Genomic DNA, 113,831 nt, shown 5'->3' on the forward strand with positions numbered 1-113,831 from the left:
ATTATCAATGTCCATCTTACTTCACGAAGAAGGATTAAGTGAAAAGTCGGTTATTTACGCAACAGATATGAATACAAATGTGTTAGAAAAAGCAAAACAAGCTATCCTCCCGTTAAATAAAATGCAAACTTATACGAAAAATTATTTACAAGCTGGCGGTACACAAGCATTTTCTAACTATTATTCAACAGATAATCGTTTTGCTTATTTTAATCCATCACTTTTACAAAACATTATTTTTGCACAGCATAATTTAGTAACTGATCAATCTTTTAACGAGTTTCATATTATACTTTGTCGTAACGTTTTAATTTACTTTACAAGTAAACTTCAAAATCAAGTGCAGCAACTATTTTATGAAAGTTTAAGTCACAATGGTTTTCTATGTTTAGGAAATAAAGAAACGCTTCGTTTTTCAAATATAATGCCGCATTATACCCAATTTAATCCTAGCGAACAAATTTATCAAAAAATACAATAAAAAGCGTATGAAATCCTCTGTTTGGATTTCATACGCTTTTTATTTCGCATTCGTTTGTATCATAATTAGACACATATCATCTGATTGCGCTTTCTTTTGTTCTTCCTTGTAAAACCCTTCTATCTCGCCTTCTAAATCTCCCCATTTTCTTTCTGTAAAAGTACGTAATTTCTCTTCAGCCTCAAATTCATCATTTGCAATTGCTTCAAGAACACCATCTGTAAACAATACGATTTGAGCGTTCTTCTCAAAAGGTATAACTATCTTTTCAACTTTTATTTCATCAAAAAATCCTACCGCACAACTCCCGCGATTTAGTTCAACCATATTTGTTTCATCAACTAAAACGTATCCAGAAGGATGCCCTGCATTTACATATTCAATCGTTCTCTTTTCTGTATCTACTACTAAATATATCGCTGTAAAATAATATGGAATATCGTCATTCTCATTATGTAAAAGAGTCATATATTTATTTAAGTCTTTAATGACAAGTTCTGGATCGATTAAAGATTTAATCGTTTCACGTAATACAGACGAAATAAACATACAAACTAATGAAGCAGATATACCATGTCCCATCACGTCTAATAATATAATACCGTAGCGGTTTTCATCGATTTTATACCAATAATACATATCTCCAGCTAATTTAAATGAAGGTAAGTAACTTGCTTCAATTTTTATATAATCTTCTCTTAATGGGCTACTTAATAAGTTTCTTTGTACTTGCGTAGCTAAATCTAGTTCATTCCGAAGATTTTCTTCTTGTTCTTTATGCCAATTTAATTCCGATTTCAAGCGTAATGCTACACGCATACGCGCTAACAATTCAACTTTATTTATCGGTTTCGTAATATAATCCATTGCCCCCATATCAAGAGCTTCGGCCAATTTATTGGCATCCTCTAAAGCTGTAACAAAAATAATAGGAATATCTTTAAACTTCTCCTCTTTTTGTAATCGCCTACAAACTTCAAGTCCATCAATTTCAGGCATCATAATATCTAATAAGATTAAATCAATTTCATTATACCTGGAAGAATCTTCTCCAAATTGAATGTATTCGAAAAGCTCTTGTGCAGAATTCAGCGATACAAGATCCTGATATCCGGCTTGTTTTAAAATTTTTTCAATTACAAAGATGTTAACCGGATTATCATCGACAATTAAAATGGACACAAGTTATTTCCCCTTTTCTTATTTAAAATGTAAATCTATTATCATTTTCTATTTTTCTAGTATTGCATACTCAGTTACAAAATGAAAATTTCCTACTCTAACATAATTTTTATACAGCAAAAGAACAAACCCCCAGAAATGAGAGTTTGTTCTTTCATTCTATAAATTTCCACTATTAATTTAACACCATTGCTTTGTCATTTAAAAGACGATCTAATTCTTCCATATGATTTGTTTCATCTGCAATCATATCTTCTAGTTTTACAACTAACTCTGTCATATTTAATTTCGCTGCTTGTTCTTTTCTCGTTTCATAACGCTTAATTGTCTCATATTCTGATTGTCTAGCGGATTTTAACATTTCTCTAACATCTTCTACTTGTTTCACTGGTAAAGGGATTGTAGTAGGTGTACCACCTAACGTCTTAATTTTCTCTGCTAAATATAGGGCATGTCCTTGTTCATCACTAATTTCAGATTCAAAGAAAGGTTTTAACACTTGTCTATATATACCAGAAACTGTAGCTGCATTATGGTTATACATAATAATTGCTGAGTATTCTCCTGCTAAATCTTCATTCAATCCTTCGATTAGTTCTTTCACATCGTGTGACATTTTTATATCTCCTCCTATACTTAATAACTACCCCTTTTCTCATGTTTTAAACATAATGATTTTAAATTTTTATGTATCTAAAAATGCTGCTTGCTTCAATTTACTTATCGCTTGTCTTTTAATACGAGAAACGTGCATTTGTGAAATACCTAACCGTTCCCCTGTATCTTTTTGATTTAAATTTTCTCCAAATATATAATGAATAACACTCTTTTCTGTGTCATTTAATACGTTGAAAATATCCTTTAAAACGAGACGCCTTTCTGTCTCTTCATATCCTTGCTCTACTTCACCTACAGATTCAATCCTCGCTACCGAACTGCCATCAGATGAATTTTCAACTACATCATCTAAGGAAGATACGCGATAATTATTTTTCGCATCCATAATTTCTAGCACTTCCTCTTCGGATAGTCCTAAATGATCTGCAATCTCTATAATCTTCGGTGAACGCTGGAAACGATCTGTTAGCTCCTCTATCGCAAGTTTAATCTTCCCGCCTAAATCTTTAATTCGCCTTGGAACGTGAATACCCCAAGTTTTATCACGTAAATATTTCTTTATTTCGCCTACTATTGTAGGTATTGCAAACGGCTCAAAAGCATTCCCTATCGAATAATCATACCTTCTTATTGCACCTAAGAGCCCTAACATTCCTACTTGTATAATATCTTCATGCATCGACCCACCTTTTGAATAGCGATATGCAATGGAGTATACAAGATTTTTATAGTGATTAACCAATCTTTCCTGTGCTTCATCACATTGGTTTTGTTGGAAGTCTGCAATTAGTTTAATAACGTCTTCTTTAGTAAGATTTGTAGGTTGAGATTGGATTTCCATCATTCTCCACCTGCTCTCTTTGTATATATTTTGTCATTAAAACTGTCATGCCCTCATCATGCATAATTTGTATATCATCCATTAACGTATTGATTAAATATAAACCTAAACCATTTTCTGGCAAATGTTCTACTGGTTTATTAATATCATACGGACCAACTTTACTTTTTAAACTATTAAAATCAAAGCTAACTCCATTATCCGCAGCCATAATTTCTAATCGATCTTCATATAAGCCAAAGACAATTGTAATTTCTCCAACGTCTTCTTTATATGCATGTTGTACAATGTTTGTACAAGCTTCACTAATAGCAATTTTCATATCTTCTATATCGTCATAAGCAAAGCCCATTCGATTCGCAACACCAGCCATTGTTAAACGAATAATAGCCACATATTCTGCTTTTGCAGGAATTTTCATTTCTATCTTTTCAAATCTCTCCATCATCCCTAGTCACCTTCTTTCTACTTTTTCAAAATCGGAATTCAAATTTAATATTTCTGTTAGCCCTGTAATATCAAATAATCTTTTTAGCCTTTTAGACACACCGATAAACTCTAGTTTTCCATCATTTTTCTTAACTGCTTTTAATAGAGCTATAAAAACGCCTAAACCAGTACTATCCATATAATCTACGTTATGAAAATCTACTACAATATGAACCTCTTTTTCGCTTGCAATAGGCATAATCTTATTTTTCAAATCTGATGCCGTATAAGCATCAATTTCACCATTAAGTTGTACTGTATAACCTACATCATCTTGCAAAATATTTATTGCCAAATTCATCATTTCCGCCCCCTTATCTCAAACTCTTACTATTTAATTACCCATAAAAATTAATTTTAAACATATTTTTTTATTTTCATTATAAATAAATTTTCTACACCTTTCTCGGCTTAACACTTAAATCGTACTAATAAATGTTTAAAACTTATAATTTTGTGTATGTATAATGTATAAACATTATTTTTAGGGGGATCTATCTATGGAAGAGCACAACTTTAAAAAGGGAGATTTTGTTCAATTTTCTTATCGACACGATCATGCTACAAAATTAATTGGTTCCATTATTAACATACTAACGAATACAATTGTAGTTGATATAGGTAATAGCGAGGACTTATCTCATATAGAGCCAAGGCAAGTCGTAAAAATAAATAATTGTGAAAAAGTAACGATGGTTTAATACATAATAAAAAGTGTAATTTCAATGAGCGGGGCCTTCATCCCCCGCTCATTCCTATGCAGATTACATTAAAAAAGCATCCAAATTAGTTCAATTGGATGCTTTTTTATGTATATTTATCAGTTCATTCACTTTATAGTTATATATAATAAACTTAAGATTACTATTCATTATCATACTTACGCTTTCCGCAGCATTCTAGAGAAGAATGTAACGATTAAAATAAAGACGATTGCACCTAATAAAGCTGGAAGAATAAAGATGCCTCCCCATTCAGGACCCCAATGACCAAATAACGCACTACCTACCCAAGATCCAATTAAACCAGCAATCACATTACCAACTATACCTAAAGGAAAGTCTTTTCCCGTAATCATTCCGGCTAACGCACCAATAAGTCCACCTACAATACACGTAATAATAAGTCCCACAATTAAACCTCCTATATTGTTTTTATATTTGATTTATCAAGCTTTGGTATGTAACCAAAGCTTGATAAACATGTATCATTCTTTATTATCCAATCCATCACTTATCTTTTGTTTCACTTTTCCGACTTTTTCTTTTATAGTTCCCTTCGTCTTCTCCCACTTCCCTTCATTTTTCAACTCTCTATCTTCTGTAACTTCACCAATTCCTTCTTTTACTTGTCCTTTTTTCTTTTCAACTTTACCTTTAACCTGTTCTTTTAGTCCGTTCTCACTCATATTTACAATCTCCTTTTCGGAATAGATTTATAGATTTAAAGGATACAAATTTAAATAGAATACATGCATCTTCTTTCTTGTAACCATTCACCGACTCTTTCTAAATCCTTAACGAATAACAAGATTTTCCCTTCATCCAGTTTTTCTTCATAAAAGTTCGCTTCTTCCTCATTAAGCCCTAACTCTTGCATTTTATTTCTTAACTGATCTCCTGTTTTTTGAAAGACGTTAATAATGCTTGTCCCAAGTCCCTCCTCTTTTATCCCAATTGTATTCACGTCTGCATTGTCCGCAATTCTATCTGTCCTATCTTTCTCATGCGTTAATACGTAAATATCTTTTTGGTCTACTCCTTTTTTCACGAGATCATTCGCCGCATTCATGACCTCTTTCTCCGTAATAAATTCATATACAAAAGGTTTACTATACTTCGTTTCCATCTTTAACTTCCTCCTTTAAAATGAATTATTTGTTATATTATATGTAGTACACCCATTTTCGAAATGTTAAACATAAAATATGAAAAAAGTTATGTGAATTTTGATTTTAATAGAGAATGAACATCATCATTTACCACTTTAAAACATCTTCTCCTTACAATAACTACCTAAATTAACAGAAAATTGATATAATTAAACTTAAGGAGGGATACTATGAAAAAAATCATATCTATATGCGCACTAACCGCTCTATCTTTCACTTTAATAGGTTGTACAAGCACCTCGGCTACAGATAAAGCTTCACAAGTTAAGCAAGAACATACACAAAATACCTTTCAATTAAATTCCGCTAATATTACAGACATTGAAATACTGAAAACAACAAATCATACTACTTCCAAATCTCAAACAGACAACGAAAAAATGATACAATCTATCGTTTCAGCAGTCCAAAAAGGCACTCCTAAACAAATCACACTAGATCAAAAAAAGAGAGAATCTGCACATTCTACTATTACTGTTACATATAAAGATGACTCAAAAGAAGAATTTCTTGTGTGGGCTGATAATAAGGAGCAAATTACGATTGCTAAAGATGAGAAGAAAGATAAGGTAGAAGGTGTGATAGTGAATATTAAAGATGCTAAAATAATGAAGGATTTCTTTTAAAATTCTAATTAACGTTAAAAAAAGTAGGATTACATCCTACTCTTTTTTTAATCATGCTCAATAAATAGACCTTTATAAAATCTATTTAAGGTCTAATTTTGCTAAATCATGTTGTAAAACATTGTTTCCTTCTTGTGGATTAAATACGATTGCACTAAGACCAAAAACATTCGTAACAACATCTCTATCTTTCGGACGAATGATTCTTACTTCATAAGCAAAAAGTGCTGGAGGAAGAGCTGCTGAACGAAAAGTAACATATCGATTAGGTGGCAATGTTTGTGTTGAAGGGTCTATTAATGGTAACAATACCGGAGAACCAGATGACCAATCAAACATTTCAACTGTTACTCTACGAGTATCATCTAGATCAACATTCATAGCTTCAACAGTAAGAAATAACGTAGCGGAATGTCTACGTAATACACCCGTTGACAAAGTTTCATTGTAATGTTTATGACATCTTCCAGGAGGATGACCATAGCCATAGCTCATATCAATTCCCCCCTTTCATTTACAATTAAGGACAAGTATTCCTTATAATATATAATGCTAGTATTCTTTTAATGAAAGGTATAAAAGCGGATTTCTATCTATTCGCTCTTAAAGAATAATATGGATTCTCCTGTTTTTCCTTTGAACTCCTGCTAAGAATAAATCTATTTTAAAAAGGACCTGCTCCATTTATTCGTAAAAAGCATAAAGTAAATGGAATCCGTTAAAACACATGAGTGAACCTTTGTTTTTCTCCTCCTATTTAAAGGAGGAACTATTATGGGCTTTGGTGGTAGTTGTGGCGGCTGTGGTTTCGCTGGAGGATTTGCTTTATTAGTTGTATTGTTTATTTTATTAATCATCGTTGGAGCTGCTTGCTTCTGCTAAAAACTATCGAAAGGACGCTCACGTGAGTGTCCTTTCTTCATGAAAAAAGCCCTACGCAATGTGCAGAGGTTCAAGTGTAACGAATACTTTAAAAATATAGTATTACATTCCCTCCTCCAAAATGAACTTCGATGCTATAAATTTCGTTTAAGTGCAATCTTAATATTTTAGTTTAATAGCAATATAGTGAAACTTTATTCCAAACAATATTGCTATTGCACCAAAGTAAAACAAACTGGACAACCTAGATTTCAAAAGGAAGACACCTTAAAGGTTGTCTTTTCTTTATAAGTAAAAAAAACCCGCCTATTTCCGTAGGCGGGCTTTATCTTTATTACACAATATGAAAGTATACTCTCTTTTTCTTTGAAATTTTATGTAATTATACATATTCATGAAAATAGAAGAAGTGAAATTGTACGTTTAGATACAATTCGGCAACAAACTAACTGTTTTCTTGTACATTAATAGACAACTACTGCAAGAGTTATAGTTTTTATGTTTTCATTTATCTTTTTAATCAGATGAATGCTTTTTTAGTACATAATAAAAAATATCCAGAAAAACTGTCACAAAATCCGTTTTTCTGGTTTCTCTATAATACAGGTATCAAATTGAAAGTGAGGTTTAAACGAACATGTTAACCATAGAAAATGAAGAAAGTCATGCTTCTGATATGACCTTTGAAGATTTATTTAAGCAGTACTATGCTTACGCTGTGAAACAAATCATCTGGATTGTTAAAGATCAATCTATCGCTGAAGAGTTAGCACAAGAAGTATTTTTACAATTATATCGTAGTGATTGGAAAGGAATTGAAAACATACCTGGATGGTTGATTAAATCTTCTACTTATGTAGCCTATAACCATTTTCGATCTGAAAAAAGGCAGCAAGCGAAGATTGATAAAGAAATACAATACCATGAAGTACAAAATGTTTCATCATTAGACGATGATTGGATAAGAAAAGAAGAAATTACAAAGGTCCAAACGATACTAAATAAAATGAATGATCGAGAACGAACCCTTTTACTAATGAAATTCTCTGGTTTTCAATATAAAGAAATTGCAGAAGTACTTCAAATTGAAATATCTTCTATTGGAACATTATTGGTCCGAGCCAAAATGAAATTTCGCAAGATTTATAAACAAATGGAGGAGGCATAACAAATGAAATGTTATGATATCGGGTTTATTCAAACATATATTGATGGAGAACTTTCTCATGATATAAGAAAGGAATTCACAAAACACCTAGATACATGTGAAGCATGCCAAGATTTATTAATAGAAATTAGTAAATTAAATCAATGGGAAAACGTAATGCTAGATGTAGAATCTGCAAATTCACCACAAGAAATCAAAATTGATATAGAACAAGCATGGAAAACATTTGAAAGTCGTTCCAAGTTAGACAATGTTTCTAATATAAATCACAAAAAACAACAAAAGAAGGGACTCTTTACAAACATGAGTAAAAAATCAAAACGTTTCATTTATACAGCAGTAGCTGCAGCAGCACTTTTTACAGCAGCAATGATTCCACAAGTACAAGTGGCGGCTACAAATGTTGCCTCGTATTTTTCTAATGCAGTTACAAACGATAAGGTTGTAAATGAAGGAATAAAAGATGAAAATGGTATCACACAAGATATGATGAAGAATGGTAAATATATTCCTATTGATGAAAAAATTACAGATCAAGGTATTACTGTACATCTCAAAGAAGTATTTATCGCAGATTCACGTATATCAGTTCATTATAGAATGGAAAAAGCGGACGGAAGTTTAGTACCATTTGAATTTGATACATCAGGATTAGATCTTGAGAATGATGGTAAAATTGATGGGCAACAAGAGGAAAACCCTGAGATTAAAAATGACGGGAGACTATCATTTATCCATGATTCAGATGATTATCTTCCTTTTGAACTTATGGCAGCAGGTAAAAAGTTAGATAAAATAGGCATTCGTGATAATGATAGACCTGAAGGTGTTGCTACATTTGTTATAACTACTGAAGAAAAAGACGTTTTTAAACAGCCTCTTACTTTAGACGTAAATATAACTAGAATTGGAAAAGTAATTGGTTCTTGGAAAGCTCAAATTCCAATTGATACTTCACATTTGAAAAATAATACGAATTAACATGAAAAAAAGAATAGAACAATATGTATCTAATTCTCAGTTTATATGTTTCCTTGTTTTCGTTACATTTATTTCGTATATAGTTTTTACTCTATATTTTATTTATGATTTAAGTTTATAACCTTAAATCAATCATTTAAGACCATTATAAGAAAAAGCCCTCTAAAAAAGTGGGGGAATAAATAACCGGTTTCTTAACGTATAAGGAATCGGTTATTTTGTATTTAAAATGCGTCTAAACGTACAATTTTCTTTTTATAAAAAAGAATAGACACCCTAAGGTGACTTCCTCCGATTTGAACCATCTTAATTTTAATAATATGTATTGGACTTCCGTGCAGCGGTTAACAAGAAAATAATAGCATTGATGACACCTAAAAGTCCCTGCTTAATCCACATAGATAATGCAGCATTTGTGCCAATGGCTAGAAAAATAAGCCTTACTGTGTATCTATTGAATCTCAGTATAGACAACCTCCGGATGGGACTATATTTAAGGGAATTTCATTATTTTTTTGTTCCGTAAAACATTGTACTTCCTAGTGAAGAGAAATTCAGTTTTACTTCTATAACTCGCCCTGTTTCCACTCTTTATTATGGATATCTAATCCTTCTTGACCAAAGAAATGGAGAATAAATTCTTTTTCATCACTATCAATTTTTTTAGCTAGTTTAGATCCCTCCATACTTTGCTTTTTTCCTGAACGTAAATAATGAATTTCTTCAAAGTCTTTAACTACAGATTCGAACTCTCCATCATACCATTTGTTCAGAATAGATTCATATTTTGGTTTTTCATCATTATTAATAACATTTAAGTTGTTTTTTAAGTATTGAATGTTTTCTTTCGTCATTTGAAATCGCCCTACATCACGGGTACCGGAAACATGAAGATTATTCCCATTGAATGTGAGTTTTTGTAAAGACATATGTATCATCATATCATTTATAGTTTGCTCGTTTTGGATTTCACCAATCGACTGTGCTGCTTTAGAGAGTTCATCTTCACTTACTACATAACTATCTTTTTGCTGCTTTTGAATGGTTTGAACTTTCGGTTTTTCCTGAACCTTTTCTTCTTGTTTAGGTTTTGGTTCAGTTGTAGTCTTCTCATTTGAGCTACAAGCAGCCATTCCCATAAGCAATGTACCGCATGTTAATACCATTAGTAACTTTCGGTTCATTTTTTTCCGCCTATCTGTATTAGTTATTTTAAACAGTTTTTTTAATGTAAGATTTCTCATCTCATAGTAGCAAAGAATTTATCTGTATATTGTCATGTTTTGTCGAAGAATAATAAAAAACAACCTAGATCCTATAGGATCTAGGTTGTTTTTAATACGTAAACGTAATCGTCACTAAAGAATACCCTTCTTTCGCATTGTACGGCTCCGCTTTATAAGAAACTCGGTTTGCCCCTTGCGGATAATCGATTTCGCCAATTACCTTTTTCACATCTTGTAGTGCACCATTCATTGATTGCTTGTATAACACTTCAATTTTCTCTGGTTTTGCACTATAGCGTTGCTGCATTTTATTTTTTAATTCAGTATAGTTATTTGCAATATATTCATTTCCTAGATAGTTTAACTTTGTATCTTTTAATATTTGCTGATATGCAGGCGTTTTCTTACTACCTGCCGCAATTTTATTTGTCAGTGTACTATAATAATTTGTTGTCGCTTGCGGATAGTCTCCGCGGTTCCACTCATGATTTTTTGCGATTTGTTCATCTGATAAATTGAAATACGAATACGTTACGCGGCCCTGCTCATCTGGAACCGGATCATCGAATGTTGTATCAAGGTGATACCATTTGTTTTCGATTTTCACTAAATTCCAAGCATGAGGTTGTCCGTCCCCAGTTCCTGTCACGAAATGATTTTCAATTCCTGCTTCTTTTAATAATTGATAAGTTAATAGTGCGTAACCTTGGCAAACCGCAGAACGATTTACAAGTGCTTCATATGCTGTGTAAGCTTTATAAGACGTATCATAAGAAACATGCTTTACTACGTAATCATGAATCGCCTTCACTTTTTCGTGATCATCCATTCCAACTTGAGTGATAGAAGAAACGATTGCTTTCGCTTGTTTCATGACATATTCCGTCTGTTCTTTCGTTTCACGATATGTAATCTTAAGCGTAAACGTATAATTTCCAGGTGATCCAGAAAGTCCATATGAAACATTCGATCTATTATTATTTGTATACTCATTTTTACTTGCCACTTCTTTATATGCGTTAAAAAGTGTATTCATCACTTCGTCTGTATTATTATTTTTCGTTTTATATGGCAGTGTAATATTTGTCTCGTATGTATTAATACGCTTTTGTACTTCCTCTTTAAACGCTGTTAATAATGCCGCATCCCCTGTATCTTTCACATCAGCATTTTTATACTTCAAAGTTTTATATAAAAACTGCGCATACTGTTCACGTGTTACTGTGCCATACGGTTCAAAATTCCCATTCCCTGTGCCATCTGCGATTCCATTTGACTGCACTGCACTAATTGCATTTTCTGCCCAAAATGGATTTGGAACATCCTTAAAGGTATGTTTTTGTTTTGCCGCAAGATGGAAAGCATTCGTAAGAATTTGTGCCATTTCCGCACGATTCACAGAAGCTTTCGGTCTAAATTGGCCATTTTCATCACCTTTAAAAACTCCTAAATTCGTTAAAGTTAATACCTCTTCTGGGAACATTGTAGAATTTTGATTAATATCACCGTAAGGATTTTTAAACGTAGATCCATCCTTTAATACGTAACGAGTTCCATCATTACTAAACGAACCGCCTTGTTTATTCGGTACTAACACTCGATAAATTAAAGCCGCAACTTGCTCCCTTGTCGCAACATCTCCAAAACCAAATATCCCATTTCCATAACCAGAAATAATATTCTTACTTGCTAAATCTTTAATCGCAGGATATGACCAATGTGATGTCGGCACATCAGAAAAAACACCCACTTCAGCAGCTTTCACATCACTGCCATTTGTATATAACAACGCACCACCAATAAGTGATAATGATGTAATTGATTTTAATAGTTTTGTGTACATAATGTCTTCTCCCAATACGTTCTCTATTTTTGTTGGTTTATGTCGAAAAATCTAAAAATATGACAAAATACATTATACAATTAAAATTTTTTAAGGGATATATTAAATTTTAAAATATGCAAAAATTCATATTGTTATAAGGATTCATAGTAATATTATGTTATTTTACTTGCGAATATATAAATAAAAAAAACGCTCATTTGAGCGTTTCATCTATATACCTAATAATTACTTTTTTCTACACTTCGAACTCTTCTTCTGTAATAATCCTTTGATCTAACAACTCTTTATACTCCAATATTTCTTTAGCCCCACGGCTCTCCATGCGTATATTGTATAACACTTTTTGTATTGACCTTTGCTTGGTCCGTTGAAAGGTTTACTCCATTTAGAAATAGTTCTATTGAATTTTTCACCACTAGCCACAAAAATATCTTATAATCTTTATATAATAAATTACAGTATTAGGGGTAGATAAAATGCCAGTTACACTCGAACTTATTCTTTTCATTCTTATAGCAATTAGTGCTGTTGGCTATTTAATAAAAGAATTTCAAAAAACTAGGAAACGAACACTTGGAATTTCACTAGAATTTTTAGTTCTTTTCTGGTCAATATGGAGAATATCAACTCTCATAATCTAATTTATAAAACATGAATTCCTTCGAATGAAGTGAAACTTTAATCAGTGGGAGTTTTATTCATCCCCCACTGATTATTAGTTAAACCAATCGGGATTTTACGGGATAAATTTACCAGTATTTTTACCACAACATTCATGTTAAAATCCCTTGTGAGTACGACATAACTCGACCTTATGAAGCTCCGCAGCTTTTATCGCGGAGCTTTTTTTATTTAAATTAACGCTTTTGTTCACTTTTTTGATACATTTACGAAACATTCATATGTTACGTTATATAAGTCCTTTTTTAAATCATATTCATTCTAGCAAAAAGTCCTAGTCCCCCTAGGACTTTTTGCATTCAAATAATGAATTGTCTTTTTTCTCAATAACCGAAGCTATTTAACGTGTTAAAATAATAATTGGACTGGCATCCAATACCATATTACAATGGAGCAAATCGCAAGAAGGCACCTTAGAGTGTCTTTTTTGTACATAAAAAAATCTTACCATCTTATAGAAACGATAAGCCCTTTAAAACAATAATTGCAACTATATTAACTTTACATTACATTAAGGTTAGAGAATGTTCTTATATTAATAAAGTGCTAAATAGTAGGTGAAAAAATGGAATTTAACGATTTGGGTATTACCATTAAAGAACTTAGAATTAAAAAAAATATATCACAATCCGACTTATGTCACGGAATATGTTCACAAAGTCAAATTAGTAAGATCGAAAAAGGTGTGATTTATCCATCTAGCATATTGTTATATCAATTATCAGAAAGACTCGGTGTTGATCCAAATAGTATATTTGCACTAACTCAAAACAAGAAATTAAAATATACAGAAAATGTAAAATACGTAATGAGGGATTGCATAAGGCAACATCAATATAAAGAGCTTTATGAAATAGTAACAAGAGAAAAATACACAAATAATTTTCAAACAAAAGAAGATAAACAATTTCTAATATGGCATGAAGCAATTGCTATATATTGTGTGAATAACTCAACAAAAGTGGCTTTAACTCTTTTAAATAATGCACTAAAACTAACTGTAACCAATATTGATTTTTTATCAGAGAGAGAAATAGATATTCTACATACAATGGCTATACTTCATGCAGAAAACAAAGAATACAAAAAAAGTATTACTATCCTTAAAAGATGTTTAAATAATTTTAACAAATTAGATTTTCCTAGAGATAAAGAAATTAAATTGAAAATCATTTATAATTTAGCAAAAAATTTAAGTTACACATATCAATACGAAGAAGCAATAAAATACATTGATAAGGGTATCCAATTAGCTATTAATCTAAATACTTTTTACTTATTGGGTGAACTATACTATGGAAAAGGTTCAAATTTATTAAAGCTTAAACAATATAATGAAGAAGATGTTGCTAATAACATGAGAAAATCATTATTTATATTTGAATTAACAAAAAACGAAAAAAAATTACAAATAATTAAAGAAGAATATTTCGAAAACAAAAATAACCACTCATAATTTCATAAAAACTACTTACAAATCCTACAGAAAAAATCCTTATAGCTTTTAAACTTAGATCGATAATATTAAAATAATTTAAGCCGGCGGAAGGCACCTTTAGGTGTCTTTTCTTTATTTTTACAAGGACCTGCTCAATTAATTTTTAAAAACATAATAAGGAATATTGTTTTATTTATCTCATTTTCATTCATGCTATATATAAAATTCGTTAATAAACCCACCTCAAATACTAGTTCCTTTTATAAGCCGTTTTTTTGATGTAGATGACATTATTCTCAATACAATAGAATGAATTATTGGAACATACTTAGCAATATATATCAAAAAATAATATTAAGAAAACCCCTCCACCTTAAGGTAGAAGGGATCTTCTAATTTCTATTTCAAGCTACCCAAAATTTCTGTAAAGGTACCCTAAGCGCATGTGTATCTGGATATCCTAAACTTCTTTCACCAACTACCACTCCTCTGCCGAACGATCTTTCACCGATAGATTGTATGCCGTGAAGTGCTACTTGTAACATTTCAATTTAGATATACGACAGTAAAGAATACATTATCACAGTGTCAGCAAGCAAAAGTGTATTCTGCATTTCTGAAAACAGTAGATGGCAGATTGTGACCTACTGAATCTGCTAAGAAAGAATATACAAGAACATCCTTAACATCCTCTTTATTTCCACTAATGATGACATCAAGGAAATCTTCTACTTGAAATTCTGGAGTAAACAACACAATCTTAGTTGTTCTGTTTGGTTCTAAAGAAACAAAAGTACGAGAGATTTCAACTAATTCATTTTGAGTTGGGAAAAAGGTGTTTCGACTTCTCTTAACAGTTACCGTTACATTACTAGTATGGCAGCGTGAATCATTGTTTAACATAATGTTGAGAGCAGTTGGAATAATCCCATTTTCAGAAACTGGAACTCGAAACACTCCAGTAGATTTATGAGCCATATAATCAGATCCTTCCAAAATAAAATATATTTACAATATATTAAATGCAAAAAACGTTCATTTTGATATGGACAAATTATGTAATTAATATATTTATAATAACCCTTGGTATTACTAAGCCAATGTTTTAAAAGATTAACAAATATCGCGAGAACCAATCGAATGTATATTAAAAGTAAAAAGAATAAGATGTCTAAAAGATCCCCTATTTTGAGCCAATAATGAGACATTATGTTAATCTTATATGTATAGCTGCACAAAATTGAGAAACTTAAGGAGACAGATAAATTTTATGAGAAAATTATCTATATTACTTACTTTCATTCTAGTATTAGTCAGTATTACGGCTGCTTGCACACAAGATAAAACAGATAGTGCCGTTGAAAATGGTCCAATAGAAGAACCAACCGCAAAAAATGAAAATGAAGAATTAATAAATTTTGAAGAAAAAGAAGAGATAAGCCGCTTGGAACAAGGTATTTTATTAGTTGGTGAGAGTGTTAAGGGAGGCTATTACTTGACCGCTGTTCAAAGTGCATATTTAAATGCTAGCAACGATTCCGTCATTGTTAATGTCTCTGTAAAAAATGTACGAGGTCAAACGATTGGATTATCAGAATTAAAATATAACTTAAAAGATGAAAAAGACGGAAAGATCTATAAAGGAAAGGTGCTTGATCAAAACCCTTCTGATATACAAGTTAAACCAAATGAAACGGTAGAATTGAAAATAGCTTTTGAAGTACCACGTACCGCAGATGAATATATGTTTTATATTGAAAGCTCTTTAGACCCTCTACAAACATACTGGAAAATTGATAAGCTGCAATCACAAACAAACTAAATCTGAAATAAGCAAAAAGCAATGAAAAATTTGATATAGATACAAATGAATACTATATAAACGTAAGACCATCGATTTAATGAATCGTTGGTCTTTTTCAAAAAATGCCCCATTAAAAACTAAGAGATAAAAAGAACTAATCTCTAGAAGAGATTAGCTCAATATATCCAAAGCTATTATGGTACATAGTTTTATGAGCAAACGTTATATAGTGTTGTATGGGATACATAACCTGTCATCCCTTTATATGTAACTTTTAACCACTGTTTAGAATTACTGTAATGACCTTGAACATATTCACCAGTTACCCATGTTCCAGTAATTTTCGTACCATCATTAAATGTATGTAAGACAGGTGAATCGACAGTATAACCACTGCGCATCTTTGCACCATATACACCTACCGTACCTCCCTTTGCACAAGCTGCTACTACTGTTTCATTTTCAGTAGTATTCGTAGCCGCGAAAGCAGAGCCGTTAAATGTAAATAAAGTAAATATAAAAGCTGTTAGTACTGTACAAATAGATAAACGACGTAACAAAATAAATTCCCCCTTTTTTTATAATTTACTTCTTCACAAATGATTATCTTAAATATTCTAACTATTTTCAATATATTAATGTTGAGAAATATTAGTTGTATTTTTGAAATAAGATTTTATCAAAAATAGTAACAAACTCATATTTTACAGGGAGAGCACCGAAAGAAGTCTTCTACATATCAACTATATAAAAATCCCTCCGCCTTAAGACAGAGGGACTTTCTCATTCCTATTTCAAACTACCCGCAATCTCCGTAAAGATAACTCCAAGCGCATGTGCACCTGCATCTGGATATCCTAAGCTTCTTTCGCCAACTGTACCAGCGCGGCCCATGCGAGCTACGATTTCTTTCGTGTACTCTGCTCCTTTGACCGCTGCTTCTGCTCCTTTTTCAAAGGCAGTTTTTACGTCTACTTCGTTTGAGGCGCTATCTAACCAAGAATCTACACATGGAGCAAGTGCGTCAACAAGTGTTTTGTCACCAACTACTGCTCCTCTACCGAATGATCTTTCACCGATAGATTGGATGCCTTGCAGTGCTGCTTGCAGTATTTCAGCGAATTCTTTCACTGTTAACTCACGCTTCTCGCCTGCTGCTTTACTAGCTGCGCGGAATGCACCGCCCCAAATTGGACCAGATGCGCCGCCGCAATGTTCCATAATGATCATGGAGCAACCGTCAAGGAATGATCCGATTGTTACGTTCTCTTGATCTACAATAGAATGCCACTCACGTTTTAATTGCTTAAATCCTTTTGCTACACTCATTCCGAAGTCGCCGTCACCAGCGTGCGTGTCTAACTCACAGAACGGTACTTCATTTTTAATGATAATATCGCTCATTTTATCAACGAGATAAATCATGTTGTTTAATGTAATGACATTATCTTTAATAACAGCGTGTTCTTCCGCCGTTTCTAGTTCAAATGAAACTTCCTTCTCTTCTGTTTCTTCAAGTACATTTACATACTCTACACTTTCAACTGGTCCATCTACTTTAAACGCTGGTGTATTACATTCTTTTGATAGTAATGTTTTTAGCTCTTCATCTAACTTCATTACCGTTAAAGACATACCAGCCATATCAATACTTGTCATATAGTTACCGACGAATACTCTATTAATTTTAATGTTTCTTGCAGCTAGTTCTCTCGTAACGGCGTTGTTAAATAAGTAAAGTTCTTGCAGTGGTGTTCCGCCAAAACCGTTAACTAGAAGTGCGATTTCCTCGCCATCTTTTACTCCTAAATCTTTTACAAGATCATTTGTCATACGGTTCGCTAGTTCATCTGCTGACAACATTTTTTCACGTTTAATTCCTGGCTCGCCATGAATACCTACGCCGTATTCCATTTCATCTTCCGCAAGTGTGAAAGTAGGTGATCCGCTCGCTGGAACTGTACAAGACGTTAACGCTAAACCAATTGTGCGCACGTTAGCAGCGGCTTTTTCCGCTACAGCTTTTACCGCTCCTAAATCCATACCTGCTTCCGCTGCTGCGCCGGCAATTTTATGAACTAAAATAACTCCTGCAACGCCGCGGCGTCCTACTGTATACAGACTATCTTCTACCGCAATATCATCGTCCACTTTTACGTAGTCGACTTCAATTCCATCTTCCGTCGCTAAATGCGCACCATTTTTGAAATTCATAATATCGCCGCTATAATTTTTAATAATTAATAACGTACCTTTTTTACTAGCTGTTTCTTTAATTGCTTGATATACCTGAATTTGTGAAGGTGACGCAAACACATCTCCGCACACCGCCGCATCTAACATTCCTTTTCCGACTAATCCTGCATGTGCCGGCTCATGGCCACTACCGCCGCCACTAATTAACGTTACTTTGTTTTCGTTCATTTCTTTCTTCTTAATAACTTTATATTTTTTCAAAAGTTCAAGCTCTGGGTGAGCCATAACCATTCCGTTACACATTTCCATTACTAATGTTTCTGGTTTGTTTATAATCTTTTTCATTGTGATTATCCCTCAATTCCTTTAATATATTGTGATATATTTGAAATCTTCTTCTTACTATCCATGTTAAAATGAAAGCGTTTTATAGTAAACGGACAAAATGGACAATCTGTCTAAAGACACCGCTCTCATTTATGGATAGGATTTTTATATTACTAACATTCTAGGGATGATTCAGATGACCTCTTCTATAATTTCTAAAAAAATAATCGCGAACTCATTGAAATATTTAATGGAAACAGAGTCGTTTCATAAAATATCAGTGAGCGATATTATGTTACACTGTCAAATGCGTAGGCAAACTTTTTATTATCATTTTAAAGATAAATTTGAACTATTAAGCTGGATTTATAGAGAAGAAACGAAGGAAAACATTATCGACTTTCTCGATTATGAAACATGGGAAAACATTTTCGATTTATTATTTGATTACTTTTATGAAAATCAAAAATTTTACCGAAATGCTTTTAAAGTCATTGAGCAAAACTCGTTTAATCACTATTTATTTGAGCATACGAAAAACTTATATATGAAGATTATTGATGAACTATCTGTAAGCTGTGGATTCAGCCTTTCTAATGAGACAAAAAATACGATCGCCTCCTTTTATAGTCACGGCTTCGTTGGAACAATAAAAGATTGGATTGAAAGCAAGTGCGAAGTAGATCCTTCCATTATGTCTTCTCTCATAAAAAATATGATAAACAATCAATTACTACTATTACTGGAGCAATCAGCAAAGTAATTAAAGGGTGGCAAAAGCAATGAAAAAGATTATGAATGATGTACAAAATATCGTTCAAGATATGCTGCATGGCTTTTATTTTGAACATAACGACAAAGTAAATTACGACGAAACAAATAACATCATTTATGTAAAAGATATCGAAAAACTAAAGCAAAACGTCGCGATTATAAGCGGCGGTGGTAGCGGACATGAACCCGCTGATATTGGCTATGTAGGAATAGGTATGCTTACAGCGGCAGTAAACGGCAGCATTTTCACTCCGCCTACAGTGGAACAAATTGTAGCGGCTACTCGCCTCATGCCAAAAGATAAAAGTATTTTATTTATCATTAAAAACTTTAAAGATGACGTTGAGAACTTTCTAGCGGCTGAGCAGATCGCTAAAGAAGAAGGAAGAAAAATTGACCACATCATCGTAAATGACGACGTTTCAATTGAAGATGATGCTTCTTTTAATAAAAGAAGACGCGGCGTCGCTGGTACTGTTTTCGTTCAAAAAATACTTGGTGCAGCCGCTCTTGAAGGCCATTCTCTAGAAGAACTAACAACACTTGGCCGTTCTATCACTGAAAACTTACACACATTAGGAGTTGCCCTTTCCCCTGCCAACGATCCAGTAAAAGGAAAAGCTTCATTCACATTAAATGACGATGAAGTGTTTTATGGCGTCGGCATCCATGGCGAAAAAGGTTACCGTAAAGAAGCACTATCCTCTTCTGAAATATTAGCGATCGAACTAATGAACAAACTAAAAAGCATTTATCGCTGGAGAAAAGAAGACAACTTCGCTATCCTCATTAATGGACTCGGTGCAACTCCATTAATGGAACAATACATTTTCGCAAACGACATTCGCCGTTTGTGTGAACTTGAAGGTTTACAAGTGATATTCGTAAAGGTTGGTACGCTGTTAACTTCTTTAGATATGAAGGGTGTTTCGCTTAGTTTGCTTAAGGTAGAGGATTTGGATTGGGTGAAGTGGTTGAAGGTGGATGTTAGAGTGGGTAATTGGTAAGTAAAAATTATGATGATAAAAGCCTTTAACTATAACAAGTTAAAGGCTTTTTACAAATTGAAATATCGCACGAGCGTTCAAAAGAAATTCGTAATTACCTCACTGGATGATTACAGGTCTTCCAAATAAAGCTGGATGATAAATTAACATTGCACCTACAAATGAACACACTAAACAAAAAACAGCCTCGTATTTTATGACTAAAGGAGAGTTCGTATCAAACTCTTTTTCCTCTCTTTTCAATATCAATTTAAATAACGCTGTATATAATACTTTATATAATACATACCCAACTATCGCCCCAAGGGTATTCGTAAATAAATCATCAATATCTGTAATTCTATTATTTAGTAATTGATTTAACTCAATTGCCAATGAAAAAAGGAATCCCGCGCATACGGTGTTTTTCATTTTTCTAAACTGCGGCCAAATAGTCGGTAATAGAAAGCCGAACGGCATAAACAGTACAATATTTAAAAGATACGTCGTACTACCTGCCGTATCAAATAGAGTCAAGTTGATTTGACTTACACGAATCCACGTTTCATATCTACTTATATCCCATACAGTCGCGATTTGCGTCACCTTATACACTAGCGAAAGATAGAATAGAAAAACATATACCCATAGAAAATGCCGAATAGATATGTTTCTTTTCGCTTTAAAATAAAATCTAATTTGAAACAAAACACAAAAAATTATAGTGAAAAAATACGTATACAAATAACTAATCAAAACTCCTGTATGCATGTGGAATCCCCTAACTTTACATTTTCATCTATTATTTTAGAATATAGTTTAAGAACCAGTACTTTGTTCATATATTTAATCTTCTACTTTGTCTTCGAATATAGGGGATATACTAAAAATAAAAAATCCCCACTCCTTCATTTTCAGTCTCCTCCTTGATGTAACTTGTTTATAGGATAGGAAAAACTTTTAAAATAAAAAGTGGGGTAAATATAAAATTTTTCTTAAATTTTATGTTAGTTTTTATTATTACTCTTATTAGGAATCCGCTATTCGTTGTTAGGTAACGCCATGCTTACACCTATAAAAGTATTGAATTACTGAAGAATTCTGTCCTCAATATAACAGCAGATTCACATCAAAAATGTAAATCCTCATTTCCTTCGTATTTTCCTTTATTAAGTCTTTTTCTTATAAATAATTCTGCCACAATTAAATTAGGTACCCATGCTAACCAAGCAATAATAGCGTAACTAAGTTCAAACCGCTCTATTCCAAATAGAACGATAAACAAGGGTAGCCAAATTCTTAATGTAACTGCTCCAAAGGTTAAAGAATAATTTCTAATCATCCAGTTCCGATGCTCTTTAATTTTTTTATTCTTAACTCTATGTAACGCTTGATATGCTGATGTTAGCCAAAATACAGATAACAAACCAAAGCCTAGCTTCGCTACCAATCCTCCCGTAGCATAAAAGGATAGGTATAGTCCAGAAACGCCTCCTAATAATATACCAACCATGTAGATTCTCCCAACTATTCGATGACGGTTGATATTCCTCTCTCTAAATTTAGTGGATAATGTGAAAGGACCAATTACTAATGCTACTATACTAGTTGTAATATGTATAAATAGCATCATATACCAGAACGCACTTAATTTAGATCCAAACATAAGCTTCGCTTTTACAAGCCCTGTTTGAAATCCATCCATAATAGAATATTGGACAACAATATAACCAGATACTAAAAGAGCAAAAAAAGTGAATACAAACCAAATTTTTCTGTTCAAATTTTACTGCCTCCCCATTACATTCACGAAAATTAGATTATATATTACTGTTCATTCTCGGGAAAAATAAAAAAGCCTTCTAGCGAAATGAAGTGACCTCCGAAAAAGGGACATTTAATAGATTAAGATTTCCAAAAATAATGAATATATATGTTATATTGTTAGACGTACTGAAAAAGCTAAACAGTACAGCAATGGGGATTTTTCTAATGGATATGTTACAACAAGTAATAGATAAATTTAAAATGAGTAAACTCTTAAGTATATCATTCTATACTTGAGAGTTTACCCATCTATCCCTTCTCATCCCTCATACTGTAATACCCCAAATTAATAATAATCAAGAAATACCCACCCATAATTCCAGCTGCAAATGTCCACATGAATTCATGATGTTCAATTTCATACATAATAATCGCGCCGAGTATTGCGGCTGCGAACCGATTTATCATTCCGAGCATCGGTGCTTTTTCTTTTTTTACAATGCTATCTCCGAACTTTTCAATACGCCTTCCTAAAATCCAGGCGCAGTACATACTCACCAAAAGGCCAATGCTTATCCCGACAAACTGGGCTGAAAAAGGTGTCACGAGCCATCCCAATAACATTACGCCTAGCAAACAATACATTTGTATGTTGAATGATCTTAATGCCATACGAATCATGTTATTCTCCTTTATCTTTCTCATTGTAATTCCGTATTATCAATCCAATCTTTCAGAATCCAAGCTTTCAGCTATATCTTTTTTAAAATGAGGAAATTTGATTTTGCTCACCATTAAATACGCGAGTACGCTTGTACCAAATGCCACGGAAACTGGATTATTTAGGTGACATAAAATGAGGAGACACATCGCCGCGAATGGAATGGGCATTCCGATGAATGTTGGGAGTTTGCTTTGCTGTGTGTTAAATCTCGCAAGCCGAAGCATTCCGCAAATACTATAAGCGAGCGCGCATATCATCCCGATAGACTGCAAATCTTTTAACGAAGCATTATATGCAAGAATAGATGGTGCCACACCAAAAGTAACTAAATCCGCAAATGAGTCCAGCTCTCCACCAATTTCTGAAACAGAATCAAGTTTCCGAGCGATCATGCCATCAAACAAATCAAGGACCATACCTGTAATAATGAACATAACTGCACCGTACATATCGTCAACGAAAACAGCATGAATAGCCAAAAGCCCACACACAAAATTTGCTATCGTAATCATATTTGGTATGTAACTCATCACATGCTTCTCCTCCTTTCTACTAATTGCTTCATCTAAGTTCTTACTCATTACAATCAAGATCCTTCTGCTTTTCTTCCAATATCACTTTATTTATTTTCGTTAACGTCTCTGTCATTTGCTGCAACGCTTCAATATCAATTTTCGAGAAATACTTCTCAATTAATACATCATCTAACTTCGACAATTGCTCCATATACTTACTACCGTTTGGACCAAGTGTAAGGAAATACTCCCTTTTATTATTCGGATTCACTTGTTTTGAAATCATCTGTTGCTTTTCCAATTTCGATAAAACTTGGCTCACCGCACTTTTCGTTATATTAAACGTATTCGCAATGTTATTTGCTGTCGTGTTTTCATTTAAATGAATATGAAATAGCATGCTCTCTTGCTGTCCAGTAAGACCAAACTCATCCTTTAAATCTTGAAATAGTAAAATGTAGAGTTCCGTGTAGGCTCGATTCATTTCATTAATTACTTCTTTATATGATCTCATCATAGCGTTCTTCCTCCAGTCACGCTTTTATATAGTTTAGTTTAGTTAACTTAACTAAACTATATTATACCTTTATGTTCGTGTAAAGGGAAATATAGCTCCGGACTTTATTCACAATGAAAAAAGAAGACATCCATTAAGATGTCTCCTTTTCATGTTGAAAAATACTAACCGTTAATCAGCTGTTGCTTGAATTTATCTAAAACTTTCTTTCTCTCTTCATAATCTTCCGCATCAGCTTCTTCCCAAAGCTCAAGGTCAGCCCCTCGCTCAATTAATGCAATCGCATTGTTGCGAACTTCTTCTTGAAGACAACCTTTCTCCAATTGTATTGCCGCAAGACCAATGTATACTAAAGACATTACTTCTAAATCTTCCTCTATATCAAACTCATCTACATACTCTTCTAAAATGAGCTTAGTTGCTTCTTCTACATTATTACCTTCTTCTATATATTCAATAAACTGCTCTTTCACATCACAAGTCGTATCATCATCAAATAATCCAGTTCCCCAAGCGCCCATATGCTACAGCTCCTTCTTTGTGCTTTTTTCATTCCTATTTCAATCTTAAATATAGTAAAAGTTCATTACAAGACTAGTTATATACATCATTATATTTTACAATTACTGTAGGTAACTTACATATTTCACCACATGTATCACTCTGAATAATCAAACATAAATATCGATAAAATTCCATATAGACCCATTAATGGTTAAAATGTTATAATAGAACTACCCTACATAGTTACTCATATTTAACTTGAGGAACTAACGTCTTATTAAGCAATGCGCATAAATTAGATAAAAAAGACACTTTTTACAGTGTCTTTTTTATTTATATTCTCATGGAAAATATCTCTTTTATACACAAAATCTATTAACTGAAGAAGGAGACTATCATATGGAGCATCCTCTAGCAAGAGAACTACGTAACATACGTATATGCCTTATTATCTTGATCATTGTCATTGCATTTTGGGATCGTGAAAGAGTGGTAGAAATCAATGATCATGGCAGCAGTTCTGCCCCAAATATTAGCAATATGACCCAAATCGGTGAAAATACATTTGCACATAAAGATGACTTTGGTCAAATTAAAATATTTAAGTTTAACTCTGATACAAACGATATTTCACTCATTAAAGAATTTAATGCTGATGAATATTAATGAAATACAAAAGGACCTGCTCACATTCATGCGTCAAACATAAAGTAAATGGAATCCGTTAAAAAACACGAGTGACCCCTTGTTTTCCCCTCTTATTAAAGGAGGAACTATTATGGGATTTGGTGGTAGTTGCGGTGGTAGTTGCGGCGGAGGCTGCGGTTTTGCTGGAGGATTTGCATTATTAGTTGTGTTATTCATTTTATTAATCATCGTTGGAGCTTCTTGCTTCTGCTAACAAACTATTGGAAAAGACACTCTTATATGGGTGTCTTTTCTTTGTAAACGAAAGAGTATGAGAAGTGGAGCCTTTAGCCATAATTATGAATAAAGGCTTTTTGTATACAACTTAAAAAGGAGCTGACTTTATGGAGCATAATAAAAACGGGATGCTTGCTTTAATCGTTTTGTTTGTAGGACTAGCATTTTTTGTTATCGGTATGGTTTATCATTTATGGGGAACGGTTTAAAAATAAATAATAATTCATTTAAGAAAAAGTACTCGTACGAGTACTTTTTTAAATGTTATATAAAAACATTCTAAACTTACTTACATGCATACAATCATCAATTATAGTTATATAATTGGGAAGGTTGTAAATTATCAATCTATATCTATATTGATTAGGAAAGGAGCTAAAAATGTTAGAAATCATTTTTGTTGCTGTATTACTTTTATCTAGTATCATTCCCATCTTTATCAAAAGGGGTTTGACGAAAAAAAATGGAGTCCTTTTACTAATAAATTATGCATTATTATTTGCCACCATCATTGTAATTGGTGCAAACTGGCGTATGATTCCCGCCTATTTCTTATTGTTCGTTTTAACATTACAAGTTTTTTTGAAACCAAAAACTACAGCCGTTTCTAAAAAGTTAGTGATGAAAGTTTTAAAAGGTTTAGGAATTATCGTAACTGCTATCGCAATGTTTACATTACCTTTACTTTTTCCGATCATAACACTCCCGGAGCCTACTGGAAAATATACAGTAGGAACGAAAGCTTTTCATTTAATTGATACAAATCGAAAAGAAACAACTGTACCAAATAGTCAGGGAAATCGTGAGTTAATGATACAAGTATACTATCCTGCCACAAAAGGATCAGGGAAGCCTTCTGCCTATTTTGAGAACATAAACGAGCTGGCTGAACAATTGGCAGTAACAAACGGTGCTCCATATATCGTAACGACACATTTAGGGCTGACAAAAACACATTCTTATCAGAATGCTAAGCCACTTCAAGATAAAGAAAAATTCCCCCTCCTTTTATTCGGCCATGGGATGGGATTATATGGTCAACAAAATACATTCCAGTTAGAGGAATTAGCTAGTCAAGGCTATGTAGTAATCGCTCTTAATTTCACAGGATATGCAGCAACAACGATTTTCCCTAATGGAAACCGTGTAGACTCTATACCAATTGAATATACACCTACCGCCTTAAATACCATAGTTCAAAAATGGGAACAGGATACTACTTTTGTTTTAAATGAAGTAATAGAAGGCAATTTCGATAAAAGTTTTAAAACTATTGCAGACTTAATTGACTATGACAAAATTGGAATGTTCGGTCACTCTTTTGGTGGAGCAACTGCCGCACAAATGTTAGTGAAGGATACGCGTATTAAAGCTGCAATTGATATGGATGGCGGATTATATGGCGATCCACTACCTAAAGACGGTCCTCAAAAACCATTCATGTTGATGAATGCTGAAGCTACGATTCGTTTTATGAAAGAGGCTGAGAATCCAAAGACAACCGGAATCCAAAATGAATTATTGGAAATAGTCTATTCAAGAAATAAAACTATTGAAAAACCGGGCGTGTACACAGTGGTAATTCCAAAAACAAACCATACTAGTTTTACAGATTTAGCAGCATTTTCACCTATTATTAATGAACCTGGCGAAGATGTAGCCACAAACTATAAACTGATTAATAAACTAGTAACTAACTTTTTCGATCAAACTTTAAAAGGCAAAAGCGAAAATCATTTAGAAGAAATTCAGAAACAATACCCTGAACTTCCTCTCATTAAACACAAATAACTATTTTCCTAGTTATGTAACCCCTCCTTATGCTTGAGGGGTTTCTACTTTAACACAATTATAAAAAGGCCCCATTATTGGGGCTCTTAAAAAATAATAAGAATAAATGAATTAAAACAAATAACAGACAACTAAAATATATAGATTATTATACGCTATACTAAAATAGGAGTCGACAATCGTTATTTTCTTCTTATTTTTAAAGCAATATGGATATACCTTCTTAACTCATTTGGATTGGATAAGAAAAGAAGACAGCTTAATTGATGTCTTCTTTTTTTATAGTTTTATGAATTTTTTTGAGCAGATGCTCTCCAATCACGAAAAGATGTTGGGCGTCCAGAAAAAGCTCTTTGCTTTGTAACAGATGGTTTTTCTTCAGGAGTCATTGTTTTTTCTTTAAGCGTCGCTGGTTTTTCTTTAAGCGTCACTGATTTTTCTTCAAGAATGTTCACAGCTGTTTGCATTTTCTCTAACTGTTCTTTCAACAATTGTTGTTCAATCTTTAAATCCGTAAGTAAACGTAAAATCATCTCAGAATTAGCCATAAGATCCTCCTTCCCCCAATACACAGAATAAAATACAATATGTAGAAGACGAAATGCCGGTGACAAAAATAAGGTCGTCAACTCTTTTTAACTTCTAAAATCCTTTTATTTTTTTAAGGACCTGCTCCATTCATCCTTAAAAACATAAAGTAAATTAAATCCATTAATAAATGGTCTTTATGGAAGGAGGAGTTAATATGGGCTATGGCGGTAGTTGTGGTGGAGGCTGTGGTTTCGGCGGCGGATTTGCCTTACTTGTTGTGCTCTTCATCTTATTAATCATCGTTGGCGCTAGCTGTTGGGGCGGCGGATTCGGCTGCTAAGGAGAGGCACTCTTGAGAGTGTCTTTTTTTTAATATGTGACTCGTATACATATTAAAAAAAATTTCCGTTCTAGAAGTACTATAATATTAGCTTAACATGTCAGTTCCCCCTAATTAATAGGTGGTTCTAGCCTATAGAATTCTTTTAAATATAAAATGAAACTATATTTCTCAATGAATAAAACAATTTAACATGGTAAAATAATATTTGGATGGGAGTCCAATATATTATTAAAATTAAGATGGTTCAAGTCGAAGGAAGGCACCTTAGGGTGTCTTTTCTTTTTTATAAATAATTATAAATTAAAATTGCAAAGGATGCTTACTACTTACAAGGAACATTTTCTTCCGTACAACTATTTATTTGAAACTAATTACTATTATAAATATAAAGAAGTTATGGATAAAGTAGTGAGGTAAATAAAACAAAATATAGATTTAATTCCTGTTTCTCAACGAGGTACCACCAGCATTTTCAAAAAAATACGCTAAGCAAAAAAAATAATCAGCTGTCCATATGGACAGCTGATTTACATCATTACATTTCTATTATTTATCTTACCACTTGTACAGATACTGGTTTCCACCCCTGATTTTCTACCCAATCAATATTAACCTTATATTTTTTATTATTTTGCTTATCTCGTACATTACCGTAGGCTTTATTATTACCATTATTCCCAATAAAATCGAAAATCAATTGGCTCTCTGGAACATCAACAGCATAAGAAATTGCTTTTTTCATCTCACTCCAATCTACTGTTCCTTCTTTAAATTTCATTTCAGGTTTTGCTCCTTGCTCGGTACCAATTGGCTTCCAAGAAGGATTAGTTTGAGAACCCTTTTCTTGAGATGCCGTTTTTTCTTCCTCATTATTTTCAGTTCCGTTCGTTTTTACCGATTTTTCTGTTTTTGATTTCTCTTCTAGCTGTGCTGCCTCTTTATCTTCAGTTTTCTTTTCTTCTATCTTTGCTGCCTCTTTATCTTCATTTTTCTTCTCTTCTATCTTTGCTGTTTCTTTATCTTCAGTTTTCTTCTCTTCTATCTTTGCTGTTTCTTTATCTTCAGTTTTCTTTTCTTCTATCTTTGCTGTTTCTTTATCTTCAGTTTTCTTCTCTTCTATCTTTGTTACTTTCTTTTCTTGAGCAATTGCTTTCGTTGATGTATTAGAAGGGGTAAACAATTGGTATGTCACTATACCAACTGTCACTAATACCAAAGTAAATGCAATATTAAAAATTGCCTTTTGACGACGATTCTGTTGTTTTTCTTGAAATCTGCTTACTTGTCCCATTCTTCAAACCTCCGTGTTTACTTTCTCCTCTACTCTTTATGTATTATCCCTAAAATTCTTAATATTTTTATTAAACAATAGAAATAAACTACACTTTCCATACAGGATTTCATATCATAATAAAATTTGTGTTTTTTCAAGTATCTGACATATGTTATTCAAAATAGTTTAATACATTAAAAATTGATAAGCTTCTGCACTTAAGAAACCTTCAATTTTATTCAAAGGTGATTCCAATTATGTCCATATTAGATCTCCTGTAGAAAGCTTTTTAACAATTAAACCTCTTCTTCCCTTATTTATAATTTTTAAATTAAATTTCCCTCTATAGTATAATAAAGATGTTTCGTTTTCTAATGGGGTATGTCGTAAAATCAAAAGGGATTTTATCTCTTTTACCTTCTTTTCAGAGTAAATTTCACCACTAGGGAATTCTATTATTCCTAATGTAATCTTTAATTCGCTCTCATCGAAAGGCCACTCCTTATTAAGTTCCCTTATCTTTTGTATAAAGCTTCTTTTGGTTTGTCCTATATATAGCAATGTTACACTCTTAGCACATACTCTAGAGATTGCAAATATCCCCTTCTTAGAAGCTTCTTCCCTATTATAAAAATCATTTATACTATACATTCCATACCATTTAATATGTACTGTTTCTATGAATCTCACCTCATTTTTAGACAATATTATAATTTCTGAATGTTCAAATTATAACGGGCGCATAGTCCTGATTACTTGAATTATAAATTGTGCTTTTCAATAATACATTTTATTATTACTAATTTCAATAATCCAAAAAAAAATACAATATTATAGTTTAATTACAAAACTTTATAAAAAAACAAAGCGATGTCGTACCAAATATTATATTTTTTCAATATCAGACTACCATGAACAAAAGTTAGAGAGTTATGGAATAAAATATAATTTGTATGTACATACATTTCTTTAAAAAGAAGTTTTGTAGTTTGCAACTGAATAAAAAAAACATAGATTTTTATGACTCTTTTGGAGATATACCAAAGTGGAATCTTTTATATGCACGTTACTATACCGAACTTTCGGTATAGTATTTTTTTGCAGCTCCTTGATTTTTCACCAAATACGTATAAAAATTGATAGTAGGAAAATAAACTGCTGGCTAAAAGTTTACTTTCGATAAAATAAAAAATACGCTATTCTTTCTGTAGAATCATAGGAAAGGATGGTATTTTTGTATGTCTATTTCTGTATTTGATGAATTATAACTATTTGCTCAAGAAATTCAAAGCTTTTTATGGATTTTCTTTTATTATATCGGTTTCACATATTTCCTCTAAAATCTCTAATACTTGATTTTTCAATTCAGCCATTTACTTATTTTCTATGACTTCTTATTCTTTTTCTTTTATAGGAATCATTGCAAGAACTGTTAAATCTGCATTCGTTAAATCTTTGATCACTTGATGAGAAGCAAATACCGGTAGCGAAACAATAAAACCATCATCTACTTTTGTAATATCATTATGTGTAACATACTCCAGAAATACTTTATTTGCAGCCGCTACAAATTCTTCATCGCCTGTTCCATCAGGGTATGATACACCAATTTCCCCTAACATAATATAATATTGCTTTTTAATACCAGTCATATCCATTGGATCAATGGATTGAATTTTGTAATTTACCATTCCAGATTTCACTTTTCTTTCAGGAATATCTAAGTCAAAAAACTCTCCAGCTTCTTCTAAAATAATATTGATATCTTTAATTGTTGTTATAGCATTAGTTGCTTCCTTAAAAAACATGAGTTGCTCTCTTGATAAAACAATATTTTCTTCCTCTTTCTTAAACTGTAGATTTTCTAAAATATCTTCTATTTCTTCTACATTTTCCAGAAAAAACATATCATTCTCCATATGAGGAATTAATTCTTTTAAGTTTATCAAATACATTTGTGAATATTTTATATTCATCTCTTTCATTTCACGTAATTTGTCTAGAAATTTTAATACCTTAGCTTTACGATATGTTTCTGCCATCATTTTCACCTCTCGTTACATTTTGTATACAATTCGTATACATTTAGTATACAGATTGTATACGAGTCGTATTGGATTTGCAAGTATTAATTTTAAAATACAAAATTAATTGGTATTGTTTAAAAATTTTTATTATAGCTATCATGAATTTACTAATACAACTCCACCTATAAAGGTTACGATTCTAAAAAATATTAGATTTTCAAATATTCTTCTTCGCCTGCTGAAACTCTTACAGCGAAACGGACGAAAATCCCCATCAATACAGGGAGAAAACAGTCTTTAATATATTAGGTGTCGTTTACAATTGGACCATGTCTGATAATTAAGCCGCTTAATTTTAAAAATGAAACCCGTTAGGATTTATTTGATATGCAGAATCCCCAATGATTTGCACTGGTTTTTAGAATAAGAAAAAATCCCTTCTGAAACTGACCTTTCTTAGCCTTAGCTTGATAGCAATGTGGCGGTACCCCTCAATGAACAAAAAAATTAACATAGTAAAATAGTATTCGGATGGGAGTCCAATATATTATTAAAATTAGATGGTTCAAGTCAAAGGAAGGCACTTTAGGGGGGCTTTTCTTTATTTTCAAAAGGACCTACTCCATTCATTCTTAAAAACATAAAGTAAAGTGAACCCGTTAAAATACATGAATGAACCTTAGTTTTAATCCTCTTACCTAAAGGAAGAACTATTATGGGCTATGGTGGCAGTTGAGGAGAAGGCTGTGGTTTTGCTGGAGGATTTGCTTTGCTTGTTGTACTCTTTATACTATTAATCATTATCGGATGCAGTTGCTTCTGCTAAAAAACTATTAGAAAGGACACTCTTATATGGGTGTCTTTTCTTTATGAAAAATATCTATAACCTTTTCCTTATAACTTTTAACATCAACAAAGGGTGATACAAACTATTACATATGTTTGTACCACCCTTTATTGATGCGTTTAGAATTCACAGTTGTTAAAGTTTTAGACTTCTCCCTTAGTGTACCCATATTATTAGAACATCCTGTAATCTGTAGACAAAATGTAGCTAATAAAAACAATATTAATAATTTCTTCAATAAATCCTCCTACATGCATAAAACACCATATGTTACAAAACAAACATAACATCAACTCTTTATAAAAACAATATAATCCTCGGTCCTTAAGCTATCTCTTAGCATAGGAGTACCGCTACATATTCATACAGCTAAAATTTTTAAATATCCTCTACTTAAGGAATTTGTAAGTATCAAGTAAGAAAAACGAGAGCTTTGCTTCGTATAATCAAAATATAAAGTGAAGGAAGAAAGATTATTTCTGGGATTAATATGCATGTAACAAGAGAAGAAATCTACATTTTTTTAGAATAATAATATTAGTATGTCCAAGTTTTGGAGATTGCTTGCAAATATTTTGAAGTTTTCGCACCAGAATTCTAATTACCATACCTGTTTTGTACCATCACATATTGGAGGTTGAAACATGAATAAAAAAAAGAAAATACAAAAATCAGTCCTTACCTTTACCCTACTCTTTTCTTTAGGCGTTTCATCTTTCCCGCTTACAACAACTATTCACGCAGATACACATGAGGAACAATCTGCTGAAAAGAAACTAGTCTCTTTAACGGAGCGTACATCATTATTTTTTGAATATCTCCAGAAAGGTAAGTATGCAGAGGCACTACAGTTGACGTCTGCTGCTTTTCAATCCAAGTTTACAGCAACCACATTACAAAACTGGTGGACACAAAGTGGCTGGAGCGGGATAAAAAGTATGGGAACCCCCGTGATAAAAGAACGAAACTTGGTCCATCAGACGGTGGAAATTCCAGCAGATACCGAAGGAACTACCATACCGCTACTCCTTAAATTCACACCTGGCGGGAAAGTAGATGAAATTGGAGAAAGGCCACCCGAGGAATCTTATACTATCCCGCATCCTAGCTATGATCAACCTGACTCCTATCAAGAACGTGAAATCGTCATTGGAAATTCTACCTATCCGTTACCAGCGACATTAACAGTTCCGAAACATAAGCGTGGTGAAAAACTGCCCGTAGTTGTTCTTGTTCATGGTGCTGGCATCCATGATCGCGATAGCACATATATGGGAACAAAAATCTTACGAGACATTGCGGTGGGCCTTTCATCCAACGGAATTGCAGTGTTGCGCTATGAAAAACGCACCTTAGAACATGCATTAAAGATGAGTACAGAACCTGTTACGTTAGACCGTGACACTACAGATGATGCTATATTTGCAGCAAAATCAGCAGCGCAGCAGGAAGGCATTGATCCAAATAATATTTTCATTCTTGGACATAGCCTAGGAGCTGGCACAATGCCACGTATACTAAGCAAAGCACCTTCCACACTTGTCCGAGGAAGCATCTTACTCGCACCACCTGCACGCCCTTTGACTGACATTGCTATTGATCATTCTCAATACCTTGGGGCGTCAAAGGAAGAAATCGATGAACTAAAAAGACAGGTCGCTTTTATTCAGGATCCTACTTTCAATCCCAATCATCCTCCAGCTGGCTACAATTTTGGGTCACCTCATTTTATGTATGATGTTTCTAGGTGGCGTCCAGTTGAAGAGGCAAAATCACGAAAAGAGCCTTTACTCATTCTGCAAGGAGCACGTGATTATCAAGTAACAGTAAAAGATGAATATACAAAATGGCAGAAAGGACTTTCAAACCGCGGGAATGTTCAGTTCAAAAAATATCCGAAATTGAATCATTTCTTCACGGAGGGTGACGGGGAATTAAGCCTCCCTAGTGAATATGAAATCCCTGCTAACGTTCCCGAATACGTCATCCAGGACATTATTACATGGGTTAACGAGACAAAAAAATAAGCAAACATCAAAAGCCTTCATGCAATCATCATTGCGTGAAGGCTTTTGGAAACTAGTGATTCAGAGATAGCTATTATTTTATATAATATTTGCCCCAAAACGAAAAATTAGAGTCTTTTATAGCAATGAAGTTCATTTTAAGAGCAACCTGTTCTGTGAGCTTAACGGTGATGGGCGGTACCCCTAGAATAAAGAAACAAGAGTAGTTAAAGGGACTACTCTTGTTTCTTTTCCTTCCCTTCTTTTTCAATTTCAGATACTGATTTTGCTGGTTTTTTAATCATTTTATCTAATTCCCCAGAACAACCAAACTTATCCTCAAATTTATCTGTAGTACTTATACTTGCATCAAACCATAATTCCTTATCATTATTTATATATCCTTCTACAGAAGGAACTCCCATTGGACTTACATCATTTTTTGTAAATGTAATCGATTTTACATCTTTAATATTATAGTGAATATATTTTTCTACTCGTTCTTTTTGTTCATTCCAAAACTTTTCTTCTTTTTCTTTTTGTTTTAAGTATTCTATAGTAAAATATCCTCCTGCTATGATCACCACAGCAGATACAACCAAAATCATTACTTTCTTCATTGGAAATCTCCTTATAAAAAGCCTACCAATGTATTCTTCTTAAAATGGGATACAGAAAATAAGAGTAGTGCAAAGACTACTCTTGTTTTTTTTCTTTCTCTTCTTTTTCGATTTCAGATACAGATTTTGCAGGTTTTTTTATCATTTCATCTAATTCTCCAGAACGCGTAAATTTGTCTTCAAAGTTTTCAGTTGTACTTATACTAGCTATAAAATCTAATTCTTTATTATTATTTATATAACCTTTTATATGAGGAACTCCCATTGGACTTATCTTATTTTCTGTAAATGTAATCGATTTTACATCTTTAATATTATAGTGAATATACTTTTCTACTCGTGCCTCTTGTACTTTCCAAAACTCTTCTTCTTTTTCTTTTTGTTTTAAGTATTCCATAGTAAAATATCCTCCTGCTATGAGTATCACAGCAGATATAACCAAAATCATTGCTTTCTTCATTAGAAATCTCCTTATAAAAAGCCTACCAATGTATTCTTCTTAAAATGGGATAGAGAAGACAAGAATAGTACAAAGACTACTCTTGTTTCTTTTCCTTCTCTTCTTTTTCAATTTCAGATACCGACTTATCAGGTTTTTTTATAAGTTTATCTAATTCCCCAGAACATCCAAAATCATCTTCAAAATTTTCCGTAGTACCTATACCAGCATCAAACCATAATCCCTTATCACCATTTATATAACCTCTTATATGAGGAACGCCCATTGGACTTACCTTATGTTCTCTAAATGTAATCGATTTTACATCTTTAATATTATAGTGAATATACTTTTCTACTCGTTCTTTTTGCTCGTTCCAAAACTTTTCTTCAATTTCTTTTTGTTTTAAATATTCCATAGTAAAATATCCTCCTGCTATGAGCACCACAGCAGATACAACCAAAATCATTACTTTCTTCATTGAAAATCTCCTTATAAAAAACTTACCAATGCATTCTTCTTAAAAATGGGATACAGAAAATAAGAGTAGTGCAAAGACTACTCTTGTTTCTTTTCCTTCTCTTCTTTTTCAATTTCAGATACTGATTTTTCAGGTTTTTTTACAAGTTCCCCTAATTTTCCAGAACGTGAAAGTTTATCTTCAAAATTCTTCGTAGTACTAATACTAGCTGAGAAATTCAATTCTTTATCATTATTTATATATCCATCCACAGAAGGAACTCCCATCGGATTTACTTCATGTTTTGTGAAGGTAATCGATTGCACATCTTTAATATTATAACGAATGTATTTCTCAATTCTTGTCTCTTGTTGTTTCCAAAACAGTCCCTCTTGTTCTTTTTTTTGTAAGTATTCCATTCCTAAATAACCTCCTGTTATAATGAAAATTATGGATATTATAATAATTATTGCTTTTTTCATTCCTATTCCCCTTATCATTAAATATATTTAAAATATACCACGAAGTGAGTTGAGGCAGATGAATGAATTGAAAAAGAATACCATTGCGACAGATGAAGATTATTTTGAGCTTTCAAGTATGGTTTATAAAAAAGATTATTTGGAAGAAGGGAAAGAGATAAAAGGAATTGACGGTAAATTATGGAAGGTAATAGACACCTTCGATGCAGATCACACAAAGGTGAAAAATGGATTACAAGCAATCGCTGTAGTACCCGCAGATAAGTATAAATCTGGTAAAAAACAGTATGACGATGTAATCATTGCATACCGCGGTACTGAATTTGGTAGATTCGATGGAGATAAAACCACAGATATAGTTCAAATTACACTTGGACAGAAAAAGAACCTTGGTGTAGCAGGTGAAAAGGTACCGACATCATTTGATAGTGCAGTAGAATTTGCAGAAAAAATTAAGAAAAAATATAACCCTACATCTATTCACACTACCGGACATAGTAAAGGTGCTGCAGAAGCCCAATATGTAGCAGCAGAAATGAATTGTTATGCAACAACATATGCTGCACCAAATATTTATAGATTACTAAGTGATAAAGCAAAAAAACGAGTAGATGAAGGCGTAATGGAAAATAAAGTAGTAGATTATACTCATAAAGAAGATGCTGTAGGAAATTTCAATCAATTTGGAGCACCTATGATTGGTAAACAATTTACAACAAAAAGTAATGGAACAGATAGTATTCTCGCGGCTGTATTTATGGGACAACATCCAATGTCAACATTTCTAGAAATGTTCCACAATAATGGTAGTGTTCGACTAGAATTAGAACCAGATGATATCATTCGTCATGCAAAAGAGATACAAAAAATAAGCGATATATTATCTGATATTATTAGAAATATAGAAATATTCCGACAACAAGAAGAAGAGGAAGTTGCGAAATTAAAGAGTCAATTGAAGCATGAGACAGGCCCTGGAGGAAAATATCATCTGTTAGAAGAACATGAAGTAGATGAAGCAATTAGAGAGGTTGCGAAAATATCCCAAAACGGAAAAGACTATTTTCATGATATACAACTAGCAGAAGAACTAATTCATCTTTTACGGAAAAAACAAAAAGAATTGATTCATTTTGGAGATGATATTGCTTATGCAGCTAATTCATTACGAGATAAAGATAATCAATTAGGAACAAATTTTGAAGGACTGGCGGCGAGATAATATGATGGATTTTATAGGGGAAATTCAAAAAATAGAGAAAGAAATAGAGAAAGCTACAGTTGGTGCAGTTGGAACTATTATAGATGAGTTGCAAGCTGTTAAAAAGCAATTAGAAAAAGAACTGCAACAATCACTTTTAAAAACTGATGTAGCATTCAAAACAAATAGCATAGTAGCAAGCCAAAAACATGCCATTCAAAAAAATAAAGAAGCATTTCATGATGTATGCAAAAGTTTATCTGAACAAGGAATTGAATTAAACAAAAGTTTTGAAAGCAAAACAGGTAGTGCAATAAAAGAAACATTACATAAACATCTCAATCAAATTCGAAATGAAATGATTTCTAAACAATATGATTTAATTAATAGTTGTGGAAAAAAATAAAAAATTTCTATTATTATTTTAATCTATATGTATTAGAAAAAGTCCCCTTATGTAGGACTTTTTCTAATACACGAATAGATGCTATATTATCAAGCATTGCTCCTGATTCCATTCTATGTAGCTTTAATTTCCTAAAAGCGAAATCTACAACAAGTTGAAGAGCCTCTATTGTATAGCCCTTAGCATTATGCTCCTTATCTAAAGTAAATCCCGTATAACAGCTTTGGAGGTCTCCCCTAACAATGTGAGTTAATGAAATGTCTCCGATCAGTTTATCATTTTCTCTTAAAAAGATTCCAAAAGGATTACTTGCCCTTCAGCTTTCTTTTTTCATACTTGTTCAAGACGTATTTTTTGATGTTATTTTGTATAAAAAACTTTTGGGAGCAACCTGTTCGAAAAATTGATAAAGAATAAGCGATTGAAGGATGAAAACAGAAGACTACAAGGAAAACTGTATGAACAAATATAATGAAACAAGGCTCTTACTTTGTAGCGGTATCCACGAAGTAAGAGCCTTGTTTTTTCTACTCATTTTTTATATCAGTCTTGATTTTCCAATGGAAAGGCACAGAAAATCTACTACAGAAGTTGTGATGCCTCTAGGATTAACAAATTCTTTAAATTTCTGTGTACTACGTACAAGCCCTCTACTTTTGGCATGTGCCTCTAATTCAGCTCGAACTTGTATTGTATCCGGATTCATTTTTCTAAAGAATGTTCAGAATATTTACGAGCATTGATTTCAAGTTTTTAAAACTCATTTATTGTAACTGTAAAATGTGGCTTGAATTTTACTTCGATTTTTTTCTTTTCTTCTGTACCTAGAATGTATAGTGAATCATTACGAGTATATATTTCTTTCACTGATTCCATCTTGGTTTCTATGATACGTTTGTCTTCGTATAGCATTATTAATTCAACTGTTGCATCATAATAGAACATATTCATAACCAGTTCAAATCCAAGTTTATCAATTTTACTATATCGATACGCACCTGCACCTGGAATATAGTAATCTTCTGGTTCGCTTTCGAAAATTTCTAGTAACTCATACTTATCATGTTTAATATCCAATATTCCTCAACCTTTTTGTCATAGATTACTTACTATGCTATTCATTCTATTCCTTTTTCTTTGCGGGAACAACTGTGATAACGTCACCTTTATCATTTATAACTACGTAGCCTTCGTCTCTAACGTATTTCCAAGTACCAGGATTGTCTCCTGGTTTGCGAGTGCCCGTTTTTATAATATCTTCAACTACATTTGGAGTCATTCCTCGAGGATCAACTTTTTTTAATTCTTCCATGTATTTATCTGATCCGAATGTATACCCTTTTCTTTCAGCTCGCTCACGTGCTCGTTTTGTAAGCTCCGCTCGAACTTGAACTGTATCAGGTGCCATTCTTTCAAGTGCATGTTCAGAGTACTTACGTCCATCAATGACGCCGCCACCTCTTGGCATACTCCATCCAATCTCTTCAGTTACCTTTGATACTTTTACTAAATCCTTCGCTTTTTGCTCTAACTCTCCATATTTACCAAATACTCGACCAATAACTTTAGGAGTGCCACCTACAACTGTAGAAACAGTTCCCCATACATAATCATTCGGCTCATATTTTCTGTCTGTGAAAAATTCTCTTCCATTTTATCTGGATCAACACGTACTTGCCTCAACTAATTTCCTTCCTTCACCTATATGTATAAAACTTCCAAATATAAGTATAGCAAATTGATAGAGTTGGTCCAGACATGATTCGTAAATGTGTACTTTTTAATATGTTAGCGGGCCCCATATTATTTAAATTAAGATGATTCAAGTCGGAGGAAGGCTCCTTAGGGTGTCTTTTCTTTATGAATAGAAAGCACGCCTATTTCCGTAGGTGTAGTAAATGATAACCCCTATTACCATTTATTTAAATATTTCTAAGTTGATATTATATAATTTAGATATATTTAAATTGTATTTTTATTATATAAGTAGTGCAAAAGAAGTTAGACTTTGTTATCATGTTCTACGAATAAAATTATTTCAAGGAGGATTTTTTGTGTTTGGTATATTAAAAAAACAATGTCGATTCAATAAAATGTCGGCAATATCGTTAGGGATTTTTGTGTTTTATATGATTTTAAAGCAACTTATCGCACTAGTTTATTTCATTAGTGATGAACAGTTTGGCGGGATGAGCATTTCGTTTGACGCAATTGATTTGTTAGTTGTTCTAATAATTTATTTTTATTATCGTAGATCTAAAGAGCCTTTTACAAATCAAAATAATTTTACGATGAGTTTGCCAAAAAGCTTACTTTTAGGTCTAGTACTAACTGTAGTATGTAAATCCCTACCGCTGTTACTAGCAGACTTTATAAGTTTTCAGTCATCTAATCAAGTTGAATTAGAAAGCCAAGTAACGTTACCCATTTTAGTCTTCGCATTTTCTATTGCTCTAGTAGCACCCATTGGTGAAGAAATTGTCTATCGTGGTGTTATACAGCATGGAATTTTTAAAAATTCCTGGTTAGGTGTACTTGTTTCTTCAGCTATTTTTGCAGGTATGCATGTTAGTCTTCTTTCTTTAGAAACAATTCCATATTTCCTTTTGGGAATTGGTTTAGGTTGTACTTATAAGTTAACCGGGCGTTTATATGTGGGAATTATAATGCACATGATTAATAATTCGCTAGCAGTGATTGCTATTTATTATTTTTAACTAAAAGAATAAGAGAGAATATGCTACAGGTGAATATTAAGAAAATTAATTTGTTAATATCTTAACTCCATTTCAGACCGAACCGTCCGGTTTGAAATATTAATTCAAGTCAGAAGACACCTTTAGGTGTCTTTTTTTCTGCATTAAAAAGCCCACCTATTTTCCTAGGTAGGCCTTTTTTGATTTTGCATTAGCACGATGATATTATAACAAAACTCCTTAATCCTCAAACTCCCTGATTGTTCTTCTTTAATATACTTAAGATGATTCTATATATACTAGTCTAAAGTACGAGCAGCTGCATAGAATGATCCAGAACCACCATTTCTGTGAGTAACTTTAAGCTTATATTTACCTTTTGGAAGAGTATTGTACGTATTTGTAAAACCCTTTCCTGCTGCTAACGATCCAGAACCAATAACATTACCTTTTGAGTCTTTTAAAGACCAATCAAGTGTACCTTTAGTATTGTTTGTCATATGAACTCTCATATCTGCTTTTTTTACATGTTCGAACGATACTTCTCTTTCACCATTTATCAGACTGAAATCATCTTTAAGTATTTGGGTACGTTGGATAATTGGTGCTGAATTTTTAGTATTATCTACACCTTCTGTACTTGCTGATGTTGCTCCAATCCCTCCAGTTAATACGATACCAATTGTTAATGTTCCTACTACTAATTTCTTAAACATAATAAATCCCCCTTAAATATTTTTTATAACTTGCACCTTAAATGTATCACTTTTATATCTTTTGTAAATATTTTCAATTTGTAGAAATATTTATTTAATTATTAACAATATTAGGATTGCATTTTATCAAATGGAAAATAGAGGGATTTACAATGATATGTAATAATGCATAATAAATCAAGCGAATATCATGATATACTCTCAAAGAGCTGATACAAAATTTCTTTAGATTGGAAAACTAAAGTCTTATCTACCTAAAAGGAAGGCGCCTTATGGCGTCTTTTTTCTATTTTCAAAAGGACCTGCTCAATTAATTCTTAAAAACATAAGGTAAAGTGAACCCATTAAAATCCATGGAATGAACCCTAGTTTTACCCTCTAATCTAAAGGAGGCACTATTGTTATGGGATATGGTGGTAGTTGCGGCGAAGGCTGCGGTTTCGCTGGAGGATTCGCTTTATTAGTTGTATTGTTTATTTTATTAATCATTATCGGATGCAGTTGCTTCTGCTAAAAAACTATTGGAAAAGGCACCCTTATATGGGCGCCTTTTTGTATATTAAAAACCTCCCTATTTCCGTAGGCAGGCTAAATGTGATTTTGCACAATTGAGTTATAGCAAAATCATTTATATTGAAAGTAATGAAAATTAACTTAGTAATCCTAATACCTTAATAATCTCAATTGTTTTATTATCTTTTATTTTAAAATAAAGCCTTTTCCCTATACGTTCACTAATTACAATATTTCCAAAGGCTAATTTACGCAAATGTTGTACAATCAAATCCTCTGTAATTCTTGTTTGCTTACTTAAATCAGAAACTGACAACGATCCATATGTAATCAATTTACAAACAATTGATAAGCGAGTAGAATTCCCTAATAACCCTAAAACTTTTATACTTTCGGTATAGAAACTAAAATCCATATGAAAAGCATGTAACAGATTTTCCAACCTCCTAAAATAAGATGAATATCAACCAAAATATCTTAACATAAAAATAGTAAAAAACACCCTAAAATATACCAAATATTCATTAAGAAAAATGATACTTGAATGGGAGTCCAATACATATTATTAAAATTAATGTGTATTGGACTTTCCATCCTCAATGAATGGAAAGTAGAGATGCTTCAATTATGTACCGATCTGGAGCGTCTCCTATATAGTCAAAAGGATAACAAGTTGTTAATGTTAATGTTGGCTCACTTTTTTCTACAATAACTGTTCGATCTTCTGAATCTGTTATCCAATGCTTGTTAATTTCATATGTATATGTTTTATTTTCATATTCCACGATAAGTTGGTCATTTTCCTTTAATTGACCAAGCTCGGTAAAAACAGTATCTCTATGTCCACTTAAAACTGTATGACCATTTCCGGATGGTGTAGTAGTTAAGTCACTAACAAACATACCTACACCCTTTTTTAATACTTTATCATCAGCTCCCCAATATATAGAGTATTTCTTTTGTATTTTAGGGATAATTAAATATGCTACTTTATCTCCTAACTGATGGTTTACCTTTGAAGCAGGAATTTGTACAGGTTTTTCTTGTAATGAAGTGTCAATCTTTGTCTCTGTCTCTGTTTGATTGATGTTTTGCGTTTCATTTTCTTTAGAAGGTGTGGAGGTCTCATATTGTTTAGCCTCGTTAGTTGTTAACGACTCTGCTGATTGTCTAGCATTATACCATTCTAGAAAATAATAGGAAAAGATAGTAAGTCCAATAACAGTTAAACATAAGCCTATCCATTGTTTTTTATTCACTTTTATCACTCCATTTGAAAACGACAGGATTTCTCCTGCCGTTTTAAGGAACTATTTTATGCGTTTGTCTTTTTACGACGGAACATTAATACAGAACCAGCTAATGCTAATCCTAAGCTTGCTAACATCATTGTAACACCGTTTGATGCTGTATTAGGTAATTTTTCACCTTGTTTTTTCGTTTCTTTTTTCACAACTGTATTAGTATTTTTCTTTGTTTCTTTTGCAGTTGTTTGAGGCTTAGTTTGTTCTTGTTTATTATTTGTTGTTTGGTTATTTTGTTTTGAATTCTCTTGCTTAGTGTTTTCTTGTTTAACAGGTTCTTGTTTAGTGTTTTCCTGTTTAGTATTTTCTTGTTTAGGTTGTTCTTGAGGTTTAGTAGTTTCTTTATTTTCTGTTGTAGTATTTGTGCTCTTTGGATATTTATAATCTTCACATGGAATGCCGTCTTTATCATTATCTAAACGGTGTGGATCATTTCCAACACCATATCCATTTTGATCCCAGAATGCTTGAGCATCTTGTTGACTTTTAAAATGACCACAGTTTTTTGTATCATTAGGACTCTTAGCTGCAAATGCAGAAGAACTGTACCCCACTGTTAATAGTGTTACCGCTGTTGCTGAAGCTAATAATTTTTTCATAAATTTCTTTATCCCCCTAAATGGTATGTATTTACATTGAAATATTTTACATTTAAAAACCTGAAAATACAATAATAATTTGTAGATAAATGTAAGATTTCTAGATAATAATACCAAACTATTAATTCATATATTGTCATATTATGTCGAGAGAAAATAAAAAAAGAGCCAAAGCTCTCTTTAATAACTAATACTAACCATAGTCACTATTCTCACAGTAATATGAATATGTTGTTTGTTGGATAAATAATGGCCTTGATGAGGCGTTAACTGAAGTGGCATTTAACATCCTCAAATAAGAAAGTCCTTGTATCTCCCTGGTGTTAATCTAATTGTTTGTGGAGTTGTGGATTTAAATGTTCTACTAGTCAATGTGACGAACGCAGCAAATACAAAGCTAAAGCTCAAACTAAAACGAATAAGAGTCTTAGTGTGGTTAGTTGTAAAATTTTCAAATAGAGTAATTGTAGAGTTAGGTGGAATTTCAAGACTTGTAAGGTTAGTTTCTGATCCGAAAATTGTACAGGTCTCTATAAAACTGTTGGTAGAGTTTGAAGAGTTACATGATTATCTTTATTGGAATCAAAATAAACTTACACATCCAAACTATTGATAATAGCTAATATTTGATGATCTGTCCATTTGCCATTAATCCTTATATTTTCTTTCGCTATACCTTCTTTTTTAAACCCCACTTTTTCTAATACACGAATAGATGCTATATTATCAAGTATCGCTCCTGCTTCAATTCTATGTAGCTTTAATTCCCTAAAAGCAAAATCTACAACAAGTTGAAGAGCCTCTGTTGTATAGCCCTTTGCATTATGCTCCTTATCTAAAGTAAATCCCGTATAACAGCTTTGGAGGTCTCCCCTAACAATTTGAGTTAATGAAATGTCTCCGATAAGCTTATCATTTTCTCTTAAAAAGATTCCAAAAGGGTATACTTGCCCTTCAGCTGTCTTTTTTAGAGCTTGTTCAAGACGTATTTTTTGATGTTCTTCTGTATAAAAAACTTCTGGGAGCAATGGACAAACTCGTTGAAAAAATTCACGATTTCTAATATGTAAGTTAGCTAACTCGTTAGCATCAGCAGTTTTATAAAGCCGAATATAAATGTGCTTCCCTACTAGTTTCATAACATCCCTCCAACATTTTTATATGTCTAATGAGGCAAAAGTATACCGTATACTTTATACAGTTGGCTATTGTCAGGAATCATTTTGCACGAAAGAAAAGACACTCTATATGAGTGTCTTTTCCAATAGTTTTTAGCAGAAGCAAGAAGCTCCAACGATGATTAATAAAATGAATAACACAACTAATAAAGCAAAGCCTCCAGAAAAGCCACAACCGCCACAACTACCACCATAACCCATAATAGTTCCTCCTTTAGATAAGAGGGGAAAACTAAGGTTCACTCATGTATTTTAATGGATTCGTTTCATCTTATGTTTTTCCGCATTGATTGAGCAGGTCCTTTCGAAAAGTATTCACATATTAACTATATTTTTAAAAATGAATAATTTAACTATATAAATAAATAGATTAATTAATATAATGTATTAATTCTAAAAGAAGGGAGGAATAGCCATGCAAGTAGTTTGTTTTAAAATAGTAAGTGGTCAGTATTTCTTGTTTGTAGAAGGCATTCAAATTCCTGTACCAATTCCAGCAGTTGCTGCAGCTTTATTAATTGGTTTAGGAGTAATTCCACTTTGTTCTTAATGTAAGGAATTCGGATCATTCCTATCTTTCCATTGGAAAAGCCTCAAGTATATGAATACTTGAGGCTTTCTTTATATTAAAGAAAAAACACCTTACAGCGCTTGAAGATCTCCTGATTTGACTAATGCGGCCGTTACATCATCACCGAAAGTATTAAGACAGAATATTTGCTCTTCTACCGTATCCATTACTGTAGCTTCACCTATCTTGCCACCTTGAAGTTTAATAAAATAGTTATGTTCTTCTAAAATTTTACTAAAATCTCTATTTGCCCATCTTTCAGTAATTGCTAATAGCTCTTCTTTATTCTTGAAATTGTTTCCGTTTAGAATGTTTCTTACTTTCTCTGCATTCTTTTTGGACATAGGGATTGCTCCCTTTCCTTCACACGCTTTTACTTTTTGATGAGTCATGCTATGCATAGCTGAAATAACTTCTTCTTCAGTAGAAGTTACTGTAATGTGAAGTTGTGCATTTGAACCTTTCACTTCTGCTTCATTCGATAGTATGTCTTCTTTATTAACCTCTGCAAAAACATGGTCCTCACTCTTAAGCGGGACTTCAGCAAACTGTAACATTCCATAAGTCATACCAGTTGCAAGTACTACTCCCCCTATAATAGATGCTAGCCAATACGTTAGCTTCTTGTCCATCTTCATTTCCCCTGTCTTCGTTTAAATATATTAACTAAAGAATACCATATTTAATTCCTTTTTATTGAAGAGTCTCTAATTTTCACTATAAAAAACGCGCAAATCGTTTAATGCAAATATAATAACTTCATAATCATGACTATGCCTATTCTCATAACAGAATCTATATACGATGTCACTAAATCATCTGGTGAACTATTAGCGGCAGAACTTATTATAAGAACACACTCTCTCATTATTGGACTTTTAGTTATTAGCACAGCTTTGCATCGTTATTCTCAAAAAGGATAAATATTGTACATACCAATTCTTATGTATGAAGACAACCAAAACAAGTGTTACGAAAAAAATATGAAAAAGACATCTTTGCTAGGGAAAGATGTCTTTTTTATATAAACCTTAATGTTCGTTCTGTAAAACTCTCGTTGCTTCTACTCCCTTTTTCTCTTCTTTTAAGAACAACGATACGATAAATGCAACAACGATAAAGACTAATCCAAGTGCAAATGCACCTTGGAATCCTGACGTTAAACCATTTAACTTCTCTACTGGATCCATTGGATTTGCGGAGCTTTCCATATACTGAGTTGTTCCTGAAGACATTTTTGAAATAAAGATAGCCGTACCAATTGCGCCAGCTACTTGCTGCAGCGTATTAAACAGTGCTGTTCCGTGCGGATATAGATCTGGTGTTAATTGATTTAAACCGTATGTTTGTGCTGTCATGACAAACATGAGTCCAACCATTAATACGCTGTGCATAATAATAATTTGTAACATTGATGTGTCAGGTGTAATGCCTTTAAATAAGAACATTGCAATCCCTACTAACACAATGCCAGGAACGATAATAACTTTCGGACTAAATTTATCAAAGAGTTTACCTGCAATTGGTCCCATTATAGCGCTAATCATACTTCCCGGAAGCATGATAATTCCTGATTTAAAAGCTGTAACGAGTAAAACTGTTTGCAAGAACATCGGTAATAAAGTCATCGTTGAAAATAACGACATCATCACAATGACAATTAATCCAACTGATAATGTAAACATCGGAACTTTAAATGCGCGTAATTCTAAAATTGGATTCTCAATTTTTAATTGTCGAACGACAAAAATACATAATGATATAAGCCCAACAATTAAAGCGCCATATACTTTCGCATCGGACCATCCTAAATCACCTGATGCACTAAAGCTATATACAAGCCCGCCAAATCCTAATGTCGATAAAAGGATAGATGGATAATCTACTTTTGGTCTTGTTAACTCTGAAACATTTTGAATGTACTTCATCCCAATCATAATTGAAATGATCACGATAGGAATAACGATATAGAATAACCAGCGCCAATTTAATGAGTCGACGATTACTCCAGATAATGTAGGACCAATTGCTGGAGCTGCCATCATCACAAGTGCAATTAATCCCATTGTGGCACCACGTTTTTCAGGCGGACAAATAATTAAAATCGTATTCATTAATAACGGTGAAATCAACCCTGTCGCTACCGCTTGGACGATACGGCCAATTAATAAAACAGAAAATGTCGGTGCAAATCCCGCAATTAATGTACCAGTTAAAAACGTTACCATAGCGATTAAAAACATTTGTCTCGTTGTAAGCCATTGCTGAAGTAACGCTGTAATTGGGACTAAAACCCCAACCACCAACATGTATGCTGTAGAAAGCCATTGAATCGTTGAAGCTGTTACACCAAATTCTTTCATTAATACTGTTAACGCATTACCAAGTAACGTTTCGTTTAATAACGCAACCATTGCCCCTAAAAGTAATGCAATTAAAATGGGGGTATGTTTCAAATTAGAAGTATCAACTTTGCCACTTACAGGGCCCTTAGTTGTTATATTCATTTGCAAATTCTCCTCCTGTTTCTTACTTAAAAAACTTTAAATATACCTAAACACATGTAATATAATATACATATGTAGATTAAAAAGGGAGAATCAATTTTCAACCACTGTATATTTAATCTACAAAAAAGGAGAATTGTAGATGAACGATAATGAAAAACAAATTGATTTACGTATTAGACGTACACATAAATTACTATGGGATTCCTTATTTGAATTAATGACGCAATCAAAACAGAAATATAGTACCATCACGATTAACCAAATATGTGATCGCGCGATGGTACACCGAACAACCTTTTATAAACACTTTGAAGATAAAGATGCTTTATTAGCCTTTGGATTTAAACGATACAGCAAGATGATTGCTGAAATACCCGTTTCAGATCGATTAAGTAAACCATTTCAAGTAATGGAACAATTTCTACACCATGAAGAACTCGGTAAAATATTAGAGACGCAAATGTCTGATGAACAATTTATTAACCGGACACAGTATTTAAGTCACGAAACGAGAAAACAAGAAATAGAAGCGTTACATCAACTGCGCAAAAATCATACGATGCCAAATGATTTAATCATTGAATTTTATTCAGGGGCAATCACCTCATTAAGCGCATGGTGGTTTAAAAATGAAAGAAAAGTTTCTGCTACTGAAATGGATATGTATCTCCACCAACTTATTAACCGGGATATTTTTCAGTTTGAAAAGGAATAAGACTGCACCTTTTCAATCATGCAATCAAATTGACCCAAAAATAGGAATATGATATATTTTCCGTAGAATACTATATAAGTGTAACAGCGAATAAATTGGCATATAATAAAAAGAAGAGATGCGCTAACATCTCTTCCTTAACTGCTACCGTATAGGGTGGTGGTTATTATACGTTATTATTTTTTACGAAACCCACCCTTTTGCTTCCTACGGCGCGGAGTGGGTTTTTTGTTGTCCTTACCCAGAAGTTGCTTCCGCAAAAAATACGCTGAAACTTCACGTACAGTCGCTTTTACAAATTCTTTTACAAGGTCAAACAAAAACTCCATATTATCACCCCCTTTCCTTCCAAATGGAAAGAAGGTATAACCACCCATCCTCACAATACGCAGTTGACTTTATTTTATCAAATGATTGTAAAGATATTATGTAAACAAATAAAAGCTCACAGAAAAAAGCCCTTCTAAACTGGGCCTTTTTTTTATACATACCAATACTTCCCCAGTATTCGGAAAAGAAAAATACGTCGATAAATTTACATTTCAAATATTCAGAATTAATATTAAAATAAAAAATGGGGATAGGGGTATGGGCTTATAAAATTTATACATAACGAGGGAATAGAAATGAAACTACAATTAAAAGCGGATTTAATGTTACTATTAGTTACATTTTTTTGGGGTGCATCCATCTTACTTACAAAGGTCGGACTTGAAGGCATAGAAGAATACAATTTAATCGCATTACGATTTATTATTGCCTTTCTTTTATCAGGTTTAATATTTTACAAACATTTATTCAAAATCGATTTTGAAACGGTAAAATATGCATTTATACTCGCTTCTGTCTTATTTATCGTTTACATTTTCGCGACTTTCGGCACAAAGTATACGAGTGTTTCTAATGCTGGTTTCTTACTCTGTCTCACAGTCATTTTCATTCCAATATTATCAGCTATATTTTTAAAACACATTCCGGAAAAGAAAGTTATAGTAGGAATCATTTTAACGATAATAGGAATCGGCTTATTAACATTAACGAGCGAATTCAGGATCGGTAACGGTGATATATTTTGCATACTGTCTGCCTTATTTTATGCGATTCACGTCATCATTACCGGAAGCGTAACAAAACATGTGAATTCCATTGCACTTGGAGTAGTGCAACTTGGTTTCGTCGGCCTATTTAGTCTTATTTTTTCATTCATTATCGAAACGCCAAAGCTTCCTAGCACAATCAACTCATGGCTCATCATCTTAGCCTTAAGCATATTTTGCACCGCAGTCGCATTCATCGTGCAAGTGATTGCCCAGCAATACACAACGCCTACACATACCGGACTTATCTTTTCATTAGAACCTGTCTTTTCCGCAGGCTTTGCTTTCGTTTTCACAGGTGAAACACTTACAGGAAAAGGATACTTAGGGGCGACACTTATATTAGTCAGTGTGTTGATTGCTGAGGTGGATTTTAAGAGTTTATTACGAGTTAATTATAAAAAGAATGTAGAATAGATAAAACATCCCCCGGGAAAATATTCGTTACTATTATTTTCATTCCCTTTTAAATGAGACTTTTTTAGATGCTATCTTCGAATAAGATAGCATCTAAAACATGTTAAAAGGAATTATTATATTTATGTAGCCTGCATAGTTCACTGTTTCTACATTACTTACTGCACATAGTCATACAGATTTTTCGCTAACAACAAACAAGTTACGGTAATGAAAAGGGCGCGAACATACCCGCTTCCTTTTTTTATAGCAAATCTGGATCCGGCAATCCCTCCAGCAATTTGAGCAATTCCCATTATGAAGCCATACGCATAGTTTACTTGCCCTACATACATAAACATGAACAATGCACCAACGTTACTTCCTAAATTAAGAAACTTCGCCGTACCTGCTGCTTTTAAAAAATCATACCCAATAAATAAAAGAGAAAACATTAAAAATGAACCTGTACCAGGACCTAGAAATCCATCATAAAAACCAATAACAAAAATAAAAAAGGTAAAAATAATGACGTGTCGACCAGACAATTTTTTATGAGTGGAAATACTTCCCCAATCCTTCTTGAATATCGTATAAATAGCGACTGCACCAAGCATTATCAGCATCAATGGCTTCAGTACTTCTGGATTCATTAAATGAACGGTCCATGCCCCTATTATGGAACCTATGAAAGTGATTGGAAATAATTTTAAAGCCGATTTCAAATCAAGATTACCAGAACGATAAAACACAATATTACTAGTTGCACTCCCCATTGTTGATGCTAATTTATTCGTGGCTACTGCACTTGCTGGATTCAATCCTGTAAATAATAAAGCTGGTAAGGCGATGAGTCCGCCACCACCTACAACTGAATCAATAAATGCAGCCACAAACCCAAAAACAATCAAAATCATTAATACAGATGGGTCTAAATAAAAATCCATACTAGTAGCCTCCCCTTTAGTCACTATTGTAATAGTAACTACCAATTTGCTAAATGTAAAGAGTTATTGTAACGTTAAAATATAAAAGCAAACATCGGAGGAAAAAAAGTGGACTACATAGTACAACAGCTTAAAAAAATTGGTTTTAATGAATATGAAGCTAAATCTTATGTATCTCTTGTGAAACAGGGGCCTGCTACAGCCTACCAAGTGAGTAAGGATTCAGGGGTCCCAAGAGCGCGAATTTATGAGATTTTAGGTAACCTTGTAGAAAAAGGAATTGTCATGAAGGAAGAAATAAATGACACCACTCGCTATTCACCTCTACCTGTTGAAATCTTTTTACAGAAAGCTCAATCAGAATGGCAGTCTACTTATGAAGGAATAAGTGATTCATTAAAAAAACTAGAAACTTCCGAGGAAAAAACGGATAATCGAGTAATTACTTTAAAAGACAATCAAGCAATCATTAGCTATTGTCAGGCATTAATAAAAAAAGCAGAACGACGTATTGTCATTTCAATGTGGGATGAGATGTATGAAGCGTTAAAAGAAGATCTATCTGAAGTAGCTGATAAAGTTACAATACAAGGTATTACCCTGCATGTTGAAAATCCAATTAAAAATCTAGAAGCTCATCGTATCACACCTTATACAGAAACTCTGTCTACAGAACATTGGTTTATTTTATCTATAGATTCTAAAGAGATGATTTACGGACCATCAATTGAAGAGCGTAATATTGCTTTTTATACAGATGACCCCGTTCATATATACTTACTTGAGGATTATGTATGGCATGACGTTTTAGTGAATCGACTTGTTCGACGTAGCCAAGATGATTTGCAGCAATGGATTACGGCAGAGAGAAAATCCTTCTTTATGGGGAAATAAGAAGTATATTCAAGAGCAAATCAAAAAATTTGCGTATTAAACCTAACAACTTCCCCTTATAAAAATAGCCGACTATTATGTAATAGTCGGCTATTTTTATATAAATTTATACAGACACTGCCATTTTCCCTTTGCGAAATATTCCCATTAATCCAGCGATTAATGAGATAAACGCTTCTCCCACTCTTTCACCTTTTCAATTGTTACATCTAATTTCTTAGCCACTTCCTCTATACTCATTCCCTTAAAGAGCATTCCAGCTGCCGAAAGTGCTTTATCAATTTCTTCTTGCTTCTCCTGTTCATATAAACGACCCACTTTTGTCATCCGTAACCACTCCTTTACTTTTTTCGCGTAGTCTTCATCAATAAATTTATCTGTAGCTACAAGAATTCCGGCAATAACTTGAATTTGTTCTTGCTCATCGGAGATACATTTTGCTACTTCTATCGTCTTCTCAATTAAAATTTGTCTTTTTTCCCTACTATGCATAAGTGGTACAAGTATTAATTTCATGGTTTCTTCATCCGTCAAAGATTTTCCTTCTTCCATTTTTTTAATAACCTTTTGAAGGATAGCATCACCATTATATTCGCTTAGTAAAACCGCTTTGGAATTTAAACGTATACTACATACATCTATTTCTTCTATTGGATTCATTACCTCACTTGTATAAATAACTACGATTCGAATATCCGGTAACTCTTTATTCTTATTATAATAACGATACATAATTTGATTTGCATAATCCATATACTTCAAATGGTTTTCAAGGAAACGGGTATTACTTTCATACTCTAACATTAAAATTGAACCATCTTCCATTTCAAATAAAGTATCTGAGCGCCTTTGATCTGCACGAACTCTCGAGAATTCATTTAATAACAGCTCTTTTATTTTTGGAAAGCCTTTTAATCCATATGCTTCAAGCCCTTTATCCCTATAACATTCACTTAAAAACTTCATCAGAATATCTTTATTATGATAAGAAATATCCTTCCCTGCCAATAGCTAATCCCCCTTAACTATTAGTTACCATTTTCTTTATTATATAACTTATGAAATTAGCGTTACAACTTTGGTTCACATGCAGATACTATTTTCAAAACAACTTGCCCTTTCACTACTTTCCCCCCTCCACAAACCTTCCAAACCCCTTCAAAAATCTCAACTTAAAACTCCCCACAGGCCCATTCCGATGCTTCGCCACATGAATCTCCGTCATCTCTTTCTGCTTCGTTTCCTTATCGTAATAATCTTCGCGGTACATAAGCATTATCACATCCGCATCTTGCTCAATTTGTCCGGTCTCTCTTAAATCAGATAATAGCGGACGCTTATCTTGTCGTGACTCTACAGAACGAGATAACTGTGATAACGCTACTACACAAACATTTAATTCACGCGCTAATAACTTAAGCTTACGAGAAATCTCACTAATTTCTTGAAATCGATTGCCCTTATGCTTCGGATCACCCGTAATAAGCTGCAAGTAATCTACAATGACCAAAAGCTTTTTATCCCCATGCTTCCTCTTTAGCTTACGAGTTTGCATCCAAATATCTTGCACCGAAATGCCTGCGTTATCGTAAATCTCAAATGGTAATTCCCCGATCTCCGCAAACGCCTTACTCACCTTTTCCCAATCTTCCATCGCAAAACGATGCTTCGGATTTTTCAGCCTACCTCCTGACACTTCACCTACGCAAGACGCCATCCTTTTTAACAGTTGCTTACTACTCATCTCTAACGAAAACAATCCTACCGCCGATCCAGACTTCGCCGCATGTAGTCCGACATTTAGCGCAAACGCAGTCTTCCCCATAGAAGGACGCGCACCAAGGACGACAAAATCACCTTTCTGCAATCCGCACGTCATTTTATTTAGCGATGTATAACCAGTCTCAATACCAGTAATCTCTTTCGCATCTTGATGAAGCTCTTCATACAAATCAACTAACGCATCCTTCAAATCAAACTCACATACAGAGTCTTTCTCCTCTAACTCACAAAGTGCCGTAATCGTTTCACCGATAACTTTCTCACTCTTCTCCGCAATAAGACGCTCCCCCATCTTGTGCCCGAGAACACCAGCCTGATACATTTTCCACGCACCTCGAACAAGCCCCTCATAATAAGGGAAGTTGACAGTTGTAGGCACACCATCCATTAACCCTATAAAATACTCCATTCCCCCGATTCCCTCTAAAAACTTAGGATCTACCCTAGAAATGAACGTCACAAGATCAATCGGTTGCCCCTCTTCTTCCATTTTTCGCATTAACTGAAATATAGACTTATGCACTGACAGAGAAAAATACTGCTCCGTCAAACGGCACTCCTTAATAAGCTCTCCATCAATTAATAGAGAACCTAACACCGTCTTTTCCGCCTCCACATTTTGAATACTCATGGACGCCACCCGCGCTCCGCTAAAAAGCGCTGCAACTCTTCCTCTGACGGCGCATTCTTCTCCCACTCCTCACACCTCGCCAAAAACTCCTCCGTCTCCCCCGTACTAACAGACGACTCCTTCTTCCTAAAGCTCGCCGTATCCGCCTCCACCTCACACACTTTCGTAAACCCTTTCCCGTGCCACCCTCTCAAAATCCCCTTCACATAAGCAACCGTCCGCTTATTATTCTCAAACGCAATTTGAAGAGCCTTCAGCACAAGCTCCTCTGACAAATCTTCCATCCACGCACTCAGTTCCTCCACCGTATGCGGAGACAAACTACCAAAATGTTGCTCATAAAAAGAAAACACGCGACTTCCCGTTTCTTCCTCTATAACCTCTTCTTCCTCTGTCTCCTCACAAACTGGATCAACATCATCCACAGCCAAATCACTCGGCATACCGAAATGCGCTAAAAGCATCGGAACATTCAGCTCCTCCTCTATGCACTTCTGAAGAAACATATGTACAAACTCCTTATTCTTCACACCCTTCAGCTCACGAAGCACACACTTCTCCACATTCGTATTCGTCACCGGATTATAACGAAGCCAATTCAAAACGAATAACTCCCGAGTCTCCGCATCATAAAGAATCTTCCCATAATCAATGAAGCGCTGCACAAGCTTATCAACAGTCTCCCGATTATAACCCGTCTCCATCTCCGCTAACCGCTTCGGAAAAGGAAAAATCCCGCACTGCGTCGTCTTCGAACAAGTTAATAAATAAACATAAAAATACCGCTCCTCCGGCGTCAAATCCAAAACAAAATCATCCTGCCAAAAATTCACCTGCACATTACGATACACCGCCATCAAAGTTCCTCCCGTCTCCGTTCAAAAGTAAAAGCCCCTTCATAATATATATGGGAGGATGGCAGGGTTTTTGGCGTGTTATTTCAAATTTTTTTTGACTACTACTACGGTGTTTGTTGGTGTTTTTGTTTTGTTATGTTTTTTCTTAGTGATTTATTACTTGGTAGGGGCTTGTAAGGGGCTTAGGAGGGGCTAGTTATCGGTTTACTTCGATTAGAAAGACCCATCTCCACATTCTACTTAAACCAATTAAATGAATCCACAAATCTAATAAAAAACATATTAAATTCCAATAAAAAAGACCATATCAAAAGCATACTCCGATGTCATTTTGATACAGCCCCATCTATATTCGCTTAATAATTTTAGAAACATAAAGATATTAAAAATTTAATATACCTACAAAACATTACCGTCCTTTATATAATCATAGATCTTATTATCAATTGATTTCTCCATAATCATATTCATCGTAACAACAGGTAGTTCTTTTCCATTTTTATCTTTCATTTCAGTTTGTTCTACACTTGCTTTATCAGGTGTCGCTTTTCCTAAATAGTAAAAGTCGCTTCCCTCATCATCATCTTTTTTCACAAAAATATGGACGTCAATATTATTTTCTTTAGCATCAATAATTGTTTGAACTTCCTTTGATTTTAATGTTCTATTACTTCTTGTATACCATTTAAGAACATCTTGATTAAGGAATTCATCACCGTAGTCCACACTGGATTCTACCTCATCATTTTTATGGTATGTGATAAATATTGGACAAGTATAGTACTTTGTCTTATAACCATACATAGTTGAGCTCTCGTCATTATGCCAATTTAAAAGTTTACACACATCTTTTCTTGAGTATTTTTTATATACAGTAAGGTTACTATCACACTCATAGTTTTTGCTCTTTTTCCTTGCACTTTTAATAATGTCCATAACCATACGCTTAAAGTATTGATTTTGTTCTAAGCTTTTTCGGATAGAATCATTAAACATATACATCTTATCGTCCTGTAAAGAGAGAATTGGCTTTTCTCCATATTTCTTTTGACTGTTTTGTGAGAAAAACTCTAATTCAAAAATTCGTTGTACTGAAGTAATCGTTTCATCATCTGTTAAGCAATTAGATTCTTCAAGTTGTTTTATATACTCATCCTTATCAACTTTTTCTTGCTTTAATAATAAGTCTAACAAAACGATTTCGTTTTTACGTTTTCCATTCAATACTTCCAATGAAAACATCGTTAAAACTTTATTTTCGTAATCTGTTAATGCAGGGACATCTTCTTTCATTTTCAATAAGAACTGATAATAGTTCGAATATCCTTCTGCAAGTACAACTGGATCAATAGAATGGTTTACTATAAAGTCATATAGATATGGAGTTCTTCCTATTCTATTTTTCAACTCAGCAAAAGCTTCCTTCAATACTTTCATTGCTGTTAAATTACTATTGTTAATCGCTTTAAAGATCTGCTTTTTCGCTATCTCTTCAAAGTTAACTGTTGAAATACCTTTAATATAACTCGTGTCATTTGTATATCTACGTATATTATCTTTATTTTGTGATCTATCTCCTGAAAGGGCAATCGGAATTAAATAGTTATTTTTATAGTTTCCAATAAAATCAATAATCGTAACAAAATCTTTCGAATCGTGTTTTCGAAGTCCACGCCCTAACTGCTGTATAAAGATAATGCTTGATTGAGTTTGTCTCAACATAACAACTTGGTTCACACTCGGAATATCAATACCTTCATTAAAAATATCTACTGTTAAAATATAATCCAGTATGCCATTTTCTAATTGATTCACCCGCAGTTCTCTTTCCTCTTGGGAATGATCGCCGGTTAATGCAAATGTGCGAAAACCTCTATTATTTAAGGCATGTGATAATTGTTCTGCCTCATCTTTTCGGCTGCAAAACATTAGTCCTGTTACTTTCTCACCAGAAAAACCATAATATTTTACTTTTTCAACTATATGATCTACTCGTTCTTCCGTAACAAGTTTAGATAAAACAGTAGTGTCATCTATCTTTTCACCATTATATTCAAAATCAGTTACTCCAAAATAATGGAAAGGACAAAGCATATCTTCTTCAAGTGCTTCTTGCAATCGAATTTCATAAGCAATGTTGTAATCAAATAGCTCATAAATATTAAAATTATCTGTACGTTCAGGTGTAGCGGTCATTCCCATTAAAAATTTCGGTTTAAAATAATCAATAACTCTATGATAAGAACCAGCACCTGCTTTATGAACTTCATCTATTAAAATATAATCAAATAACCCAGGATCAAATTGCTGTAAATTTTCTTCTTTTGAAATGGTTTGGATCGTCGCAAATAAATATTTAGCATTTATTTGTTTATTTGACCCTGATAAAATTCCAAAGTCCTCATCTATCCCACCAAGAACTTTTTGAAAATCGGATTTCGCTTTATTTAATATTTGCTCTCGGTGAACAATAAATAACATCCGTTTAGGTGCAAAATTTCTGACATCAAATGCTGAAAGATATGTCTTCCCCGTTCCTGTTGCAGAGATAACTAAGCCTTTTTCTTTTCCGGCGTCTCGAATAGCTTGTATTTCTTGTAACGCAGCTTGTTGCATTTTATTTGGGGTAATTTTCAAAGCTTCTTCAATTGAATTGTGATATTGACCAGGTAATTCTATAACTCGATCTAGTAACTTATTTTCTGCAGCTTGCTCATATATTGTTTCGTAATTTGCAATCAACTCTTCGGTTAATACTTGAGAATGCTCCCAAACTTCTTCAAATTGGTTTTTAAAATGCTGTACAATCTCTCCATCTTCATGCGATGTTAACTTAACGTTCCATTCATAGTTTACCTTCAAAGCATGTGCAGTTAGATTTGAACTACCGACAATTAATGAACAATGTGTTTTATTATCAAATATGTATCCCTTTGAATGAAAACCAGATAAATTTGTTAATCTTACTTCTACATTTTCAAGTTTCATTAACTCTCTAAACACTTTTGGTGTATTAAAGTTTAAGAATGTAGATGTTAATATACGTCCTTTAACCCCTTTTTGTTTAAGATCAAGGAAATGTGATTTTAAAGTCGCTAGCCCGCTTTCTGTAATAAAAGCTACTGAGAAAATAAAAGATGTACTATTTTCTAGCTCCTCCAATAATGAGCTTAAAACATTTTCATTTTTTTTCGTATTGTTTACTAATAATTTCGGCTTATATATTCCAGGATGATTATGTTTTTGATCAATAAACCCTTTATATAAAGACCCCTCTAATTTTTGAATAAAATTCTCCATATGATCACCATTTATGACAATTTTTTATATTAATTGTATTACTCACTGATTTAAAGTGCAAATTTATTACAAATATAAAAAACTATCCGTATAAAACGAATAGTTTTTTTCAAATTACTTTACAATCGATTCTTTTGATAATTTCTCAATAGTCGGGATATCCGCAGGTGCCCACTCTAAAGCTGCTAGTTCATTCGGATATAACCATTTAATTGCTACGTGCTCAGTTAGAACCGGACTTCCTTCAACAAGTTTACAATAGAAAGTTTTCAAATGAACAATACCAAAATCATACTCATAGGCTGTATAATCAATTTGCTCACCAATCTGCACGCTACAATGCATTTCTTCATCAATTTCACGCTTTAACGCCTCTTGAGGTGTTTCTCCCTCTTCTATTTTCCCACCTGGAAATTCCCACATAAGAGGTAGCGATTTAGATGGTCCTCTTTGTGCACATAAAATTTTCTCATCTTGAACAATTACTGCTCCAACAACATAAATATTTTTCTTCATTATGTCCTCCTTAAATCTCACAGAAACTCTATACTTTATGTTTCCACACTTTATAGACTGAAAAATGCCTTTTATATCTTTTAACGACTAATATATTTTTAATCAGTAAGCTAGATTTTATCTATCCCTATCTAGCCCTTTTAATACAATTAGCCTAACACTCTCATCTCTTTTATATTATATAGAAGTAACTACAAAAATAAAGCCTGATTGAATACTTCCCTCTTAAGCCTCTTTTTTCACCATTTCCTCATACCTAAAATGACACTCCTCCAAAAACCCCCTACTCTCCCCACTATCCTTATAAAAACTCTCCCACCCCCGCTCCCTCAAAATCCCCTTCCAACTCTCACTCTCCACCATCTTCTTAATCACACCATCCCAATAAGCAACCTCTTCCTCCGTCATATCTTTTGGGCCCATAATCCCTTTCCAGTGCTGGAATGTGACGTTGATTCCTTGTTCTTTCCATGTTGGGATTTCTGGTAGGCGGTCTAGGCGTTTTGGTGCGGATACGGCTAGTATTTTTATTTTGCCGGCTTTGTATTGTTTTTCGGCTTCGGATAGGGTCATGGTTGCGGCGCTGATTTGTTTGTTCGTTAGGGCGTTTATGATTTTTTCTTTGTTTTCGTAGACGAAGAATTGTAGTTCGGCAGGGTTTATGCCGAATGCTTTGCTTACTTGTACGAATGATAGGTGATCGTCGTTTCCTAGGCCTGGTGCAACGCCGATTTTGAAGTTTTTCTTGTTTTGTTTTAGTTGTTCCATTAGTTGTTTTGCGTTTTCTATGTTTGATTCTTTCGAGACGACAACGACTTCCCAGTCCGATGCAAGTGTTGCGAGCGGCGTGAAGTCTTTATATGTTAGTTTACTGTGGCCTAGTAGGTTGTTCGTTATGAGTAAGCTTGAGTTAATCGCTAGTACGTGACCGCCTTTTTGTTTCGTATATTTCCATCCGACATCACCGCTGCCACCTACTTTGTTTGTAACAATGATTGGTTTTGTGAAGATTTTTTCTTCTGTTAGCGTTTTTTGCATCGCTCGTGCCGTTAAGTCCCATCCTGCTCCTTGAACGTTTGGTGCAACGATTTCTACTTCTTCTATGTTCACTTTATTCTTTTTCTTTTTTTCTACAGAACAACCAGCTATTACTCCTGTCATGATCCATATACATAGTAATAATCGTTTTTTCATAGTCCTCATCCTATGCGATATTTCCGTTCTGGTCGTCCGATGATGCCGTATGTGTATTCTACTGTGCATTCGCCGGTCGCTACTAAGTATTCTAAATATCTTCTTGCGGTTGTTCTGGAGGCACCCATTTGTTCTCCCATTTCTTCTATTGTAATGCCCTCTTCGAATCCTTTTATAATCCCTTTCACTTTTTGCAGTGTTAACGGATCCACACCTGTCGGTAAGTTTTTTATGTCTTGTGTTTGCGAAATGCCGAAGAAGTTATCGATGAGTGCTTGATTCACTTCATTGTTACTATGTAATAATTGTTTCTTTCTTTTATAGTCTTCAATTGTGCGGACGAATTTTTCTAACGTGACCGGTTTTATAAGGTAGTTGCTTACGCCGTTTCGAATTGCTTTTTCTAGCATATGGTTTTCATTTGCCGCCGTAACCATAATGACGTCAACGTTTGGAAAGTCGGCATGGATTTTCGGCAGTAAGTCTGTTCCGATTCCGTCTGGTAAATAATTATCTAATAGAAGTAAATCGATTTCTTCCCTTTGTAGTAGTTCCATCGTTTCTTTCGCGTTCAATGCCTTTCCAATCACTTTTACGTCCTTTATTTTTGATAAAAACTCTTCCTGAATTTGCGCGACGCGGAAATCATCCTCTGCAATTGCAACCTTCAACATATGCCCATCCCCCTGTTTGTCATGTACTTTCTTTCAATGTTTTCGGAAGGTAAATTGTAAAAATAGCTCCCCCATTTTTCTCGTTTTGAATTTCAATTGTTCCCCCTAGTAGATCTACCATTTCTTTCACGTTTGCTAGTCCGTAACCACGATCATTTCCTTTCGTTGAAAATCCTTTTTGAAAAATAGTCGTGATTTTTTCTGCCGGTATCCCTATCCCACTATCTATCACTTCAAACACAATATCGTGCCCAATATCCGTAACAAAGAAGGACACATTCTTTTCCTCTTGTGTACTCACCGCATCAAATGCATTGTCGATTATGTTTCCAAGGATCGTAATAAGATGCGACACCTTTATATGGTCTGGTAACGGATGAAGCGCACTATCTCCTTCAATATGAAACTCAATTTTCTTCTCAGACGCTGTTCCGAGTTTTCCTAATAAAATAGCTTGTACTTTCGCATCGTGAATTTGATGGAACAAAATATGATTTTGGCTTTGATGAATATTAGATTCTTGTTGGATAAATTCAATTGCTTCTTTGTAATGTCCTAACTGAAGTAATCCTGATAAGACGAAAAGTTTATTTGTAAATTCATGTGTTTGAGCACGTAAGTCCTCGGAATATTTTCTTACCTCAGATATCGTATTCACTAAGTTTTGCAGTTCTGTTTTATCTCTAAAACTACATACAACGCCTACCGTACTATTATTTTCGAGTATCGGTGTCATGTTTAAAATAAACACTTTATCTTGAAACGCGATTTCTTGATCGGTTTCTAGCACTCTTTCCATATTAAAATTCGGTAAAACTTTTGAAATGTGCTGCTGCATATAATCACCATTTACATGAAGCATTTCTTCTGCTGAGGTGTTCATCATTGTAATAAAACCGTTTTGATCAATAGCGATAATCCCTTCTTTTATAGATAGTAGTATCGCACTTCGTTCCCGGTATAGCGCTGCGATTTCATTCGGCTCTAAACCGAGTGTATCTTTACGAATACTACGTGCTAAAAGAATGCCGCCAACAATTCCAGCTAGTAATACACCTAAGGAAAAGAGGATAATTTCTTTCGTTCTACTCAATATGTTAGATTGAATACCTTTTATTAGAAACTCTACTGTCACAACACCTACGACTTGATTGTAGTCTCCGTTATGAACAATAATGGGTGCTTTCGCCATTAAAGCCGGACCACTTTCACCATTTCCTTCAAGCGTATAATAGCCACCAAAAGTGAGTGCTTCATAGTTATATGGATTGTTACTCTTTGTGCCAATTAAATCCGAATTAGAATGGGAATACATAACCCCAAAGCGATCTTCTATAATGACATAATCTGCATCAGCTTGCTCTCGAACTTGTTCCGCAATAGATTGAATGGTACTTTTATGCTCGTTATTTTGAAAAGCTTCTTTTATAGCTGGCATAAAAGAAAGAGATTTAGCCGTTTGCAGCGCTAACTGTTCTACTTGGCGCTTCGTATCAACGGACTGAATGTAAACAAATATTCCCGCTAATAGGAGAACGACAAATAAAATTAACGTAATAATTAAGCTCACTATTTTCGTTTGCAATGAAACTTTGCGTGATTTTTTCATACCCCATACCCTTTGATAAAATATTCAAAACTATCAATCTCCTTTTTCTATTATTATGACAAAACTGAAAATGAAGCAACTATTAAAAATATCCATGTTCATAAAGTACAAAAAGAATAAAATTGTCATAATATTGAGATTTCATTTAAAGAACAGTACAATTCAACTACAATGAACACGCTTTCATAATTGTTATTTTATTTATAAGCAAGAGGAGGAATTAGTATGGCTCAAGTAAAATCAAACCGAGTCGCCGGCAATATTTTCAAAGGTTCTGTCGGCAATTTAATTGAATGGTACGACTGGTACGTTTACTCTGCTTTCGCTGTTTATTTTTCAGCAGAGTTCTTTCCTAAAGGAGATCCAACGAGTCAATTACTGAACACAGCAGCTATTTTCGCAGTTGGGTTTTTAATGCGCCCTATTGGGAGTTTATTAATGGGACGTTATGCGGATCGGCATGGACGCCGGGCGGCATTAACGCTTTCCATTACGGTTATGGCCGGTGGTTCTTTAATTATTGCCTGTACACCTAGTTACGAAAGCATCGGTATTATGGCACCAATTATTTTAGTTCTTGCTCGTTTACTTCAAGGATTATCACTTGGCGGAGAGTACGGAACTTCCGCAACGTATTTATCTGAAATGGCTAGTAGTGGACGCCGCGGTTTTTATTCAAGCTTCCAATATGTAACGCTCGTTGCTGGACAGATGGTTGCGTTAGGCGTTCAAATTGTTCTTCAGCAATTACTAAGCGAACCAGATATGAAAGCTTGGGGATGGCGTATTCCATTCATTATTGGAGCGATGGGTGCAGTAGCTGTATTATGGCTTCGCCGCACGATGGATGAATCGGAGCAATTCGCAAACATAAAATCACAAAAACGTGAAAGCGCAGGAACCATTCGCGCTCTTATGAAACATCCGAAAGCAGTATTAACAGTAGTCGGCCTAACATTAGGAGGCACTGTTGCATTTTATACGTACACAACATATTTACAAAAGTTCATGGTAAACACAGTCGGCCTTCCGAAAGAAGTTGTAAGCTGGATTAACTTTGTCGCACTACTTATATTCGTCGTACTTCAGCCAATTGCAGGGCTATTATCCGATAAAATTGGACGCCGCCCACTATTAATGGCATTCGGTATTCTCGGAACATTACTAACAGCACCGATCTTCTTCTTCATGGAAAAAACGACAGAACCAATCGTAGCGTTCTTACTTATGATGGTCGGCCTTATTATTGTTACTGGTTACACATCGATTAACGCAATTGTAAAAGCAGAACTCTTCCCAACTGAAATTCGCGCACTTGGCGTAGGTTTACCATATGCACTAACCGTTGCGATATTCGGCGGAACAGCTGAGTTCATCGCATTATGGCTAAAGAGTATCGGAATGGAATCACTCTTCTACTTCTACGTAGCTGGATGTATCGCGATCAGCTTTATTACGTATTGGCGTATGGATGAGTCATCGAAGACTTCGCAGATTGAGGCCGAGCTTGGTGGTGGGGATAAATTAGTTAACAATAAATCTAGTTAAAAATTATGTATTCTATGTTCTTCGTTTATCTGAACTCGATTTGTTTTATCTAAGGAGGCATAATTCATTAATATATAATTTAAAAGCAACCCCCTTAAATTCCGAATGTTCTGATTTAAATTGATTATTTGGCAGACTAGTATAATAATTAATCGCAATTGTATATTCAAGTTCAATATTATCGAGACTTCACATTATGGTTGTACTGGCTTTTTAATAAAGTATATAGTAACTAACTTTAAAACCAGTGAATTAAAGGAGATAATTACAAATTTGTTTCATTTTCTAAAAAACAAAAAAAGGAATCCTTTACGGATTCCTTTTTGCCTTGAACTCTTTTTCAAATAGTGCATCTTTGCACCTAATTTTATTATACCTTATAATTCTTATAAGATAAATAAGAATTATTGAAATTCACTTCTATATTTTCATAAAAAGATGTGTGTCTAGAAATTAATAATACTAGGTTCACTTACGAAAGATTTGTATTCTTTCACCCACAATGAAACATCATAGCCCTTCATAATTTCACAGATAAAAACAGAAAGAATACAATAATAATTCTAATCATAAAAAAACCGTGCTATTATATCTACTTTTCATATGCAATATTGCATATGAAGACCTTTAATCATTTTGTTATAATAGTTATGTGGATCTTACATTCATCGAATCCACACATACGAAAATGTATGTAGGCAACCTTAATTACTAAAAGTGAGAAGAATGATAAATATTCTTCTCATTTTTATTATTAAAAATAATCTTATAACTACCACAACAGGTAATAAATATACAACCTGATATTAGAATTTATAAATGTTGTTATACAGTTGAAATACTCCCTCAACAATTTCTAAATTAATATTCTTAATTACTTCAGGCAATAACATCTTTCTAACTAAAAGAATGAATATCAACTTTATTAGCACCAAATATGTAACATTGCATATCTAATGCTTTAATTATTTTGTTATAATAGTTGAGTAGATTGTTTATCCATCAATCTACTCAACTGCATATTTGGTGAGTATGCAGACCCTAATCACAGAAAATGAGAAGAGTGTCAAACATTCTTCTCATTTTTTGCATACTAACTAAATTTTTAGTACAATTTGATTATTACTATAACCTGTAAGTGATGTAACTTCTAAATACTCTTATAAGAAATACAATTATAACAACCATCGGTGTAGCTACAATAATAGCTTTTTTAAAATCTTGATCTATATAAATAAAAACCAGTTATCTTCAGATAACTGGTTTTTAAGTAGTTATTTTGAAGGTTTATTAAATTGAATGCTATTAAGCACGTTTTATTTCTTTAAAATTCCTATAAATTAATTGGTAAAAGCTTGCAACTAACAAAATACAACAAACTAAAATAGTTAAGACCATTGGAAGCTGCGATGTCATATTAAAAGCACTAAGTATAAGGCCACAACAGAAGCCAAATATCATTTGTATAAAGAAAAACAATCCTGAAGCGGTCCCTACAATTTCATTAAATGGTTTCATTACTGCAGCCTGACATGCAGGAAAAATCCCTCCTACACCAATCATTAGTAACATCATCGGGAATATTATACCAAATGGATTATAAGGAATAATCCAAACGGCTATTACCATTAATATTGAAGAAAAAAGGGCAATATAGCTTTCATACATAATTACTTTATTTAGGCCTACCCTACTCCCATTTCTTCTAGTAAAAGTGGTCCCCATAATATATCCTATAATTACCAAAGCATACATTAAACTATATGATTTTGGGCTAACATGAAAGAATCCTTGTAATACAAAAGAAGAGGATTGAATAAATGTATAATATGCGCACCAAGCAAGTCCTATAGCAACACTATAAGCTAAAAATATTTTATGTGTTAGTAATAATTTATAATTATTAAATATAGATTTTAAATTTATATTCTTTTTACCTTGTACATTTTTTTCTTTCTCTAAAATGCATAAAGTTAAAATTAAAACGATAGACACAAGAACTAATAAAAATACAAAGCAATATCTCCAATTTAAATACGTCTGAATAAAGCTTCCAATCGCTGGTGCAATTGCTGGTGTAACTGCAATTGCCGTCGATAAATTTGTAAGTACATTCAATTGTTCTTTATCTTTAAACTTTTCTTTAGCAATAACTCTAGCCAGTACCGTACCACAACCGCCTCCAAGTGCTTGAAGAAATCTACCCAAAATTAAAACATAAATATTTGAGGTATATAAACAAATAACTGTTGCCAATAAATATAAGAACAATCCAAAAGTAATTACTGGTTTATTCCCATATCTATCAGAAAATATTCCACAAGCTAAAGTTGATATGGCATATCCAACCATATATATACTTAATGTTAATTGCATTAAATCATTTCCAGTATTAAAATCATTTGACATATGAGGTAATGAAGGTAAATATAAACTAATAGATAGTTGAGGTATACACACTAAGCAAATTAAAGTTATTAAAAGTAAATTATTTTTATTCTTAACCATTCTGAAATTCAATTTCATACACTCACCAATGCGATTTTAGACATATGTTCTAAAATATCATTTGATATTAGTTTTGCCTGCTTAGATATCATTTCAACAGAACTTGTGAAATAATAAGTTCCACAAGTAATATGCCCTAAAGCTTTTAGCTGCTTATTTACCTTACCATTTGCATTAATAATACTTCCAGATTTAAAATCTACTTCAATACCACCATAATTATTTAGTTTTACTGTTCCAAACTCTATTAAATGATCTAATAATTGATCTCTACAAGATTTGTGTAAATATTTTGTAGATCCCACTGCATTAACAATGTATCCATATTTTTCTTCAGAATCTTTAAAATAAGCTTGAAACTGATCATTTATAATTTTTATATCTTTTATTCCTTTTTTAACCACAAGCCTGTTTTCATTTAGCATTTCTAAAATCTTCTTTGCATTTAATATAGGCATAGGATTCCTTTCACTCATAAATAAGCGTTCATATTTTTTCAAATACACCATCTTATCATTTGGATTTAGATAATACCAATATTCACTAATCACATCATTTGCCGTCATTAGAATCGATTGCCATAAACCTATCTCATTTAGATTTTTCATATCGCTTTCTATTGCTTGACTAGGTGTTAGATTATGTTTTCTTTTATATACCATATTATTCAAATTCAAACCTACATACTGACATTCTTTACTTAGAATATTAATTATCTGTTCAAGTGTAATTTCATTATTATTCTTTAAAAGTAACTCATTTAGAGTTTCTTCAGTAAAAAAGTTTAATTTATACGGCTGAATATTCCCCCTAACAGCTGGAAGCAATCCATTTCTTGATAACATATGGATTTTCCCCTGATGCCCTCTCTCTTTCAAAACTACACTAACATCAATGCTAGTTAAACTAGATCCTAAAATACCTATGTCCTCTTTATCATTTATATTATTTAAGGTTTTTATTAACGGATAAGGGTCATAAATAAATTTTTCATTACCTTCCAATTCGTAATAATCAGATAATTTAGTGTGACCTAGACACAATATCACGTAATCATACTCTGTTCTATCCTTCAAAGATGTTACAATAAATTTATCATCATTTATGGCTTGTATATTAACAACCTCATCAAACTTAACATCTACATAAATATTTTTATCTTTAGCTATTTTTAATGATTTATGAAAAGTTTCATTAAGGTATTGTCCAAAAAAACGTCTTGGAAGGAATTCATCTAGAGAAAAATATACTTCATGTTTCTTTTTATACCACTGCCAAAAATCATCAGGTTCTTCATTGAACACAGACATTTGTTGAGAATGTCTATTTAATAATAAGACATCATAATCTTCCTGATATGGTACTCCAGGCCCAATCATAGCGTTCCTATCATACATTGTTATATTTAGGTCTACGTTTAAAAGTTTGAATTCCTTAATTAAATAATTAAAGGTACATAAACCAGAAACACCCGAGCCAATTATTGCTAATCTCTTTTTTTCTCGCATAGCTATTCATCATTCCATTTCTTATTGTTTTATTACAATTCTTCTCTAAGTGCCAATTTATCCAATGAAATACGAGAACTTGGATAAGCCGGTGCTGCCGCCTTACCAATTGTCAATAACATAACTGGTACAAAGCGACTTGAAATATTTAATTCTTTTATAAGCGCTGCTTTATTAAATCCCCCCATCGCACAGGTATCATACCCTTTTGATTTCGCTGACAGCATAATCTGCATTGCAAATAATGATGAATTTAAAATAGCTTCATCTCTTGCGAATGATTTATTATGTTTATAGGCACTTTCAATTTGATCGATTAAAGTTTCACAAACTTGCTGATTCATATGTCCCTCTTTAACTGCTTGATTATATATTTCATAGGCAGATTTATTAGCTTCTAAGTCTCCCAAAATTACTATTGTTACAGATGAATCTACTACTTGATTTTGATTATACGCAATTGGTAATAAGCGATTCTTACCATCTTCTGACGAAATAACTATATATCTCCAATGCTGCAAATTCCAAGCTGAAGGGGCAGTAGTAGCTAATTTTAAAATATCTTCTATTTGATCTTGAGGGATTTTTATTCCTTTTTCGTATTTTTTCACACTTTTTCTTGCTTTCATAATTTCTTCTACTGTATTTTTTGGCATAATTAACACTCCTAAACCTAATTTTTTTCTAATAAATATATAATTATCTTTAAAATTTCAGACAAAATAAAAAAATGTAAATCTAAGTATAAAATTTTTTTATTTATTAATAATATTATTTTGTTGAAAATAAACAAACCATAGTTAAAAAAAGCAATTAAAAATCTTTCTAGAGTTCTTACCCTTCCCTAGTTCTTTTTAACTAACTTTAAATTAAAATGAGCCACCATCTGCTAACCTATTAGATCTGCATTCTTTAATAATTAAGCACATGCCCAAGATTTTCTTACTTTGGATGGTGGCCCATCCCACAATAATAGTCATCCCCTTAAATTTTAAAAAAATCAATTTAGGAGGTTCGTTGATTTCGATGACTTAACGTGCTATCTTTTTTAAACTTTTTATAATAGATTCCTGTTAGCATTAAAATCCATATAGGACCAACGATTAACGCTATGCGGTTGTCATCCGAATATAGCATAGTTACTAAAATAACTAATAAAAACATTAGAGTCATATAGGAACTATACGGAAAAAAGGGAATTTTATATGATAACTTTTTCTTTTCCGTATTAGATAATTTTTTTCTAAATTGCAACTGAGATATTATTATTATTATCCATGTCCAAATCGCTGCAAATGTAGCAATACTAGTTAACCAAGTAAACACTTTTCCTGGCACCAAATAATTTAGGACTACTCCTATTAATAAAACAGCGGATGTTACTAACGTCGATTTAATAGGAACTCCATTTTTACCTAATTCTCCAAATGCCCGAGGTGCCTTACCTTGTCTTGCCAATGTAAATAACATTCGACCTGTACTAAATAACCCTCCATTACATGAAGAAAGTGCTGCTGTTACCACTACAAAATTTATTATAGCCGCTGCCTTAGCTATACCTATTTGCTCAAAAGTCAATACAAATGGACTTCCTTGATCTCCAATACTATTCCATGGGTAAATTGACATTATTACAAATAAAGCTCCTACATAAAATATTAAAATTCTCCAAAACACATTATTTATTGCCTTTGAAATTGACTTTTTAGGATTTTGGGCTTCTCCTACTGTTAGACCAATCATCTCTATTCCTAAATATCCATATAATGCTATTTGTAATGAAAGTAAAAACCCTTTTATACCATTAGGGAAAATCCCGCCGTGATCCCATAAATTATGAATTCCAGTAGGAATCCCCTGATTACCTATACCAAATAAAATCATCCCTGTCCCAACAACAATCATAAAAATAATAGTCACTATCTTTATAAGCGAAAACCAAAACTCTAATTCTCCATAAAGCTTTACAGCCATAAAATTACAAATACTCATTAATAATAGTGCCAATAGGGCCCATAACCAACGTGGTGTATTTGGAAACCAATATTGCATATATACACCAATAGCGGTTATTTCAGCCATACAGGTTATAACCCATAAAAACCAATAATTCCAACCAGTTAGGTATCCCACTAGTGGACCTAAATAGTCATATGCATACTGGCCAAAAGATCCTGATATGGGTCTATGAATAGTCATTTCCCCTAACGCTCTCATTATAAAAAAAATAGCAAATCCAGCTATAGTATATGCAAATAAAATAGATGGACCGGCTAATTTAATAGCAGATGCGGAACCTAAAAATAATCCTACTCCAATAGTAGAACCAAGAGACATAAGTGTAATATGCCTCTCTTTTAAGCTTTGATGTAAATGTGGCAAATTCTCATCTTGTCGCATAAATACCCCCTGTTTCAATAATTAGTAAACTAAATTAAATTTTTATTTATAATTTTGCGAAATCCTTTTCAATTAATTGACCCAACTCATTTTGTATACTAAGATCATTTAAATAGAAGTGATCCCCATGATAAATTTTTAAAGTAAACATATTAGTAGTATGTTTAAACCACTCTTTTGCCTGTTCAATATTTAAATTGTCATTAGTACCAATAATAGCTGTTATTGGACAATCAAGAATTACCCCTTCTTTAAAGTTATAAGAATTTAAAACTGCAAAATCCGCCCTTATAATAGGAAGTAACATTTTTATAAACCTTTTATGGCTTAATATTTCTTTTGGTGTTCCATTTAATTCTTTTAATTTTATTATTAACTCTGCATCATTTATTTCATCTTTAATTAGATTTTCATTTAATAAATGAGGAGCGGGATAGCTTGATACATATATATGATCTGGTTGTTTTTTAAAATTCTTCTGTAATAATTTAGCTAATTCATAACTTATTAATGCGCCCATACTATGACCAAAAAAGATAAATGGTTTTTCTAAGAGGCTTTCAATATCTCGGCTCAGCTGTTCTAACACCTTACTTATATCTTGAAACGGCTTTTCTAAAGCCATTCTCCCTCTTCCTGGTAGAGTTAGTATACACACATTGCAATTTTCGTTTATAATTTCATCCCAATTCTTATATAACTCACTTGTTCCTCCAGCATGAGGAAAGCAGAATAACGTAAACTCTGCATCATCTTTCTTTCTTAAAAATTCAAAGTATCCGCCCATAGATATAACCTCTTTTATAGAAATTATATACAGCATGTTTTTACTAAAAACATGCTGTATATAGGTATTTATTTTTTGACAAGCATTTTAGTTTTAAAGAATCCTTCTGATTCTTCAAGTCTACGTAGCTCAAGGTAATCATTTTCGATTTGCTCTTTTGATGTACTAGTTAATATAACAAATCCAGGATGCGTCTCTACATTAGTAGTTTTGTATAAATGATCTCCTACATTCTTACTTAATTGTATATCTGCAAAAGATAACAATCCTTTGACGAAGTCTATTCCATCGATACTTTCAATTACTCCTTCTTGCTGCGAATTTAAAAATACTACAGAAACATACTTTTTAATACAATAGTTTTCTTGGTTTTGTAACGTTTCTAATAATTTTTTCGGATTAGCATAACAATCAACCGCTAATGAAGAATGGCTATAAGATAGTGCATCTGAAATTACTTCTTCTTTTAATGAGAGACCCATAGTTCTACAATTCACTTCAACTAATCTAGGCCCTTCATTTGTCAATCTAACCTCCGTGTGAGTTGGACCATATTGAATTCCCAAAATAGTAATAATATCCTCAACATATTTAGTCATCTCATAATAATGTTTACGATCATATGGCATCAGTTGAATTTTGTCATAAATGACAGTTGTTCCATTTCCTTTAAAGAAATCATGTCTCCATATATCTGTTATAAAATGTTTTCCTTCATGTGTCATAGCATTAACTACATAGTGAGGCCCTTCAAGGTAGCGTTGAACTAAAACTTCATCATTTAATATTCCAAGTGAGTTCTCTATATTAACAATTTTATTAAAAGCATCTTTTAATTCATTCTCATTGTAACAAAAGGCTACTCCATCAGAAGCTGCACTATGAAGAGGCTTAACTACAACAGGCCACTTATTAAGATCAAGAGCCCAATCGATAGCTTTTTCTGAATCGTTAGTTTTCAACTGTTCTACCGCTGGAAGCTTTTCTTCCCTAATTAATTCATTCATTATGAATTTATTTCGTCTAGCATGTACTTTATCATCATCATTCCTTAGTAAATATAATTCCTTAGCCAGTTCATTGGCTAGTTCTACCCCTGTCTCAGCACCAGGAACAATATGTTTAGGATTATACTGTTTAATTTGTTCTAATGTTTCTATTAGATTTCCATTATGAATAATATTAATTTCAAATTCTTTTCTTCTAAATGAAGGTTCAAAAACAGAAGAGATAATTTTTGAACTTTGTACGTGAATTACCTCAAATCCATATTCTTTAAAATGTTTTGCCATTTGATTCCCTGTAGAATAGGCATCTACAATGACACAATAATCATCATTACGCATGCTTTAATTTCTCCCCTTTTGTTTTTTCCTTATTTAAACCCACATTTTGAATGAACATTTTGATTATTACAAATACACAAAGGCATCCAATCCCAGATAGCGATATCCATGACCACTTAACTCTTGGGTCTAACAATTGAAAAACAAAAGTAAAGACTGGCCCGAGTGTTAGAGTGACCGACACAAAAAGTGGATTACAATATTTTATTCCTACCTGAATTAGGTATAATGGAATAATTAAACCTAAAAATGTAAATACAATTATCCAATTCCAGTTACTTTGAAATACATCAAGGATATAAGAAGCTTTTTTATTTAGAACAAAAACTATTGTGACAGGCACTAACATATAAAATCTGTGAGCTAAAATTTCATATGTACTCCATCCAGCTTGACTTAACTTTTTAGAATAAATAGTTGCTAAAACCATACCTATTCCAGCCGTAAATGTTGCCAATAAACCTTTATACGTGAATGAAGCGTCACTTGCTATCCCTGACTTACCGCTTAACGAAGCCCAAACTAGAATTAAAGTTCCTATCAATATACCCAGACAGACATAAATATCGAATTTTAATATATTAATTTTTTGAATAATTAAACTTAAAACTAATGCTATTATAGGGCCAATCCCTATTTCAATTGCACTTACAATAGCCGGTTCTATATACTTGTTCGCATAATAAAAACATATAAATATTATCGCTGTAATTATATTTAATACGACTATACTATTCATACCTGCTCTTTTATTATTTAACTTAATATTAGATTTTTTAACTTTAATACTTTTAAGAACAGTTAAACTTAAGAAAAATAGCAATGTTATAGAAAAGCTTAAAAAGCTATATACAAATGGATCTATATCTTGAACCCACTTTGCATAGAAAACCTGATTAATTGAAGACAAAAAGGCTGAGAGTATTAATACCAGTGTTCCAATTAGTGTATACTTTTTCAGTTAAAACACCCCCTCATCTTTATAAATCAAGCTCTTTTTTGACACTTTCAGGCCATTGAGATACATTTAGACCGTGTGTTTTAAGTAGCGCTAAAGCTAACCTTTCTAAGCCAAAACCAATACAAGATGTATGAGCTACCTCTTCAGTTTCTGTGAAAATTTGATGCTTTTTAGCAAAATGATCTTGATGATAATTAGAAGAAACAACCGCAGTAGGTTTCTCAAAACTATTTATAGGTATAACAATCTCATATTTCAGTTCCAATTGATTTTGATTAATTTTAAGCAATCTACCTCCATTTCCAAAAAACGGATCGTTCGCAATCTCTACTTCATAGTTTAATTCTAAATTAGATAAAACCACTTGAGCTTTTTCAAGCCATTCTTGTCTCCAAGTTTTCACATCATCAGGTGTACCTGCTTTTACAAACTCAATCATTTTAAAAGATTGCATCCTTGTTGGTTCATCAGATGGCTCATGTCGATAACAAAATGATGATACCTCAACAACCCTTCCGTTTTCAGGTAAATCACCAGATAGATTTGGATAAACAGGATAACATGCAGCTGGTGTCATAACCACATCAGTATGTTTAAATTCAGTTGTCCAATCCTCTTGATTACTGATTTTATCTAACATTTGTTTATGATTTTCCTCATCTCCAAAGAAAGCATGAACGCTCCCTAATAAATGCGGGAAAGATTTTAAATATTCGGTTTTCTCTATATTCAATTTATTCATTACTGGAGGGAACATCATTATTTCTGTATCAGAAGTACGACCTATATCTGAAATATATTTTTCCAGATTAATTAGTAACTGATTCATATCTTTTCCTTTACCATAAACACCTTTAACACCTGTTGGAATAAAATGTCCTGCTTCAATAACTTCATCTAATAATGATTTTGTAAGTACTGCTTCCATTTTCTATTTCCCCTATCTAAATTTATTTTTGTAACATAAGTAATGAAGAATTTGTTGCATATAAACGATCATTATGAATCATAACTACCGATGACATAATATCTCTAAAACTTCTCCCTAGACTATATGGTGTATTATTTAAATAAGCTACAATTCCACAGATATACATTGATTTTTGTACAATCTCTACAGCCATTTCTGAAGATACCATTTTTAAATTATTAAGTTGTAAAGTGAAATCTAATGCATATAAGTCTCGAGAATCTGTATTAATCTCATTAATTAATCCACTGTATTTATCAGTACAAATATCCAAATTATTAATCATTAGTGTCAACTTATTATCAACTTCTACTAATTGACTATTCACTGTGCCCTGAATTCCATTTTTTAAATTTTGTTTCATTTTGTATTTAGTAGCTTTTTGAGCTTTTGACACGGCATCTCTTGCCATACCACTCCAAACTGAAGCCCACAAGATATGAGTTACAGGTACCATACTTTGGACTGCAATATCCTTAAATGGTGTATCTAGGATATAGTCTGTAGGAAAGGTAGCTTGAATATTAAACCCTGGACTACATGTTCCACGCATTCCCATAGGATCCCATACAGTAGTCTGTTCTGCCACTGTATCTTTACTCTCAAATAACACTAAAACTTGATCTGTTTCAGAAGCATCTAGAGATTTTTTTGCAGTCGTTAAGTAAGAATCCGCATATTTCCCATAAGAAATCACTGATGCTTTTTTATGTAAAGTCCCAATTTGATTTGTGACCTCCACACCTGCAATACTTCTACCAATATCTCCTCCTACACCTACTTCTGAAGTAATAGATGCAATAAGATGTTGGTTTTCTGCAGCACGTTTTAGGTAATCACGGATGGAATCCATATGCATACCATGATGTACTAAGCAAGCTAATTGAATTTGATGCATAGCCCAAATCATTGCTGATGCAGCACAATATCTACCAAGTTCTTTACCTATTTCAACTAATTCCCTCATATTACATCCAAGACCACCAAGATTTTCTGGAATATATGCCCCCATCAATTTAAACTCTTTCATTGCATTTATTGCTTCATGAGGAAATCTTCCCTTCTTATCTACATCATCAGCATTATCTTGCATAACTTTCCCAATTTCTTTAAGGTTAGAAAAAATAATATCTTTTTTTGATAGTTCTTCAATAATCATTTTAGTATCTCTCCTTTAATTAATTCTGGGCTGCTTGAACAGCTTCTTTTAAATTCGTAATACTAGCAAACATCTTTTTGCTTAGTAGTTCATCTGAAAACTCTATATCAAATTCCGTTTCTAATGCTAACATGACATTAACACTAGAATGAGAAGACAAACCAGCTTCATATAAATTACTATTTTCATTTAACTCTTCTACTTCCACTGTTAATTTTCCATATTTTTTCAAAATCATTTTAATTTGCTCTTCCATTTTTTAATCTCCTCGTTTAACACTAGCTATTACAGTAGCTAATGCATATTTTTCTTCATGACTTAAACTTACAGAAAAATCATTAATATTTTTGTTTTTAGCTAAAATCCTTGCATTATTATGAAGTCTTACATTACAAGAACCATCATTATTTTTTTCTAACTCAATATCTCTGAAACTAATGTGATAATCACTTGGATTAAGTATTTTTATAACTGCTTCCTTTACAGCAAATCTAGCAGCAAAATTTTGAGCGTATGTATTATAAAATCTCATACAATAATCTATCTCTTTATCAGTATATAGTTTTAGTAAATATTTTTTTCCAAAATAATTAATAGACTCTTTCACTTTATCTACTTCAATAATATCGCTACCAATAAGATAAATATGAAGCCCTCCTTTCAATTTCTTATTATATAGAATTTACAAACAATTTAGACCGCCAACATAATGCGGATTACCACATTTTATTGGCGGCCTAAATTATCTTAAAAAATTTAATTTTCTGATTTATAAATGATTAAAGCTCTATTAAAATAATAGAGCTTTAATCATTTAAATTCTTGTTATCAGGAATTAATCCTAATTCTTTTGCTTTTGCTACTGCCTTTATTCGAGATGTGACGTTTAGTTTTTGAAATATTAATGTCAATCTATGTTCTATAGTCCTTTGACTTACATGTAATTTTTGAGATATGGATTTATTAGTCAATCCTTTATCTATTTCAATAAGGATAGCTTGTTCCTCTTCAGTAACTGTTACATCTATATTAGACTGATCGTCTAATACTTTTAAAGATGTTCGACGTAACTGCCTTAGTAAAGTAACAGGTAGCACTGCTTCATCACGAATTGCACACCTTATTGCATTAACTAATTGTGATGGAGAAGAAGTTTTGCTAACTAATCCAATTACTCCACACTCTACAAGTAAATTAAAATAGTTATCTATATTATATCCTGTATAAATAATAATTTTAGCCTGATGTTTCTTATAAATCATTTTTGCTAAATCTATACCGTTAATTTCAGGCATATGTAAATCTAAAATTACTACTTCATATTTATTTCTTTCCATCAGTTTTAATCCTTCTATACTAGAAAAGGTCATATCAACTTTAAAATTACCTTCTTGTTCTAGAATATATTTAGTTCCTTGCGCTACAGCTGGATGATCATCAATAATTATTACTTTAGTCATAATCCTTGTTTACAACTCCTACCAAATATTTGTTTCTACAAAAGAAATATTTACACTTAATCCTTCACTTGGTACTGAAGTAAAAGTGATATCTCCTTTCATCGCATGAACTCTTTCTTTTATACTAAAAAGTCCAATTGAGCTGGTGTTTTCCGTATACCTAGAATTAAATCCCACTCCATTATCTTTATAATTTAAAATACAATTACCATCCTTTATTTGTAGCGTTATTATTACTTTAGTTGCATACGAATGTTTTATAGCATTATTTAATAATTCCTGTATAATTCTATAAACATTTATAGTTACCTCATTAGAGAAATTTTGCAACTCATCAAAGTAATATATAACCTCAAAATTAGCATGAAGTTGAATTTTTTGAATTAAATTCTTCAACGCCTCATTAATTCCAATTTCTTGCAAAAATGCAGGTCTTAAATTATTACAAGTTTCTCTAATTAAATAAATATTATCTAATAAATTTTCTTTTAGAACATCTATTTTTTCAATAGGAATTTCATGTCCATCTTTTAAAGTAGTTGTTATTTGCTCGAACTCTCTATAAATCAAGAGTTGATCTTGTAAGATATTGTCATGTATCTCGTTTGCTAATTTCATGTGTTCCTTTTCTGAAATGGTACAGAATAACCTTGAAACCCAATAAGGGTATTTAGAAGTATCTTTTTCTAATTGTTTAATTTCTAAAAGAAGTACATCTATTTTCTTCAAGTTTTCAAACACAATACACGCGTAATACATAAGCATTTCAATCCACTTTTTTTCTTCAGGGTTAAATTGAATGCTATTTAACTTTTCCGTTAAATGCAGTATCGTGTAGATTGATTTATTTTCACCTAAAACTAAATATACTTGATTCTCCACATTAATAACATTATTTAATTGGTATATATCATTTCCTTTGTTTAGTAATTTTTGAAACAATAAATCAACATGACTACAGTTTAAAGCAACTTCGCTACAACACATTTTTGTCTTCATGCTTAATTTAAAAGAAGTAACCTCTACACCATTAAATACTTCCTGTATTTCCTGATTCATGCAATCTACTAAATCTTCTAATGAATAAATATATGATGTCTTTTTTATAAAATTATATAAACTATTTTGATGAGTAAAATGCTTTTTAAATTTTTCCTCTAAGTTATCCCTTAAAAAGAAAATAATATTAAAGCATATTAGTAAACAAATAATAAATAAAAATAAATAACTCAATTCATTTTCTATATTAGTACTAAGCATTACAATAATAACGCTAGGAAACAGCGCAAATAACGAGTACTGTTTAATTTTCTTTAATAAATAATCCACGTCAAAATATATTTCTTTTTTAGTTAAATAGAACAATGTTGTTGGTAAAATTATCAAAGAAGATGCAGCAGTATCTGCAGGAACTATACATTTATCGAACAATATTTTAGGAATAACATATAAAATGAAAATCGGTAAGAAGGAAATGCAAAGACCACATAAAAATATCCTTAGCACCGGACCATCTTTTTTCTCTTTCACCTGAAAATATATTTTTATAATAAAAATAAATAATAATAAGTTACTTAAACTAAAAAAAACTAATCTTATTACAGTTGTAACTTTACTTATATCTACTGAATGACCAAGCAAATCAGTTATACAAATAATAAATGATAGTATATAAGCAAAATAGAAAAATTTATAAATATGTTTTTTTATAAACAAATATGAAAAAGTGTAATATAAATTATGGGCTAATAGAACTGGTATTATGTTAAAACATAAACCTGTTATTTCTCTTGATAGTATATCTCCTCTCGCCGAAGCACCAGCACTAAAATAGCCAATTGACAGCATTAAACAAATAAAAATAATATTTCTATGTAATTCATTAAAATTTTCATCTCGATACAATACAAAACAATATATTAAACAAACCCCAATAAAAATTGAAGGAATAATTAAATGATAAAATAATTGGCTAAACAAATGATTATAGTTCACTTCATACTCTATAATTTTGTGGTTTTTTATAACTTTTATTTTTTTCGCACCTTCTAAATTCCCAGAAGATTCATCATAATAAGGGAATACCTCAATTATTTTATCATTAACTTTCAAATATTCACTGCCCCAACTATTTTTATAAACATCCGTAATAGTTAAAGTTGCCCCTTCTCTTTTAACCTCTACTCCAATGTATGGATTGAAAATTATTTTCACTCCAATATATAGCAAAAAAGAAAAATAGGTAATTATTATCATTGATATATAAATATTTTTTCTTTTCACTATTCCTCCCCCTCTACTTAAGAAACCGATTAGGAAATCCCTAATCGGTTAAAAATGTTATTGCCAATACTCACTACGCAAAGTAGCAATAGATTTTTTCAAAACATTTACTATCGTTTCATTGCTAACTCCCCATTTAGGATCGATAACTAAACTTAACTCATTTTTCTCTAATTTATAAACAAGTTCTGGATTTTGACTTAAATAATACATTAACTCTTTCATTATTTTCCCCCACCTAATAAAAAGTCTATAAATTCATATTTTTTTTTCTGATTAGAAAAAGCGATTCCCTTTACTATTTCAAGTGCTTTTTGAACAAAAATTTCTTTGTAAATTAGTGTATATTCTATTGCTTTTGAATTTAATATTTCCTTGATTATTAATTCTCTATTTTCAATCAATTCACCAAAACCGATCTCATCATTATAGTAGGATTTTACAATAGTAAGGTTTTGACTTGGATGATTTAATAAATATAAAACGGGAAACGTCAATTTTTTATTTTTTACATCGCTTTTATCATCTAATCTAATTACATCTGAAGCATCATTAAGCAGTTGTCCTGAAATCCCTATGTATGTTGCATACTCAATGATACTTTCTAATGCATAATTATCTTGAGCAATTAAAACACCAATTACCACTGCTAAAGACGTTAATGCACCAGATTTCTTTTTTATTATTTCTAAATATTGTTCCTCATTTGTACAAACCATATTTAAATCTAAGTGCTGTCCTTGAATTGCTGTAATAGTAAGTTCATTAAAATAACGTAAAATTGCATCTTTTTTCATTAACTCAATATCTATCAAAATTTTTTGACTAATAAAAATAAGCAAAATAGCATAATTAAGCAAGGTTGCCTTATTTATGCTTCCCCATGCATTTCCTGCATTATCTTCATCTTGAATGTCATCTATGATATCAAGAGCTAAATTTAAGTACTCAACTGCTGAAGCCGCTTTAATAATTTCATTGGAACTGCCATTAAACATTTCAAAATGTAAAATTGTTAATCTACTAAAATAAAATCCGTGTTCTTCTTTAGACTCAATAAACTTATATATTTCCTCCCTTATCTCTAGATTTTCAATATAAAAATCTAGTAAGCTAAACATTGAATTTTTCACATCATAAGTCCTCATATTTTATACCCGCTAAAAAAAATTTATCGTAAAATAGTTTATCAAAAGTATCTATAAATATCTATAAAAATATTTAAAATATTTTTATAGATATTTATAGATACTTATAAGTAATAATCAGCGATTTTATAGATAGTCAGCAAAATACATTATCTCTAACATCTAGTCATTAGCAAAATATATTTTATTAGAATATAAATTATATATATAACGAATTAAAGTCTTGTTACGACGATTTAATATTTCCGCAAAATCAATTTGATACAAACAAGATAATTAAATCCCAGCAACGTAATCCTACAAAATGCATATACCATTTTAGTAGATAACAATTATTTAGTGGTTGCTACTACCTCTATAAAAGTTGAAGCTCTCGCTTATCAAAATTATTGGTAGTAATCGGTAAATAAAAATAGAATTTTATAGTCCCCCCAGAACCAAAAATTATGCTAACTTATAACAAAGAGCTCATTTTTTCGTTTTGGGGTAATTGTGAATTCTTAAGTTGATGGTGATGGGGTACTACCCCATCCTTCAAATAAAGAATATATTTATGATTAAAACTAATTATATTTTTTTACCTTTAAAGGAATAGATATAAAATACAAATCTATAGCATAAATAGTAATCAAAATACCTTTACCTTCATCAGCAAACTTTGATTGATGAAACTGTTCTGAAACTTTTCTTTTTCACCATTTTTTAGGAAACCATTGAAATCCTGAAAACATATAATTAATCTACCTTTTCACTAAAATTTTGATAGTTTATCTCTTAACTCTAACTCTTCAACTGTTTCAAAACCTTTAAAAAATAAACTATCAATTTGATTATGATTAAAAAATACATTTAAACTATAAAAATAGATAATAGCATTACCAAACAAAATACAACAGATAAAATAATTTTTTCATTTATTAGATTAACTTTCCTCCTATTTTTTCTATCCTTTAACCAACTATAAGAAGAATGCGATTATATACTTGAAATGCAACAAATCCTCTTTAAAAGCCTATACGTATTTTCCCTCCATCTTCTATATGCTTCCGTAAATAATAATACTTATGGAGTTCTATAATCATATAAAACAAAACAAACGAAAACACTGTGCATGCAGACATAAATACAATTGCCCCCATCTGTTGTGTTGCAATGCTAAGAATTATATTAGCAATTAACTGCCCCGATCCCGCTGCAATAGCTGCTACTTTTACACCACCAGTTCCTTTCGACGACTTTGATTTTTTTCTTGGTTCCTGAAGTTTTTCAATATGATTTTTATAAAAATAATACAAAGCAACACTATACAAACCAACTGAAAAAATAAAATAGATAGGAGTTTGTAATTGTAACACTTCATAGGCATATTTTTGCGTTATAACCAATAATCCGACTGAACATATGGTGCCATATACTCCCCGAAATAGAGTGTATTGTAATTGTCGTTTCCGAGGATTGATAGCAATCCATATCGCCCACAAATTTAAAAAAACAAATGGAGGAGTTACTATATATACATAGAGTAATCGAAAAGGATTCGCAAACGCAGGCAAAAGAACAAACACGTCTGCCCCCAAAAGGACAAGAACAATTACGTGGACTCTTATTTCATTTACAGGATAAAGAGCCATATAATGTGCAAAAGCTTTCTTATTAAAATCTATACTTTTTTTCATGTTAATTAAACCACCCCGCTACTGTTCCAATCAGTAAAAGTTTCATAACTATTCATTCTCTCCCCCTAAATTTATCCATAATATTATGAGCAACTATATTCCATAGTAAAGAAAGTACGGTAACAAAAAGTACAGCTAAAGAAAAATAAATCCTATCCTTCCATGTATCATATACAATCATGCCTAGTATAATCATTATTAACGCACCAACACATATAACTATTTTTGAAAATTTTCGCATTCTATTATCTCGCTTCCTTCTCAAACTTAAATGAAACTCCTGCGGAATCTATAACCATACCCACCTATTACAATCTCACCTTTGGAACTTATATCATAATCACCTAATACAGGTATATAATTAGGTATCTTAATTTTAGTAATTTCCGCTTCATATGTTTGTAACACTATCAACGTTTCAAATGTCCTTTATACATTCCTTATTTAACCCCAAAACATTAAAATATGAATATTATAAAAATTAACTATCTACTTCCCATCAAAATTACGGTAATCCTATTAAGCCTGGGATTACTCCTTCTACCTTCGCCCATTCAAACGAGCACTCAACTAACATTTGATTCTTACACTTAATTCTTAATAAACCTTCTTCTATCGTATTTATTTCAAAATAATCAATTATATTTTCTGTCCCTAAACCTTTTATTGTTAAATTATGAATAGTAAAGAAAGATATCTCTACATAAATTACATCCCACTTATCCCATCTTTTTGGCTTGTTTTCAACATTTTCCTTTGTCATCAATTGAATAACTAAAGTAGGACCATCTCTTTTAAGACGCACATCTAATAACTCTGATTCTTCAAACTTTGGTATTTTCCCAAAAATACTAATTAACGCTTGTGGATTTAAAAATTTAAATTGATCAATCATTTTTATACTTCCTATTTTTTATTTCTCTTCTCAAAATAATAATGATCCTCCATACGATCTACCTGTCCTGTTCGTGTATTGTATTCAGGTCTTACATTATGATGCGGTGACTGATCTCCAATTCCACCTTCTCCAAACTTATGACCCTCTGAATAATCTTGAATTATAATTTTTTGACCTTTTACTTCATATGTTAATTCTCGAGTTATAATAGGCTGTTTATTATCATTTAATATCCTTTTACCATTACTATCTGTTAATGGTACCATTTTTTTACTAATCGGGTGTTGAAATCTAGGTATATTTAATTGTCTTTTAATTTCTTTTAAACTAGCTCCCCTAGATTCATGAGAATTTTCCCCCTCAATCTTCTTAACTTGGGGATAATATTAAAAAGGCTTATGCGTAATTCACATAAGTCTTACTTTTTTGTTACTCATAATTAATTATTCGTCCTCGTCTTCAAACTCATATAAGCTATCAAGTAATTCTGCAAAAGATGAACAAACAGGATAGATGGATTCTTCCATTTCTTCTTCCTCATGGTCCCAAAATACGACTGTTGGTGACTGAGGATTATTTCGGTAATCAAAGCATAGAAGGTTACCAAACGGGTCTCTAGCAAAAGGATATACTTTATCTACCAATCTATCTTTTATACTATTATATGTTTGCAGCATAGAAATTTTTCTCTCAGAGTCTAAGGTTAAAAGGTTATTAAGTGAATCTTCATCCTGATTAGGAATATTGAATGTATCTGGAGTAGGATAGCCACCATCATATTTCTTTACACACTCAATAAAATCATTAGGAAATTTAATACCAAAGTACTCTTCTAATTGTTCAATTTGTTCATCTGTAACTTTTTTCTCACTTACATTAATCCATGTAATGTTGTTCATAATTATAAACCGCCCTATCTTTTCCTCAAATTTTATATCCACCTGTATGACCAGTATCGTGATGTATCTGATAATCTACAAGTTGTATTCGACCAGGTTCCTGATTATGAAAGATTTAAAATTAATTCTGCTAAACTATCACAGATTACTTCGAAGCTTCCGCTTTCATAAGCTTCTAATTTTACTTGTCCATTTTCATTATCTACAACTACCAAGAGACCATTGAATTCCATACCAATAGGAATATTATTCAGTTGATTATCATGTGCGCCTTGGTACCCTTGTAAAGATACATAAAAATCATGCAGTTCAATTCCTGGTATAACAGAATTTAATTCAAAATCATAACCTAAATAATTACCTCCTAAGTCTAAAAACCAATAAGAATTATAATATTCTTTAATTGAATTATGTAATTGTATCCCCAAATCTTTTTCTATATTAGAAAAATCATGAATTATATTTTTTTCTAACGGTTTCCAGAATACGTATCCCTCTATATCTGGTTCTCCTTCATAGATAAGAGCCTCTGCTTCTTCTATCCATAAAGATTTTGGCAATGAATTATTACAATCTTGCCACTCTCTAATTATTTTATCAAAACAATTTTTCATTTCATTTTTCATTTTTTTATTTACCGCCTAATGTATGATGTTCAATAAATTTCTGAAGTATTTCTACATATCCTGCATCTTTTCCCCCATGCTCCAATCGATTTTTCTGCGTTATGAATCCCTCCAAAACCAGGATGTAGTGGCAGCGGAACACCAACAGCTTGACCACCACCAATATGGTGATGGACTAATTTAGTTCCACGTAATCCAGTAAAATCATATTGTAGAAATTCCCCTCTAAATCATTAAGGATTTAGAGGGGAATTTCTTTATCACATAAGTAATATCATTTCTTATTAAATTTACTGTGTATCAGTTCAAAGAATTTATTTGTACCAAGTGAAATTGCGCCAATAATAAGAACACCAATAATAAAATAAATCTTTTTAAATAAGTTGTAAGGAGATAAAATAGCAACTACAAGAAGTATTATAATTGCAACGAATGTGACTAATTTCCCAACTTTAAATGCTTGCATATCAGCTTTCCTCCTTCTGGATAAAAACAGCCAATATAGTCATACATCACAGGTTCTTTAACCATAAGTTTTTGTTTCCTTCCATAAATCACAATACTTAAAATTCAATAAACCTCTTTAAAAGGTTTCATGTGTTCTACCCCTATCTTCTATATGCTTCCTTAAATAATAGTACCTATGGAGTTCCATAATGAAATGAAACAGAATAAACGAAAGCATGGAGTATACACACATTAATACAATTGCTACCATCTTTTGTGTTGCAAAACCAAGACTGATATTAGCAATGAGTTGACCCAATCCTACAAAAGCCACTACTCCAAAACTAGAGTTTTTTTTCGATGATTTTGATTTTTTGATTGATTCCTGAAGTTTTTTAATATGATTTTTATAATAATAATGCAAAGCAAAAATATACAAACCAACCGAAAAAATAAAATAGATGGGAGTTTGTAATCCTAACATTCCATATGCAAACTTTTGGGTTATAACTAATAATCCTACTGAACATACGATGCCAAATACCCCACGAAATAGAGTGTATTGTAATTGTCGCTTCCTAGGATTTATAACAATCCATATTGCCCATACATTTAAAAAAGCAACTGGTGGAACTATTATGTACATATATATCGGTTGAACAGGATTCGCAAAAGCAGGTAAAAGCACAAATATATCTGCTATCCCAATCACAAGAGTAATTATAGTCGATCTTATATCATTTACAGCATAAAGAGCCATATAATATTCAAAAACTTTTTTATTAAAATCTGTATTTTTTTTCATGTTAATTAAACCACCCCCGCTACTGTTAACCAAGCTTTTTTCGAACCCGTTTTCACCCTATCCTTAATACTATTATCATCACCATCTAAATCAACATCCCATTTTACACCTTCTGTGAAATATTATTCCCTTCTCGAAAAGAAGATCAACCCATTAATAAAATCTAGGCTTATCAAAAATTTCAAAAAGCCAAAGATTTTGCTGGGATCGAATCTATTGGGACTCACACCATGTGCAAAACCTTCGGCTATTGGTTCTATAAACAAACAAAAGATTTCGCTATGTTGTAAGAAATACTCAATCATAGCACCTCATAAATTACACTTAAATATATTGGCATCAATAAGGAAGAAAAAGATAATATCTGAGTTACATTTCAAATTTAAAAATAAAAAGGGCATATCCCTTTCACAATTGCCCTTTACCTTAAAAGTATATGTCAACTTATTATTTATTTCTTTTCACAAAATGATGAATCCCTTCAAAGATTACTTCTTTTAAAGCTTCTGGATAATCCGAATAACCTTGTTTCCCTGCAATTATTTCCAATAATCCCCTTACATTCCCATCAAGTATTATAGTAACTCCTGGCGTTAGTTCACCAGTTTCTCCATTTTTAAATGTTTCTTTTATCATAACTACTTTATTTTCTTCCATGACCTAATCCTCTCTAACTAAATAGTTTTTATTCTCATCTTCCCAATATCTATATTCATAGGGTACTTGTTCATCAAATCGCTGTAAATAACCTCTCCAGTTATTCGGAATATATTCTTCAAAAGATATTGATTCCGGATAATTAGAATAAAAAATTAAACGCTCAAATTCTATTAGGAAACATGGATTATAATCATAATAGGCTTCTTCTCTATTAGTTCTTAGTTCCCTTAAAAATTCTAACCTAATATCTTCTGTAAATCTTTTATATTTTTCTATTCTTTCTAAAAAGTTAGCTATTGTAGTCTCATTTAAAATACTAATGCCTTTTCTTTCCTCTGGATATTCAATAGGAAAATATCCAGCTTGATTATAATCTAAATACCATAAATCCGATTCAGTTATATACCAATTGAGCTTATTTTTATATTTTACACCCACTATAATATTTTCGGCGTATAAAGGCTTAATCATTTAACTCGTTCTCCTCTCTTACTTAATAAGTTTAGCGTTTCATCCATATTCTACCAACCACCGACTAGTGGGGTCAGGTAATTCGTATGCAATACCTTCAAATCCATATTTATCAAAAGTACCCTTGTCAACAATCTTAGGAGCTCTTCTACCTTCGTTAAGTGGATTAGTTTTATAATCCTTCTGAATAAAAACAGCCTATGTAGTTATACAGGTTCTTCAACCATAAGTAGTTGTTTTCTTCCGTAAATTACAACCTTTTTTGTCCCTCCTTTTAAGAGAACAATAGAACCATTTGGTAAAAACTTTTCTTTAGAAAATTGCATAATTCCCCATCCTTGCTTTATCTAAATGTAATTCTATATTCATGATGTTGCTTCTCCCTTTTCTTTTCCGCATTCTTTACTGACTATAGGAGAACCACGATTATATACTTAAAATTCAATACAGACTCTTTAAATGGTTTCATGTGTTCTACCCCCATCTTCTATATGCTTCCTGAAATAATAATACCTATGGAGTTCCATAATGAAATGAAACAACATAAACGAAAGCATGGAGTATACACACATTAATACAATTGCTACCATCTTTTGTGTTGCAAAACCAAGACTGATATTAGCAATGAGTTGACCCAATCCTACAAAAGCCACTACTCCAAAACTAGAGTTTTTTTTCGATGATTTTGATTTTTTGATTGATTCCTGAAGTTTTTTAATATGATTTTTATAATAATAATGCAAAGCAAAAATATACAAACCAACCGAAAAAATAAAATAGATGGGAGTTTGTAATCCTAACATTCCATATGCAAACTTTTGGGTTATAACTAATAATCCTACTGAACATACGATGCCAAATACCCCACGAAATAGAGTGTATTGTAATTGTCGCTTCCTAGAATTTATAACAATCCATATTGCCCATACATTTAAAAAAGCAACTGGTGGAACTATTATGTACATATATATCGGTTGAACAGGATTCGCAAAAGCAGGTAAAAGCACAAATATATCTGCTATCCCAATCACAAGAGTAATTATAGTCGATCTTATATCATTTACAGCATAAAGAGCCATATAATATTCAAAAGCTTTCTTATTAAAATCTATACTTTTTTTCATGTTAATTAAACCACCCTGCTACTGTTGACCAAGTTTTTTTCGCACCCGTTTTCACCATCACCATCTAAATTAACCCCCCATTTTACACCTTCTGTGGAATATTATTCCCTTCTTGAAAAGAAGATCAACCCATTAATAAGATCTAGACTTATCAAAAATTTCAAAAAGCCGGAGATTTTGCTGGTATCGAATCTATTGGGACTCGCACCATGCGCAAAAGCTTCGGCTATTGGTTCTATAAACAAAAGACGTCGCTATGTTACAAGAAATACTCAATTATAGCACTCTATAAATTACACTGAAATATATTGGTATCAATAAGGAAGAAAAAGATAATATACTAGATAATTTCTATATCTAATCATATATGATTAACATAAAGAAAAATTTGATATACAATCAGATTTAAAAACATTACTTAATAATTCTTTGAATTAAATTGGAGCTGATTCTCTACTTAAAAAACATGATTACTATATATTTCACCAGAATACAGATTCAAAACTATTTAATTAAAGACTAAAAAAAGCATCTATCTTTAGATGCTTTTTTCAATCCAAAAACTATTTTTCTTTTTTCCATGATATTCGAAATTCCCCACCATGTTCTTCCGTTTTAATTTTAACCTTATATGTATCATCCTTAGGCACTTTAATATTTTTTTCGCCTTCGCCACTATTAAACTCTAGTATTGTATTATCATTTGAATCCACAACATAAGCAATTATAGTTCCTTGTTTAGTTTTATCATCAAAAGAAAAAATCCAATTCTCACCTTTTTTAACTATCCTATCTTGAGTTGCAGATCCAGTAAATTTTCTATAATCTCCAGAGATACTACCTGATACACTATCTGAAGAACCATGAACTTTACCACCAACAATAGTTCCCTCTCTTGTAAAACAACCACTAAGAATTACTAAACACAAAACAAATAAAATTGTATTTTTAAAAATTCCCACTATCATTACCCCTTCTATTCCCAATAAAATTTTCACCATTAAACTTATAAAAATAACTATAATAAAAAATTATATCCATTAAGATATATATGTTTTATTATAGTTATAAATTTCAAATTATTATTTCAAATCTTCACGCAACTTAATTTCATCCTCATTTATGTAACCAGTAAAAATAACTTCTGATATATATTCATGGTTAAAAAACATATTATATTCAGTTGAAACATTTCCAATAGGATAATAACAAGCCACATAATCCCAAGTTTCCTTAGTTTTTGAATCTTCCTGTTTTCTACCATATATCATCAAAGGTTGCTCCCATGTTTTAAATTTCACAACCGAACCTATTGGAAGTAGTTCTAACTCTAAATTTTGTACCATCTTAGTTTCTCCTTCTTAAAATAGCCTTTTTTATAAGGAAATAAGTGATAGAAAACAACAAACAAGTACCAATTGTACCCAAAACTGCAACCGAAATGTTACCTGCTAATGTTTCATTTGGATCCAATGCATTAGGTAAAATTGTACCAAAAATTGCAATACAAGCTAATATAATCATAAAATATTTAAATTGTTTCACTTTTTTATTCATGCTACTTATCTCCTTTATTCCTTAACATTAACTTCTAAACCAAATCCCCATAAACCTACATCAGGACCAAATGGTGCATGGAATTTGAATCCACTTTTTCCAGCTTCAAAAGATCCCCCGAGTGTTCCAAGCGATGCTGATCCCCCAGTTTGTAACTTTTTATCCATAAATGGAATAGGAATTTTTATAGCACTCTCATATTTTACTAGAGTAGCTTCAGCTCCTATATGTAAATTTCCATTTTCCACATGAGCACCTAAATCTACAGCAGCAAGAGCTACTTTAGCCTCAGCTCCTATCCCAAATCCTTTAATATTCTCTAGTTCTATTCCGGCTTGGGCTACTGTAAAACCAACCATTTGGTAATAGTTTCATTGATACTTTTGCCTTCTAAATATTAAATGAATTTTGCGAATTATAAATCCAATTCTTTTTCTTATTGTCTATACGTTTATAGATATACTCTACTGTAAAGTATGCAATAACATTGCAAATTAGTGACAGACCTATAAGTAAAAGTTTATCTTCTAACCGTATAGTAGAAGAAACCCCAATTAACAATATAAACATAATACATACAGTAAAAATCAGAATTCTATTTATTGTACGCATATCTTAATTACTCCAGTCTTATATTAATCCCGTTTTTTTGTAAATTTATCATAAAATTTCTCTTGCGCCCACCTTCCGAATTTTAAAAAACATATTAAACCTGCTCCCAAAAGAATGAGAACGATAGTTCCTAACAATTTTTCCCACCAATTGTTGGATGGAGTAATCATTAATCCTATAATAGATACAGATATTACGACATAAACTAAAATATATAATGGTTTATACGATGGAGTTTTCATATCATTTTTTCTCCTCAGGTTTTTCAAATTTAAAACTACTTCCCATAGTAAACCCCTCTAAAACAGGAACTGTTATACCAGTTTCTTTTCCAACACTACCTTTCAAACCTATTGCACCCAATCACAAGAGTAATTATAGTCGATCTTATATCATTTACAGCATAAAGAGTCATATAGTATTCAAAAACTTTTTTATTAAAATTTATACTTTTTTTCATGTTAATTAAACCACCCCGCTACTGTTGACCAAGTTTTTTTCATTTCCCTTTTAATACATAATGAGTAAAATATGAATCGGTTAATTTTACTAAACATATTACGAGATTTTGTTGCGAATTTTCAAACATCAAATCTTTTTATTGAATATTAGCATATAATCAATTCTAATCATGAAACATTCTACCTTTTATAATGATTTTGGATAAGTTATAAATAGTCTCTACCTATTAATATTGTATAATTCAATAAATTTGTTAAGACTGTCTTCTAATCTCTTAATTGTGTTTGGATACTTTTTTGAATAACCCTCGCACATTTTTTTAAAATAATGATAAAGTGTTTGATAATTAATTATTACCTCATCACCACTGTATAATACAAATTCTACCCCTTCAAATGAATCTCCATTGGCAATATCATACTCATCCAAATCTCCTGGAAAAGTACATGCGCCATATTCCTCTCCAAATCCTACTCCTTCACAAACCGAATTGATTACCTTTAAAAATCTTTCATCATCTACCATATTAAACACTGCTTGTATAGGAAAATGGGTTAAATCTAGTAAATCCTCATCTTTTAATCTAAATTCTCTTTGCATACATATCTCTCCTCGTATACCTTTAATTTATTCTGGAAAAAAAGAAGAGATTTCTCCACCTTTATGGTATCCTCTCCAAGTTATTTCTTTACCGTCAACACCTGCTCCTTCTCTCGAAAGAACTCCATCACTGGTTTTTAATTTAGCGTCATTAGCTGCTTCAATTCCACGGTTAATAAATTCCTTATCACTTATAATTTTAGGATCATAAATGTTGTTTGTGAATACTTTATTTCCATACTCTCCTGTAGGGGTGCCATCCATATTTAACTTAGGCATATTGTATTCTACTGTTTTTACAACTAGAATTTTTGAAGGGGATTCACTGACTATTTTTAATATTGTTTTTAAAGAACTCTTCACTGTTGTGTGCTCCATCAATACCTCTCCTTCTTGGAACAGAGGGATCTATATTTTTAATATGATTTTCTAATTTAGGAGCCGCTTTAAACTTTCAAGTGATTTAATGGTGAATGTTTTTGATACTTTTTACCTATTATGGACATTAAAAAAGCTTATGCAGGTTATACATAAGCTTTTTTACTCATGATTAGATATTTTTCAAATGCTACACCTTAATGCAAGTCTTAAAAAGATTAAATATAATAGTCAGGATTTTCATCCATTTTAATTAAAAATTCTTCTAAAGAATCCGCTATTTTCTTATCTTCAGAGTAAGTAGGACATTGACCTAATTCATTTTCCTCTTTAAATTTAATTGTTAAAAAGTTAAGTTCTGTTACTTCAAAAAACACTAATGAATCATCATCTAGGTTTGGATTATATTCATAAATATCTTGCCTTAAACGGAAATCTGCAACTGAAATCGGGTCCATAAATCTGTTGAAAAACGTTCTTGTATCAGACTTAAAAAAACCACAACCTATTTCTTGATAAAAGCGTTTCAGTTCTTTTGGAAGTTCCATTTGTAATAAGCTTTCTGCCTCATCTATCTCATCTTGATATATAGGATAGAAAATAGGTTTTTGTTTAGAACGGACACTTCTGTCTGCTACAACATATTCTTTTAAAAAATTAAACATAATTTTTAATACCCCCTATTAAAGAAGGGTTATTTTTAACGCTTCCTCAAGCATTGTATTAAAATCATTATATGTGTTCATTACCGTACCAGATGGTTTATCAAGTTCTAAATAAGTACCGTCTGATAAGCTCTTACAAAACCACGCAATATTTGAATCGCCAAAGAAAAGATACTCTTTTTGAAATTCATTTTCATACCAAATCTCATTGGTTTCTATAAGCCCGCAAATTGATTCGTCCCTTTCTGTATCTAACAAATAAGAGTCAACTCCATAAAGTACTAGCCCGTTAAAATCTAATCCATTTACAGTTTTAAGAAACTCCTCATATTCACTCGGTAGGTCAACATTATAACTCTCTTTCATGCGTTCTCTTAATTTCTGAACTTCACTATCTGTTGCTGGTGTATTCAGTTTATCATTAAAACTTTTCTCTATTTTTTCAATTTCTAAAACCAGATTTTTCCACATATAAAAATCCCTTTCTAAGTTTATTTATTCTCCCTTAGGGTAGATGTTATGTTTTGGTATAGGCCAGCTTACGTCTACACTATCTCCCTCTTGTAAGTGTCTAGTTAACGTACGTTGTGTATTAGTTATAGCTTTATGATATGGATGATTTTGTATTAATGTTAAATTTCCAAAATCGTTTGTTCCTCCATCATCTAAAGGGAGGTTATGATGTACTTGCCACCCTTTTGGATTGTTTCCTCTTTTCATCCTTTCTATATCAGCATCTGTTATTCCCGCTTTTTTGAGTTCTTTCAGTTTAACAGGATCATTTACCAATGCATTAAGAAAATCTTTTCTCACACTCCTATCAAATTCCTTCCGAAGTTGTTCAGCTTCTTCTCGAGTTCTCTTAGAGTAAGTAATTTCATCAACTTTAACATCTTTAAGAATTACATCTTCTCCATATAATTTACCAACAAAAATGTCACCATCCGTAGTCCTTTTAGTATATTGATAAGGTGATAGCTTATCCTTAGCTGTTTGATAAGCATCAATAAAGCTAGATTTTAAAGAACTTCCCCCAATACCAGCATAAGCAAAACGGTTTCCAATGTTTAAATTAAAATTATTTAATACGTTTATTGCATTTCTATATGTAGCAGAATTAGTTACTCTGGACATACCTTTTGTTAGATTTGCAGTAGTTGCTACCTTCGATACTTTACTTAATCCTTTATCACCAATAAGTCCTAATCCAACTTGTGTTAAAGCATAACTTCCCCACTTTGCCCGACTTTCTGCGTCTCCATTTATTACATCATTAATAAATGAATCTGACAATGCATTATACATGGTACTAAGGGTATCAATAGGGTGCAAAGCAGCGTTCCCCATGTTTTCCCACGTTTCCCAATCCCCTAAAGCTTTTATTCCGTCTATTGTATCGCTAACTGCTTGTCCCGTGCCATCTACAATACCGTCCCAAATTTTTTCACCAGTAGATTTTTCAGGTAGCTTACCACACATTTCACCTTCTTCAATTGAATTGGTAGCTTGTCGTGCCCTCTCTTCTGTAATCGCTTGAATTGAAGTTGTCCATTCCATATTCAACCCTTGCGTACTAAATGTACCACTTGCAGGACTAAAGCCTTTTCCACTTTGAACTTCCGCAAGACCTGCAGCAATACTAGCTGCTAATTGAAGTGCTGTACTATAATTATTACTAGAGGTCTGATTGAATTGATACAAATGATCCAGCTTTTCTTGCAGTTTTTTCCTCATCACAGTAAAAAGATTCGCCATAGCGTCCATACCTGGGATTGGCATAGCTTGACTGATGGCTTCCATACTTGCTTTCATTCGGTCAATTTCTCGAATTTGTTCTAATATTTCTTGTTCAATTACATCTGTGGAAGCGACTTGTGATTGAAATTGACTTGGAAAAGCATCGTTCTGGCGAATTAACTCTTCACACAGATAAATGATTCCTTGCGCTAAAGGACGAAAGGTTTGTACAAAAAATGATTTTGCACTGCTATAAGTTTGTCCTTGTAGAACAGTATCAATTGCAAAGGCATCAATTGACTGAATGACTTGTTCCATCCCTTGAATAGTAGCGTTACATACAGCATTCATACTTTGAGTTTGGCCTTGTACTTCTCCTAAATACATATTTAAGCTCATGCATTGACCTCCCTCGCTAATTGTTGTTGTTGATAGGAAAGGTCGTTTTCTAAATCACTAAGGTTTCGTCTTTCTTTAAGCAACGTTTCTTTTTGGTTTTCTAATTCAAATGTGACTTTTCGTTCAATATGTTGTGCCTCTTGATATGTATTCATAAAAAATTGAGACATTTCTCTATCACCATGCCAAGTTCCTAAAATTCGATCAAACAAACGATGGTTTCGACCTCTCCATTCATAAAAATCTGCTTCCGCTTGCTCCTGAATGTGAATCGCGGATTGATTTCGGTCTTGTTCTTCAAATACACTTCTTAACTTTTGATTTACTTGATTGATTTGTTTTTCAATATCTTGACTCATTATATTCCTCCTACTATTTTACCTTTACGTAGGTTGTCACATTAGCGAAAAGTGTTGTGAAGTTCGTTATCCATTCTCTCAAACTCTTGGGCTACTGAATGAATATTATCGACCGCTTGTTGAAAGGCAGTGGAAAATTGTTTCGTAAAATCTAACATTTGTTGATTCGCTTCTTGTGCTTTGGAATTAACAGATAGTGTTGTACGCGTCGCCTTTGTTATAGAACGATTTGTTGCACTTTGGATTATATTCGAAGCTGTTCTCATCTGCGTAGCAATTTGTTGTGCCGTTTGAAAATTACTTTGAAATTGTCCCATCACTCAAATCCTTTCTCTAATTTTCAGAAGATGCCAAAGAAATCCCAATAAATATATGAAAATTCCCTATTAATATCACTCTTTTTAAACGTGTGTCCAGCTAAGTTGGGCATGCAATCAAATGAGCCATACACTATAAGCTGTATGGCTCATTTGAAATGCCTGTTATATAGAGTATGACAATTTTTATTTCAAACCGAAATTACGTGATAATTCTTCATCATGAGAAACAACAGCTTCTGCAGTTTTATTAAGCTGCATATTAATTTCTTGTAATAACTGTGCGAAGTTTTGTACTTTTGGCTTTAATTGATTGAACTGTTGATCAAAACCTTCGAAAGCACGACCTTCCCATTCTCCTCTTAATTCATTTTGTAAATTTTGTAGTTGACTTAAAATGTCCTCAATTTGATTTGCACCTTGTCCATATTGAGCTGCTTTCGATTTAAGCTCCTCTGGTGACATACGAATTTGTCCAGCCATTTTCATTTCCCCTTTAATACATAATGAGCAAAATATAAATTGGTTAATTTTACTAAATATATTATAATGTATTATTTTGAACTTTAAAACATTTTATCTTTCTATTGAATATTAGAATATTAATATTCAACTTTTTCTTACTTTACAAGATTTTATGCAAAAAAGACCACCAAAAGGCAGTCCCTGAAAACTCAATCCCATCCCGCGCTCCACTACTTTCTCATACAAATAATTCGCAACGATAGTATCTACTACAGCCAAACCAACTGATTTGAAAATAGTAATCTCTTCATCATTTTCGTGACCAGCTTTTCCCCCTTATAATTTAACCAATTTCGGCGTGGAGATTGCTAGTTTTATCAAAATTTGAAGATTACCTGTTTCTAGATCCTATTCAATTAAGCAATCCTACAAATGCCTCTTCTTCCTCATCTATAAAACCTACAAATATAATTCCTTCAATATCCTCATGATTAAATACAAATGTATAATCAGGATTCATGTATCCTTCTGGATAAAAACAGCCAATATAGTCATACATCACAAGTTCTTTAATCCCAAGTTTTTGTTTTCTTTCATAGTTATTTATGTAAATTCAGCTCGTTTTTTTGTTTTGGGTGAAAAAATTTTTAACTTGATAGAAATGTGGTGCTGCACCTATTAGGCAAATTTGACAAAGAAAAGATACCCAAAGGTGCCTTCCTCCCACTTGAACCATCTTAATTTTATTGTGTTGTTATTATATAAGAAAAGAAGACATCACTTAAGATGTCTTCTTTTCTTGTACACTTGGTGTTAAGAAGGTATTTATTGCTTAAAAACCATAAAAAAATATAACAATCATCGAGTAAATCTATTATAGCATCAATAAATAGAGTTTTTATATGAATTTTTACATATATATAGATTTATTTATGTTTTATCTATATAGTTAAATTGTCTGTTTCTTGTTTTAATTCGTTTGTTTATTTTGAGTGCTCCAGCAATGGAGCCTTTTTTTATGCAATAAAACATTTTCTTAGCATTACTTAGTTGATCTATATTAACTTTACCCTCTTAAATTATATCTATATTTTACCAAACAATTATGTAGATAACCAGTTTTTTCTAATAATCTAGTGGATTGATAATTTTAATGGTAGTTATTAATACTTACAGGAAAATTCAGTATGCAATGGAAATTGAGAAATCAAGAATTATAAAAAACTTATAGTATCTTTTGTAAAAGTATATTTATAATTTGTATATTAATATGTTATAATTTAATTTCTAAAACTACCAAAAAAGGACTGCCAGTAATGGTGGTCTTTTTTATATTGGTGAGATTGTACTAGTATAATAAAATAGGATTAACTGTTTATTGTGAGTTTGATTGGTTATCCCTTCTTTCCATTTGGAAGGAAAGGGGGTAATATACCTATGGAGTTTTTGTTTGAGCTTCTAAAAGAATTTGTGAAAGCCATTGTACGTGAAGTGTCTGCGTATGTTTTTAGGAAACAAATTTTAGAAAAAGATAACAAAAAACCCACCCTTTTGCTTCCTCGTCGCCGTCGGAAGCAAAAGGGTGGGTTTCGTAAAAAATAAATGATCACGTTATATCCCTAATTGATTGTAAATTGATTTGAATACGTGAATTCACCACGATATTTAATTGCAGCGACATAAGTACCGCTTGTATAGCTATCTGTGATAGGGGTTTGCCAAATTTCTGTTCCAGGAATAAATTCTGGTTCTATTGTTTGGAATCGTTCTAGGGTACCATTTGTGTGGATTTTAAAAATTTTCATTTGCGCACCAAAATGTTCTCTACCAAAGTGCTGTGTTAAGTAAAATGTATCACCAGTTATTAAATTCCCAATCTTCCAATCTGGTTGATATGTACTTTCCTCTGAATTTTGTAAATCCACAATGGTTTTAAATCCCCAATCATCATTAAGTGGATCTGAGTAAGCTGCAGCTGCTTGTGAGGTAGGTTTACTCATTTCTATTGCAGTAAAACCGCTAAAAGTTAATGCCCCAATTAATGCTAATTTTCCTAACTTCATTATTGTTTCCCCCCTATTAATTTTTGTAATTTTTAAAACCAGAAATCATACACACATAATAATATAATCTACTGTATTATATTTCAAATATTTTCTAATAAACTCCATAAATAAAAAGGCACCCCAAAGGTTCCTTCCTCCGATTTGAATCACTTTAATTCTAAGAATATGTATTGGACTCCCATTCAAGTATTATTTTTCCCAATGAACAATTGGAATATTTTAGGTTTTTCACTATTTTTATGTTAAGATATTTTGGTTGATATTCATCTTATTTTAGGAGGTTGGAAGATCTGTTACATGCTTTTCATATGGATTTTAGCTTCTATACAGAAAATATAAAAGTTTTAGGGTTATTAGGGAATTCTACTCGCTTATCAATTGTTTGTAAATTGATTACATATAGATCGTTGTCAGTTTTTGATTTAAGTAAGCAAACAAGAATTACAGAGGATTTGATTGTACAACATTTGCGTAAATTAGCCTTTGGAAATATTGTAATTAGTGAACGTATAGGGAAAAGACTTCATTTTAAAATAAAAGATAATAAAACAATGGAGATTATTAGGGTTACAAAGTTAATTTTAATTACTTTCGATATAAATGCTTTTGCTATAACTTAATTGTGTAAAATCACAAGTAGTTCACCTACGGAAATAGGTGGGCTTGAAATTCATAAAAAAAGACACCTAAAGGTGCCTTCTGCCGACTTGAACTATCTTAATTTTAATAATATGTATTGGATTCTGTCCCAAATATTATTGTGCCATGTTAAGTTATTGTATTTTATTTTTGCACCAGAACTGTTTTCTTTTCATAGGGTAATTTGTCCAATTAAAAACTACTTCCACTACAAAGATCAACTCTTTAATAGAGTTGATCTTTTTTAATTTTTAATAACAATACAATCCTATATTATGTTAACATATAAGTATATCCCAATATTACCAATAATTATTAAATTTTCCACAGTAATATTTGTTACTAGAAACTTCTATTTCACTGCTTTTTTCGCTGTTGTTCTCTCATAAAATAATAATAAAACCTCTTAACTTATTTGAAAGGCGTTATTATTTCAACTAACATTTAAATCTTAAAATACCCTTTCTTGATCCCGCAAAAATAATAAAGATGAATATATGAACAATGAATTAAAAACAATTATTATAAACTGAAAATTTACTTTTTATTTACAAAAAAATGAGGATATGGTAAATTTAAATTGTAAGATTTTCCATTAGTGTAAAATCTTAACAAAATATAAACTGATAGAAATGGGGAATTAGTATGAAAAAAGCTATTATCGGTGCAATTGCTGCAGGTGTTTTAGTAGTTCCAGCTTCAATGAATGTATTTGCCGCAGAAAAAACAGTTGGAAAGTCCGAAATTGTGACAGCGGATAGCACAATAACTGAAGGATTTGTAGCAGATGAAAACAATTCTGGCAATAAACCTCAGTTATACGCAGGTGTAACGTCTGGTAAAGCAGACGGTGGGTATTGGATTAGAGGAAAAAGAGATGGAAACGTCATTTCCGAATATAAACATTATACAAAACAAGGTAGAGCAACAGTTACAAATGGAAAAGGCGTCTACAATGATGGAAAATGGCAGAAGAAAGATGTATTTAGCAAAGCAAAAGCTACATGGACATCTAGTGGTACAAATAAAGCGAATTACGATAATAAATAATATTCAAAAACAAGAGAAGTTTAAAAACTTCTCTTGTTTTTGAATATAGATAATTAGTGATATTAGATTTTTCTAAGAGGTGTTTGCATGAAAAAAATCATTTTTATTTTAATGGCAGCAACGCTGGCATTAACTGCATTTTTATCTTTAAATATTTTTAAAGAATATAAAACACAACAGTTATTCTATAAAAATACAACTAGTATTACTTTAAATTTTGAAGAAGAGAAAAGTTACACTAAGAATTACATTGAATTTTTACAAAGTTTAGCAAAGAAATATAATGTGAATATTTCAAAATACATATACCCGGGAGAAAATGATTTACATATTTTTACAACTGATACTGGTTTAAATAACCATATCAAGTTAAAATCAGGGAAGTTTCCAGAAGTAAATTCAAACAAATTTATAAGTACTTCTGAAATTGAGAGCACAGATCAAATTGGTATTATAAAAAGAATAGATTCGAAAACTAAAATAACTATCCAACCTTTAAGTGCAGATGAAAATTTTGATGGAAGTGGTATGTACTATATCTCGACTCAAGATAAAGAAAAAATAAATGTCATGTTAAAAGAACTAAATGAAAATGTAGCTAAAACAGAAATTTTTGGCGAAAATAAAGCCAATTTTATATATTTACTTGAGAGCAATGGGTTTCAAATATTTTGTATATTTTTGATTGTATTATGCATCTTTGTTGCGATTATTCACTATATCATTCGTAGATTGAAAGATATAGCTATCATGCAAACATTGGGCTATACAAGAAAAAAAATAGTTAGCTTCTTTATCTTTAATTTAGGGAAAATCATGATACTATCAAGTCTTATGATTTATGTATTATTTATTATGTATTGTATATTTACAGATAGTACAGATTTTTATTTTGAATTATCATGTATTTTTTGGATTATAGCAATTACATTGAGTTTTATTTTAATTATACCTATCACAATAATTACGATAGTAGCCTTTACTAGAAATATAAATGTTTCAAAAATAAAAGGTAACAAGCCATATATATTAGTTAGCACATTAAATTTCACTTTAAAATTTCTATTTATAGTCGTAATGTTATTGTCCACGTATCATTGGAAAATCCTATCGAATGAACTCAATCAAAAGATAGATAATTTATCTAATTGGTCAAAAACTAAACATATTTATAAAACTCAAGTTACTTTCGCTAAGGGCGACGATTTAGGTGCGGAAGAAAAAATTAGCAAAAAAATGAAAGACCTTTACTTGGATATGGAAAAACAACATGGTGGCTTTCTAATTAGTACGTCAAATTATGACAAAATAGATGGAAAGTATATCTATGATTTAAATAATGAAAATGGGGATCCGAAGTTAGAACCTTCCGGAAATAGTGTTACTATAAATTCAAACTATTTATCTTATAATCCTATTAAATCAGTTAAAAAAACAATCAAAGAGCAAATTATTCATGATTCGAATACTATGAATATATTAGTGCCTGAAAAATTAAAGGAATATGAGAAGGAAATATATAAGAATTATAGAAAACATTTTTATTTCCAAAAAGTTGAAGTTGATAACATTTATAATGAGGAACTAGGAAGAGAGAAAAATAATACTAAAGAACAAGAGTTAAATATAAATATTATATATGTAAAAAATAATCAAGATTATTTTACTTATGATTCAACTATAAAAGCGGAAGATAAAAATCTCATTAGAGATCCTATTGCAATTATTGATACAGGTATCTTCAATCAATCCTTTTATTTGTCATATGTTGCATCTGAATTTTATTTTAAAACTAATAGTGAGCAACCATACGATAGTATAAGGGCTACTATTACTAAAAATGAGGCTCAATCAACTATACAAAATATCACCTCAGTATATGATCGTTTAGCGTTTGAAATTCAAAACCTAAAAACAGAAAAAGAAAATTTATTGATCGCAATGATCATATTAATCGTCTCGAATTTTCTAATAACTTATAACACTATTTCTAGTTACTATGAAAAAAACAAGTTCAATTTGTATATTAAACAATTATTTGGATTTAGCGCTATAAAGCGCAATAAAATTATGATTACTTTATTGTTATTAGTAAATATTATACCTATTATATCTGTATCTATATATGTTATTGATACTTATGTGATTTCTATAGGTATTTTGATCCTAATCTTAGAAATTTTAATAAGCTATTTCTTTGATAAGAAATTAAGCAATCAAACATTCAATGCTATCATAAAAGGAGAACATTAGTAATGATTGAATTAGTGAATATAAATAAGAAATTTGGTAATAAAGTTGTATTAAAAGACTTCTCATTGAAGATTGAAGATACAGACTTCATCGCAATCGTTGGGGAAAGTGGAAAAGGAAAAACGACGTTATTAAATATTATTGGTTTATTAGAACAAAGCGACTCTGGAGATATAATTATAGAAGAACAAATGAATCCAAACAAAAAGCAAACCTTACTATTGCAACGTGAAAAATTAGCTTATCTATTTCAAAATTACGCTTTAATGGAAAACGAAACGGTAGAGAAAAATTTATTAATAGCCCTAGAATATCAAAAAAATATCGATAAAAGAAAAATAATAAAAGAAGCTTTACAAAAAGTGAATTTGCCTAATTATGAGAAGAAAAAAATTTTTGAGCTTAGTGGTGGAGAACAACAAAGAATCGCTTTAGCAAGAATACTTATTAAAAAATGCGACTACATTTTAGCTGATGAGCCAACTGGTAATTTAGATAACAATAATCGAGATTTAGTGTTTAATATATTAAAAGACCTTAATGAAGATGGAAAAACGATAATATTTGTTACACATGATATGGAATTGGCCTCTAGAGCAAAAAAAATTATAACAATTTAGCGTAGGTTAAAAAGAAACTATTTTTACCCCTACCATTAAAATAGTATGAGACTGATATTAATGCATCATTTGCAAAACGAAAGGACGATTCTTATGTATTTATAGAATCGTCTCTTCGTTACTATACGTATCCTTATTAAAGTCATTAAAATGGGGCCTGTTGCAAAAAATCGAGAAGCTGATATTGTTGTATGAAATATTGTATAAAAGAAGCTTATAACGATTTAATAGTGATGAATTATTAAATCAGTTGAAATCTGTTCGTAAAAAAGTAAGGTATGTAGAAAACAGCGCTAGTAATTGGGCCAGGATTAATCCCACTCTGTTCTTAATTTAAGGAATTCCAAAACGTTCTAACTTCAATGGAAGACCGCCTGCACCACAAGCTTAATTGTTCTGCAAAGAAAGTCATACTACTTGTATGGCTTTTTCTTTATTTTAGTTACTTAAGCCCTACATTTTTATCTGATTTGCTTCTGCTGGTGTAGAAGAGGGAAAAGATATAGAAACATAAAGTGAAACTTTAATCAGCCCTCACCAATTGGGCTTTTACGGGCAGCCCGCCCCCCCACCTAATTTCTTTGCTTCCGCTGAATTTTGAAATGGGGATCTTACCGCCCGTTAATGCGGGATAAAAGAAAACCGCCTGAAATGATATGTACTTGAATAGTAGTACATAAAAAAATACAAATAACAATAAATTAAATATCATTAAAACAAAAAGGAGATGTCCCAGGCATGGTACTAGGACATCTCCTTTACTTATCTAAATTTCTAAACTCTATACAGCACTATCATTTAAACAATTATTAAATATATCTTCTAACTAAAACATCGTATTATCATTAGCTGCTTCACTTGGAATCTCTTGAATTACATCCCAGTGTTCGACAATCTTTCCATCCTTGATACGAAATATATCCACTATAGCAACTCCCTTATCTTGAGAATTAGTACGAGAATGTACATGAAGAGCAACTGTATCCCCTTCAGCTACTACACGTTTAATCTCTGCAGAGGAATTAGGATTTTTAACAAAATCCTCCTTAAAGAAATCCATGAAGGCTTTTCGTCCATCAGCAACAAAAGGATTATGTTGCTTATAATCTTCGCTAACATATTTAGGGATAATATCGATATTATGTTTGTTAAAAACTTCATTATAGAAATCAACTACCATCTTTTTATTCTTTTCATTTTCTTTTACTTCTTTTGATACAGAAGCGACATTTTCACTCTTTATTGAGTTCCCTTTGTTATTACCGTTGGAAGCTTGATATACCAAAGTCGAAACTACTCCTAAAATAAATACAGAAATAATTGTTATGATTAAACTTTTCTCTAATTTCATATATACCTACCTCTTCTACTTAAATAAGTTTTCTTCTATAAAAAGCTTGAAGAAGGAGAAACCTTCCCCAAAATGTAATGTCAGGGGTAATGTTAGGAATTTCATTTATCCTAACCTCCCCCTATACAAGGACAAGGCATATTAGAAACGATTAATTCTAACTTAATACCTCATTAACAGTTGCACTGTCCACAATTTGAATAAACTTCTTAACCTTATCGTTCTCATCAAACTTATAAAGGTGACAAAAATCTGCTACAAATGACTTCCCTGTAGCTTTATATGTTCCACTATATTTTCCATAAACGATAACAGTATTGTTATTAAAAGCATAAATTTCATCTTTAGCGCTATAGTCATCCCATTCTGTGCCAAGACGTTCATGTACGTTTTTCACTACTTCATCTGGACCTATATAAGTACCTGCATATGGAAACCCAGCAGCTTCTGTCCAAGATACATTTTCACTTAAATACGTTTTGAACGCATCCAATTTCCCTTCGCCAGTTAACACATACGTTTCATGTAATAGTTTTTGATATTTATTCATATCATTAACCCCAAGGTATTTCTTTTGTTACAACTTTTGCACTTAATTCTAATACACCTTTATTTGCATAGCCTGGATATGCTGCTTCAAGTTTTGCCACAAAATCTTTTGAAGTTCCACTTTCCTCAGAAGCTTGAACCGCCGTTCTTAGATAATCCATTGTCGCAGTAAGTGCTTGATTATTTAGGGATTTTTCGATTGATCCATGGCTAGGCACAATTATGTCAGCATGTAATGCTTGTAATACTTTCAAGTTCTCAATCCATGCCTCCATAGCCGCTTTTGAGCTAGTATCCGCTAAGAATACATGTATTTCGTTAAATACATCGATACCACCAATTAATACTTTTAGTTCTTTATTAAATAGGCTAGTTCTGTAATGATCTAAGCCTACTAGTTCAAATGTTAACCCCTGAAAATCAATCGCTTTTTCTTTAAATACTTGAGGTAATACCACGTTACTTGGTGCATTTTCTCCAAGGACGTCTTTCCAAACTTTTAATTTCCCTAAGACAGAATGAACGATATGTTCAACAGTAGACTCTGTTGCATACGCTATAGCTTCTGGGTAAAAGGCTTTAATGCTCTCTAATCCAAAGTAGTAGTCTGGATCCCCATGAATAATAAAGATTTTATCTAGAGATAAGTTGTTTTTTTTCAAATACTCTACAATTTCTTTCGAATCAGACTGCGTAAATTTTGAGTTTATTAAAAATGCATGTCCTGCTTTCTCAACTAATGTTGCTGTGACCATAAAGCTTTTTTCGTCCGAACTAAACACCGTTAATTTCACATCTTTTTGATTTGTATCGATTGTTTTAAACATAGTATGTTATTCTCCTTTTGTTAAAGTTATTAACTAATCATCATATTTTTATCTTGTTCCGATAAAGTGAAACTTTAATCAGTGGGGGTTTTGTTCATCCCCCACTGATTATTAGTTGAACCAATCGGACTTTTACGGACAGTTGATCCCCCACCTAACTTCTTTGCTTCCACTGAATTTTGAGGTGGGGGTCTTACTGCCCGTTAAAGCGGGATAAAACCTCCCACTCCCATTTATCTCAAAGTGTAATAGTACTGGCGAATATTCCGGAGATGAATGTCAGGTGGCCTAAGATAACATGTTTGCTACCATATCCTAAATTTTCTTAATATAAATTTTTAAAACGCGCTTCAATTTTATCCGGCGTCATTACACCACCACCAATAGGAATAATTTGATTATCCTTTTGTAAAAGTAAGGAAGGATAGCTATTAACACCAAGCTGTCGAACTTTATTGAAATCATTTTGGACATCTATTATTGTTTCTTGAGCGTTTAAACGTTCTAATACTTGTTCAGGGTCCAAACCATGCTCGATTGCAATCTTGCGATATGTTTCAGGATCACTCAGACTTTGTCCCTCATAATAAAACGCTTTTTGCATAGCCGAAGTGAATTCTAATAAACGGTCTGGCGCTAATGAGCGTAAAGCTGAAAAGCCAATTGCAGCATCTTTCGAATTCATTTTAAAAGTCCCTTCCTCCACCAATTTTTGATATGAAGGACCAAATTCAGCACCTGTAAGTTGATTAATTCTTTTATTTCCTTCTTCTATATATGAGAAGTTTTTCATTGGTAAATTATCTAAAAATAGCCCTCCACATAAAACCGTTAATGGTACTTCAGTGTGGTTTTTGTAAAATCCTTTAATACTTTCTGAAAAACCATAGCACCATCCACAATATGCATCCCATACGTAAATAAGATTATCTTGTTTCGTCTCCATTTAAATCTCCTACCTTTTTTTTATTATCCAGCTCAACTAAATTTTTGGTTTATATAAGTACATATTTTTATACCTTGTTCTTTTTTAGATACCTTACTATATTTCCCCAAAACTAATATTTCCAAAGAAAGATCCACCAAGGTTTTTAACAAAAGATAACATTGCACCTTATTGCTCCGTAACAGAAAATACTAAAGCTTGGAATATGCATTGATTTGAATGTGTTAGTAACTTTCTACACCGGGTGGCAACGTATGGACCACCATCCTTAATTAAATATATAAATCATATTTTTAGCAGATATTAGTTGTAACTAAATTAATTACATCTTTATGTAACTATTTTAGTTACAACTAATATAGAAGTCAATTCTTTTTTTCGAAAACATTAAATTTCTACATTATAACGAAATTCTGTGTTAACTTGTAAAAAAAAAGAGGAGCCATCTCCTCTTCATAAATAAACACTATTTAATTTGTTCCTTATACTCATGGTTAACAACTACATACCACTTTCCTGTATCAAATTTTTCTTTATTAATCACGTAAACTTTACTTTCTCTCATTACCTCCCCTGGTTTTAATCCCTTAGTAATAGTAGAGGTCTCGCCTTTTTCAACCGCATAACTACTAGCTGCCAACACATCACTTTGGTAAGCATTATCATTTTCATCCACTAAATCCACTGATGGTAAAACGGCTAATTTCATCGGTTCGTTTGTGATATTTTTCCCTTCTGCTTCTACAACAATAAAGACATGTCCATCTTCAGGTTTTTGGAATCCTATACTCTCTTTACCAACCTTATCTCTTTCTACAACTCTTTTTACAGTTACATCAAATTTAGGTGTATGAAAATCCTTGTTTACAGCATACTCTTTTTCTTTTATTTTTGATTTCTCTTTTGTTTGTTCTGTATTTTTCTGCTTTGTATTCTCTTTCGTTTTCGTCTCATCAGTCGTTTGCACTTTCTTTTCTTCTTGTTTAGAATTGGTTTCTTTAGATTCTGAAGAAGTTTTGTCGGATGTATTGCCACAACCAGATAAATTGAATACTAAAGCGCCACCTAAAATACATGTAGTAAATTTTTTCAACATCTCTTTTATCCCCCAATAACACGATATGTAAATTTCTTACTTATCATAGCAAAAAACACGATCTTAAATTGTTGCATCTTGTCGAATGATTAAGAATAATCAAGTTACTCCACATCTTCTTTTATTATAAAGGTAAATATAACGTCTATAAAACCTGCTATAATAGGTTTTTACACCCTTAGCATACAATTTTTTACTTTCGGTAATGTGCCCCCCATTTGAAGGATAATTGAAATATTAAGACCAACTGATAGAGGTGTTTGCGTGGAATTATTTGAGTATTATAAAAAAAAAGGGGAAGTTGAAGTGTTTAATTGGAACTGGGCTTTTTCTTTATGGATTAATTGGTATGTATAATACTTGGGGTAATATTAATTGGGGACCAGTAATCTTAATTATTATAGCTTCTCTTGTATTTTTTAGTATTGGATTTTGGCAATTAAGAAAAGGAAATTTACTAGAAAAAAATATAGTTAAAAATGATTTAACATTTTGGGATATTGGTACTTATGTTTTGTTAGAATTACCCAGCAATAATAAACATTTAGGTTTATATACTCCTGATGGAAGATATGTAGCAGGAACAAAGATGATTTCTTCAACATTACCTATTGTAAAAAACAAAAAAGTTTTTGGATTAGAAGCAAGTGATGGAGAAATTCTTGCATATTTTCATAGTGAAGTTGAAAATTATGATTGGGCTATTTATGATTCGAATTATAATTGTGTAGGTATGTTTAAAGAAAATATGATACAAGGATTTGGAATGGTACGTGGTTCTTTGATGAATGAAAAAGAGATAAAAATTTCTGAGATAGAAGTGGAATTTGATTTTTTCGAAACGTCTTTTCGTACATTGGATGATCGTATATTAATAAACTGCAAGAGGGGATATATGCCTTTAGAATGGAGTGAAAGATTTGGCTTAAATGTACCGATTATTAAATTAGGTAATAATATTTCTAATGCTGAAAAAATATTTGGTTTAGGTATTCTTCTTTATATTTTAGAAACAATTAAAGTAAGAAAAAGTAGGATTTTTAATGATTAGAATTAATTATTTATATTATGAAATTTATTGAATCTTTTATTAGAGATTACACCGCCGAAAGTGAAATATTGTATATTTTAGAATTACTTTACGTTTACTTTTTAAAATTGATGAGCATTTGTTATGCCAGAACCAACTGGAAATGGAAACGGCAAGCGAGTATACTCCGCTTGCCGTTTTTTCATAGCTTCGTATGTATTTGAATCCCTTTCGCTTTCTCTTCTTCACCCTTCACGCGTACAATTAAATCATATGACCCAGGTTTTGGCGCTTCAAAAGAAAGCAAACCTTCTTTTTGAGAAGTGACTTCTTCTTCATAAATGACCTTATCATCTTTTGTGACTTGCAATAAAATCGTACCTTCTTCAACTGCTGCCTCATAAGGAATTTCCACATTTCCTTTTTCAGCTTTAAGCGTTTGTACATCGTAATACCCCTGCAAAGAACCAATTGTTAAAGTCGTTTCGCCATTTTTTTGAACCTTTGTGACTTTTGTTGCTGTATTACATGCGCTTAATAATACAACAAGAGTCAAAATGAGAAATGAACGAAGCAATTTCATAGAGAGTCCCCCTTCCATTAAATATATTAAGGATAAAATATACAATCTAACATATCATTACAATTATAGTTGAAAAATAAGGAAAATTATATAACAGGAAATGCAACTATAAACAATCACTGACCATTAGTCTACAACCAATCCCACACCCCAACACAAAAGAAAAAAGCACCAGGTCCCCCCTAGTGCTCTCCCTCTAAAACAAATGACAAGCCACCTCATGCCCCTTCGCAATCTCAACCATCTTCGGTACTTCCTGTGCGCATTTTTTAGTGGCGAATTTGCAGCGCGTTCTAAATTTGCAGCCGGACGGTGAGTTGAGCGGGCTTGGAACTTCACCCTCTAGGATGATCCGGTCTTTACCAGTGTTTGTTGGATCTAGTTCTGGCATAGATGAGAGTAGTGCTTGTGTGTATGGATGTGCCGGTTTTGCGTATAGGTCTTCACTATCGGCAATTTCTACTATGTTTCCTAAGTACATGACTCCGATTCGGTCTGATATGTGTCTTACCATGGATAGGTCATGTGCGATGAATAAATATGTGACTCCTGTTTCTTCTTGGATGTCTTGCAGCATGTTTACGACTTGTGCTTGGACTGAGACATCGAGTGCTGAGATTGGTTCGTCACATAGGATAAAGTCTGGTTTTACAGATAATGCACGCGCGATGCTAATGCGCTGGCGCTGGCCTCCGCTAAATTCGTGCGGGTAGCGATATAAGTGTTCTTCTTTTAATCCTACCTTTTTCAGAAGGTCTAAAATGATTTCTTTTTGTTCTTCTTTTTCGTAAGAACCGTGAATGTTCATCGGTTCGCTAATAATTTGGAATACATTCATTGCCGGGTTTAATGATGCGTATGGATCTTGGAAAATGATTTGCATTCGTTTTCGATATTCTTTTAGTTCACTTTCCTTTAAACTTGCGATGTCTTTTCCGTCGAATAAAACGTTACCTGAAGTGACATCGTGTAAACGAATGATGCTTCTTCCTGTCGTTGATTTTCCGCAGCCCGATTCTCCTACTAGTCCGAATGTTTCACCCTTTTTAATTGTAAAGCTTAGGTCATCGACTGCTTTTAATTGCTCTGTTTTTCTGCCGAATAGTCCTTTTTTAATAGGAAAATACTTTTTTAAGTTCCGAACTTCAATTAAGTTTTCTTCATGCATGAAAATCACCTACCGCCCTATCGTTTAGCCAGCACATGGAACGTCTTTCGTTTCCGATTTCAAAATATGGTGGACGTTCTTTTTCACAAATGTCCATCGCATGCGGGCAACGCTCTGCGAACGGGCAACCTTGTGGTGGGTTTAATAAGTTTGGCGTTACACCTTGAATGGGAGCAAGTCTTTCTTTTACGCCGTTTGCGATTTTTGGCAGAGAGTTTAATAACCCTTTCGTATATGGATGATTCGGCGATTGGAAAATATCAAGTACAGGTCCTTCTTCCATAATAAGTCCGCCATACATAACGATGACGCGCGTACAGTTTTGCGCGACAATTCCTAAGTCATGCGTAATAAGAAGTAACGCCATATTCGTTTCGTTCTTTAAGTTTTTCATTAAATCTAGTATTTGTGCTTGTATCGTTACATCAAGTGCAGTCGTCGGTTCGTCCGCAATGAGAAGGTCAGGGTTACAAGACATCGCCATTGCAATCATAACCCGCTGCTTCATACCACCGCTTAGTTCATGCGGATATTGTTTTACCCTTTCTTCTGGTGACGAAAGGCCGACTTGCTTTAACAAGTTGATTGCGATCTGCTCTGCTTCTTTCTTTTTCACTTTTTGATGACGTATAATTACTTCCATCATTTGTTTCCCAATTTTCACGACCGGATTTAGCGCTGACATTGGGTCTTGAGAGATAAGTGAAATTTGATTTCCTCTAATAGAACGTAATTCTTTCTCAGATTTAGAAAGGATATTTTCATTATGAAAAAGAATTTCCCCTTCTTTCACTTTCCCTGGTGATGTAACGAGAGACATAACAGACTTCGCCATCACACTCTTTCCGCTTCCAGACTCCCCAACGATACCGACTACTTCTCCTTTATTTAAACGAAATGTAACGCCGCGAACTGCTTCTACTTCTCCGCTTTCTATGAAAAAAGAAGTCTTTAAATTTTTCACTTCTAGTAGTTTTTCAGACACGCTTCTCACTCCTTTCACGTAACACTTTAGTTTTCATTTCCAGCTCCTTTTGGCGCGAAAGCTTTCTTCAATGCTTCACCAATTACGTTAAAACTAAGTACCGTTAACAGGATAAGGAATCCTGGGAAGAGTGTTAAATACCAAGCTTCGCCAATATATCCTTGCGCATTGTTTAGCATGCTACCCCAAGAAGAATCTGGCTCTCTAATACCTAAACCTAAAAAGCTAAGTGATGATTCCATTAAAATCGATGTCGCAATTGTTAATGTCGCGGCGATAATAATGGTTGATAAAATGTTAGGAATGATATGTCTTACAATAATCACAAGTGATTTTTGTCCTGATACTTTTGCGTATAAAACGTACTCACGCTCTTTTACAGATAACGTTTCTGCCCTTACGATACGGGCGGTGTCCATCCATGTTAGTAATCCGATAATAAGAACTAGCGTCGTAATTCCTGGTTTTAAATACGCATTTAATAATAGCATTAAAAAGAATGATGGAATTGACATCAATACTTCAACAACTCGCATTAAAAAGTTGTCTAACTTTCCGCCAAAATATCCACTAATTGTTCCAACTGCAGTACCGATTGTAATAGAAACAACCATCGCAAGGAAACCGACCGCAAGTGAAACTCGTCCGCCATATAACGCTCTCGTTAAGTAATCCCTTCCGTAATCATCCGTTCCGAAAGGATGACTCATACTCGGTTCTTGTAAGCGATCTGGAATCGACATTTTGCTAGGATCGTACGGCGACACGAATGCGAAAATTGATGCGACCGTTAAAATCGCAAGTATAATAACTCCCATTGCAACAAACTTATTTTTCGTAAAGCTATGTTTTATCGTTTGAAATCTCCTATTATTCATTCCAAATCACCCCCTCATTCGAATGCGCGGATCTACTACGCCATATAAAATATCAGCAATTAAGTTACCGAGAATTAACATGAATGATGATAGTAATGTAATTGCCATGATAATCGGATAATCAAATCTAAAAATAGCATTTACCCCAAGTGAACCAAGACCCGGCCATGAAAATACTGTTTCCGTAATAAATGCTCCGCCTACTAAACTTGGAATCGATAATCCGAAAATTGTAATGATCGGTATTAATACATTTCGAAGTACGTGATTAAATAACACCGTTTTCTTTGAAGCACCGTACGCATATTGAATTTGTACATATTCTTCTTCTAATTGCTGAATCGTACTTGAACGAATATATCTCATATAAACAGATACGTTTTGGAACGCTAGCACCATGCAAGGTAAAATGCCGTGTTGCACAATATCCCAAACAGAATCTTTACCTACGGTGCGCATACCCATACTCGGAAGTAGGTCCAATTTTAAAGAGAATAAGTAGACTAATAGTAGTGCAAACCAGAAAACCGGCATAGAAATACCAACGTATGAAATAAAGTTTACAATGCGGTCAAAGAATGAATTCTTTTTCACACCTGTAAATAGTCCAAGTGGTATTGCGATTACGAATGAGACAAGTAAAGATGATCCCATTAACCCAATTGTTGCGGGTAATCTTTCTGCGATAAGATCTAAAACAGGACGATGATTTTGAAGTGAGTAACCAAAGTTCCCTGTTAAAATGTTTTTTAACCATAAAAAATACTGCACGTAAATTGGTTGATCTAGTCCTAAACTTTTGCGAATACGCTCCACATCAATTGGACTCATATTTGGCGTTACAAAGTTTCGAACAGGATCCCCCGGCGCTAGCTTTATTAATAGAAAAGAAATAATAGAAATAACAAATAAAAGCGGAATTGCATTTAAAAGCCTCTTCGCAATTACTTTATACACAAACTTCCCCCCTCAAGCTAAAGAAGCTGATTTCCACCAGCTTCTTTATTGTTTCTTATTTCACTTCATAAATCTTAGATAGATCTTCAAACATTGTGACAGGAATTGCTTTTGCTTCTTTTAATCCATCAAACTTTTTATCTACTGCAATAACTGCTTTCGGATATGCGATTGGTAGATAAGGTACATCTTCTCTAGCTGTTTCTTGAATTTTATGGTATAGCTCTGCACGTTTTGTTTTATCTGTTTCAACTGCAGCTTCTTCCCATAACTTATCGAAATCAGCGTTTTTATATCGTGCATAATTGTATTCAGCATTACTTAAGAATAAGCTCTTATATGAATCTGGCTCAGGTCCCATTATGTAACCACCAAATGTAATGTCATATTCTTTATTCTCTTTATCTAAGCCTTTTTCACTTGCCGCACTAGCATCTAATGCATTTAGTTCAACTTCTAAGCCAACTTCTTTTAATTTTTGTTGTGTATATAACGCTAAGCTTTCCATAATTTTATTATTCGTTACATACATCACACGTACTTTTTCCTTATCTTTCACGCCAGCTTTTGCTAATAAATCTTTCGCTTCTTTTTTATCATACTTATAGTCTTTAATATCTTTCGCATAATACATAGCGTCTGGCGTTAAGATTGAATTTGCTGGTTCTGCAAATTCACCCGAAACGAAGGCTGAGTTAATCATTTCTTTTTTATCTAACGCATGCGCAATTGCTTGACGCACTTCTTTTTTCTTCATAAGATCAGTATTCATGTTATAAGATAAGTAGAATAATCTACCTTCAGGGAATGTCACCATTGAGAAGTTCCCAGTGCTATCTAATTTCTTAAAGTCTTGCGGCTCAATCATCTTCATGTTGATTTGACCATTTTGCAGTGAAACATTTGCTGTATTACGGTCTTTTACAACTCGGTATACGATAGAGTCTAATTTAGCTTTCCCACCTACATAATCATCGAATCGATCTAATGCAACGTACTCATCTGATTTATATTCTTTAAACTTAAACGGACCTGACCCTACAGGTTGTAAGTTTTTCTTACTCTTCGCTAAATCTGCTTCCCCT

At 32.4% G+C, this 113,831-nt stretch carries 128 protein-coding genes and 14 pseudogenes (2 of these 142 only partly in view); 35 read left to right on the plus strand and 107 right to left on the minus strand.

The features are described 5' to 3' along the window. Window positions 1-481: the 3' portion of a CheR family methyltransferase gene (locus ACTFR8_RS18275; protein ID WP_000429034.1), read on the plus strand. 377 nt of this gene lie to the left of the window's left edge; 481 of the gene's 858 nt are visible here — the last part of the coding sequence; the start codon falls outside the window, past its left edge; the stop codon is at window positions 479-481. A gap of 39 nt (window positions 482-520) precedes the next feature. On the opposite strand, the gene ACTFR8_RS18280 is transcribed toward ACTFR8_RS18275, so the two are convergent. From ACTFR8_RS18280 to rsbV, 5 genes are all read right to left on the minus strand, one after another. After that, a complete protein-coding gene (locus ACTFR8_RS18280) occupies window positions 521-1,663 on the minus strand; it encodes a fused response regulator/phosphatase (protein WP_000025536.1) in 1,143 nt (380 codons plus the stop codon). 175 nt (window positions 1,664-1,838) lie between these two features. Next, on the minus strand, window positions 1,839-2,279 hold the full coding sequence (locus tag ACTFR8_RS18285; protein WP_000017758.1) for a ferritin-like domain-containing protein: 441 nt from the start codon (window positions 2,277-2,279) through the stop codon (window positions 1,839-1,841). Window positions 2,280-2,348: 69 nt separating this feature from the next. After that, window positions 2,349-3,125 (minus strand): RNA polymerase sigma factor SigB, encoded by a 777-nt coding sequence (gene sigB / locus ACTFR8_RS18290; protein WP_009327198.1) that lies wholly within the window; start codon window positions 3,123-3,125, stop codon window positions 2,349-2,351. Next, the gene (gene rsbW, locus ACTFR8_RS18295; protein WP_000970580.1) at window positions 3,088-3,570 is read right to left on the minus strand and encodes an anti-sigma B factor RsbW; all 483 of its coding nucleotides are present in this window, start codon (window positions 3,568-3,570) and stop codon (window positions 3,088-3,090) included. Before rsbW ends, sigB begins: the two co-directional genes overlap by 38 nt. Before the next feature lie 6 nt (window positions 3,571-3,576). Continuing rightward, entirely contained in the window at window positions 3,577-3,915 is a 339-nt protein-coding gene (gene rsbV, locus ACTFR8_RS18300) for an anti sigma b factor antagonist RsbV (protein WP_252209850.1), read from the minus strand. Window positions 3,916-4,111: 196 nt separating this feature from the next. On the opposite strand from rsbV, the gene ACTFR8_RS18305 reads away from it, so the two are divergent. Next, on the plus strand, window positions 4,112-4,312 hold the full coding sequence (locus ACTFR8_RS18305) for a methyltransferase (protein WP_000390989.1): 201 nt from the start codon (window positions 4,112-4,114) through the stop codon (window positions 4,310-4,312). 179 nt (window positions 4,313-4,491) lie between these two features. Here ACTFR8_RS18305 and ACTFR8_RS18310 read toward each other — a convergent pair whose 3' ends face one another. The 3 genes from ACTFR8_RS18310 to ACTFR8_RS18320 all read right to left on the minus strand — a co-directional run bounded on the left by ACTFR8_RS18310 (window position 4,492) and on the right by ACTFR8_RS18320 (window position 5,459). After that, complete coding sequence (locus ACTFR8_RS18310; RefSeq protein ID WP_000522902.1) at window positions 4,492-4,743, minus strand: GlsB/YeaQ/YmgE family stress response membrane protein; 252 nt, start codon at window positions 4,741-4,743, stop codon at window positions 4,492-4,494. A gap of 75 nt (window positions 4,744-4,818) precedes the next feature. After that, window positions 4,819-5,019, minus strand: a complete 201-nt coding sequence (locus tag ACTFR8_RS18315) for a CsbD family protein (RefSeq protein WP_001293469.1) — start codon at window positions 5,017-5,019, stop codon at window positions 4,819-4,821. Between the two features lie 50 nt (window positions 5,020-5,069). Continuing rightward, on the minus strand, window positions 5,070-5,459 hold the full coding sequence (locus tag ACTFR8_RS18320) for a general stress protein (protein WP_000448821.1): 390 nt from the start codon (window positions 5,457-5,459) through the stop codon (window positions 5,070-5,072). 213 nt (window positions 5,460-5,672) lie between these two features. Here ACTFR8_RS18320 and ACTFR8_RS18325 point away from each other — a divergent pair, with 213 nt between their 5' ends. Further along, complete coding sequence (locus ACTFR8_RS18325) at window positions 5,673-6,128, plus strand: hypothetical protein (protein WP_000720861.1); 456 nt, start codon at window positions 5,673-5,675, stop codon at window positions 6,126-6,128. Between the two features lie 81 nt (window positions 6,129-6,209). Here ACTFR8_RS18325 and ACTFR8_RS18330 read toward each other — a convergent pair whose 3' ends face one another. Continuing rightward, window positions 6,210-6,623, minus strand: coding sequence for a hypothetical protein (locus ACTFR8_RS18330; protein ID WP_252209849.1), 414 nt, complete (start codon window positions 6,621-6,623; stop codon window positions 6,210-6,212). Between the two features lie 279 nt (window positions 6,624-6,902). Between ACTFR8_RS18330 and ACTFR8_RS18335 the strand changes: the two genes are divergently transcribed. The 3 genes from ACTFR8_RS18335 to ACTFR8_RS18345 all read left to right on the plus strand — a co-directional run bounded on the left by ACTFR8_RS18335 (window position 6,903) and on the right by ACTFR8_RS18345 (window position 9,159). Continuing rightward, window positions 6,903-7,010 carry a YjcZ family sporulation protein gene (locus tag ACTFR8_RS18335; protein ID WP_000505670.1) on the plus strand — a complete coding sequence of 36 codons (108 nt, stop codon included), beginning with the start codon at window positions 6,903-6,905 and terminating at the stop codon, window positions 7,008-7,010. A 637-nt stretch (window positions 7,011-7,647) separates the two neighbouring features. Beyond that, window positions 7,648-8,178 carry an RNA polymerase sigma factor SigX gene (locus ACTFR8_RS18340; RefSeq protein ID WP_000955505.1) on the plus strand — a complete coding sequence of 177 codons (531 nt, stop codon included), beginning with the start codon at window positions 7,648-7,650 and terminating at the stop codon, window positions 8,176-8,178. A 3-nt stretch (window positions 8,179-8,181) separates the two neighbouring features. Further along, entirely contained in the window at window positions 8,182-9,159 is a 978-nt protein-coding gene (locus ACTFR8_RS18345; RefSeq protein WP_000650410.1) for a DUF4179 domain-containing protein, read from the plus strand. Between the two features lie 566 nt (window positions 9,160-9,725). Here the strand turns inward: ACTFR8_RS18345 and ACTFR8_RS18350 are convergent. Next, window positions 9,726-10,343: a DUF6241 domain-containing protein gene (locus tag ACTFR8_RS18350; RefSeq protein ID WP_001080428.1), complete on the minus strand. Its 618-nt coding sequence runs from the start codon at window positions 10,341-10,343 to the stop codon at window positions 9,726-9,728. 151 nt (window positions 10,344-10,494) lie between these two features. Next, complete coding sequence (locus ACTFR8_RS18355; RefSeq protein ID WP_000288174.1) at window positions 10,495-12,228, minus strand: S-layer homology domain-containing protein; 1,734 nt, start codon at window positions 12,226-12,228, stop codon at window positions 10,495-10,497. A gap of 1,249 nt (window positions 12,229-13,477) precedes the next feature. Here ACTFR8_RS18355 and ACTFR8_RS18360 point away from each other — a divergent pair. Continuing rightward, the gene (locus ACTFR8_RS18360) at window positions 13,478-14,368 is read left to right on the plus strand and encodes a helix-turn-helix domain-containing protein (RefSeq protein WP_000395461.1); all 891 of its coding nucleotides are present in this window, start codon (window positions 13,478-13,480) and stop codon (window positions 14,366-14,368) included. A gap of 443 nt (window positions 14,369-14,811) precedes the next feature. Here ACTFR8_RS18360 and ACTFR8_RS18365 read toward each other — a convergent pair. Both ACTFR8_RS18365 and ACTFR8_RS18370 read right to left on the minus strand, forming a co-directional pair. Next, window positions 14,812-14,898 (minus strand): annotated as a pseudogene (locus tag ACTFR8_RS18365) (dihydroxyacetone kinase, ATP-dependent); the annotation flags it as partial. A gap of 40 nt (window positions 14,899-14,938) precedes the next feature. Continuing rightward, window positions 14,939-15,328 (minus strand): hypothetical protein, encoded by a 390-nt coding sequence (locus ACTFR8_RS18370; protein WP_000940662.1) that lies wholly within the window; start codon window positions 15,326-15,328, stop codon window positions 14,939-14,941. 292 nt (window positions 15,329-15,620) lie between these two features. On the opposite strand from ACTFR8_RS18370, the gene ACTFR8_RS18375 reads away from it, so the two are divergent. Then, complete coding sequence (locus ACTFR8_RS18375) at window positions 15,621-16,172, plus strand: DUF4352 domain-containing protein (protein ID WP_001228898.1); 552 nt, start codon at window positions 15,621-15,623, stop codon at window positions 16,170-16,172. A gap of 191 nt (window positions 16,173-16,363) precedes the next feature. Here ACTFR8_RS18375 and ACTFR8_RS18380 read toward each other — a convergent pair whose 3' ends face one another. Both ACTFR8_RS18380 and dhaK read right to left on the minus strand, forming a co-directional pair. Next, entirely contained in the window at window positions 16,364-16,714 is a 351-nt protein-coding gene (locus ACTFR8_RS18380) for an SH3 domain-containing protein (RefSeq protein ID WP_000946195.1), read from the minus strand. 229 nt (window positions 16,715-16,943) lie between these two features. After that, the gene (gene dhaK / locus ACTFR8_RS18385) at window positions 16,944-18,695 is read right to left on the minus strand and encodes a dihydroxyacetone kinase subunit DhaK (protein WP_000720743.1); all 1,752 of its coding nucleotides are present in this window, start codon (window positions 18,693-18,695) and stop codon (window positions 16,944-16,946) included. 178 nt (window positions 18,696-18,873) lie between these two features. On the opposite strand from dhaK, the gene dhaS reads away from it, so the two are divergent. Together dhaS and dhaQ are read left to right on the plus strand one after the other, a co-directional pair. Further along, entirely contained in the window at window positions 18,874-19,440 is a 567-nt protein-coding gene (dhaS, locus tag ACTFR8_RS18390; RefSeq protein WP_000204225.1) for a dihydroxyacetone kinase transcriptional activator DhaS, read from the plus strand. Between the two features lie 19 nt (window positions 19,441-19,459). Then, complete coding sequence (gene dhaQ, locus ACTFR8_RS18395) at window positions 19,460-20,458, plus strand: DhaKLM operon coactivator DhaQ (RefSeq protein ID WP_044796018.1); 999 nt, start codon at window positions 19,460-19,462, stop codon at window positions 20,456-20,458. A gap of 99 nt (window positions 20,459-20,557) precedes the next feature. Here dhaQ and ACTFR8_RS18400 read toward each other — a convergent pair whose 3' ends face one another. The 6 genes from ACTFR8_RS18400 to ACTFR8_RS18425 form a co-directional block, all read right to left on the minus strand. After that, window positions 20,558-21,208 (minus strand): VanZ family protein, encoded by a 651-nt coding sequence (locus ACTFR8_RS18400; protein ID WP_074595998.1) that lies wholly within the window; start codon window positions 21,206-21,208, stop codon window positions 20,558-20,560. 358 nt (window positions 21,209-21,566) lie between these two features. Further along, window positions 21,567-22,220, minus strand: coding sequence for a DUF2306 domain-containing protein (locus tag ACTFR8_RS18405; RefSeq protein ID WP_001080295.1), 654 nt, complete (start codon window positions 22,218-22,220; stop codon window positions 21,567-21,569). Between the two features lie 293 nt (window positions 22,221-22,513). After that, window positions 22,514-22,885, minus strand: a complete 372-nt coding sequence (locus tag ACTFR8_RS18410) for an ATP synthase subunit I (RefSeq protein WP_000620606.1) — start codon at window positions 22,883-22,885, stop codon at window positions 22,514-22,516. A 39-nt stretch (window positions 22,886-22,924) separates the two neighbouring features. Further along, window positions 22,925-23,509, minus strand: coding sequence for a CDP-diacylglycerol--serine O-phosphatidyltransferase (pssA, locus tag ACTFR8_RS18415; protein WP_000042018.1), 585 nt, complete (start codon window positions 23,507-23,509; stop codon window positions 22,925-22,927). After that, on the minus strand, window positions 23,502-23,960 hold the full coding sequence (locus ACTFR8_RS18420) for a MarR family winged helix-turn-helix transcriptional regulator (protein ID WP_000986417.1): 459 nt from the start codon (window positions 23,958-23,960) through the stop codon (window positions 23,502-23,504). Before ACTFR8_RS18420 ends, pssA begins: the two co-directional genes overlap by 8 nt. A 164-nt stretch (window positions 23,961-24,124) precedes the next feature. Next, the gene (locus ACTFR8_RS18425; RefSeq protein ID WP_000501494.1) at window positions 24,125-24,481 is read right to left on the minus strand and encodes a DUF4259 domain-containing protein; all 357 of its coding nucleotides are present in this window, start codon (window positions 24,479-24,481) and stop codon (window positions 24,125-24,127) included. A 382-nt stretch (window positions 24,482-24,863) separates the two neighbouring features. Between ACTFR8_RS18425 and ACTFR8_RS18430 the strand changes: the two genes are divergently transcribed. From ACTFR8_RS18430 to ACTFR8_RS18440, 3 genes are all read left to right on the plus strand, one after another. Next, window positions 24,864-25,130: a YmzC family protein gene (locus tag ACTFR8_RS18430; RefSeq protein WP_000400950.1), complete on the plus strand. Its 267-nt coding sequence runs from the start codon at window positions 24,864-24,866 to the stop codon at window positions 25,128-25,130. 112 nt (window positions 25,131-25,242) lie between these two features. Further along, a complete protein-coding gene (locus ACTFR8_RS18435; RefSeq protein WP_252209848.1) occupies window positions 25,243-25,365 on the plus strand; it encodes a YjcZ family sporulation protein in 123 nt (40 codons plus the stop codon). Window positions 25,366-25,769: 404 nt separating this feature from the next. Then, window positions 25,770-27,179, plus strand: coding sequence for an alpha/beta hydrolase family protein (locus ACTFR8_RS18440; RefSeq protein WP_000889700.1), 1,410 nt, complete (start codon window positions 25,770-25,772; stop codon window positions 27,177-27,179). A 287-nt stretch (window positions 27,180-27,466) separates the two neighbouring features. On the opposite strand, the gene ACTFR8_RS18445 is transcribed toward ACTFR8_RS18440, so the two are convergent. Continuing rightward, a complete protein-coding gene (locus ACTFR8_RS18445) occupies window positions 27,467-27,727 on the minus strand; it encodes a hypothetical protein (protein WP_144608349.1) in 261 nt (86 codons plus the stop codon). 197 nt (window positions 27,728-27,924) lie between these two features. Here ACTFR8_RS18445 and ACTFR8_RS18450 point away from each other — a divergent pair, with 197 nt between their 5' ends. Beyond that, a complete protein-coding gene (locus ACTFR8_RS18450; RefSeq protein WP_000540377.1) occupies window positions 27,925-28,050 on the plus strand; it encodes a YjcZ family sporulation protein in 126 nt (41 codons plus the stop codon). A gap of 553 nt (window positions 28,051-28,603) precedes the next feature. Here ACTFR8_RS18450 and ACTFR8_RS18455 read toward each other — a convergent pair. The 3 genes from ACTFR8_RS18455 to ACTFR8_RS18465 form a co-directional block, all read right to left on the minus strand. Then, window positions 28,604-29,344 carry a YrrS family protein gene (locus ACTFR8_RS18455; protein ID WP_144608350.1) on the minus strand — a complete coding sequence of 247 codons (741 nt, stop codon included), beginning with the start codon at window positions 29,342-29,344 and terminating at the stop codon, window positions 28,604-28,606. 237 nt (window positions 29,345-29,581) lie between these two features. After that, window positions 29,582-30,016 carry a hypothetical protein gene (locus ACTFR8_RS18460; protein ID WP_002100802.1) on the minus strand — a complete coding sequence of 145 codons (435 nt, stop codon included), beginning with the start codon at window positions 30,014-30,016 and terminating at the stop codon, window positions 29,582-29,584. Between the two features lie 704 nt (window positions 30,017-30,720). Further along, complete coding sequence (locus tag ACTFR8_RS18465; RefSeq protein ID WP_030023572.1) at window positions 30,721-31,371, minus strand: hypothetical protein; 651 nt, start codon at window positions 31,369-31,371, stop codon at window positions 30,721-30,723. A gap of 697 nt (window positions 31,372-32,068) precedes the next feature. Between ACTFR8_RS18465 and ACTFR8_RS18470 the strand changes: the two are divergent. Both ACTFR8_RS18470 and ACTFR8_RS18475 read left to right on the plus strand, forming a co-directional pair. Then, window positions 32,069-32,179: pseudogene (locus ACTFR8_RS18470) on the plus strand (YjcZ family sporulation protein). Between the two features lie 665 nt (window positions 32,180-32,844). Further along, complete coding sequence (locus ACTFR8_RS18475) at window positions 32,845-34,227, plus strand: alpha/beta hydrolase (RefSeq protein WP_001035259.1); 1,383 nt, start codon at window positions 32,845-32,847, stop codon at window positions 34,225-34,227. 215 nt (window positions 34,228-34,442) lie between these two features. Here the strand turns inward: ACTFR8_RS18475 and ACTFR8_RS18480 are convergent, their stop codons facing one another. From ACTFR8_RS18480 to ACTFR8_RS18495, 4 genes are all read right to left on the minus strand, one after another. Beyond that, a complete protein-coding gene (locus ACTFR8_RS18480; protein ID WP_100619889.1) occupies window positions 34,443-34,826 on the minus strand; it encodes a DUF1433 domain-containing protein in 384 nt (127 codons plus the stop codon). Between the two features lie 76 nt (window positions 34,827-34,902). Beyond that, window positions 34,903-35,286, minus strand: a complete 384-nt coding sequence (locus ACTFR8_RS18485) for a DUF1433 domain-containing protein (RefSeq protein WP_100619890.1) — start codon at window positions 35,284-35,286, stop codon at window positions 34,903-34,905. A gap of 76 nt (window positions 35,287-35,362) precedes the next feature. Continuing rightward, window positions 35,363-35,746, minus strand: coding sequence for a DUF1433 domain-containing protein (locus tag ACTFR8_RS18490; protein WP_100619891.1), 384 nt, complete (start codon window positions 35,744-35,746; stop codon window positions 35,363-35,365). Window positions 35,747-35,823: 77 nt separating this feature from the next. Then, complete coding sequence (locus tag ACTFR8_RS18495) at window positions 35,824-36,207, minus strand: DUF1433 domain-containing protein (protein WP_000709122.1); 384 nt, start codon at window positions 36,205-36,207, stop codon at window positions 35,824-35,826. A gap of 58 nt (window positions 36,208-36,265) precedes the next feature. Between ACTFR8_RS18495 and ACTFR8_RS18500 the strand changes: the two genes are divergently transcribed. Together ACTFR8_RS18500 and ACTFR8_RS18505 are read left to right on the plus strand one after the other, a co-directional pair. Then, complete coding sequence (locus tag ACTFR8_RS18500) at window positions 36,266-37,429, plus strand: hypothetical protein (protein WP_252209847.1); 1,164 nt, start codon at window positions 36,266-36,268, stop codon at window positions 37,427-37,429. Between the two features lies 1 nt (window position 37,430). After that, entirely contained in the window at window positions 37,431-37,814 is a 384-nt protein-coding gene (locus tag ACTFR8_RS18505) for a hypothetical protein (RefSeq protein ID WP_044796009.1), read from the plus strand. Between the two features lie 13 nt (window positions 37,815-37,827). On the opposite strand, the pseudogene ACTFR8_RS18510 reads toward ACTFR8_RS18505, so the two are convergent. The 3 genes and pseudogenes from ACTFR8_RS18510 to ACTFR8_RS18520 all read right to left on the minus strand — a co-directional run. Then, a pseudogene (locus tag ACTFR8_RS18510) lies at window positions 37,828-38,207 on the minus strand (GNAT family N-acetyltransferase); the annotation flags it as partial. Window positions 38,208-38,567: 360 nt separating this feature from the next. After that, window positions 38,568-38,891 carry a hypothetical protein gene (locus ACTFR8_RS18515; protein WP_000351757.1) on the minus strand — a complete coding sequence of 108 codons (324 nt, stop codon included), beginning with the start codon at window positions 38,889-38,891 and terminating at the stop codon, window positions 38,568-38,570. A gap of 46 nt (window positions 38,892-38,937) precedes the next feature. Beyond that, window positions 38,938-39,468: pseudogene (locus ACTFR8_RS18520) on the minus strand (hypothetical protein); the annotation flags it as partial. Between the two features lie 400 nt (window positions 39,469-39,868). Here ACTFR8_RS18520 and ACTFR8_RS18525 point away from each other — a divergent pair. Next, a complete protein-coding gene (locus ACTFR8_RS18525; protein WP_000467045.1) occupies window positions 39,869-40,531 on the plus strand; it encodes a CPBP family intramembrane glutamic endopeptidase in 663 nt (220 codons plus the stop codon). 278 nt (window positions 40,532-40,809) lie between these two features. Here ACTFR8_RS18525 and ACTFR8_RS18530 read toward each other — a convergent pair whose 3' ends face one another. Beyond that, complete coding sequence (locus tag ACTFR8_RS18530; RefSeq protein ID WP_000473852.1) at window positions 40,810-41,226, minus strand: hypothetical protein; 417 nt, start codon at window positions 41,224-41,226, stop codon at window positions 40,810-40,812. A gap of 403 nt (window positions 41,227-41,629) precedes the next feature. Between ACTFR8_RS18530 and ACTFR8_RS18535 the strand changes: the two genes are divergently transcribed. Further along, the gene (locus ACTFR8_RS18535) at window positions 41,630-41,740 is read left to right on the plus strand and encodes a YjcZ family sporulation protein (RefSeq protein ID WP_000540371.1); all 111 of its coding nucleotides are present in this window, start codon (window positions 41,630-41,632) and stop codon (window positions 41,738-41,740) included. A gap of 135 nt (window positions 41,741-41,875) precedes the next feature. Here the strand turns inward: ACTFR8_RS18535 and ACTFR8_RS18540 are convergent, their stop codons facing one another. The 3 genes from ACTFR8_RS18540 to ACTFR8_RS18550 form a co-directional block, all read right to left on the minus strand. Next, entirely contained in the window at window positions 41,876-42,154 is a 279-nt protein-coding gene (locus ACTFR8_RS18540; protein WP_000347623.1) for an ArsR/SmtB family transcription factor, read from the minus strand. A gap of 181 nt (window positions 42,155-42,335) precedes the next feature. Then, a complete protein-coding gene (locus ACTFR8_RS18545; protein ID WP_252209846.1) occupies window positions 42,336-42,998 on the minus strand; it encodes a class D sortase in 663 nt (220 codons plus the stop codon). Window positions 42,999-43,054: 56 nt separating this feature from the next. Continuing rightward, a complete protein-coding gene (locus ACTFR8_RS18550; RefSeq protein WP_000734536.1) occupies window positions 43,055-43,642 on the minus strand; it encodes an excalibur calcium-binding domain-containing protein in 588 nt (195 codons plus the stop codon). A 373-nt stretch (window positions 43,643-44,015) separates the two neighbouring features. Here ACTFR8_RS18550 and ACTFR8_RS18555 point away from each other — a divergent pair, with 373 nt between their 5' ends. Beyond that, a complete protein-coding gene (locus ACTFR8_RS18555; RefSeq protein WP_164876736.1) occupies window positions 44,016-44,255 on the plus strand; it encodes a hypothetical protein in 240 nt (79 codons plus the stop codon). On the opposite strand, the gene ACTFR8_RS18560 is transcribed toward ACTFR8_RS18555, so the two are convergent. Together ACTFR8_RS18560 and ACTFR8_RS18565 are read right to left on the minus strand one after the other, a co-directional pair. Further along, window positions 44,236-44,781: a GNAT family N-acetyltransferase gene (locus ACTFR8_RS18560; RefSeq protein WP_097995558.1), complete on the minus strand. Its 546-nt coding sequence runs from the start codon at window positions 44,779-44,781 to the stop codon at window positions 44,236-44,238. The two genes, ACTFR8_RS18555 and ACTFR8_RS18560, sit on opposite strands and share 20 nt — an antisense overlap. A gap of 132 nt (window positions 44,782-44,913) precedes the next feature. After that, a complete protein-coding gene (locus ACTFR8_RS18565) occupies window positions 44,914-45,021 on the minus strand; it encodes a YjcZ family sporulation protein (RefSeq protein WP_000540375.1) in 108 nt (35 codons plus the stop codon). Between the two features lie 214 nt (window positions 45,022-45,235). Between ACTFR8_RS18565 and ACTFR8_RS18570 the strand changes: the two genes are divergently transcribed. Further along, window positions 45,236-45,370 (plus strand): hypothetical protein, encoded by a 135-nt coding sequence (locus ACTFR8_RS18570; RefSeq protein ID WP_001198456.1) that lies wholly within the window; start codon window positions 45,236-45,238, stop codon window positions 45,368-45,370. Between the two features lie 92 nt (window positions 45,371-45,462). Here ACTFR8_RS18570 and ACTFR8_RS18575 read toward each other — a convergent pair whose 3' ends face one another. Continuing rightward, on the minus strand, window positions 45,463-46,023 hold the full coding sequence (locus tag ACTFR8_RS18575; RefSeq protein WP_098906464.1) for a PRK06770 family protein: 561 nt from the start codon (window positions 46,021-46,023) through the stop codon (window positions 45,463-45,465). Between the two features lie 135 nt (window positions 46,024-46,158). Between ACTFR8_RS18575 and ACTFR8_RS18580 the strand changes: the two genes are divergently transcribed. Further along, complete coding sequence (locus tag ACTFR8_RS18580; protein WP_180985045.1) at window positions 46,159-46,314, plus strand: hypothetical protein; 156 nt, start codon at window positions 46,159-46,161, stop codon at window positions 46,312-46,314. Window positions 46,315-46,422: 108 nt separating this feature from the next. Here ACTFR8_RS18580 and ACTFR8_RS18585 read toward each other — a convergent pair whose 3' ends face one another. Then, entirely contained in the window at window positions 46,423-47,898 is a 1,476-nt protein-coding gene (locus tag ACTFR8_RS18585; RefSeq protein ID WP_252209845.1) for an MDR family MFS transporter, read from the minus strand. A gap of 142 nt (window positions 47,899-48,040) precedes the next feature. Between ACTFR8_RS18585 and ACTFR8_RS18590 the strand changes: the two genes are divergently transcribed. Next, entirely contained in the window at window positions 48,041-48,616 is a 576-nt protein-coding gene (locus tag ACTFR8_RS18590; protein WP_001984134.1) for a TetR/AcrR family transcriptional regulator, read from the plus strand. Between the two features lie 176 nt (window positions 48,617-48,792). Here the strand turns inward: ACTFR8_RS18590 and ACTFR8_RS18595 are convergent, their stop codons facing one another. Further along, window positions 48,793-48,945: a hypothetical protein gene (locus ACTFR8_RS18595; protein ID WP_000394757.1), complete on the minus strand. Its 153-nt coding sequence runs from the start codon at window positions 48,943-48,945 to the stop codon at window positions 48,793-48,795. 297 nt (window positions 48,946-49,242) lie between these two features. Here ACTFR8_RS18595 and ACTFR8_RS18600 point away from each other — a divergent pair, with 297 nt between their 5' ends. Beyond that, window positions 49,243-50,130, plus strand: a complete 888-nt coding sequence (locus tag ACTFR8_RS18600) for a DMT family transporter (RefSeq protein ID WP_000776066.1) — start codon at window positions 49,243-49,245, stop codon at window positions 50,128-50,130. Between the two features lie 158 nt (window positions 50,131-50,288). On the opposite strand, the gene ACTFR8_RS18605 is transcribed toward ACTFR8_RS18600, so the two are convergent. Continuing rightward, on the minus strand, window positions 50,289-51,056 hold the full coding sequence (locus ACTFR8_RS18605; RefSeq protein WP_252209844.1) for a TSUP family transporter: 768 nt from the start codon (window positions 51,054-51,056) through the stop codon (window positions 50,289-50,291). 108 nt (window positions 51,057-51,164) lie between these two features. Between ACTFR8_RS18605 and ACTFR8_RS18610 the strand changes: the two genes are divergently transcribed. After that, window positions 51,165-51,950, plus strand: a complete 786-nt coding sequence (locus tag ACTFR8_RS18610) for a TrmB family transcriptional regulator (protein ID WP_000384575.1) — start codon at window positions 51,165-51,167, stop codon at window positions 51,948-51,950. Window positions 51,951-52,109: 159 nt separating this feature from the next. Here the strand turns inward: ACTFR8_RS18610 and ACTFR8_RS18615 are convergent, their stop codons facing one another. From ACTFR8_RS18615 to ACTFR8_RS18650, 8 genes are all read right to left on the minus strand, one after another. Then, window positions 52,110-52,958, minus strand: coding sequence for a transcriptional regulator (locus ACTFR8_RS18615; RefSeq protein ID WP_144405402.1), 849 nt, complete (start codon window positions 52,956-52,958; stop codon window positions 52,110-52,112). A gap of 115 nt (window positions 52,959-53,073) precedes the next feature. Next, window positions 53,074-54,363 carry a replicative DNA helicase gene (gene dnaB, locus ACTFR8_RS18620; RefSeq protein ID WP_252209843.1) on the minus strand — a complete coding sequence of 430 codons (1,290 nt, stop codon included), beginning with the start codon at window positions 54,361-54,363 and terminating at the stop codon, window positions 53,074-53,076. Further along, window positions 54,360-55,220 carry a DnaD domain-containing protein gene (locus ACTFR8_RS18625; RefSeq protein WP_252209842.1) on the minus strand — a complete coding sequence of 287 codons (861 nt, stop codon included), beginning with the start codon at window positions 55,218-55,220 and terminating at the stop codon, window positions 54,360-54,362. Before ACTFR8_RS18625 ends, dnaB begins: the two co-directional genes overlap by 4 nt. 399 nt (window positions 55,221-55,619) lie before the next feature. Next, window positions 55,620-58,520 (minus strand): DUF3427 domain-containing protein, encoded by a 2,901-nt coding sequence (locus ACTFR8_RS18630; protein WP_252209841.1) that lies wholly within the window; start codon window positions 58,518-58,520, stop codon window positions 55,620-55,622. Window positions 58,521-58,634: 114 nt separating this feature from the next. Beyond that, window positions 58,635-59,036 (minus strand): (deoxy)nucleoside triphosphate pyrophosphohydrolase, encoded by a 402-nt coding sequence (locus tag ACTFR8_RS18635; protein WP_000739608.1) that lies wholly within the window; start codon window positions 59,034-59,036, stop codon window positions 58,635-58,637. A gap of 225 nt (window positions 59,037-59,261) precedes the next feature. After that, a complete protein-coding gene (locus ACTFR8_RS18640; protein WP_252209840.1) occupies window positions 59,262-60,230 on the minus strand; it encodes a tripartite tricarboxylate transporter substrate binding protein in 969 nt (322 codons plus the stop codon). A 5-nt stretch (window positions 60,231-60,235) separates the two neighbouring features. Beyond that, a complete protein-coding gene (locus tag ACTFR8_RS18645; protein ID WP_252209839.1) occupies window positions 60,236-60,904 on the minus strand; it encodes a response regulator in 669 nt (222 codons plus the stop codon). A 19-nt stretch (window positions 60,905-60,923) separates the two neighbouring features. Next, a complete protein-coding gene (locus ACTFR8_RS18650) occupies window positions 60,924-62,513 on the minus strand; it encodes an ATP-binding protein (protein ID WP_074619228.1) in 1,590 nt (529 codons plus the stop codon). Between the two features lie 225 nt (window positions 62,514-62,738). On the opposite strand from ACTFR8_RS18650, the gene ACTFR8_RS18655 reads away from it, so the two are divergent. After that, window positions 62,739-64,061, plus strand: coding sequence for an MFS transporter (locus tag ACTFR8_RS18655; RefSeq protein ID WP_098906167.1), 1,323 nt, complete (start codon window positions 62,739-62,741; stop codon window positions 64,059-64,061). Between the two features lie 1,305 nt (window positions 64,062-65,366). Here ACTFR8_RS18655 and ACTFR8_RS18660 read toward each other — a convergent pair. The 26 genes and pseudogenes from ACTFR8_RS18660 to ACTFR8_RS18785 form a co-directional block, all read right to left on the minus strand. Beyond that, entirely contained in the window at window positions 65,367-66,587 is a 1,221-nt protein-coding gene (locus ACTFR8_RS18660) for a multidrug effflux MFS transporter (protein WP_000772962.1), read from the minus strand. Beyond that, window positions 66,584-68,077, minus strand: a complete 1,494-nt coding sequence (locus ACTFR8_RS18665) for an FAD/NAD(P)-binding protein (protein WP_001208355.1) — start codon at window positions 68,075-68,077, stop codon at window positions 66,584-66,586. The genes ACTFR8_RS18660 and ACTFR8_RS18665 overlap by 4 nt, the downstream gene beginning before the upstream one ends. A 32-nt stretch (window positions 68,078-68,109) precedes the next feature. Beyond that, on the minus strand, window positions 68,110-68,733 hold the full coding sequence (locus ACTFR8_RS18670; RefSeq protein ID WP_001125700.1) for a nitroreductase family protein: 624 nt from the start codon (window positions 68,731-68,733) through the stop codon (window positions 68,110-68,112). 349 nt (window positions 68,734-69,082) lie between these two features. Next, on the minus strand, window positions 69,083-70,477 hold the full coding sequence (locus tag ACTFR8_RS18675) for an amino acid permease (protein ID WP_001248298.1): 1,395 nt from the start codon (window positions 70,475-70,477) through the stop codon (window positions 69,083-69,085). A gap of 46 nt (window positions 70,478-70,523) precedes the next feature. Beyond that, a complete protein-coding gene (locus ACTFR8_RS18680; RefSeq protein ID WP_000509653.1) occupies window positions 70,524-71,264 on the minus strand; it encodes a thioesterase II family protein in 741 nt (246 codons plus the stop codon). A 68-nt stretch (window positions 71,265-71,332) separates the two neighbouring features. Then, window positions 71,333-72,610 (minus strand): ATP-grasp domain-containing protein, encoded by a 1,278-nt coding sequence (locus ACTFR8_RS18685; RefSeq protein WP_001243216.1) that lies wholly within the window; start codon window positions 72,608-72,610, stop codon window positions 71,333-71,335. Then, entirely contained in the window at window positions 72,603-73,571 is a 969-nt protein-coding gene (locus ACTFR8_RS18690) for a DMT family transporter (RefSeq protein ID WP_323655473.1), read from the minus strand. Before ACTFR8_RS18690 ends, ACTFR8_RS18685 begins: the two co-directional genes overlap by 8 nt. A 19-nt stretch (window positions 73,572-73,590) precedes the next feature. After that, window positions 73,591-74,499 carry an amino acid--[acyl-carrier-protein] ligase gene (locus ACTFR8_RS18695; RefSeq protein WP_252209838.1) on the minus strand — a complete coding sequence of 303 codons (909 nt, stop codon included), beginning with the start codon at window positions 74,497-74,499 and terminating at the stop codon, window positions 73,591-73,593. A gap of 22 nt (window positions 74,500-74,521) precedes the next feature. Continuing rightward, on the minus strand, window positions 74,522-75,700 hold the full coding sequence (locus ACTFR8_RS18700; RefSeq protein ID WP_252209837.1) for an acyl-CoA dehydrogenase family protein: 1,179 nt from the start codon (window positions 75,698-75,700) through the stop codon (window positions 74,522-74,524). A 19-nt stretch (window positions 75,701-75,719) separates the two neighbouring features. Then, window positions 75,720-75,956: an acyl carrier protein gene (locus ACTFR8_RS18705; RefSeq protein ID WP_000392448.1), complete on the minus strand. Its 237-nt coding sequence runs from the start codon at window positions 75,954-75,956 to the stop codon at window positions 75,720-75,722. Between the two features lie 3 nt (window positions 75,957-75,959). Beyond that, window positions 75,960-76,364 (minus strand): holo-ACP synthase, encoded by a 405-nt coding sequence (gene acpS, locus ACTFR8_RS18710; RefSeq protein ID WP_000675803.1) that lies wholly within the window; start codon window positions 76,362-76,364, stop codon window positions 75,960-75,962. Window positions 76,365-76,506: 142 nt separating this feature from the next. Next, a complete protein-coding gene (locus ACTFR8_RS18715; protein WP_000169852.1) occupies window positions 76,507-77,160 on the minus strand; it encodes a response regulator transcription factor in 654 nt (217 codons plus the stop codon). Between the two features lie 18 nt (window positions 77,161-77,178). Next, the gene (locus tag ACTFR8_RS18720) at window positions 77,179-79,443 is read right to left on the minus strand and encodes a sensor histidine kinase (RefSeq protein WP_238143393.1); all 2,265 of its coding nucleotides are present in this window, start codon (window positions 79,441-79,443) and stop codon (window positions 77,179-77,181) included. A gap of 57 nt (window positions 79,444-79,500) precedes the next feature. Then, the gene (locus ACTFR8_RS18725) at window positions 79,501-79,668 is read right to left on the minus strand and encodes a hypothetical protein (RefSeq protein WP_017674467.1); all 168 of its coding nucleotides are present in this window, start codon (window positions 79,666-79,668) and stop codon (window positions 79,501-79,503) included. After that, the gene (locus ACTFR8_RS18730; RefSeq protein ID WP_242266207.1) at window positions 79,668-80,576 is read right to left on the minus strand and encodes a polyprenyl synthetase family protein; all 909 of its coding nucleotides are present in this window, start codon (window positions 80,574-80,576) and stop codon (window positions 79,668-79,670) included. Before ACTFR8_RS18730 ends, ACTFR8_RS18725 begins: the two co-directional genes overlap by 1 nt. 766 nt (window positions 80,577-81,342) lie before the next feature. Beyond that, window positions 81,343-81,441 (minus strand): annotated as a pseudogene (locus ACTFR8_RS18735) (DUF4176 domain-containing protein); the annotation flags it as partial. Window positions 81,442-81,595: 154 nt separating this feature from the next. Continuing rightward, window positions 81,596-82,267, minus strand: coding sequence for a hypothetical protein (locus ACTFR8_RS18740; protein WP_252209836.1), 672 nt, complete (start codon window positions 82,265-82,267; stop codon window positions 81,596-81,598). Window positions 82,268-82,772: 505 nt separating this feature from the next. Continuing rightward, on the minus strand, window positions 82,773-83,162 hold the full coding sequence (locus tag ACTFR8_RS18745; protein WP_016078029.1) for an immunity 50 family protein: 390 nt from the start codon (window positions 83,160-83,162) through the stop codon (window positions 82,773-82,775). Window positions 83,163-83,173: 11 nt separating this feature from the next. After that, window positions 83,174-83,431: an HNH/endonuclease VII fold putative polymorphic toxin gene (locus ACTFR8_RS18750; RefSeq protein WP_252209835.1), complete on the minus strand. Its 258-nt coding sequence runs from the start codon at window positions 83,429-83,431 to the stop codon at window positions 83,174-83,176. 177 nt (window positions 83,432-83,608) lie between these two features. Beyond that, on the minus strand, window positions 83,609-84,064 hold the full coding sequence (locus ACTFR8_RS18755; protein ID WP_001060032.1) for an SMI1/KNR4 family protein: 456 nt from the start codon (window positions 84,062-84,064) through the stop codon (window positions 83,609-83,611). Between the two features lie 25 nt (window positions 84,065-84,089). After that, window positions 84,090-84,173, minus strand: a pseudogene (locus ACTFR8_RS18760) (HNH endonuclease); the annotation flags it as partial. After that, window positions 84,169-84,690 carry a SecY-interacting protein Syd gene (locus tag ACTFR8_RS18765; RefSeq protein ID WP_100619916.1) on the minus strand — a complete coding sequence of 174 codons (522 nt, stop codon included), beginning with the start codon at window positions 84,688-84,690 and terminating at the stop codon, window positions 84,169-84,171. The pseudogene ACTFR8_RS18760 and the gene ACTFR8_RS18765, both read right to left, overlap by 5 nt. Window positions 84,691-84,719: 29 nt before the next feature. After that, window positions 84,720-84,857: pseudogene (locus ACTFR8_RS18770) on the minus strand (hypothetical protein); the annotation flags it as partial. A 107-nt stretch (window positions 84,858-84,964) separates the two neighbouring features. After that, window positions 84,965-85,156: a hypothetical protein gene (locus ACTFR8_RS18775; protein WP_001147554.1), complete on the minus strand. Its 192-nt coding sequence runs from the start codon at window positions 85,154-85,156 to the stop codon at window positions 84,965-84,967. Window positions 85,157-85,167: 11 nt separating this feature from the next. Continuing rightward, a pseudogene (locus ACTFR8_RS18780) lies at window positions 85,168-85,260 on the minus strand (DUF4176 domain-containing protein); the annotation flags it as partial. Between the two features lie 13 nt (window positions 85,261-85,273). Then, window positions 85,274-85,942: a hypothetical protein gene (locus tag ACTFR8_RS18785; RefSeq protein WP_252209834.1), complete on the minus strand. Its 669-nt coding sequence runs from the start codon at window positions 85,940-85,942 to the stop codon at window positions 85,274-85,276. 122 nt (window positions 85,943-86,064) lie between these two features. Between ACTFR8_RS18785 and ACTFR8_RS18790 the strand changes: the two are divergent. After that, window positions 86,065-86,256, plus strand: a pseudogene (locus tag ACTFR8_RS18790) (tyrosine-type recombinase/integrase); the annotation flags it as partial. Window positions 86,257-86,389: 133 nt separating this feature from the next. Here the strand turns inward: ACTFR8_RS18790 and ACTFR8_RS18795 are convergent. The 4 genes and pseudogenes from ACTFR8_RS18795 to ACTFR8_RS18810 all read right to left on the minus strand — a co-directional run bounded on the left by ACTFR8_RS18795 (window position 86,390) and on the right by ACTFR8_RS18810 (window position 88,197). Continuing rightward, a complete protein-coding gene (locus tag ACTFR8_RS18795) occupies window positions 86,390-86,599 on the minus strand; it encodes a hypothetical protein (protein ID WP_098301218.1) in 210 nt (69 codons plus the stop codon). A gap of 3 nt (window positions 86,600-86,602) precedes the next feature. Next, a complete protein-coding gene (locus tag ACTFR8_RS18800) occupies window positions 86,603-87,073 on the minus strand; it encodes a hypothetical protein (RefSeq protein ID WP_252209833.1) in 471 nt (156 codons plus the stop codon). A gap of 178 nt (window positions 87,074-87,251) precedes the next feature. Then, window positions 87,252-87,399: pseudogene (locus ACTFR8_RS18805) on the minus strand (DUF4176 domain-containing protein); the annotation flags it as partial. Between the two features lie 129 nt (window positions 87,400-87,528). Continuing rightward, on the minus strand, window positions 87,529-88,197 hold the full coding sequence (locus tag ACTFR8_RS18810; protein ID WP_252209832.1) for a hypothetical protein: 669 nt from the start codon (window positions 88,195-88,197) through the stop codon (window positions 87,529-87,531). A gap of 116 nt (window positions 88,198-88,313) precedes the next feature. Here ACTFR8_RS18810 and ACTFR8_RS18815 point away from each other — a divergent pair. Further along, window positions 88,314-88,558, plus strand: a pseudogene (locus ACTFR8_RS18815) (tyrosine-type recombinase/integrase); the annotation flags it as partial. A gap of 202 nt (window positions 88,559-88,760) precedes the next feature. Here the strand turns inward: ACTFR8_RS18815 and ACTFR8_RS18820 are convergent. The 15 genes and pseudogenes from ACTFR8_RS18820 to ACTFR8_RS18890 all read right to left on the minus strand — a co-directional run. Next, entirely contained in the window at window positions 88,761-89,198 is a 438-nt protein-coding gene (locus ACTFR8_RS18820) for a hypothetical protein (RefSeq protein WP_176542887.1), read from the minus strand. Between the two features lie 81 nt (window positions 89,199-89,279). Next, window positions 89,280-89,543 carry a DUF4176 domain-containing protein gene (locus ACTFR8_RS18825; RefSeq protein WP_000250495.1) on the minus strand — a complete coding sequence of 88 codons (264 nt, stop codon included), beginning with the start codon at window positions 89,541-89,543 and terminating at the stop codon, window positions 89,280-89,282. 1 nt (window position 89,544) lies between these two features. Continuing rightward, a complete protein-coding gene (locus tag ACTFR8_RS18830; protein WP_252209831.1) occupies window positions 89,545-89,754 on the minus strand; it encodes a hypothetical protein in 210 nt (69 codons plus the stop codon). A 14-nt stretch (window positions 89,755-89,768) separates the two neighbouring features. Then, window positions 89,769-90,113, minus strand: coding sequence for a hypothetical protein (locus ACTFR8_RS18835; RefSeq protein WP_100619913.1), 345 nt, complete (start codon window positions 90,111-90,113; stop codon window positions 89,769-89,771). 276 nt (window positions 90,114-90,389) lie between these two features. Continuing rightward, window positions 90,390-90,608 carry a hypothetical protein gene (locus ACTFR8_RS18840; RefSeq protein WP_000856866.1) on the minus strand — a complete coding sequence of 73 codons (219 nt, stop codon included), beginning with the start codon at window positions 90,606-90,608 and terminating at the stop codon, window positions 90,390-90,392. 439 nt (window positions 90,609-91,047) lie between these two features. Beyond that, window positions 91,048-91,428, minus strand: a complete 381-nt coding sequence (gene cdiI / locus ACTFR8_RS18845; RefSeq protein WP_001188530.1) for a ribonuclease toxin immunity protein CdiI — start codon at window positions 91,426-91,428, stop codon at window positions 91,048-91,050. A 27-nt stretch (window positions 91,429-91,455) separates the two neighbouring features. Further along, window positions 91,456-91,806: a CdiA family toxin C-terminal domain-containing protein gene (locus tag ACTFR8_RS18850; RefSeq protein ID WP_100619911.1), complete on the minus strand. Its 351-nt coding sequence runs from the start codon at window positions 91,804-91,806 to the stop codon at window positions 91,456-91,458. Window positions 91,807-92,024: 218 nt separating this feature from the next. Then, on the minus strand, window positions 92,025-92,471 hold the full coding sequence (locus tag ACTFR8_RS18855; RefSeq protein WP_100619910.1) for an SMI1/KNR4 family protein: 447 nt from the start codon (window positions 92,469-92,471) through the stop codon (window positions 92,025-92,027). Between the two features lie 18 nt (window positions 92,472-92,489). After that, complete coding sequence (locus ACTFR8_RS18860) at window positions 92,490-92,942, minus strand: YrhA family protein (RefSeq protein ID WP_000265799.1); 453 nt, start codon at window positions 92,940-92,942, stop codon at window positions 92,490-92,492. Window positions 92,943-92,966: 24 nt separating this feature from the next. After that, window positions 92,967-94,607 carry a T7SS effector LXG polymorphic toxin gene (locus tag ACTFR8_RS18865; RefSeq protein WP_100619909.1) on the minus strand — a complete coding sequence of 547 codons (1,641 nt, stop codon included), beginning with the start codon at window positions 94,605-94,607 and terminating at the stop codon, window positions 92,967-92,969. After that, window positions 94,604-94,966 (minus strand): DUF3958 family protein, encoded by a 363-nt coding sequence (locus ACTFR8_RS18870; RefSeq protein ID WP_000076120.1) that lies wholly within the window; start codon window positions 94,964-94,966, stop codon window positions 94,604-94,606. Before ACTFR8_RS18870 ends, ACTFR8_RS18865 begins: the two co-directional genes overlap by 4 nt. Window positions 94,967-95,007: 41 nt before the next feature. Next, a complete protein-coding gene (locus tag ACTFR8_RS18875; RefSeq protein ID WP_000529655.1) occupies window positions 95,008-95,283 on the minus strand; it encodes a TIGR04197 family type VII secretion effector in 276 nt (91 codons plus the stop codon). A gap of 186 nt (window positions 95,284-95,469) precedes the next feature. Further along, window positions 95,470-95,766, minus strand: coding sequence for a WXG100 family type VII secretion target (locus ACTFR8_RS18880; RefSeq protein WP_100619908.1), 297 nt, complete (start codon window positions 95,764-95,766; stop codon window positions 95,470-95,472). A gap of 126 nt (window positions 95,767-95,892) precedes the next feature. Beyond that, window positions 95,893-96,084, minus strand: a pseudogene (locus tag ACTFR8_RS18885) (hypothetical protein); the annotation flags it as partial. Between the two features lie 76 nt (window positions 96,085-96,160). Continuing rightward, window positions 96,161-96,346 (minus strand): annotated as a pseudogene (locus tag ACTFR8_RS18890) (DUF4176 domain-containing protein); the annotation flags it as partial. A gap of 839 nt (window positions 96,347-97,185) precedes the next feature. Here ACTFR8_RS18890 and ACTFR8_RS18895 point away from each other — a divergent pair. Beyond that, window positions 97,186-97,350, plus strand: a complete 165-nt coding sequence (locus tag ACTFR8_RS18895) for a hypothetical protein (protein ID WP_000394761.1) — start codon at window positions 97,186-97,188, stop codon at window positions 97,348-97,350. A gap of 17 nt (window positions 97,351-97,367) precedes the next feature. Here ACTFR8_RS18895 and ACTFR8_RS18900 read toward each other — a convergent pair whose 3' ends face one another. Continuing rightward, on the minus strand, window positions 97,368-97,811 hold the full coding sequence (locus tag ACTFR8_RS18900; protein ID WP_000765890.1) for a DUF5065 family protein: 444 nt from the start codon (window positions 97,809-97,811) through the stop codon (window positions 97,368-97,370). A gap of 311 nt (window positions 97,812-98,122) precedes the next feature. On the opposite strand from ACTFR8_RS18900, the gene ACTFR8_RS18905 reads away from it, so the two are divergent. From ACTFR8_RS18905 to ACTFR8_RS18920, 4 genes are all read left to right on the plus strand, one after another. Next, window positions 98,123-98,434: an ArsR/SmtB family transcription factor gene (locus ACTFR8_RS18905; RefSeq protein ID WP_000347620.1), complete on the plus strand. Its 312-nt coding sequence runs from the start codon at window positions 98,123-98,125 to the stop codon at window positions 98,432-98,434. A 664-nt stretch (window positions 98,435-99,098) separates the two neighbouring features. Further along, a complete protein-coding gene (locus tag ACTFR8_RS18910) occupies window positions 99,099-99,503 on the plus strand; it encodes a lactococcin 972 family bacteriocin (protein WP_000709112.1) in 405 nt (134 codons plus the stop codon). A gap of 87 nt (window positions 99,504-99,590) precedes the next feature. Further along, complete coding sequence (locus ACTFR8_RS18915; protein ID WP_100619673.1) at window positions 99,591-101,756, plus strand: DUF1430 domain-containing protein; 2,166 nt, start codon at window positions 99,591-99,593, stop codon at window positions 101,754-101,756. A gap of 2 nt (window positions 101,757-101,758) precedes the next feature. Next, window positions 101,759-102,376, plus strand: a complete 618-nt coding sequence (locus ACTFR8_RS18920) for a putative bacteriocin export ABC transporter (protein WP_000571715.1) — start codon at window positions 101,759-101,761, stop codon at window positions 102,374-102,376. An 826-nt stretch (window positions 102,377-103,202) separates the two neighbouring features. Here the strand turns inward: ACTFR8_RS18920 and ACTFR8_RS18925 are convergent. The 5 genes from ACTFR8_RS18925 to ACTFR8_RS18945 all read right to left on the minus strand — a co-directional run bounded on the left by ACTFR8_RS18925 (window position 103,203) and on the right by ACTFR8_RS18945 (window position 107,145). Then, the gene (locus ACTFR8_RS18925) at window positions 103,203-103,727 is read right to left on the minus strand and encodes a nuclear transport factor 2 family protein (protein WP_000764207.1); all 525 of its coding nucleotides are present in this window, start codon (window positions 103,725-103,727) and stop codon (window positions 103,203-103,205) included. Between the two features lie 157 nt (window positions 103,728-103,884). Continuing rightward, on the minus strand, window positions 103,885-104,277 hold the full coding sequence (locus ACTFR8_RS18930; protein ID WP_001046361.1) for a nuclear transport factor 2 family protein: 393 nt from the start codon (window positions 104,275-104,277) through the stop codon (window positions 103,885-103,887). 4 nt (window positions 104,278-104,281) lie between these two features. Next, the gene (locus ACTFR8_RS18935) at window positions 104,282-105,103 is read right to left on the minus strand and encodes a cytoplasmic protein (protein WP_200462032.1); all 822 of its coding nucleotides are present in this window, start codon (window positions 105,101-105,103) and stop codon (window positions 104,282-104,284) included. Between the two features lie 325 nt (window positions 105,104-105,428). Next, window positions 105,429-106,049, minus strand: a complete 621-nt coding sequence (locus ACTFR8_RS18940; protein WP_000448622.1) for a DsbA family protein — start codon at window positions 106,047-106,049, stop codon at window positions 105,429-105,431. 466 nt (window positions 106,050-106,515) lie between these two features. Beyond that, window positions 106,516-107,145 carry a hypothetical protein gene (locus ACTFR8_RS18945; protein ID WP_025966929.1) on the minus strand — a complete coding sequence of 210 codons (630 nt, stop codon included), beginning with the start codon at window positions 107,143-107,145 and terminating at the stop codon, window positions 106,516-106,518. 264 nt (window positions 107,146-107,409) lie between these two features. Between ACTFR8_RS18945 and ACTFR8_RS18950 the strand changes: the two are divergent. Next, window positions 107,410-108,196 (plus strand): annotated as a pseudogene (locus ACTFR8_RS18950) (ABC transporter ATP-binding protein). A gap of 181 nt (window positions 108,197-108,377) precedes the next feature. On the opposite strand, the gene ACTFR8_RS18955 reads toward ACTFR8_RS18950, so the two are convergent. The 6 genes from ACTFR8_RS18955 to ACTFR8_RS18980 form a co-directional block, all read right to left on the minus strand. Beyond that, a complete protein-coding gene (locus ACTFR8_RS18955) occupies window positions 108,378-108,758 on the minus strand; it encodes a BA_1872 family lipoprotein (protein ID WP_000771856.1) in 381 nt (126 codons plus the stop codon). A 196-nt stretch (window positions 108,759-108,954) separates the two neighbouring features. After that, window positions 108,955-109,926, minus strand: a complete 972-nt coding sequence (locus ACTFR8_RS18960) for an ABC transporter ATP-binding protein (protein ID WP_025966927.1) — start codon at window positions 109,924-109,926, stop codon at window positions 108,955-108,957. Next, window positions 109,919-110,911, minus strand: coding sequence for an ABC transporter ATP-binding protein (locus ACTFR8_RS18965; protein ID WP_003312720.1), 993 nt, complete (start codon window positions 110,909-110,911; stop codon window positions 109,919-109,921). The genes ACTFR8_RS18960 and ACTFR8_RS18965 overlap by 8 nt, the downstream gene beginning before the upstream one ends. A 26-nt stretch (window positions 110,912-110,937) precedes the next feature. Then, the gene (locus ACTFR8_RS18970) at window positions 110,938-111,789 is read right to left on the minus strand and encodes an ABC transporter permease (protein ID WP_003312721.1); all 852 of its coding nucleotides are present in this window, start codon (window positions 111,787-111,789) and stop codon (window positions 110,938-110,940) included. A gap of 6 nt (window positions 111,790-111,795) precedes the next feature. Continuing rightward, complete coding sequence (locus tag ACTFR8_RS18975; protein ID WP_000278770.1) at window positions 111,796-112,746, minus strand: ABC transporter permease; 951 nt, start codon at window positions 112,744-112,746, stop codon at window positions 111,796-111,798. 55 nt (window positions 112,747-112,801) lie between these two features. Continuing rightward, window positions 112,802-113,831: the 3' portion of an ABC transporter substrate-binding protein gene (locus tag ACTFR8_RS18980; protein ID WP_065845514.1), read on the minus strand. It continues 557 nt past the right edge of the window; 1,030 of the gene's 1,587 nt are visible here — the last part of the coding sequence; its start codon lies off the right edge, out of view; the stop codon is at window positions 112,802-112,804.

The sequence above is a fragment of the Bacillus cereus group sp. MYBK15-3 genome, from assembly GCF_051916765.1.
Lineage (GTDB): Bacteria > Bacillota > Bacilli > Bacillales > Bacillaceae_G > Bacillus_A > Bacillus_A cereus.

What these genes read in the sequence shown, in the direction of transcription:
- ACTFR8_RS18875 (WP_000529655.1), bottom strand. Translation starts at nt 95,283, where the DNA reads ATGGGACAATTTCAAAGTAATTTTCAAACGGCACAACAAATTGCTACG.
- ACTFR8_RS18455 (WP_144608350.1), bottom strand. Translation starts at nt 29,344, where the DNA reads ATGGGACAAGTAAGCAGATTTCAAGAAAAACAACAGAATCGTCGTCAA.
- ACTFR8_RS18430 (WP_000400950.1), top strand. Translation starts at nt 24,864, where the DNA reads ATGGAGCATCCTCTAGCAAGAGAACTACGTAACATACGTATATGCCTT.
- cdiI (WP_001188530.1), bottom strand. Translation starts at nt 91,428, where the DNA reads ATGCAAAGAGAATTTAGATTAAAAGATGAGGATTTACTAGATTTAACC.
- ACTFR8_RS18775 (WP_001147554.1), bottom strand. Translation starts at nt 85,156, where the DNA reads ATGCAAGCATTTAAAGTTGGGAAATTAGTCACATTCGTTGCAATTATA.
- ACTFR8_RS18570 (WP_001198456.1), top strand. Translation starts at nt 45,236, where the DNA reads ATGCAAGTAGTTTGTTTTAAAATAGTAAGTGGTCAGTATTTCTTGTTT.
- ACTFR8_RS18635 (WP_000739608.1), bottom strand. Translation starts at nt 59,036, where the DNA reads ATGAAGAAAAATATTTATGTTGTTGGAGCAGTAATTGTTCAAGATGAG.
- ACTFR8_RS18650 (WP_074619228.1), bottom strand. Translation starts at nt 62,513, where the DNA reads ATGAAAAAATCACGCAAAGTTTCATTGCAAACGAAAATAGTGAGCTTA.
- ACTFR8_RS18535 (WP_000540371.1), top strand. Translation starts at nt 41,630, where the DNA reads ATGGGATATGGTGGTAGTTGCGGCGAAGGCTGCGGTTTCGCTGGAGGA.
- ACTFR8_RS18670 (WP_001125700.1), bottom strand. Translation starts at nt 68,733, where the DNA reads ATGCCAAAAAATACAGTAGAAGAAATTATGAAAGCAAGAAAAAGTGTG.
- ACTFR8_RS18550 (WP_000734536.1), bottom strand. Translation starts at nt 43,642, where the DNA reads ATGAAAAAATTATTAGCTTCAGCAACAGCGGTAACACTATTAACAGTG.
- ACTFR8_RS18330 (WP_252209849.1), bottom strand. Translation starts at nt 6,623, where the DNA reads ATGAGCTATGGCTATGGTCATCCTCCTGGAAGATGTCATAAACATTAC.
- ACTFR8_RS18655 (WP_098906167.1), top strand. Translation starts at nt 62,739, where the DNA reads ATGGCTCAAGTAAAATCAAACCGAGTCGCCGGCAATATTTTCAAAGGT.
- ACTFR8_RS18345 (WP_000650410.1), top strand. Translation starts at nt 8,182, where the DNA reads ATGAAATGTTATGATATCGGGTTTATTCAAACATATATTGATGGAGAA.
- ACTFR8_RS18565 (WP_000540375.1), bottom strand. Translation starts at nt 45,021, where the DNA reads ATGGGTTATGGTGGTAGTTGTGGCGGTTGTGGCTTTTCTGGAGGCTTT.
- ACTFR8_RS18480 (WP_100619889.1), bottom strand. Translation starts at nt 34,826, where the DNA reads ATGAAGAAAGTAATGATTTTGGTTGTATCTGCTGTGGTGATCATAGCA.
- ACTFR8_RS18315 (WP_001293469.1), bottom strand. Translation starts at nt 5,019, where the DNA reads ATGAGTGAGAACGGACTAAAAGAACAGGTTAAAGGTAAAGTTGAAAAG.
- ACTFR8_RS18585 (WP_252209845.1), bottom strand. Translation starts at nt 47,898, where the DNA reads ATGAATATAACAACTAAGGGCCCTGTAAGTGGCAAAGTTGATACTTCT.
- ACTFR8_RS18785 (WP_252209834.1), bottom strand. Translation starts at nt 85,942, where the DNA reads ATGAAAAAAAATACAGATTTTAATAAAAAAGTTTTTGAATATTATATG.
- ACTFR8_RS18800 (WP_252209833.1), bottom strand. Translation starts at nt 87,073, where the DNA reads ATGATTAAGCCTTTATACGCCGAAAATATTATAGTGGGTGTAAAATAT.
- ACTFR8_RS18465 (WP_030023572.1), bottom strand. Translation starts at nt 31,371, where the DNA reads ATGATGGCAGAAACATATCGTAAAGCTAAGGTATTAAAATTTCTAGAC.
- ACTFR8_RS18765 (WP_100619916.1), bottom strand. Translation starts at nt 84,690, where the DNA reads ATGAAAAATGAAATGAAAAATTGTTTTGATAAAATAATTAGAGAGTGG.
- ACTFR8_RS18350 (WP_001080428.1), bottom strand. Translation starts at nt 10,343, where the DNA reads ATGAACCGAAAGTTACTAATGGTATTAACATGCGGTACATTGCTTATG.
- ACTFR8_RS18335 (WP_000505670.1), top strand. Translation starts at nt 6,903, where the DNA reads ATGGGCTTTGGTGGTAGTTGTGGCGGCTGTGGTTTCGCTGGAGGATTT.
- ACTFR8_RS18740 (WP_252209836.1), bottom strand. Translation starts at nt 82,267, where the DNA reads ATGAAAAAAAGTATAGATTTTAATAAGAAAGCTTTTGCACATTATATG.
- ACTFR8_RS18640 (WP_252209840.1), bottom strand. Translation starts at nt 60,230, where the DNA reads ATGAAAAAACGATTATTACTATGTATATGGATCATGACAGGAGTAATA.
- ACTFR8_RS18575 (WP_098906464.1), bottom strand. Translation starts at nt 46,023, where the DNA reads ATGGACAAGAAGCTAACGTATTGGCTAGCATCTATTATAGGGGGAGTA.
- ACTFR8_RS18825 (WP_000250495.1), bottom strand. Translation starts at nt 89,543, where the DNA reads ATGGTACAAAATTTAGAGTTAGAACTACTTCCAATAGGTTCGGTTGTG.
- ACTFR8_RS18530 (WP_000473852.1), bottom strand. Translation starts at nt 41,226, where the DNA reads ATGTTTAAGAAATTAGTAGTAGGAACATTAACAATTGGTATCGTATTA.
- ACTFR8_RS18450 (WP_000540377.1), top strand. Translation starts at nt 27,925, where the DNA reads ATGGGCTATGGCGGTAGTTGTGGTGGAGGCTGTGGTTTCGGCGGCGGA.
- ACTFR8_RS18540 (WP_000347623.1), bottom strand. Translation starts at nt 42,154, where the DNA reads ATGGATTTTAGTTTCTATACCGAAAGTATAAAAGTTTTAGGGTTATTA.
- ACTFR8_RS18685 (WP_001243216.1), bottom strand. Translation starts at nt 72,610, where the DNA reads ATGCGTAATGATGATTATTGTGTCATTGTAGATGCCTATTCTACAGGG.
- ACTFR8_RS18625 (WP_252209842.1), bottom strand. Translation starts at nt 55,220, where the DNA reads ATGGCGGTGTATCGTAATGTGCAGGTGAATTTTTGGCAGGATGATTTT.
- ACTFR8_RS18695 (WP_252209838.1), bottom strand. Translation starts at nt 74,499, where the DNA reads ATGGAAGCAGTACTTACAAAATCATTATTAGATGAAGTTATTGAAGCA.
- ACTFR8_RS18375 (WP_001228898.1), top strand. Translation starts at nt 15,621, where the DNA reads ATGAGAAAATTATCTATATTACTTACTTTCATTCTAGTATTAGTCAGT.
- ACTFR8_RS18360 (WP_000395461.1), top strand. Translation starts at nt 13,478, where the DNA reads ATGGAATTTAACGATTTGGGTATTACCATTAAAGAACTTAGAATTAAA.
- ACTFR8_RS18925 (WP_000764207.1), bottom strand. Translation starts at nt 103,727, where the DNA reads ATGAAATTAGAGAAAAGTTTAATCATAACAATTATTTCTGTATTTATT.
- ACTFR8_RS18680 (WP_000509653.1), bottom strand. Translation starts at nt 71,264, where the DNA reads ATGGGCGGATACTTTGAATTTTTAAGAAAGAAAGATGATGCAGAGTTT.
- ACTFR8_RS18485 (WP_100619890.1), bottom strand. Translation starts at nt 35,286, where the DNA reads ATGAAGAAAGCAATGATTTTGGTTATATCTGCTGTGATACTCATAGCA.
- ACTFR8_RS18880 (WP_100619908.1), bottom strand. Translation starts at nt 95,766, where the DNA reads ATGGCTGGACAAATTCGTATGTCACCAGAGGAGCTTAAATCGAAAGCA.
- ACTFR8_RS18935 (WP_200462032.1), bottom strand. Translation starts at nt 105,103, where the DNA reads ATGTTTAAAACAATCGATACAAATCAAAAAGATGTGAAATTAACGGTG.
- ACTFR8_RS18505 (WP_044796009.1), top strand. Translation starts at nt 37,431, where the DNA reads ATGATGGATTTTATAGGGGAAATTCAAAAAATAGAGAAAGAAATAGAG.
- ACTFR8_RS18425 (WP_000501494.1), bottom strand. Translation starts at nt 24,481, where the DNA reads ATGGGCGCTTGGGGAACTGGATTATTTGATGATGATACGACTTGTGAT.
- rsbV (WP_252209850.1), bottom strand. Translation starts at nt 3,915, where the DNA reads ATGATGAATTTGGCAATAAATATTTTGCAAGATGATGTAGGTTATACA.
- ACTFR8_RS18960 (WP_025966927.1), bottom strand. Translation starts at nt 109,926, where the DNA reads ATGCATGAAGAAAACTTAATTGAAGTTCGGAACTTAAAAAAGTATTTT.
- ACTFR8_RS18285 (WP_000017758.1), bottom strand. Translation starts at nt 2,279, where the DNA reads ATGTCACACGATGTGAAAGAACTAATCGAAGGATTGAATGAAGATTTA.
- ACTFR8_RS18325 (WP_000720861.1), top strand. Translation starts at nt 5,673, where the DNA reads ATGAAAAAAATCATATCTATATGCGCACTAACCGCTCTATCTTTCACT.
- ACTFR8_RS18795 (WP_098301218.1), bottom strand. Translation starts at nt 86,599, where the DNA reads ATGGAAGAAAATAAAGTAGTTATGATAAAAGAAACATTTAAAAATGGA.
- ACTFR8_RS18580 (WP_180985045.1), top strand. Translation starts at nt 46,159, where the DNA reads ATGACTATGCCTATTCTCATAACAGAATCTATATACGATGTCACTAAA.
- sigB (WP_009327198.1), bottom strand. Translation starts at nt 3,125, where the DNA reads ATGATGGAAATCCAATCTCAACCTACAAATCTTACTAAAGAAGACGTT.
- ACTFR8_RS18745 (WP_016078029.1), bottom strand. Translation starts at nt 83,162, where the DNA reads ATGATTGATCAATTTAAATTTTTAAATCCACAAGCGTTAATTAGTATT.
- ACTFR8_RS18600 (WP_000776066.1), top strand. Translation starts at nt 49,243, where the DNA reads ATGAAACTACAATTAAAAGCGGATTTAATGTTACTATTAGTTACATTT.
- pssA (WP_000042018.1), bottom strand. Translation starts at nt 23,509, where the DNA reads ATGAGTAAGAACTTAGATGAAGCAATTAGTAGAAAGGAGGAGAAGCAT.
- dhaK (WP_000720743.1), bottom strand. Translation starts at nt 18,695, where the DNA reads ATGAAAAAGATTATAAACAAACCAGAAACATTAGTAATGGAAATGTGT.
- ACTFR8_RS18590 (WP_001984134.1), top strand. Translation starts at nt 48,041, where the DNA reads ATGAACGATAATGAAAAACAAATTGATTTACGTATTAGACGTACACAT.
- ACTFR8_RS18445 (WP_144608349.1), bottom strand. Translation starts at nt 27,727, where the DNA reads ATGGCTAATTCTGAGATGATTTTACGTTTACTTACGGATTTAAAGATT.
- ACTFR8_RS18750 (WP_252209835.1), bottom strand. Translation starts at nt 83,431, where the DNA reads ATGGTACCATTAACAGATAGTAATGGTAAAAGGATATTAAATGATAAT.
- ACTFR8_RS18340 (WP_000955505.1), top strand. Translation starts at nt 7,648, where the DNA reads ATGTTAACCATAGAAAATGAAGAAAGTCATGCTTCTGATATGACCTTT.
- rsbW (WP_000970580.1), bottom strand. Translation starts at nt 3,570, where the DNA reads ATGATGGAGAGATTTGAAAAGATAGAAATGAAAATTCCTGCAAAAGCA.
- ACTFR8_RS18840 (WP_000856866.1), bottom strand. Translation starts at nt 90,608, where the DNA reads ATGAAAACTCCATCGTATAAACCATTATATATTTTAGTTTATGTCGTA.
- ACTFR8_RS18320 (WP_000448821.1), bottom strand. Translation starts at nt 5,459, where the DNA reads ATGGAAACGAAGTATAGTAAACCTTTTGTATATGAATTTATTACGGAG.
- ACTFR8_RS18945 (WP_025966929.1), bottom strand. Translation starts at nt 107,145, where the DNA reads ATGTTGAAAAAATTTACTACATGTATTTTAGGTGGCGCTTTAGTATTC.
- ACTFR8_RS18830 (WP_252209831.1), bottom strand. Translation starts at nt 89,754, where the DNA reads ATGAATAAAAAAGTGAAACAATTTAAATATTTTATGATTATATTAGCT.
- ACTFR8_RS18400 (WP_074595998.1), bottom strand. Translation starts at nt 21,208, where the DNA reads ATGCATACAGGAGTTTTGATTAGTTATTTGTATACGTATTTTTTCACT.
- ACTFR8_RS18665 (WP_001208355.1), bottom strand. Translation starts at nt 68,077, where the DNA reads ATGCGAGAAAAAAAGAGATTAGCAATAATTGGCTCGGGTGTTTCTGGT.
- ACTFR8_RS18440 (WP_000889700.1), top strand. Translation starts at nt 25,770, where the DNA reads ATGTTAGAAATCATTTTTGTTGCTGTATTACTTTTATCTAGTATCATT.
- ACTFR8_RS18870 (WP_000076120.1), bottom strand. Translation starts at nt 94,966, where the DNA reads ATGAGTCAAGATATTGAAAAACAAATCAATCAAGTAAATCAAAAGTTA.
- ACTFR8_RS18705 (WP_000392448.1), bottom strand. Translation starts at nt 75,956, where the DNA reads ATGGAAGAGCAAATTAAAATGATTTTGAAAAAATATGGAAAATTAACA.
- ACTFR8_RS18700 (WP_252209837.1), bottom strand. Translation starts at nt 75,700, where the DNA reads ATGATTATTGAAGAACTATCAAAAAAAGATATTATTTTTTCTAACCTT.
- ACTFR8_RS18490 (WP_100619891.1), bottom strand. Translation starts at nt 35,746, where the DNA reads ATGAAGAAAGTAATGATTTTGGTTGTATCTGCTGTGGTGCTCATAGCA.
- ACTFR8_RS18645 (WP_252209839.1), bottom strand. Translation starts at nt 60,904, where the DNA reads ATGTTGAAGGTTGCAATTGCAGAGGATGATTTCCGCGTCGCGCAAATT.
- ACTFR8_RS18940 (WP_000448622.1), bottom strand. Translation starts at nt 106,049, where the DNA reads ATGGAGACGAAACAAGATAATCTTATTTACGTATGGGATGCATATTGT.
- ACTFR8_RS18910 (WP_000709112.1), top strand. Translation starts at nt 99,099, where the DNA reads ATGAAAAAAGCTATTATCGGTGCAATTGCTGCAGGTGTTTTAGTAGTT.
- ACTFR8_RS18410 (WP_000620606.1), bottom strand. Translation starts at nt 22,885, where the DNA reads ATGATTCGTATGGCATTAAGATCATTCAACATACAAATGTATTGTTTG.
- ACTFR8_RS18500 (WP_252209847.1), top strand. Translation starts at nt 36,266, where the DNA reads ATGAATGAATTGAAAAAGAATACCATTGCGACAGATGAAGATTATTTT.
- ACTFR8_RS18900 (WP_000765890.1), bottom strand. Translation starts at nt 97,811, where the DNA reads ATGAAGTTAGGAAAATTAGCATTAATTGGGGCATTAACTTTTAGCGGT.
- ACTFR8_RS18955 (WP_000771856.1), bottom strand. Translation starts at nt 108,758, where the DNA reads ATGAAATTGCTTCGTTCATTTCTCATTTTGACTCTTGTTGTATTATTA.
- ACTFR8_RS18305 (WP_000390989.1), top strand. Translation starts at nt 4,112, where the DNA reads ATGGAAGAGCACAACTTTAAAAAGGGAGATTTTGTTCAATTTTCTTAT.
- ACTFR8_RS18905 (WP_000347620.1), top strand. Translation starts at nt 98,123, where the DNA reads ATGGATTTTAGCTTCTATACAGAAAATATAAAAGTTTTAGGGTTATTA.
- ACTFR8_RS18970 (WP_003312721.1), bottom strand. Translation starts at nt 111,789, where the DNA reads ATGAATAATAGGAGATTTCAAACGATAAAACATAGCTTTACGAAAAAT.
- ACTFR8_RS18715 (WP_000169852.1), bottom strand. Translation starts at nt 77,160, where the DNA reads ATGACTAAAGTAATAATTATTGATGATCATCCAGCTGTAGCGCAAGGA.
- ACTFR8_RS18675 (WP_001248298.1), bottom strand. Translation starts at nt 70,477, where the DNA reads ATGCGACAAGATGAGAATTTGCCACATTTACATCAAAGCTTAAAAGAG.
- dnaB (WP_252209843.1), bottom strand. Translation starts at nt 54,363, where the DNA reads ATGAGTATTCAAAATGTGGAGGCGGAAAAGACGGTGTTAGGTTCTCTA.
- ACTFR8_RS18755 (WP_001060032.1), bottom strand. Translation starts at nt 84,064, where the DNA reads ATGAACAACATTACATGGATTAATGTAAGTGAGAAAAAAGTTACAGAT.
- ACTFR8_RS18835 (WP_100619913.1), bottom strand. Translation starts at nt 90,113, where the DNA reads ATGGTTGGTTTTACAGTAGCCCAAGCCGGAATAGAACTAGAGAATATT.
- ACTFR8_RS18865 (WP_100619909.1), bottom strand. Translation starts at nt 94,607, where the DNA reads ATGAGCTTAAATATGTATTTAGGAGAAGTACAAGGCCAAACTCAAAGT.
- ACTFR8_RS18895 (WP_000394761.1), top strand. Translation starts at nt 97,186, where the DNA reads ATGGAGTTTTTGTTTGAGCTTCTAAAAGAATTTGTGAAAGCCATTGTA.
- ACTFR8_RS18860 (WP_000265799.1), bottom strand. Translation starts at nt 92,942, where the DNA reads ATGTGGAAAAATCTGGTTTTAGAAATTGAAAAAATAGAGAAAAGTTTT.
- ACTFR8_RS18595 (WP_000394757.1), bottom strand. Translation starts at nt 48,945, where the DNA reads ATGGAGTTTTTGTTTGACCTTGTAAAAGAATTTGTAAAAGCGACTGTA.
- ACTFR8_RS18820 (WP_176542887.1), bottom strand. Translation starts at nt 89,198, where the DNA reads ATGGTGAAAATTTTATTGGGAATAGAAGGGGTAATGATAGTGGGAATT.
- ACTFR8_RS18630 (WP_252209841.1), bottom strand. Translation starts at nt 58,520, where the DNA reads ATGGAGAATTTTATTCAAAAATTAGAGGGGTCTTTATATAAAGGGTTT.
- ACTFR8_RS18420 (WP_000986417.1), bottom strand. Translation starts at nt 23,960, where the DNA reads ATGATGAGATCATATAAAGAAGTAATTAATGAAATGAATCGAGCCTAC.
- dhaS (WP_000204225.1), top strand. Translation starts at nt 18,874, where the DNA reads ATGACCTCTTCTATAATTTCTAAAAAAATAATCGCGAACTCATTGAAA.
- ACTFR8_RS18810 (WP_252209832.1), bottom strand. Translation starts at nt 88,197, where the DNA reads ATGAAAAAAAGTATAGATTTTAATAAGAAAGCTTTTGAATATTATATG.
- ACTFR8_RS18725 (WP_017674467.1), bottom strand. Translation starts at nt 79,668, where the DNA reads ATGAAAGAGTTAATGTATTATTTAAGTCAAAATCCAGAACTTGTTTAT.
- ACTFR8_RS18495 (WP_000709122.1), bottom strand. Translation starts at nt 36,207, where the DNA reads ATGAAAAAAGCAATAATTATTATAATATCCATAATTTTCATTATAACA.
- ACTFR8_RS18920 (WP_000571715.1), top strand. Translation starts at nt 101,759, where the DNA reads ATGATTGAATTAGTGAATATAAATAAGAAATTTGGTAATAAAGTTGTA.
- ACTFR8_RS18355 (WP_000288174.1), bottom strand. Translation starts at nt 12,228, where the DNA reads ATGTACACAAAACTATTAAAATCAATTACATCATTATCACTTATTGGT.
- ACTFR8_RS18475 (WP_001035259.1), top strand. Translation starts at nt 32,845, where the DNA reads ATGAATAAAAAAAAGAAAATACAAAAATCAGTCCTTACCTTTACCCTA.
- dhaQ (WP_044796018.1), top strand. Translation starts at nt 19,460, where the DNA reads ATGAAAAAGATTATGAATGATGTACAAAATATCGTTCAAGATATGCTG.
- ACTFR8_RS18855 (WP_100619910.1), bottom strand. Translation starts at nt 92,471, where the DNA reads ATGTTTAATTTTTTAAAAGAATATGTTGTAGCAGACAGAAGTGTCCGT.
- ACTFR8_RS18435 (WP_252209848.1), top strand. Translation starts at nt 25,243, where the DNA reads ATGGGATTTGGTGGTAGTTGCGGTGGTAGTTGCGGCGGAGGCTGCGGT.
- ACTFR8_RS18930 (WP_001046361.1), bottom strand. Translation starts at nt 104,277, where the DNA reads ATGAATAAATATCAAAAACTATTACATGAAACGTATGTGTTAACTGGC.
- ACTFR8_RS18915 (WP_100619673.1), top strand. Translation starts at nt 99,591, where the DNA reads ATGAAAAAAATCATTTTTATTTTAATGGCAGCAACGCTGGCATTAACT.
- ACTFR8_RS18370 (WP_000940662.1), bottom strand. Translation starts at nt 15,328, where the DNA reads ATGGCTCATAAATCTACTGGAGTGTTTCGAGTTCCAGTTTCTGAAAAT.
- ACTFR8_RS18850 (WP_100619911.1), bottom strand. Translation starts at nt 91,806, where the DNA reads ATGGAGCACACAACAGTGAAGAGTTCTTTAAAAACAATATTAAAAATA.
- ACTFR8_RS18605 (WP_252209844.1), bottom strand. Translation starts at nt 51,056, where the DNA reads ATGGATTTTTATTTAGACCCATCTGTATTAATGATTTTGATTGTTTTT.
- ACTFR8_RS18560 (WP_097995558.1), bottom strand. Translation starts at nt 44,781, where the DNA reads ATGAAACTAGTAGGGAAGCACATTTATATTCGGCTTTATAAAACTGCT.
- ACTFR8_RS18660 (WP_000772962.1), bottom strand. Translation starts at nt 66,587, where the DNA reads ATGAAATTGAATTTCAGAATGGTTAAGAATAAAAATAATTTACTTTTA.